This window comes from Flavobacterium sp. KS-LB2 (genome assembly GCF_036895565.1).
In the GTDB taxonomy this organism is placed as follows: Bacteria; Bacteroidota; Bacteroidia; order Flavobacteriales; family Flavobacteriaceae; genus Flavobacterium.
This window is the reverse complement of sequence record NZ_CP145904.1, coordinates 749,728-865,070: the sequence shown is the minus strand read 5'-3', so window position 1 is coordinate 865,070 and position 115,343 is coordinate 749,728. Positions and strand designations below refer to the sequence as shown.

Sequence of the window (115,343 nt, the reverse complement as noted above, 5' to 3'; positions counted from 1 at the left end):
TTATCAGATCTTTTCCACTTTTGTCGGGTAATGTTAAGTCTAATAAAACTAAATCAATTTTAAATTCTGCATCAACTAAAACGAATTGAGCCTTTTTGAAATTCTTCACCCAAGTAATTTTAGGAAATAAAAACCTTTCTTGAATATAGTCTTGGATGAGTATAAAATCGCCTTCGTTATCTTCTACAATAAGAATTTCAATTGGCTTGATGTCTTTAATCTTATCCATAGTAACTATTTAGGCAAGTGAACAATACTAATCCAAAAATTTTCAATTTTTGCTATCGCGTCTATAAAATCAATGACTTCTACAGGTTTGGTAATATAACAATTGGCATAATTTTTATAGGCCGACATGATATCTTTTTCAGAAGACGAAGTGGTGAGCATAATGATTGGAATATGCTTAAAATCAGGACTTGATTTGATATATTGTAGCACCTCATGACCATTTTTTTTAGGCAGATTAACGTCAAGTAATATAAGATTTGGAAGTTCTAAATCCAAAGAATTATGATGCTTGATTAAAAAATCAATGGCTTGTTTCCCATCCTTTGCAACGCTTACAGTATTACAGATTTTTCCTTCTTGTAATGCATCAGTTGTAAGCATAATATCGGCCTCATTATCTTCAACTAGTAAAATATGAATTTTTTTCATGACTTATTTTTTATTTTTAGGAATTGTAAAGTAGAAAATTGAGCCAATACCTTCTTCGGATTCTACCCAAATTTTCCCATCTAAATTTTCTATAATTTTCTTTGTAATGGCTAATCCCATACCAGTTCCGGAAAATTCATCTTTATTATGCAAACGTTGAAATATAACAAATATTTTTTCAAAATACTCAGAATCAATACCTATACCGTTATCTTGTACTATAAATTCCCAAGCAATTGAAGTCTCTTTACTCCTAATATTTATAATAGGAGCAGAACTTGATTTTGAATATTTTAATGCATTGCTTATTAAATTTTGAAATATTATTTTTAAAGGTGCTGCATAGGAGTACAGTTTGGGTAGGTTTTCGTAATTAATTTTTGCTCTTTTTTCTTTAATTTGGTTTCCATAAAGCAAAATAATTTCGTCTACAATCTCATTCAAATTAATTTCTTCCAAATTGCTCTTACTTTTTCCAATTCTAGAAAACTCTAACAAATCCAATATAATTTGGCGCATTCTTTTAGCCCCATCTACAGCAAAAAAGATGTATTTTTTTCCTTTTTCATCCAATACTTTTTCGTATTTATTTTCAATTTGAGTTAAAAAACTAGTGACCATTCTTAGTGGTTCCTGTAAATCATGTGAGGCTACATAAGCAAACTGTTCTAGCTCTTCATTAGAAATAGCCAATTCTTTTATCTTTGCCTCTAAGGCTTTGTTCATCTTTTTAAGTTTGGATTCTATTTCCTTCCTTTCAGTAATATCCTTAAAATAAATAGTCAAGCCCATAGTGGAGGGAAAAGCATTTAACTCAAACCAGCGCTTATTCCTTTTTGAAAACACTTCTAAACGTGTGCGTTTATTTTGTTCTTTGGCTTTATGAAATTTAGAATATATTCTTTTTGAAATTTCCCCTTCATATACTTCCCAAAAGTTCTTCCCAATCATCTCTTCCTGATTTATCCCCGAAATTTGTTCAGCTACACTATTCCAATAACTCACATTCCATTTATTGTCAAGCGTGTAAAAACCATCTTGGATACTTTCAAGCGTATTCAATAATTTTTGGCTTATTTCCGCTAATTTTTGTTCCTGATTTTTTCTCTCTGTAACATCTCTTTCTATAGAAATCCAATGTGTATGTTCTCCTAAGTGATTGAATACTGGGTTTAATGATAAATCAACCCAAAATTCTTCTCCATTTTTTTTGTAATTTATTATAGTGATTTTAACGGGCTTCACTTCATCAAGCGCTTTATAAAATCGTTCCAGCTCATCAGTATCCGAATTTGGACCTTGCAAAAAGTGATGGGTTTTACCTATAATGTCACTTCGTGAGTAGCCTGTCATTCGGGTAAATGCCTCATTGACATAAGTAATTTTTCTTCCTAATACACTCGATGGATTTGCTTCCTTTATGACCACAGCATCATTCGTGTTAGTAATAACCGATTCTAAAAGTTTTAATCGAGCTTCTTCTTCCTTTTGCTTGCTTATGTCTTGCAATGCGCCAATCATACGTGTTGCTGTGCCATTTGAGTCCCTAATAATAATGGCCTTATGGATTACAAAAGCATAGGATTCATTTAATTTTTTATATCGGTATTCATCCATCCAGTTCACTACCATTCCAACAATCGCAGCATTAATATTTTCTAAAACCCTATTATGATCATCTGGATGAATATAATCTAACCATGATGAACTATTTATGGCAAGAGAATTAATTTTATATCCAAATAATCGTTCATATCCTTCACCCCAATATACTATATCAGTTCTTAAATCCCAATCCCAAATAGCGTCAAATGTTGCTTTGGTCACATACTCATAGCGTTCGTTGCTTTCTGCAATAGCTTCTAATGCTGTCTTTCTTTCGGTTACATCTACCACGGTCGAAACCATAAGATTTTGATTATTTAAAGGAATATTTCTGGCATTGATGTATTTTTGTTCGCCCTCCTGAGTAGTGATGCTAATTTCTTCCCAATTCATACGATTTGTATCTCCGCTGTTAATATCATCCATTATTCGTACCGTAATTTCTTGACGATAACCCGCATCGGGATATATTTTTTCAAAAGCAGTTTGAACAACATTTAGTATTTCTTCAGGCCAGCCATAGATTTCAATAAATTTTTTATTCATCCAAATGACTTTGTCTTCATCTATTTTATAAATCGATACGCCAATAGGTAAATTTTCTAAAGCAGTTTCGATAAAATATTGTCTTTCTTTAGCTAGCTTTTCGACAATTCTTACCTGGGTAATGTCTTTACCTACACTGTACATTGTTTGATCAGCTTCTTGCCAACGGGCAGACCAAAACATGGTTACTAAACTACCGTCCTTGTGTATAAAATTATTCTCAAAATTGGTGATTTCAATTCCACTATAAATATTTTTCGCTACTTCTTTTGATTTATGAAAATCATCATGACTAACAAATTCCGTATAATTTTTCCCTATCATCTCTTCTGCGGTATACCCAAAAATTCTGGTACAGGCAGCATTCATGCTAACAAACCTTCCCTCACTATCCGTTGTGCAAATAATATCCAAAGATAAATTCAGGATTTTTTGAAGCTCTTCTTTTGTATTTTTAGTTTGATATTGGGCTAATTTGATATCGGTTATGTCTTGTATGACTCCAATAAGTTTTTGTATGTCTCCATCATCGTTATGTAAAAAAATTCCTCTTGAAACAACATAAATAATTGATTTATTTTTAGATAGGAATCTAAGTTCTATAACATAATCCTCTTCTTTTTTTAAAGTTTCTTCTAAATGAGCAATAGCTCTTTCTCTATCATCAGGATGAAGCAATCCAGCTATTGTTTCAAAATTCAATTCAAGGTCAGATCTTTCATAACCCATAATTTGATAGAAACTATCTGACATAAAGACGGCATTCGTTTCTAAATTAAATTCCCACCGACATAGTTTTGAGATGCTTTCAGTTTGCCACAAAACCTCATTTCGTTTTTCAATAATTGCTCTGGATTCTTCAATTTTATTCTGTGCCAAAATGCTTTCAGTGACATCAATTACTGTATGAATAATCATTTGTAATTCACCGTCGTCATTCAATAATGGGATATTTTCAGGGTTCCAATATTTAAGTTCAAATTCTGATGTTCCTCTTATAGGAATATCATATTTTTGAGTAGCCATTTTATGACTCTTTTTACTAGTAAGAACTATAGTTAAAGACGTCCTTAAATTTTTAACCCCATCAACCATTGGGTCCAATTCGTTATCAGGAAAAGCTTCAAAAATTCCTTTACCAACTAATACCTCGCGCGTGGAACAAGTGGCTTCAAGATAAGCATTGTTAGCTTCTATAATGGTAAATTTTGGTGCATCTGTTTGCAATACCAAACTGGGGATTGGTGAGATTTTAAAAAATTCGAATAAATCTTTTTTGCTTATCATGTTTTAAAAAGAATAAAGTCAGTGGTTTTCTTTTTTATTTAATCAACTAGAAAAATTTATTTTCATAAATAAACAAATCTAAATTATTTTTTTAATAAATATCAAAATAGCATTATTAATTACGGTAGCTATCGACAAATCATTACTATTAAAATTAAACAGCAAATCTTCAAAAAAAATAAAAAAGATCTACTACCACTAAAAATTCCTACTGTTTTTTGAATGAATTATTCTTCCTTCTAATCCTAAAATTAAATCTTACTGACAATTAAAATTCAGATTTTGTTATAAAAAAACAAACTCAAAGTTACTTTTTTAAGGACAGTGAATTGGTGGTTAACCACTTATTCACAATTACTTAATATTAAAGAGCCTCATTAAAAATCTTCGAAATTAAAATAAAAGTTAGCACGATGAAAAAGTGTTATGTCGCACAGCAGCTGCATGTAATAAAAACAAATTTTTAAATAACTGCTTATTACTTTGACATATCACGTAATTTATTATTTAGATACAATTTACAAACTATAAATTCTTGTTGTGTTCAAAGTTTTTTATTTGTAAGGTATAGGTTTTATTTGTTCTGATTTTTTTGTAATATCTCCAATAATAATATCCAATTCTTCTGCAGAGATTAATAAATATTCATATAATTTCTCATTATCAGTACTGTCAAATCCTTGGTTTTTAATTGCATCTATAATGCCCATAATTCTTGACAATGGGGCTCTTACAAGATGAGATTGTATCCAGGCTATTTCATTTAATATTGCATTTTGCTTTTCAATAGCTTCTATATAAGTAAATCGTTCCGTAATATCGTTGGCTAAAATAATTCTACATGTGGTATTTTGAAAACGAATAGTATTACATTTAATATCTACATAAATGAGTTCTCCATTTTTCCTTTTATGTCTAAATATCCCTTTCGAAACCTCGGGGTCAGTTTCACTTAAAGTTTTAACACTTTCCATCAGATGGGGTAGGTCTTCTATAGGTCTTATATCCCTAATAGTCATACTCAAAAACTCTTGAAGACTGTATCCATAATGCATTTCAGCAGCAACATTAACATCCAGAAATTGTAATGTTTGAAGATCAAAAACATACATGGGAATTGGACTCAAATGAAATAAGTCATTATAGCGCTTTTCAGAATTTTCTAATTGTATTTGAGTTTTTTTTCTTTCTATATTGTATAATACGCTTTTATGGAGTGAAGCAGCATTTAATTCATCTTTTATTAAGTAATCAGAAACTCCTAAGGAAAGTAATGTAATACCAAAATCAATATCAGAATAACCCGTTAAAATAACCAAAGGTACTGCATGACAAAGCGGAATTACATGATTAATCAGATCCCTCCCACTTTTATCAGGTAAGGTCAAGTCTAGTAAAACTAAATCAGCTTTGAATTCTATATCCACTAAGATCGATTGAGCAATTTTAAAATTCTTTGCCCAAATAATTTTAGGTGATAAAAACCTTTCTTCAAGATAATCTTGAATAAGCGTAAAATCACCTTGATTGTCCTCTACTACAAGAATTTCAATTTGCTTTTTATCTTTAATTTTATTCATTGTAACTATTTTGGTGGGTAAACAATACTAATCCAAAAAAAAAATATTACCTAGTAAAATCTAAAATATATTTACCGTAGATGGATGATCGAAGAATTTACATTATTTTAAACAGAAATAATTTCTTCTTTTAGAATAAAATGTCGTGAACCTACTTATTAGCATACGCTCAAAACTCAACAAAAAGAAATTCAGATAAAAAATCACGCATAATAAATGCAAGATATGGATAAAAAATTAAAGTCATACTAGTAAAAATAACTTAATGTACTGTTGATTATTTTTCAACGAATAAATACTATACCATAAACTTCCTTAACCTCAAAATAAATAAAATTTTATAACTTGATTTAGCTCTTGAAAATTAAATGGTTTTTTGATATATTCTTTCGCACCTAAAGCAATTCCAATCAAGTGGTCCGTCTCCTCTATTTTGGCAGACAAAAGTAATACTGGAATATGGGAATAAATCGAAAGCTGATGTTGCTCGAGAAAACCGTATCCATCAAGTTTTGGCATCATTATATCACATAAAATAAGATCTGGGACTTCCTCCTGCACTTTTTCTAGTCCATCCAATCCATCTTTTGCTACAGCAATTTCATAGCCCGCTATCAGTAGTAATTCAGCAACGGTTTCTCTCAATGCTTCCTCATCTTCAATAATCAAAATTTTCGACATATCTCTTTTGTTCAAATTCATTAATTGTAATTAGGTACAACTTAAAAAGATAATTTCATACTCTAAATTTCTAAATGCTGTTTTTTCTCTTTCTTTGAGAAACCCTATTTTAATTTTGGCCTGGGAAACTGCAATGTTACTTTTGTCCCTTTCCCCAACTCACTTTCTATTTGTATTGAACCTGAATTTCTCTCTGTGAAGGTTTTAACAATATAGAGACCTAAACCAGTGCCTTGAATACCATTGGTATTGCTTGCTCTGAAAAAGGTATTAAATAATTTTACTTGATCTTCCTTAGGAATCCCAATACCAAAGTCAATAATTTCAATTATGATTGCCTTTGTAGTAGTAAAAAGATTAAGAATTATATCCCCTCCAAATCCTTGAGAATATTTAAATGCATTATTCAATACATTAAAAAGAATGTATTCCATGAGGCTTTTATCGGCAAATATGGGAATTGTAACTCCACTAAATGATGTTTTTACTTTTCTTCCTTCTTTTTGATCAAAATCACTTACTTCAATAACATCCAGACAGGTTTGCTTTAAGTCAAAAGTAATGGGAGAAAAATTTGTTTTTCCAAGATCATTTTTAGAAATCACTAATACTGTATTCATCAATTCAACTATTCGATCAATTTCACCAACAATGATATTAACCCTTTTATTCAAAAGCGAATAATTTTCTAACTTTTGATTATCTAAATACATCATTATCAACTCAGCACTTGCCCGTATCGTTGTCATTGGGGTTCGGAATTCATGTGAAATAGTTGAAACCAAATTAGTCCTTAATTCATTCAATTCCCGCTCTTGATCCAATGTTTTTTTTATGGCTATTTCAGCTTCTTTTCCTTGTGTAATATCTCTAGTAGAAGAATGAAAACTAACTGGAATATCATTTTCTTTAACTAATCGTCCTTTAGTTTCGCACCAAATATACTCGCCTTCTTTATTTCTAAATCGTGTCTTGGCTGTAATATTTTCTTTTTCCGCTATAAAGTTTATTACACTTCTTTGGAGATTAGCAACATCTTCAGGATGCACGAATTCAAAAAGAGATAACCCTATTAAATCTTCAGGACTATAGCCTAATATATGAGAAATCGATGGGGAAACATATTGAAAACAACCATCTAAACTATGAACACAAACTAAATCAACCATATTATCAGCTAAAAGTCGATACAAATTTTCGGCTTCGTTCAACTGTATTGCTTTATTTTTGTTGTTTTCATCTATTAGCAATTTGTTCGCCTCCTCTATTTCTTTTTTTATGGTGATATCCACAATTTGAAAAATAAAATGGATAGGGTTACCCATACTGTCTTTCACTAGAGATACTGATAAATGCCCCCATACTATAGACTTATTTTTATGTAAATATCTTTTTTCTCTGCTATAGCTAGAAATTAATCCAGAAGTCATTAACTTTAAATTGACTAAATATTCCTCTAGATCATCGGGATGGGTAAGGTCGGCAAAGGTCAGTGCATTTAGTTCATCTTTAGTATACCCTAAGATTTGAACTATTTGACTGTTTACTACTTTCCAGTGGCCTTTAGAATCAACAATAGCCATTCCAATACTAGAATATTTAAAAGCTCCTTTGAATTGTTCTTCGCTTTGCTGTAATTCGTCTTTTAGTTTTTTTTCTAAAGAGATATCTTGCATAGCACCTATGACACGAACTGCTTTGCCATTTAGATCTTTAATAATTATTGCTTTGTCCTTAACATAAAGATAAGTCCCATCCGATTTTAAATAACGGTACTCATCCGACCATTTTGAATCATCTCCTTCGATTGCCGTTTCAATACTTTTCCTGTAAGAATCTTTATCTTCAGGATGCACAAAATTTTCACATGCTGCAGCCGTTATAATATTATTCTCAAATTCGTGTCCAAATAGGGTTGTATAACTTCCTCCAACAAATATTTTACCAGTTACAATATCCCAATCCCATATTGCATCTGATGTAGCCATACTAGAATAGTTAAATCTTTCGTTACTTGTTTTTAGAGCATCCTCTACCATCTTTTGAGCAGTTATATCATTAAAAGAACAAACGACATAAAGTAGTTCTTCATTGCTTCCAAAAATAGGTACGGCATCCACTAATAACCAAACCAAATCATTTGTTAAGGGGCGATGAATTCCCATAACAATATTGTTCATTGGTTTCAACTGTTCAATTACTTTTTGTACCGGATCATCTTCAGGTTTAAAATTAGTACCGTCCAAATGAATTACTCCCCAATCTTCATTAAAAGTAGTTCTACCAAGCAATTGATCTTGGGTAAGACCTAGCATTTCACAAGCTGCCTTATTGCTTTCTATTATTTCAGATTGTGGACCTTGCACTAAAATTCCAACCGCTATATTCTGAATAATACTGCTAATCAATTGTTTACTTTTTAGTATTTCCTCTTGAATTTCCTTACTTTTTGTAACATCTACTCCAAAACCAATCAACATTTCAAGTGTTCCATTTTCATCAAACACAGGAGTTATTTTTCGACTGTGATATACTATCTGTCCACTTTTAGCATTGATACTATCCTCCCATGATACTGTTTGCTTAGTTTCTATTGCTTCCTCAAATTTAATTCTTCTATTGATTGCAAAGGTATCATCTCGCTCAGTATATCTAGCGTATTCAAAGTCATCTTTCCCAATAATAAACTTTCGAAGTTCATCATTTTTAATAGCTGCTGGGTTCAGATACTTGTACTTAAAATCATTTCCAAACACAGCTAAATCTGTAGGTAATCTATCCAAAATTTTTTCATAAAATTCTTTTTGTTGAATAAGATTATTTTGAGCTTCTACATATTTCGTTATTTCCCTTGCTACACCATTGTAAAAAGTTTCGTTATTGTTTTCTTCAAATCCAACCTTACAAGAATACCAAACATAATGCCTGTGCTTGTGTAATACTCTATAAACAAATTCTTTATTATCCTTTTTTTTTCCTGATATACCATTTAAAAATACAAACCAAGCATCAACATCATCTGGATGAATAAAGAGACTAAAATTTTCTCCCAAAATTTCCTCAGTAGAATGTCCTAATAAAGAGGTCCAATTTTGTGATACAAAAGTGAAATTTCCGTTTAAATCTAGTTGAAAGAATACATCTTTTGAATTTTCTAATAACAACTGAAATTGATTGTCCTTCTGAATTATGACCTCCTGAAGTACTTGGTTTCTAAAATTAAGTTGCAACAAAGACTCTATTTGTACAACAGCATCTCTTAAAACTTGTAATTCAATACTAGTAAGCTCTTTAGCATCTTTATTTAAAAGACATATAGCTCCAAAAACGGATAACTTTGAAGGAGTATTTATAGTAAATCCAGCAAAAAATTTATAAAATTCCATACTGTCAATTGACTGAAATCGCGAATCACATTGAACATTAGAAACAATTAAATCACGATTATCAGTAATGAGATGATTAAAACAATATATTTCATTTGGATTTGCAACACCTTCCAAACCAATTTTAAATTGAATGATATGCATATCAGAATTTAAAAACGTGATAAACACATCAGCAACATTGCATATTTTAGATACAAACAATAATATCCTTTTGAAATCATTATCAAGTTCCAAAAATTTTAGGCTAAAGTCATTCATGAGGTAATAATATTTTTCAAGTAAGAATATTTATTTAGATTATTTTTTTGTTAAACACGTAGCAGATGACATTATAGAATTTTAAGTAAATTAAGACAAATTAACATAATATTAATACATTAAAACAACATTCATCACATTACTTTATTAAAAAATAATAGAATTATTGATAAATTCACTTTATCGATTTTTTTGGTATTTCATGGAGTAATAATAGTACCGCTAAACAGACATAATAAAATAAATTAAAGATTTTCTATCCTCTTCCCTTGTTTTTACATTTGGAAAATAAACAAAGAGCTCGAATTTAGAAAAATAAAAATTATAGACATTTAATTTTAAATCAATCGTAACAATAGTACAAATTTAGCTCTCAAATTATAAATTTGATTAAATGTTGGAACTTTCTTGCTATGCAGCTTATTAAAATTTATAGTAGGTAATAAATTTGAATTCTTTTTCGTTAAGGGTGTTTAAGAAAATAAGTTGTGTAGTCAAGATATTAAATTAAGTAATTGTCTTTCAAGATGAATGGAATTTATTCTTACAGCGAGGAGCTGATTGATATAACAAAAAAAAATCAAAATTTTTCATTAACAGAAAATACGCTAACTGTGACTGAAAAAAATAATATTACTACAATTGCTCTAAATAAAATTTCTTCTGTAAGAATTACCAAGCATAGGGTATTATACATAAATTATTTTTGTGTTATTTTGATTATAATAACCTTTCATACTTTTGAGAAATTTATAGATGTCACTTATGCATCCCTTTTTATCTTAAATGTTATAAAATTAATTGCCATTTTTATTTCTTTTACTATAAAAAAATACATGCATGCAGTATTGATAAATACAACTGATTTAAATTTCAAAAGATTTAAAATTAATGGTATTAAAAAGGTAGACTTTAGTCGATCTTTAAAAACAAAAACAAGAAACCAATTATCACATAAAGTTTTGAGCAAAGTGTAAAAGTCACATTGTATATAATTCATTTACAACTGATTCATAGTTTTTAAAACTTTAAAAACAACATAACAAACTGAATTTAAATACTTTAAAGACTAGTATTTTCAAAAACACTAAGCGAATCAGATTTTTGTATTTAAATGTAAATCTAATAAATTAGATTTCAAAAATCCGCAACAGATTATAATTGTTTATTTCAAAATTATGCTAATACAAAAATAAAGACTTAAATTTTCAATAAAGTTTGATCCTTTTTTATACAGTAAAAAATAATCTAAAATAATCCAAAATATTGAAATAGACTTTGTTTATTTTGTTACTTCCCTCATTGCTAATAATCTGTCACCAAAAAAAACTTCTCTGTAAGCGAAAATTACTAAATACTATCTCTCCATACTTACATTAACTGTTTTATCATTATTCCAGATTTTAAATTAAAATTCATTTAATTCCATTTACATTTAATAGGTTCTGTTAGTATTTTTAAGTAGATTTACTTTTATACAGAAAGCGAGAAATATTAAAAACTATAGCTATAAAAATGACTACTTAATTTAGTGCGATGAAATCAAAAAAAAAAATAGTACTAATTGAAGATGATTTAGCTTTAGGTAGTTCTATTTTGGAGTTATTAACTTTGAGTAATTTTGATGTACAATGGTTCGAAGATGGAGCTCAAGCACTTGGTTATTTCAAAAAAAACACCTGTGATATTATAATTAGCGATTTAATGATGCCTACCATGAACGGAGAAGAGTTTTTTTTAAAAATTCGTAAAGAAATTAAACATAATTCTATCCCTTTCATTGTAATAACAGCTAATATGGACGATGAAATCAAATATCGACAACTAGAAAATGGTGTAAATGATTATATAATGAAGCCTTTTAAGATAAAAGAATTAATTTTTAAGATTACAAATATATTAGATTTTAAAATAAATATTATTAAAAAATTAAGTCCTGATCCCTTTTCAAAAGTTACTATTAAGTTGTCTGAAAAAGATTTTATCGTATCAGTAAATGAAATTTTATTAAAATTAATGAAATCAAAAATTGATCATTATGAATTATCAGAAAGGCTTTTTATTAGCAAATCTACATTAGATAAAAAAATTAGAAAACTTACGAATAAAAACACAAGTCAATATATAAGAGAGTTTAAATTAGATTATGCCATTAGACTAATTAATTTGGGTGAAAAAAACATTCAGTTTCTCGCAGATGAAACTGGTTTTAATTCATTTTCTTACTTTTCTACAAGTTTCAAATCATATATTGGTATGTCTGCTCGAGATTATATCAAATCCGTAAAAGATGAAAATAATGGCTTTGATTGAATAAATCATCGTTTTCTTAATTCTTATCTATCTTTTCTATCTTTATTAAAAAATAAAATTCTTTCCTAATTAGAATTTACTACAACGATCCCCCTTTAATTTCAAATTCACATAACAAATTCTATCTAGATTTTTAACTCATTAGGAATATTTTTTAAATTTTTAATCAGAAAATTATTTGTTTTTTTTAGAGTATGTACATTTAAATGTTTGTAATATATTTTTTACTTCAAAAAAAGTAGGTTAAAAAAATTAATATGATAATCTACATATAGCCATCATTACAAAAGTTTGAAACCAATATGAAAATCAATTTTATAGGATATATACAACAAAAATTAGAACCTTTCTCATTTTACAATGATTACGAACCTAACAAAACAAATTACCAATTTATTGAAGTCTCACTTATTATAATCATACTATTTTTAGTTGTCATTTTAGCAATTCTTTTAAACATTACTTGTTCCTTAGGTGTTTTTTTTGCTTAAAAAAACTTAATTATAAATATTTTTACCTTAAAACAGTTTACTCGGAAAATAACCAACACCTTATGATCCGATTAAGTTCTAGAAAATTAAAAGGTTTTCTTACATATCCTTTGGCTCCTAGTTTTAAACTTAATATTTCGTCATCCAATTCTATTTTCGCAGTCAACAGCACTACTGGAATATGTGAATAAATTGAAAGCTGATGTTGCTCTAGAAAACCGTATCCATCAAGTTTTGGCATCATTACATCACATAAAATAAGATCTGGGACTTCCTCCTGCACTTTTTTCAGTCCATCCAATCCATCTTTTGCTACAGCAATTTCATAGCCCGCTATCAGTAGTAATTCAGCAACGGTTTCTCTCAATGCTTCCTCATCTTCAATAATCAAAATTTTCGACATATCTCTTTTGTTCAAATTCATTAATTGTAATTAGGTACAACTTAAAAAGATAATTTCATACTCTAAATTTCTAAATGCTGTTTTTTCTCTTTCTTTGAGAAACCCTATTTTAATTTTGGCCTGGGAAACTGCAATGTTACTTTTGTCCCTTTCCCCAACTCACTTTCTATTTGTATTGAACCTGAATTTCTCTCTGTGAAGGTTTTAACAATATAGAGACCTAAACCAGTGCCTTGAATACCATTGGTATTGCTTGCTCTGAAAAAGGTATTAAATAATTTTACTTGATCTTCCTTAGGAATCCCAATACCAAAGTCAATAATTTCAATTATGATTGCCTTTGTAGTAGTAAAAAGATTAAGAATTATATCCCCTCCAAATCCTTGAGAATATTTAAATGCATTATTCAATACATTAAAAAGAATGTATTCCATGAGGCTTTTATCGGCAAATATGGGAATTGTAACTCCACTAAATGATGTTTTTACTTTTCTTCCTTCTTTTTGATCAAAATCACTTACTTCAATAACATCCAGACAGGTTTGCTTTAAGTCAAAAGTAATGGGAGAAAAATTTGTTTTTCCAAGATCATTTTTAGAAATCACTAATACTGTATTCATCAATTCAACTATTCGATCAATTTCACCAACAATGATATTAACCCTTTTATTCAAAAGCGAATAATTTTCTAACTTTTGATTATCTAAATACATCATTATCAACTCAGCACTTGCCCGTATCGTTGTCATTGGGGTTCGGAATTCATGTGAAATAGTTGAAACCAAATTAGTCCTTAATTCATTCAATTCCCGCTCTTGATTTAATGCTTTTCTAATAGCTAATTCTGCTTCCTTCCCTTGTGTAATATCTCTAGTAGAAGAATGAAAACTAACAGGAATACCATTTTCTTTCACTAAACTTGCTTTGGTTTCACACCAAATATACTCGCCCTCTTTATTTCTAAATCGCGTTTTAGCTGAAATATCTTCCTGTTCAGTTATGAAACCTGTAATACTCTTTTGAAGGTTAACTACATCTTCAGGATGCACGAATTCAAAAGGAGATAATCCAATTAAATCTTCAGGACTGTAGCCTAATATATGAGAAATCGATGGGGAAACATATTGAAAATTAGCATCTAAACTATGAACACAAACTAAATCAACCATATTGTCAGCTAAAAGACGATACATGTTTTTAGCTTCATTCAACTGGATCGCTTTGTTTTTATTATTTTCATCTATTAGTAATTTGTTTGCCTCTTCTATCCTTTTTTTAATGGTGATATCCACAATTTGAAAAATAAAATGGATTGGGTTACCCACACTGTCTTTTACCAGAGATACTGATAAATGCCCCCAAACTATTGATTTATTTTTATGCAAATATTTTTTTTCCCTTGTATAACTAGAAATTAATCCAGAAGTCATTAACTTTAAATTGACTAAATCTTCCTCTAGATCGTCAGGATGGGTAAGGTCTGAAAAAGTTAATGCATTTAGTTCTTCTAGAGTATACCCCAAGATTTGAACTATTTGACTGTTTACTACTTTCCAATGGCCTGTAGAATCAACAATAGCCATTCCAATACTAGAATATTTAAAAGCTCCTTTGAACTGTTCTTCGCTTTGCTGTAATTCGTCTTTTAGTTTTTTTTCTAAAGAGATATCTTGCATGGCGCCAATCATACGAGTAGCATTACCCTGATTATCTCGAATAATTATTGCTTTATCTCTAACATCCGCATAGGTTGAATCAGATTTTAAATAACGGTATTCACCAGACCATTTTGTAACTTTTCCGGCTATTGCATCGTCAATACTTTTAAAATAATCATCTCTGTCATCTGGATGTACAAAGTCTTCACATTCGTTATCCGTTATAATATTATTCTCAAATTGGTGTCCAAAAAGGGTTGCATAGCTTCCTCCAACAAATATTTTCCCAGTTACAATATCCCAATCCCATATCGCATCGGATGTAGCCATACTGGAATAAATAAATCTTTCGTTACTTTGTTTTAGAGCATATTCGGCCTTCTTTTGGGTAGTTATATCATTGAAGGAACAAACCACGTAAAGTAGCTCTTTGTTGTTTCCGAATACAGGTATAGCATCCACTAATAACCAAACTAAATCATTTGTTAAAGGCCGATGAACTCCCATAACAATATTATTCATTGGTTTCAAATGTTTAATTGCTCTTGGAACTGGATGATCTTCAGGTTTAAAATTAGTACCGTCCAAATGAATTACTCTCCAGTAATCATCAAAAGAAGTTTTACCAAGCAATTGATCTTGAGTAAGCCCCAACATTTCGCAAGCCGCTTTATTGTTTTCTACTATTTCTGATTGTGGTCCTTGAACTAAAATTCCGACTGCAACATTCTGCAATATACTACTAATCAGTTGTTTACTTTTTAGTATTTCCTCTTGAATCTCTTTACTCTTTGTGACATCTATTCCAAAACCAATTAACATTTCAAGTGTTCCATTTGCATTAAACACAGGAGTTATTTTTCGACTATGATGCGAAATTTGTCCGCTTTTAGCATGAATAGTATCCTCCCACGTAATCGTCTGCTTTTTTAAAATCGCTTCTTCAAACTTAAGTTGCCTATTTTCAGCAAATGATCGATCTCTTCCAGCATGTTGTTCGTATTGCAAATTAGTTTTACCTATCGCAAATTGCCTCAATTCTGGATTTTTAATAGCTGCTGGATTTAGATATTGATATCTGAACTCACTATCGTAAACTGCGACACCCGTAGGTAATCCATCTAGTATTTTTTCATAAAATTCTTTTTGTTCTTTTAGCTTATTTTGTCCTTCTACATATTTCGTTATTTCCCTTGCCGCACCAGCATAAAAAGTACCATCTTTATTTTCCAATAATCCAACTTTACAAGAGTGCCAAACATAATGTCCATCCTTATGCAATACTCTGTAAATATGTTCCTTTTTATCATCTTTTTTCCCTAAAATATCATTTAAAAAAACAAAACAAGAATCAACATCATCCGGATGAATGTAGGGGCTGAAATTTTGCCCTAAAATTTCTTCAATGGAATGACCTACTAAAGGAGTCCAGTTTTGCGATACATAAGTAAAATTGCCATCCAAGTCGAGTTGAAAGAAAATTTCTTTTGAATTTTCTATTAATAATTGAAATTGATTTTTGCTTTCGCCAAATACACTTAATAACTTTAGGTTTTCAACATGAACCTGCAACAAAGATTCAATTTCTAACCGGACATGATTTAAAATTATCAATTCTATTGAAGACAGTTCCTTAGGCTCTTTATTTAAAATACAAATCGTTCCAACTAAACAATGAGAAGAAGTATTTACAGGAAATCCAGCAAAAAAGTTAAAAGTATTTTTAGAATCAATCCTTTTGAACCGCAAATCATTTTTCAAATCAGAAACAATTATATCCCTATTCTCCTCAATAAGAGATTTAAAACAGCTAAATTCATTAGCAAATGAAAATCCTTTTAAACCAATTTTAAATGGTATTACAGAACCTGTACCAGGCTCCAAAGTAATAAATACATCAGATACTTTACAAACATCTGATACTAACAGTAAAATTCTCTCAAAATCACTTTTTAATTTTAATAAATCAATATCTAAAACATTCATCGATGGATTTATATTTGACAACAAGCTATTCATCTAAATTTTATTTTATGAGTAATACTTATAATAGTGGGACAGAACGCAAATTAATACAAATTTCATGTAACAAAATAAAAATGGAAACTATAATTTACTAAAAATTTTAAACTCAAAACTACTGAAGGTAATGTAAATTATAAAAAAATTCAAAAAAGAATATTTTTAATACATTTAAGAAGATACTTATTTAAGTCAAAATATTATAGTAAAAAATTCTTTATTTTAATTTTTGATCTGCTTTAATTAGAACTATGATTCATTAACATTCGAATAATAAATTAATTTGTTAACTAATTTATAAACGTGCTATCATAATAATTATTCATGATTAGAAGTAAACCTACTTATTGTCAACAATCACAGGAATTTAAAATAAAGAGATGATGTCTACCTATAATCTTGATTTAATTTAATAGCAAAAATGAATCCAAATCATTAGTATGAAAAAGTGAAAAATTAATTATGATCATCATTAATACTAAACAACTTAAAATAGTTTAATTACAAGAAGTAAATTATAAGTTATTCTCTTTTTACTTTAAATCAATCGTAAAAAACAAGGAGCTGAAAGTGCTACAATATACATTTGTTTTAAATTTTGATTATTTAATGCTGAATAATTAAAGAACAATCATTTTTGGGAAATTTGATTCTTTAGATTTGATTAAACAATCCACTTCTTAAATATAAAAACTAAATTAAAATTAAAATGCTGATGAAAAAAAACTTTACTTTTATTTTATTAGGACTGCTTTGTATTTTCTCAACAAATGTTAGTGCATCTTTATCTCCAGGGGATTTGGCCGTTATAGGAATGAATGCCGGACCAGATGGCTATAGTACTCCGACTATATTTACGGATCCAACGCGTCAATTTGCAATTGTTGCATTGGCTGCTATACCAGCTAATGAAGAAATCTTTATTACTGATTGCGGTTGGTTAAACGGATCCCCAGGCAGTTTCATAAGTCAGAATTTTGATGGAACTATTAAGTTTGTTCCGTCAGCGGTGATTCCAGCGGGTACTGTGATGATATTCAAACTGGATACCAGCACTGCAAGTAAGACAATTAGTGTGTCTGAACCAGATGGTACAGTGGTACCCACCACTGAACTTACAACGAGTGGTTGGGTATCAACCGGGGTTTCGTCACCTTGGAATAAGGATACTGGCGATCAGTTATTGATCTATCAAGGCAGTGCCACTACACCCACATTTATTTTTGCCTTTAACAACATAACCACCACTGCAATCAATAGTTCTAACGGTTGGTCTTATGATCCTGGCACCACTAGTTGTAGTTGTTTTCTTAAAACTAGTTCAGGATATTGTGAATTGCCGAGTACTTTGCCAGTTGGAAATTCTATAGGTTTCTTTACGTCTAGAACAGCAAGATTTCCTAATATAAGCTATAGTCCACTAGCTGGTATGACCAGTGGCTCGAAAGCAGATTGGCTCGCAGATATTATTACTCCAAGTAGGTGGACTTCATCTTCAAGTGCAGATACACCACAAAATTTTTATGCTGGATTTGGTGCCGGTAAACAGAAAAGTTTTACCATAGGTTCGCCTACAGCCACTGATTGTACAATTTCTGCCACATTAACAGATGTATCTACTCAAAGTGAAAATTTTTACGATCTTTTAGGACAAAGTTTTACAGCTTGCCAGAGTGGTAAGCTCTCTAAAATTAGAGTATTGTATAATGAGGATTCAAATCCTTTTGATCGTACATTAACAATTAGACAGGGGAGTGGTTTGTCTGGAAATTTATTAGGAACAATCACAATACCTAAAACTTCTCTAGTGGTTGCTACAACTGGTACAGATTTTACAACTATTGACGTTTCTTCTCTGAATATTTCAGTAACTAGCGGGCAGGCTTATACATTTAGCTTTGAGGGATCGGATGCTAACAAAATTACTTTGTATTATGGTAATCGATCATCGCCTAATGTATATGAGAGTTTTTATGCAGGAGGTGTCTTGTATCAAGATGGTGTCGCCAAGAATAATTTTGACCTTATTTTTGAAGTTGAAATTGTGCCGGGTTCAGCTCCAACCAACACTGCTCCAACCAACATTACGCTTTCTTCTAGTTCTATCAACGAAAATATAGCAGCAAATTCAACTGTAGGAACATTATCTTCTACCGATGCAGATTCCGGAAACACATTTACTTATACCCTAATTTCAGGAACAGGAGACACTGATAATGGAGCTTTTAATATTATTGGCAACGAATTAAAAATCATTGCAAGTCCTGATTTCCAAACTAAATCTTCTTATTCTATTCGTATAAGAACGACAGGTCAAGGTGGTTTAAGTTTTGAAAAAAATTATACAATTACAATCAACGATCTAGCAGAAGGAGTTTTACTAAGTAGTTCACCTACATTGACATTTACGAGTAATTCAACAGCTATTACTGTTGATAATATTGCCAGTGATGGAGAAGGTGGATCGCAAGCTATAGCTGATATTGATATTAAAATTTATAATATTTCTGATAGTAATGGAACATTTGTAAGTCCTTTATCTTGGGAAAACAGCACTTTTATGAGCACTATTTCTGGATCTTATTCAGGATTAACCAATAAAAATAATGCAGGTTCTAAAGGAATGGCAATTAAATCTGCTGATGGAAGTGAGTTTAAACTTAATCAATTTGAATATCATAATTGGGGCGAATCAGCTTCCTTTACTAATACTGTAAAAGGATTTAGAAATGGTAACGAAGTTGCTTCAACTACCTTTGAAGGATATAATAGTGCTGCTTTTGATCCTATAACAATTTTTCTAAATTCATCATTTAGTAATGTTGACGAAGTACGTTTCTATATTACTTCGGGAGGATATTTAGAAAACCAATCTTCGACAAATCATAGCGTTAATTCTATAAAGGTTGGTCCACCAGTGCCTACGGGAAATAATGCACCAACAGCTACCTCGGTTTCTATTTCCGGTACACATACTATAGGACAAACTCTAACAGGAACCTATACTTATACAGATGCAGAAAATAATACCGAGAGTGGCACTACGTTTAAATGGTACCGTTCGGATAATAGCTCCGGATTAAATAAAACAGCTATAGCATCTGCAACATCTGTCACTTATACCCTAGTTTCAGCTGATGCCGATAAATACATCAGCTTTGAAGTAACACCAGGGGACGGAACTGCTTTTGGTACAGCAGTAGAGAGTAGTAAATTAGGCGCAGTAGTTTCCGGCTCAACAGGGTATCAGGCGATTTATGATTTTGAGAACTTAGGAAATAACAATACAAGTTTTACTTCTTCTACTGTAAACTTCACATTAACCGGCAATTTTATTGGTCAAAATATTCGAGATTATGGCTCTGATAGTCCGCCGTCTGCGGGATACACGGATACAGGGTTCGGAGCGGATCTTTCCGGAAATGTAGGCGGGTTAAAAACCAACAATCATGAGATCTTTAAATTGGTTTCTATTGATGTTTGGCCATCTGCCAATGCGGGTTCTCAACCTGTTTTACCTTATGGAACCCAAATAAAAATTATTGGTAAACGCAATGGTTTACAAGTTGCCGAAGGAACTTATACTTCTGTAACATTTAATCAAACTCCGGATGCTTTGGGAGGGAATTGGCATCGTGTTTTTGTAACTGGAACGTTGTCTTCTACAGATATTGACGAGTTTGCTGTAGAATTATTGGGTACTCAGAACTATATGGCTGTTGACCAGTTTTCTTATAAAGAGTTAAGGTCAGCACCAACTAGCACCCCTCCAACAGTAGCCAACCCTTCCAATGGCAGTTTAATCAGTACGACCGCCCCAACTTATATAGGAACTGCAACGGCAGATGCAACCGTTACGGTTTATGTAGATGGAGCATCTTTAGGTACTACGACAGCAACAGGCGGGAACTGGTCACTTACGCAGCCGGCAGCACTGGCAAAAGGTTCGCATACGGTTTATGCGACTGCACAGGTAATTGGTAATGCAGTGAGCGCAAACAGTACAACCAATACTTTTACGGTTGACTCGCAGGGTCCATCCGTTGTGATTACGAGTACTGCAGGTGCTACTGGCGGATCAACCAGTACTTCACCAATTCCATTTACAGTTACTTTTTCGGAGACGGTAACCGGATTTGTAGCAGGAGATATTACACCAGCAAATGCCACCATCAGTGGATTTTCAGGAAGCGGAACAACTTATACTTTTTATGCCACGCCAGCGACGAATGGCGTAGTAACGATCAACATTGCGACTAACGTAGCGCAGGATGACGCCACAAATAGCAACACCGCTACAAGTCAGTTCTCAATTACCTATACTCAAACAGTCATCAGCACGGCAACAGCTTCACAAACTAATGTATCTTGTAATGGCGGAACAAATGGTTCTGCTTCAGTAACTCCAACTGGTGGAGCATCAGGTTATACTTATTCTTGGTCCCCTTCGGGCGGAACGGCTGCTACAGCGACCGGTCTGGCTGCGGGAAGTTATACGGTAACAGTAACCGATGCTAACGGATCTACGGCAACACGTAATTTCACAATCACCCAGCCACCAGCATTTAGTACTGCAACAGCTTCACAAACCAATGTATCTTGTAATGGTGGTTCGAATGGTTCGGCTTCAGTTTCTCCTTCTGGCGGTGCACCAGGTTATACTTATTCTTGGTCACCTTCTGGTGGAACGGCTCCTACAGCTTCAGGACTATCAGCAGGAAGTTATACGGTAACTGTGACTGACGCTAACGGATGTTCGGCAACACGTAATTTCACAATCACCCAGCCACCAGCATTTAGTACTGCAACAGCTTCACAAACCAATGTATCTTGTAATGGTGGTTCTAATGGTTCGGCTTCAGTTTCTCCTTCTGGCGGAACACCAGGTTATACGTATTTTTGGTCACCTTCTGGTGGGACGGCTGCTACAGCTAGCGGTTTGGCTGCAGGAAGTTATACAGTAACTGTGACTGACGCTAACGGATGTTCGGCAACACGTAATTTCACAATCACCCAGCCACCAGCATTTAGTACTGCAACAGCTTCACAAACCAATGTATCTTGTAATGGTGGTTCGAATGGTTCTGCTTCAGTTTCTCCTTCTGGCGGAACACCAGGTTATACTTATTCTTGGTCACCTTCTGGTGGAACGGCTGCTACAGCTTCAGGACTATCTGCAGGAAGTTATACAGTAACTGTGACTGACGCTAACGGATGTTCAGCAACACGTAATTTTACAATCACCCAGCCACCAGCATTTAGTATTTCAACAGCTTCACAAACCAATGTATCTTGTAATGGTGGTTCGAATGGTTCGGCTTCAGTTTCTCCTTCTGGCGGTGCACCAGGTTATACTTATTCTTGGTCACCTTCTGGTGGAACGGCTGCTACAGCTTCAGGACTATCTGCAGGAAGTTATACAGTAACTGTGACTGACGCTAACGGATGTTCAGCAACACGTAATTTTACAATCACCCAGCCACCAGCATTTAGTATTTCAACAGCTTCACAAACCAATGTATCTTATAATGGTGGTTCGAATGGTTCGGCTTCAGTAGCTGTTTCTGGTGGAACAGCTGGATATACTTATTCTTGGGCACCAAGCGGTGGAACGGCTGCTACTGCAACTGGACTATCAGCAGGAACTTATACTGTGATGGTTACTGATGCAAACGCTTGTACAGCTACACAAAGTTTTACAATTACAGAACCTTCTGCTCTTATGGCAAATCCAGTAGCACAAACCAATTTATCTTGTAATGGTGGAACTAATGGTTCAGCTACAGTAGCTGTTTCTGGTGGAACAGCTGGATATACCTATTCTTGGACACCAAGTGGGGGAACAGCTGCTACTGCAACTGGACTATCAGCAGGTACTTATACTGTGACGGTTACTGATGCAAACGCTTGTACTGCTACTCAAAGTTTTACAATTACAGAACCTTCTGCTCTAGTAGCAACTCCTAGTGCTCAAACCAATGTATCTTGTAACGCTGGTTCTAATGGTTCAGTTACAGTAGCTGTTTCTGGTGGAAGTGGTCCATATACTTATTCTTGGGCGCCTAGTGGTGGTACAGCTCCTACGGCTACTGGACTATCAGTTGGTACTTACACTGTGACGGTTACTGATGCAAACGCTTGTACGGCTTCGCAAAGTTTTACAATTACACAGCCTTCAGAATTAAGTTTCACAACTACAACTCTACCTGGATACGATTATGGTACATTATACACTCAAACGCTTAATGCGTCAGGAGGTATTGGAACAAAAACGTATACAGTAACAGTTGGTAGTTTACCTTCAGGTTTTGTACTAGCATCAAATGGTACTATTACAGGAACTTCAACTCAGGTCGCTGATAGTAATTTTACTGTTACGGCTACTGATGAAAATAGTTGTACTACTTCCAAAAGTTATATTTTAAAATTAAACCAAATACCGATTACTGTTATACCTACTCCATCTCAAACGAAGGTATATGGACAAAACGATCCTATTTTAAAATTTAATGTAATTCCAAACTTATTGCCGGGAGATACTTTTACAGGAAATTTAACTAGAACTGCTGGTGAAAATATTGGTAGTTATGCTATCAATCAAGGTACACTTTCAGCTGGTGATAAATATTTAATTACTTATTTGGGAGCTAACTTTAGTATTACTGCGAAACCAATAACAGTAACTGCGAATGCTAAAACTAAAGTATATGGCACTGTAGATCCTACTCTTACTTATAGCTTTTCTCCAAGTTTAGTTAGTGGAGATACTTTTACAGGAGCTTTAACAAGAGTTGTTGGGGAGAATGTAGGAACTTATACAATTAATCAAAATACGTTAGCTTTAAATGCTAATTACAGCATTACGTTTGTAGACGCTACCTTTAGCATTACTAAAGCTGATCAACTGATCACTTGGAATCAAATTTTCGATTTAGGTTGCGAAGGTGAAACTACTGTTGTTTTAACAGCTACATCTAATACTGGTTTACCAGTAAGTTATACTTCCTCGAATAGTAACAGTGTTTCTGTTTCTGGAAATGCATTGAATTTGTTGAATTATGGTTCGGTAACTATTACCGCTTCTCAGTTAGGAAATAATAATTACAAGCCAGCTCCAATAGTTGTCTTACCACTTGTGAACAGACAGCCAAACTTAATTAGAAAACAATTTGAAGATATTATTTTCTTTGATAATAGTTCTAGGAGTTTTAAATCTTATAGCTGGTATAAAAATGGTGCTTTAGTTCCTAGTCAAACGAACCAGTATTTTAAAGAAAATGGTGCTTTGAATGGAACCTATTATGCAGTAGCTACTAAATTAGACGGAACATTAATCACTACCTGTCCATTAACTTTGTCTCCAACAGTAGAAGAAGAGTATATAAGGATTGCTCCAAACCCTGTTAGAGGTAATGCGGATTTTCAATTGATCACTAATGTTAGCTCTAGTAGATTACAAAATGCTCGTATTGAAATGTTTAATGCTATAGGAAGTTTGTTACTTACTGTAAATACTAATCAAAATACAGTTGATTTGAAGGCTCCAAATGTTCAGGGAATTTATATTGTAAAAATGACCTTAGCAAATGGTAAATATTTTACAAAAAACCTGCTAGTTAAAAATTAAAATAATTTAAGAGTATGACATCCTCATTTAATAAAAATGAGGATGGATTATTTCAATGCTAAAAATAGAAATATGAAATTTAATATTAAACACATACTAGGAATTACAGTTTTTTTAATTTCTCAGGGGATAGCTGCTCAATTTTATCTAGGTATGCAAACAGGAATTGGTAATATTCAAAGTGATGTTGTGGGAATACAAACAGGGAATCGACTTGGAGGTGCTATAAAAGCTGGCTATATTTACTCTTTAAACAGTCATTTTGGTATTGGTTCAGGAATAGAGTTTTCACAATACAAACAAGAAGTATCGTCGCTTGAGTCTTTTGCAACATTGAACAATTTTGAAGTTGATCCTTCGACTTCTGCATTTGTGTATAGTGTTACAACAGCTAATTACATGGAAAAACAAACCTTACATGCTATCCAAATTCCATTTTTTGTGCAGTATAAAACAAACATTAATAAAGGAATTGATTTTAATTTTAGAGCTGGTGCTAAATATTTTTTACCGCTCAATTATAAAATTAAAGTAACTGCCGATTATGTGAACGGTACAGCTTATTATCCAGATGTCAACTTAACTATAGGTAACTTACCAGAGTACGGTTTTGGTGGTCAAGGTAATTATTCAGCATCAGGAGAATATAATACCAAAGGCATTTTAATGAGTTCTTTTGAGTTAGGATTTACATTTGATATGGGGGACAACAACGCACTGTATGCAGCACTATTTCTTGAAAATGGATATGGTTCGATACTTAAACAAAATAAGGATGAATCCTATATAGGGTACAATCCAACATCTGTTTTAAACAGAAAAGCAAATGGATTGTATAGTACTGACAAAAACGCTCAAATACAACCTGTTGCATTTGGTATAACATTTGGATGGAACTTTAAATAAATTCCAGTACTATACAGAATAAAAGGTCATGACTTAAAATCATGACCTTTTTTTTATCAGTTCGTTGTATAATATCAAAAAAAAAAATGTGTTCATATTTTTTTGACTAACTAAATGATATAAGATCTATAAACAGATTAAATATTAGTTAAGTCCCAATAATGCAAATACCAATCATTTGACTAACATGAATAAATTTAGTATCATGCATTTTGAATAGCGTTTCATAACAGTTTTGTTAGTATCGATTTTGGGAAGAACAAAACTAGAACCATTTGTAAAATTTATTTCGATTATAAACTTGTATTTAATATGTAAATATTTTTTTATTTGAATCAAAAAGTAGGTCAAATATAAACTATCCACCTTTTAATTTAAATTAAACTTCATTTACAAAAATCTGCTACTACAATTTTTAAATTTGTATTGTTTGTTGTTATTTAGAATTGTTAAATATCTTACTGTTCAGCTTACTAGATTATCTCTTGTATCAATCTCAATTATTTATTAACTAAAAATATTATGTAAGCTGGATGGTAAAGATAATTTTATCATACTATCTAAATAAAATTGGTACCTGCTAATAAAAACTTACATCAATTACATAAAATAATCTAAATATTTATTTAACTGAAAACATACTGAATTTTACCAAAAATAATAACGTAATAAACATTTAAATTAAATATCAAACGTAAGAGTTTTATAAATAAAGTATTAGTAATCATCATGGTATTAAATTAGAATCTTCTACATTCATATTTAATTATTTTACATTTAAAAATTATCCCCTACCAATTTTAATAAGCCAGAACGGATTTATTTGCAAAAAATCAAAAAAAAAAAACGTTATGAAAGTAGAATCTAGCGACTATTTCAAATTGACTTAAAAAACTGAAGTCTTATATAAAAACTTTAAATACAATACAAACAACTTTTTTAAATAAATTCCATGGTTATTTAATAAAAAAAAGTACAGTTAAGTATATAGTCCTGTACACAAACTATGTTATCCCTCCAATTAAATTACAAAACATTAAAAATAAAAATAAAAAAAAATTCGATACTTAAAAGAAATAAAAAAACTAAACTAAGACAATTTTGAATTTTTTTATTTCTTTTGGAAGTACTATTTCTAGAATTAATAATTTCATAATTTCTATAATAAAAGCTATTAAAAAAACTATTCTTACTCGATTTAGAGGCACTATATTTTATCCATTTTAAAAATAGAATAATTATTAAGAGTAAATTTAATGAAGTTAACAAATACCATTTAAGTGATTCCATAGTGTTATATTATCGTTTTTTGTAAAATAAAAATCTAATTTACACCTTTAAAAAGTAATAATAACGACACAAAAAAGACCTAAATTCTTATTAATCTTTTTTGGTAATTATTTTTAAGTATTTGACAACTCCTTTTAATAATTTGACAAACTTATTGAAGTATTTTTATTGTGATAAAACATATTTTTGTTCTCTAAACGTACTTTAAACAAATGGTTAGATTTAAGGAGTTTCTGAAAAATAAAATTCATAAAAGATTATACAAAAAAAATAAAAGTGAGTGCATTTATTAATTTATTTCATATTCTAACTGGTCTTTTTGGACTTATTACTGTTACAATTATAACACTTCGATACAAATTAAATAGGATAATAAATTTGTATCTAATAATTATCTTTTTAATTGTGGCCACTAAATTTCTAATTACAGGATTGATAGGCTTAAACATATTTTTAATCTCCAGTAATTTCGATAGTTCATATTTGCCTTTTTTTAGTATCTGTACACCTGCTTTATATCTATATTTCAAAAATATTGTTGCTGATAGTAAATCATTCGATAAAGCAGAGTTAAAGCATTTTATCTTACCGCTCATATTAGGTTTTTGTAGTATTTTATTAAATAAATTTTATCTTCTAACTATTTCTTCAGCATTAATTTTTTCTTCCATTTTCATCTTATTTCACTCATTTTACATTTTAAGAACATTTCAATTTTTAAATAAAAATATTTGGTATCGGAAAACAGGATTTTTTAATATCAACCAACAAAATAGCTTACTAGTTCAATGGACTTCGTTTCTGTTCCTATTCAGCTGTTTGTTAAGCATACGCTTGTTGACCTCACTCATTTTGGGTATGATTAAAAATAATTATACATATGGGCAAGATTATCAATGGATTTCTGGCATACTACTAAATTTGACCTATATAAAAGTACTTTATAATCCCAAAATTTTATATGGCTATAATGCGCTTTATAAAAAAATAAAGAAACATCGAAATTCAAATTTGATTTTACATGACCTGTGGATTATTAATCCAAAAGAACCAATAACGAATAGTCAAGATATAATTCTGAAGGAAAAAATCTCAGGACACGTAACCAATTATTTACAAAACATAGAGTTATTAGTCCTCCAATATGAATTTTTAAGAAATCCTTTAGTTAACCTAACAGATATATCCAATAAATTAGAAATTCCAAAAAGCCATATAACTTTTACTTTTAAATATCATTCGAAAGTGAGTTTTACAGAATTTAAAAAAATTATACGTATTTATGATGCTATTCATCTAATTGAAAAAGATTATCTTAAATCAAATACATTAGAATCATTAGCAACAAAGGTGGGTTTTTCTTCCTATAACCCTTTTTTCATTACGTTCAAAGATGTTACAGGAAATACACCACAGCTCTATAATAAAGAGCATCTGAATTCGTAAAAAAACGACTTGGATATTATGCCACTACTATTCCAAAGACTTACATTAAAAAAGCATTCTATTTAAGGAATAGTACTTATAATCTAATATGACTTCAAATATCAAAGCCATTTCAATGTCATTATTTAATAATCTAATCTATAATACTATTGTTTTCTTTTGTATAATAAATTCCTCTTAAGAACTCATTAAACTATTTTTTGTTACAATTACTCTTAAGTTTTTTTTGCCATCCAAAATATTTTTTTTTATTAGTACTCATAAACCTACAGTCCCTTTTTGGTGGGAATAAGTGATTTCCGCTCTCTACTAATATAATCTGTTGAGAAAAGTATTTCTATAATAGCTGCGCGTGTTGCGGGTGTACCAATTCCTAAGTTCTGAAGTGCCTTAAGCTCTTCGGTATCATTAATTTCCCTCCCTGCCTATTCGATAGCGGCCAGCATCCCTTTTATTCTTTCGAACTTTCAATATCAATTGATTAGATATTTAGTAGTAAAGATTCTCTTTGAAATCCAAAAACTCCACAATCTTTTGGCATACCTAAGCTTACCAAATGTCCGAACGCCCATGTTACTGTATAACCATTTCATATAATACAGTCGTCTTCTTTGTGAGTAGCACCTAGTAATAATGCTATCTCACGCGCAGCACTCGGTTTTTCTACAATAACTGCTTTCAGACCCTGTCGGGACAATTTTTGAACCATTTTTTTAGGTGATTTGAGAAAATTGAGCCAGCTATCATCAATTTTATAAAGTTAACGAAAATATTTAATTTTATTCTTAACTCTATATCCACACTACCTTTGTATATCCAATCTGAATATGCTGACAAAAAGAGAACAGCCAGTTAAGAAAAATTGAAACCTGAGTTAAGAACTTTTATTCTATACCCCCGATCAGATAAGAATCATGACCTTCTAAAGATTCAACATAAGAATTGATGATTCTCCACAGAATTCGAACCGTTAAAATCATCAAAAACAAGAGGTTATCAATCAATTAAAACTACTGACGATTTTATCGAACCAAAAAAAGCCTGCAAAATGAATACTTTGCAGGCTTTTTACTTTTCTTGTGACCCTGTCGGGACAATTTTCGAACCATTTTTTAGATGATTTGAGAAAATTGAGCCAGCTATCATCAATTTTATAAAGTTAAGAAAATATTTAATTTTATTCTTAACTCTATATCCACACTAACTTTGTATATCCAATCAATATCACTTGAATTTGCAGCCCTATTCTAAGATTTTAAAATGTTCTTTTTAAAAGATTTTTTGATTAAAATAAATGTGCCATAAATTATAAAAAAAAACTATTTCATTTGTAATACAAGTATTTAGTTAATACTAAAACAAATGTTTTTTGCAATTATATTTAAAGAAATAAATATTTTATTCTAAATTTATTATAAAAATAATTACTTTCGCTTCACTTTCGATTCACTTTTGATTCACTTTTGATTCAGCTTATTAAATCACCTAATTAAAAATAATTTCTGAATATTATTGACTACTTTTTGTTGATTAAATTATTTTCAAATAATTTCTAAGAAAAGTAAGTCTTACTTAGTGAAATTGAATTCTTAGCGTACTCAATATAAATTTTATGAATACCTCAAATTTTATGTCAAGAAGAATATATATATTATTGGTACTAATTACAATGTTTTCCTGTAATTCAAATGATAATAGTAAAAAAACTATTTCAATTGGATTTTCACAAAGTATAGATCATGATATTTGGAGGAAATCGATGGATCATGCTATGGAGGTTGAAGTCTCGCTTCATCCTGAAGTTAATTTGACAATCTACAATGCGAATCGTCAAGCAAAAAAGCAGATTCGTGATATTGAAAAATTTATTGAAGATAAAGTTGATGTCATAATAGTTTCCCCTTATGAATCAGATTCTATTATTCCGATAATAGAAAAAGCAAGTACAAAAGGGATTCCAGTAATTATAGTTGATAGAAAAGTAAATACTTCAAACTACACGGCTTATTTAGGAGCAGACAATGTTGAGGTAGGACGAATAGCCGGGAAACAAATTGTTTCATTATCGAAGGGGAATGCAAATGTCGTTGAAATTAAAGGGGCCTATTATACATCACCAGGTTTAGAAAGAAGTTCGGGATTTAGACAAATAGTTAATGAATATCGGGGTATTAAAGTAATTACTTTAAATGCGCAAAATGATGAATTACCTAAAAAAGAGTTTGTGAAAATTCTGGACACTTATTCTGATGTTAATTATGTCTATGCATATAATGATATAATTGCATACCAAGCATGGTTAGTAGCTAAGGAGAAAAAGCTTGAGAAAAAAATAAAATTTATAGGAGTCGATGGAATTAATGGTCCAAACGGAGGTATTCAATTAGTAAAAGATAAGATTTTAGATGCAACGGTTTTATATCCCACAGGAGGTAGCGAAGCTATTAAGTTGGCTTTAAAAATAGCTAATAAAGAGATTGTTCCTAAAAATAACAAGTTGAATACAATATTAATTGACTCTCTTAATGCAGATATTATGAGCAATCAATTTGATAAAATAACAATTCAGCAATCTGATATTGAACAGCAACAGAGCGTTATAAAAAGTCAGGAAGAGAAATACTCTAGTCAGAGCAATCTTTTAAAACTTTTGTTTTTTCTATTTATATTAGCACTAGGTTTAGCTTTCTTCAGTATTTATTCTCGTATAGCAGTAAGCCGTAAAAAGAAAGAATTAGAAGAGACAAATAAAAAAATTGTTAGCCAAAGAAATGAAATTGAAAAATTTTCTGAGGAATTAAAACTAAGTAATGAAGCAAGACTTAATTTTTTTACAGGTTTGTCTCATGAATTCAAAACCCCGTTAACGTTGATATTAAGTTCTATAGAATCTTTGGGGAATGAATTTAGAAATAAAGGGGTTTCCGTGAATAAGGAAATTAATTTGATGTATAACAACTCCAGAAGGTTACTCCGATTAATTAATCAATTATTGGACTATAGAAAAACAGAGGATCAAAAATTTACTTTGAGAGCATCAAAAACTAATATTTTAGATTTTTCAAAAAGTATTGTTAGTGATTTTGATCGGGAAGCGAAGAAAAGAAATATTGATTTTTCACTGACAACTAACAATCCGGAACTAGAAGTCTATATGGATCGAAATCTAATGGATAAAGTCTATTTTAATTTGTTGTCAAATGCCTTTAAATTCACGCCTGAAAAAGGAAAAATTTCGATTGTAATAAAAGAAGATAAACCCAATAATACAGTTAAAATTCATTTTAAAGATTCTGGTATAGGGATTCCTGAAAATGAATTGAAGGAGGTTTTTACTGCTTTTTATCAGGGTTCAAATAATTATAGAAACAGTTCTGGAATAGGACTTCATTTATCAAAAAGTTTTATCGAGCTGCATAAAGGGAAAATAGAGATTAATTCAAAAAATGGAGCAGAATTTATAATTACATTACCATTAGGAAAAGAACATCTTGATGAAAGATATATAATTAAAGAGCCAATTCTGGACTTTGTTCATCAACCGGATTATCTGGATTCAGAGTTTATTCAGACTGTTGAACCAAAAAACACCGAAGATAAATATTCGATTCTATATATAGAGGACAATACCGAGCTTTTAGATTTCGTGTCTCATAAATTTTCTGCTGAATATACTTTTTTTGCTTCTGATGGTACCAATGCTATTGAAAGGGCATTGGAATTGATTCCGGATATTATTATATGTGATTTGAATTTGCCTGAAAAGAATGGGTTCCAAATTTGTGAAATACTCAAGAAAGATTTAAGAACATCACATATTCCTATTATAATGCTTACCGCTTCGGATAATCAAGATTCCTATTTGAAGGCTCTAGAAAGTGGTGCCGATATCTTTTTGACAAAACCTTTCAATTTAAAAGTATTGGCGCAATCTATTAAAGGATTGCTCTTTAACAGAGAAAAACTACGATTTTATTATACCAATAATATTTTAAATATTGAGGATGGTGATTTTGGTGTTTCTGAACAAGATTTTCTAAGAAAGTTGAATGATCTGATTGAAAAAAACTTGGATAATTCTGCTTATACCGTTGAAGATCTTGCACGAAGTTTAACTATTTCTCGGGTACAGTTGTATCGAAAAGTGAAAGCCATATTAGGAATTAGTGTTAGTGACCATATTAATAATATCCGATTAGATAAATCAAAAGAGTTGCTTAAAAAGGCGGACTTGAACATTTCAGAAATTGCATATGCAGTTGGTTTCTCCTCACCAAATTATTTTTCAACTTCTTTTAAAAATAAATTTGGTGTTACACCTAAAGAATATAAAAGTAAAAAATAGATGGGTTTCTATTGAACGGGTTTCTTCCTAAGAAAAATAGCGTAACATAATTGTATTTTAGGTAACATAAGAGCAACTACAACGAAGTAGTTGCTCTTATTGTTTATGTCTAATGTGTTGATAATTATAGTTTTGAGTGATTTTTAATGGTTTTGTAAAGCATTGTATGAAATCATACCATTCTTGATATAAAAGCCGATTTTTTAAAAATATCTTAGTAATTGAATTTAAGGTCTAAACATAATTATTTTTTTTGATTTTAAATTACAGCTGCGAAAGATCTTGGAAGTTTTTAAATTCTTTTTGATCGTTTCCTTTTTCTCATAGAAATATTTTATCTGAGAGTATCAAATCTTTTAACGCACATATAATTCTCGTAAACCATTCAATATGAAAATAAATCGCACGTTTTTATGCCTTCCACTTTGTTTAGCATTATTTACTAATTGCACTAAAGAGGATAAACCAACTGAAACCACTATTGTAGAAACAAACGCTCCTGCGTGTCAAACTCCTAATGAATCGGATAATACGTATCGGACATTTTTTAAGCCTTCTGTGGGTTGGGTTGGTGATCCCATCCCATTTTATGAAAATGGTATCTTCCATCTTTTCTATTTGTACGATGCAAGAAATGCAATGCCCACCTTTCACCCGTGGTATAAAGTAACTACGTCTGATTTTGCAACGTTCACCGACACTAGTGAAATGATTGCCACTGGAACTGCGAATCAGCAGGATGGTGCATTAGGAACCGGATCCGTTTTTAAAAGGGATGGAATTTATTACGCTTTCTATACAGGACATAACGGAATTCTTGATCCTAAAGAAAAAATTATGCTGGCAACGTCTACGGATTTAAAAAATTGGACCAAAGATCCTTCCTTTTTGTTGCAGGCTTCTTGGGGATATGATCGCAATGAATTTAGAGATCCAATCGTCATAGAAGATAAAAGTACAGGAACGTATAAAATGTTGATTGCAACACGTTCTGAGGTTGGTTTAGTTTCTAATAGTACTGTGCCATGGCGGGCAGTTATTGCTCAATACAGTTCTGCCAATTTAAGAGATTGGACTTTGGAAAAACCATTTTATGAGGATACAACTACCTTTATAACAGAATGCCCAGATGTATTTAGTATGGGTGATTATCAGTATTTGATTTATTCTAATATTGATGATCGAATGGTACACTATAAATACCGTTTGCTGACTGCCAATACTTGGATTACTCCTGCAAATAATGCCTTAGATGGAATTGCTTTCTATGCTGGGAAAACTGTTACCGATGGTGTAAACCGATATATAACTGGATGGTGTCCTACTAAAAATAAAAATAGTGATGCCGCTGTTTTTGATTGGGCTGGATCGCTTGTAACGCATCGACTTGTTCAGCATCCAAATGGAACATTTGGCATTGCGATACCCAATGGTGTAGACAACAAGTTTATTATTAACAGAGCTTTAAATTCGGAAATAGGCTTTGGAACTACAAGGCAAGGAGATGCCTATACATTGAAGGGTAATGCGGCTGAAAAAGCATTTTCAGTGTTTGACAGAGAAACTGGAGCATTTAAAATTAAAACGCATATAAAAGCGACATCATCCACTCAATTTGGTTTTGAATTTGGAGCCTGTGGAACACGAAATGAAGTATTTGCCATTGTATTCGATTTAGCCAAAAAACAATTAAGATTAGATAAGGTTATAAAAAATGCGTCCTCCTTAAATGTAACACAGATTCCGCTAAATGTTCCGGCTAATGCAGCGTTTGATATTACAATCATTTCTGAAAATTCGGTATGTGTGATATACATTAATAACGAAATCGCTTTTACAAACCGTATCTATAAAATGAATCAGAATCCGTGGGCTATTTTTGCGGATAATGGTGAAGTCACTTTTTCGGACTTAAAAATTTTTAAATAAAAAGGAGTATAGAAAAGGATGACTTTAGTCTTTTTAATCTTTATTATAACGCTTGTTTTATAAAGGTTCAGGTTTAGTAATTAACATTAATTCTGTTCATTTTTTACTTTTTCACCTTCTTAATGTTAAAATCAAAACCATCAAAATCTAATTTTGATGGTTTTTTTATGGCTTTATTTCAATGCAATAACTCTGCTGTTTTCCACGCTGTAAGTAACTATTGGGAATCTGGGTTTGAGTGCCTATTGCGTAATAAAACGGGGCAGAAGATATATTTGGATTGTTTTAGTATAAGTTGTCTTATTCTTGCTGCAATTCCTGTACTCAGGTATAAAGGCGTCCCTGAATCTTGACTCACATTGCATTTCATCAGTGTAATTTTTCTTATAAGCTTAAGAATACTTTATAATATAGAATTTCTTAATAAATTCATTTTTTTTATCGATTTTTTTTAAACTTTCTATAAAAATAAATTTAAAATTTTATTAATCGAATAAAATTCATCAAGTGACTTTTTTTTATTTCTGAATATCTATTTTTTTTAAAAAATACGTGTAACATGATTGTAACACGTGTAACATAATCGAACTACAACGAAGTAGTTATTTGTTTATTTTAAATTATAACTATCTGATAATAAGTATTTTATTATTTATTCGATATTGTGAAACAGTATTAAATGAAATTGTAACATCCTCAAAATAAAAGCGAAATTTATGCGGATATCTTAGCAATCTAATTTAATATTTTTTGATAATGAAAAAAATTGTTGTTTGGGCTTTGATTGCTTCATTAGCAGGCTTCCTATTTGGTTTTGATACAGTTGTTATTTCTGGAGCAGATAAAAAACTTCAAGTTCTTTGGAATTCTTCGGATGCATTTCATGGCACAGTTGTTATGGGAATGGCATTATGGGGAACTGTACTTGGGGCAATATTTGGCGGGATTCCGACTAATAAGATAGGAAGAAAAAATACTTTATTATGGATAGGTATTTTATTCTTGTTTTCTGCAATTGGATCTGCTTTTGCAAATAATCCATTTGTATTTGCCGCATTTAGATTTATTGGAGGTTTAGGTGTTGGGGCATCAACAATTGCAGCGCCAGCATATATATCAGAAATTGCTCCTGCAAAAGATAGAGGGAAGCTGGTTGCTTTTTATCAATTCAATATTGTTTTTGGGATTCTGATGGCTTTTTTGTCTAATTATCTTTTAAACGATGTGGGCGAAAATTCATGGAGATGGATGATGGGAGTACAAGCAATTCCATCTGTAATTTATATTTTATTAATTATTTCGATTCCTGAAAGCCCAAGATGGTTATTGTCTAAACTCAAGAATGACGAAGCTAGAAAAGTGTTGGAATTAATGGGGCAAGAGGCGGATTATGAAAAAATAAAAGAAGAGATAGATAAAGATAACAAAGATGCTTCTAAGGTTAATGATACTATATTTTTAAAGAAATACAGAACACCTTTGGTATTGGCCTTTTTAATGGCTTTTTTCAATCAATTATCAGGAATTAATGCTTTTTTATATTATTCCAGCAGAATATTTCAAGAGGCGGGTCTTGGTGAAAGTACCGCTTTACTAAGTAGTATTGGAATAGGGGTAGTGAATTTACTTTTTACACTATTGGGCGTTTTCTTAATCGACAAATTAGGGCGTAAAATATTAATGTACATTGGTTCTGTGGGGTATATTATATCACTTTCACTTGTTGCAATGGCTTTCTTTTTTCACTGGGAAGGAATAGCTGTTCCCGTTTTCTTATTTCTATTTATTGCTGCACATGCGATAGGTCAAGGTGCTGTAATTTGGGTTTTCATATCAGAAATTTGCCCAAATCATCTAAGAGCATCAGGTCAATCCTTTGGGAGTACTACGCATTGGGTTCTGGCAGCTATTATTCCATCATTAATTCCGTATCTATTTTCTACAGTAGGGCCTGGAGTAGTTTTTATGTTTTTTGCAGTGATGATGGTTTTTCAGCTCTTGTTTGTTGCGTTTATGATGCCGGAAACCAAAGGAATTTCTTTGGAAGAATTAAGTAAAAAATTAATTAAATAATAGTTATGAAGACAATAATTAAAAAAGAATCTCTCAGATTTTTGTGCTGTATTATGGGAATGTTTCTCTTATTTGGGTGTAAGCAATCTTTGTTTAATGAAAAGAAGAATTATACAGAATCAGAATTGTATAGACCGAATTTTCATTTTACTCCCAAAAAAGGTTGGATGAATGATCCTAATGGGATGTTTTATTACAATGGATATTACCACCTTTTTTATCAATATTATCCAGATTCAAATGTATGGGGACCTATGCATTGGGGGCACGCTATCAGTACTGATCTTATAACCTGGACTGAAAAACCCATTGCGCTTTATCCGGATGAAAAAGGGTACATTTTTTCGGGAAGTGCGGTTGTCGATGTGAAAAATACTTCAGGATTCGGAAGTCTAAAAAATCCACCTATGGTTGCGATGTTTACGTATCATGACATGAAAATGGAAAAATCAGGAGAGATCAATTATCAGTCACAAGGGATTGCCTATTCCTTAAATGAAGGGTTGACTTGGACAAAATATGAGGCTAATCCAATTATTAAAAATCCAAGTATTAAAGATTTTAGAGACCCTAAAATGACTTGGGACGCGATTCATCAACAATGGTTAATGATACTGGCAGCTGGAGATAAAACGATGTTTTATGGTTCTAAAAATTTGAAAGATTGGTCACTGCTTTCAGATTTTGGGAAAGAGACAGGAGCTCATGGAGGCGTTTGGGAATGCCCGGATTTTTTTCCTATGCTAGTTGATGGGACAGATGATTACAAATGGGTTATGTTATCAAGTATTAATCCAGGAGGACCTAATGGTGGTTCAGCTACACAATACTTTGTAGGTGATTTTGACGGAAAAAAATTCACTATCGATGAAACTTTTTTAAAAGATGTAAAACAACAAAAAGGACTTTGGATCGACTATGGAAGAGATAATTATGCAGGGGTTACTTGGGCTAATATATCTGAGGTAGATGGCCGAAAATTGTTTATTGGGTGGATGTCAAATTGGGATTATGCGCAAAAGGTACCAACTAAAACATGGAGAAGCAGTATGACTATACCTAGAGAATTAGTACTTGTGAAAGATGGTGGTCACTATATTGTTTCTTCTAAACCCGTAAAAGAATTACAAAATTATATTGCAAAAACGATTAAAAAAGATAAGATTAAAATTGATAAGGAAACAGTTTTGGTAGATAAGACAGTAGTCGATTTATCTAAATTGGATATACACTTTTCTTTAAAGAATCTTAAAAAGGATATTTACACCTTTTCGTTGTCAAATGATGCTAAGAATACAATTCAATTTGGAATCAATAAAAAGGAGAATTACTTTTTTATCGATAGATCAAAATCTGGAAAATTAAGTTTTTCAGACCTTTTTGCAAAAAATATTTCAAAGGCTCCTTTTAAGGGTGACTTTGATAAAATGGATATAAGAATAATCGTTGATAAAACCTCAATTGAAATTTTTTATAACAATGGAAAAACTGTTATGACTGAAATATTTTTTCCGGATCAACCAATGGAATATTTTTCAGTTTCTAAAGCTAATACGGAGTATACCATTGAAAACTTAATTATTAACCAACTTAATTTTAACTAAACCAACTAAATTATGAAACACAAAATTATTCTTTACTTAATCCTTATGGGTTCGTTTTTTTCTGTATCGGCCCAAAATATAGAAATCAAAGGAGTGGTAACTTCTTCCGAAGATGGAATGTCTCTTCCTGGTGCATCAGTACTGGTTTCTGGAACTAAAGTCGGAACAACTACGGATCTCGACGGTCAGTTTTCGATAAACAATGTAGACAAAAATGCAACTTTAATATTTAGTTTTACTGGATATGAATCTCAGTCTGTTAAACTTAATGGACAAACCACTTTAAAAATTGCATTAAAAGCAGAGTCTTTGAAACTGCAAGAGGTTGTTGTAACTGGTTATTCTAAAGAGAAAAAAGCCGATTTAACCGGTGCGGTTACGGTAGTAGAACTGAAACCTATTACTGGGCAAACCATGAGTTCTGGAAATGCTATGCAAGCTTTGCAAGGAAGGGTTGCTGGTTTGAATATAGAGAAATCAGGAGATCCAAGTGGGGCAAATAGTAGAATATTAATCAGAGGGGTAAGTACACTTGGTAATACAGATCCATTGTATGTTATCGATGGGGTTCCCACAACAAGACCAGAGGTATTTGCTAGTTTGAGTCCAAGTGCTATTGCATCTATTCAAGTCTTAAAAGATGCATCGGCTTCCTCTATTTATGGTTCTAGAGCTGCGAATGGGGTAATCATTGTTACCACTAAAAATGCTGCAAAAGGAGGTGTGACTAAAGTATCATATAGTACAAACGTTTCTGTACTTTCGGAGAAAAAACAGCGATATACAATGCTGAATGCTTTGGATAGAGGAAAAGTGTTATGGCAAGCATCTGTTAACGATGGAGCAAGTCCGTCTGGGGGATATGGTGAAATCTATAATTTTGATTGGAATAATGACTTCAGTAATCCAGTATTAAACAGCGTGAGTGTAAAGCCGTATGTAGGCGGAGATACTAATGTTCCCGCAGGAGATACAGATTGGCAAGATACTGTATACCAAACAGGGCTTCTTATCAATAATGATTTATCTGTATCTGGTGGATCTGAAAAAGCAAATGCGGTGTTGAACATGGGGTATTTAGATAATTCTGGTATGCTAAAATATACTAATTATGAGAGATATTCAGCAAGACTTAATGCCAATTTCAAGTTGTTCAATGACAAAGTTAGATTTGGTGTCAATTCTCAATTTACACAGTCAAATGAAAGAGCTGCTGCCAATGATGTTGGAAATGCACCAACACCTGGTTTAGCAATAACCCTTGCACCAACGATTCCAGTTTACACTGCATCTGGTGATTATGCTGGTCCATTGGGATCCGGTTATTCAGATAGAAACAACCCTTTACTAATGCAATATTTGAACAGATGGGATAATAGCAAAAAAATGGCTTTGTACGGTAATGTTTTTACTGAAATTGACATTTTAAAAGGGCTAACCTTTAGAAATAGTATTGGGATGGATTTTAATGATTTCAGCAGGAAAGACATTGAACCAATTGTGAAAAATGGATTTGTTAATAGAAGTAATAATAGTTTAACTTTTGATACTAATAAATATTCTAGTTTAACCATTTCAAATACTTTAAATTATAATCTTACTATTTCTGAACATAAAATTGGAATCCTTATTGGTACTGAATCTACTAAAACGGATTTGAATACGTTGTTTGCACGTGCAGAGGGATTCGCGGTTGAATCAGAATCTTACTTTACACTATCTGCGGCTACTGGGGCTAGAACAAACAATGGAATTTCAACGGGTAGTAGACTACTTTCTCAGTTTGGTAAATTTAATTATTCCTTTTCTGACCGATATTTAGCGTCATTTACTATTCGTCGAGATGGATCATCAAGATTTGGTGAAGATAATAGATATGGTATTTTTCCAGCCGTTACTGCAGGATGGAGAATCAATAATGAAGAGTTCTTTAATAATGTAACTGTAGTTTCTAACTTGAAGTTACGTGCTGGTTATGGCGAAGTAGGAAATCAATCTATTGGAGATAATGCTCGTTTTGGACTATATGAAGCTCGATATGGACCAAATCAAAATGTCTACTATCCAGATTTTTTCAATATTTATTATAATGTTGGAACTGCTTATGATTTGAATGGAACTAACACAGGCAATTTACCTTCTGGTTTTGTATCCATACAAGCTGCGAATTCAGGGTTAAAATGGGAAACTACTAAAGAGGTTAATGTAGGTTTGGATTTTGGTTTTTTCGGAGATAAATTATCAGGATCCTTTGATTATTTCTCAAGAAAGACAGAGGGAATTTTGATTAGACCACCAGTTGCATCTGCTGTTGGAGAAGGACAGCAACGTTTTGTAAATGGTGCTTCAACTGCAAATAAAGGTTGGGAACTTACAGTAGGATATGCAGATAAATTAGATAATGGATTGTCTTTTAATATTACTACAAATTTTGGTGCAACTAAGAATGAAATTACTGATTTGCCAGCAGAGGTAAGAGCAGCTTATCCAGGAACTGCAGCTAATTCAATAATAGGGCATTCACAATTCGAAGTTTTTGGATATAAAACAGAGGGTTTATTCCAAAATCAAGCTGAAATAGATGCACATGCTACTCAAGTAGGTTCTCGATTGGGAGGTATTAAATTTGTTGATATCAATGGGGATAATGTGATTAATTCAGATGATAGAACTTTTATTGGTACAACTCTTCCAAAATTAGAATACGGTATTAATATTAGTTTGGCTTATAAAAATATTGATTTCTCCATTTTTGGTTCTGGTGTAGCCGGCAGAGTTGGGGTAGATCCGTATATTTTTTGGAATAATTTTGTTCAAGGAAGAGATAATGCTGGCCCTGGAACTTTGAATGCTTGGACACCAACAAATACAAATACTGAGGTGCCATCTCTTTCATTAGCAAACAATGACACACAGATGTCAGATTATATCTTAAGAAATAATTCTTATTTCAAAGTTAGAAACATGCAAATTGGGTATTCATTCTCAGATGAGTTAGTTCAAAAATCGGGATTCATCACAAGTTGTAGAATCTATGCTCAAGGAGAAAATTTATTTTGGTTTACTCCAAAAGGATATATTGGTTCCGATCCAGAACGAACAGATGTTAATAGAATACCAGTACCAACTACATTCTCATTAGGTGTAAACTTTAATTTTTAATTAATTATCATGAAGAAATATAATAATATAGTTACCATTTGCTTGTCAATTTTATTTTTGACATCATGTAGCTCCGATTTTTTAGATTATGAACCAACAGGAGTATTGTCTTCTGGAAATGTGGCAACAGCTGCAAATGCAGAAGCACTTGTAAACGCGGCCTATGCTGCAATTGGAAATGACGAAATGGTTGGCCCAATAACAAACCAATGGGTTTACGGAAGTGTACGATCTGATGATGCCTATAAAGGAGGTGGAGGTCGTGGCGATGTTGATGCAATTGACCGTTATGAACAATACAATACAACTATTGCGGATTATGGAGACTGGATGTTACCTAGAACTTGGACAAATCATTATAAAGCGATTTCTAGAGCTAACTTTGCCTTGTCTGTTATTAATGCAATTCCAGATGCGGATTATCCATTAAAAAAAGTGAGACAAGCAGAATTGCGTTTTTTAAGAGCGCATTCTCATTTTATGTTAAAGTTATTGTTTAATAAAGTTCCTTATATCACAGAAGAGCTTACTCAAGAAGACATATTAAAAACGTCAAATGATTTGTCAAGTGATGCTTTATGGGACAAAATTGCAGCTGATTTACAATTTGCATTTGATAATTTACAACAAAGTCAGGATCAGGTTGGTAGAGCTGATAAAAATGCTGCAGCTGCTTATCTTGCAAAATTAAGTTTATATCAGGCATATAAGCAAAATGATGCGCATCAAGTAACTAGTATAGATGCAACAAAATTACAAAAAGTAATAGATTATGCTGATAAAGTGACAGGAAGTTTAGAGCCTGACTTTGGAAATAATTTTTTAGATGGTCATGATAATGGTTCAGAATCTATTTGGGCTGTACAATTCTCTATAAATGACGGAACCAATACAGGAAGAGTAAGTTTTGTTACGGGATTAAACTCTCCTCATGGAACGCCTCTATATGGATGTTGTGGCTTTCATATGGCAAGCCAAAATATGGTGAATGCATTTAGAACTGATGCTAATGGCTTACCATTATTAGACACTTTCAATAATTCAGATATTTTTAATACAATAACTAATGGTGATGCTCCACTTGCAGCTGGAGTTACTTTAGACCCAAGAATTGACCATACTGTTGGTGTGCCAGGAAGACCATTTAAATATAAAAACACGCTAAAAAATTCAGGCGATATGGTCTATAAATTGAGTTGGGCTAGAGATCCAGGTGTTTATGGATACTTTGGAAATATGAAAGAGCAACAATCTCCAGACTGTTCTTGCTATGTAAAAAACGGACCATTCATAGGTACTTCTAAAAACGTTGATTTTATTAGATATTCGGATGTTTTATTATTCAAAGCAGAAGCATTAATTCAATTGAATAGATATGCAGAAGCGTTACCTTTGATTAATCAAATTAGAGCAAGAGCAGCAGCCAGTACTGCAATGACTTTAGCTGCAGGAGCTTCAAATGTTTATAAAGTTCAACCATATGCTTCTTTCCCATCAAAAGACTACGCAATGAAGGCGTTAATGTTTGAAAGGAGATTGGAGTTTGGTATGGAAGGACCAAGATTCTTTGATTTAGTAAGATGGGGTATTGCTGAGCCCGTTTTGAATGCCTACCTTAATGTTGAGAAAACTAAAAGAGATTTTCTTTCTAATGCAAAGTTTACGGCAGGTAGAGATGAGTATTATCCGATACCTCAAAGAGAAATTGATTTTACAGGAGGGTTATACAAACAAAATCCTGGATATTAAGGATTAAATTTGTTTTGGTGTTTGTTTAAATTGTGTTAAAGGCAAGATATGTTCTTGCCTTTAACTTTTAAATGTTTTATTGAATAGGTCGGTTTTGTACTTATTCTTAATTTTTTAATAAGTTTTATTATGAATGCAAAATACACGTTAAGTGCTGTATGTTTTGGGGAAGTTTTATGGGATATTTTTCCAACACATAAAAAAATTGGAGGAGCTCCATTAAATGTGGCTTTACGCATGAACTCCCTTGGGGTAGAAACGACAATGATAAGTCGTATTGGTGCGGATGAAAATGGAGAGGATATTTTATCTTTTTTAAGGAGTCAAGAAATCACTACTGATTTAATTCAAGTAACTAAAGAATACAAAACGGGCGCGGTACATGTAATGATAAACGAAAAGGGAAATGCTTCCTATGATATATTATATCCTTCTGCTTGGGATAAAATTGTAGAAACTGAAATAATGGATAAAGTGATTTCTGAAGCAGATGTTTTTGTTTTCGGGAGTTTAATATGTCGTGATGAAGTTTCCAGATCTACTTTGTATGACCTTTTGGACAAAGCTAAATATAAAGTTTTGGATGCAAATCTTAGAGTTCCTTATTACACCAATGACGTACTTAATGAGTTGATGTTAAAAGCCGATTTTATTAAGCTTAATGATGAAGAATTATATGAGATAAGTCAGCAATTGGAGTCACCTTATAATTCCTTTGAACAGAATATTAAATTTATCGCTGAAAAGACAAATACAAAACATGTTTGCGTAACAAAAGGTGCATTTGGAGCGGTCTTGTATTACAATGATAAATTTTACTATAATAGTGGTTATTTTATAAAAGTAGTAGATACCGTTGGTGCTGGGGATTCCTTTTTAGCTTCATTAATAATACGATTATTAAGAGGAAAATCACCTCAAAAAGCGTTGAATTATGCTTGTGCAATAGGCGCTTTAGTAGCTGGACAAGAAGGAGCTAATCCCAAGATTTCTGAAAAGGCAATTAGTGATTATATGAAAATTCAGAAAAAAAGTATAAAAAAATAGCTAGTGATTTTGTTCAGGGTGTAATTGATTTTGAATACCTAACGGGTTAATTATTGATTTCTTTTATTTACTGAACTTTAGTGTATTGACGAAAGTGGAAATTACAGTTAGTTGTACACCACTTTCAGCATAAGTCACTTACTGAATATGCTGACAAAAAGAGAACAGCCAGTTAAGAAAAATTGAAACCTGAGTTAAGAACTTTTATTCTATATCCCCGATCAGATAAGAATCATGACCTTCTAAAGATTTAACATAAGAATTGATGATTCTTTACAGGATTCGAACCGTTAAAATCAGCAAACACAAGAGGTTATCAATCAATTAAAACTACTAACGATTTTGTCGAACCAAAAAAAGCCTGCAAAATGAATACTTTGCAGGCTTTTTACTTTTCTTGTGACCAAAATAGGATTCGAACCAATGTTAAATTAAAATTAATAATTTTATATTTAAATGAATTTCTCTAAATAAATTTTCGACGAAGCCATTATTAATAATAGTAATATCTAAAAATAAGATATTCAAATCACAATCTAAAATCGAGTACTTTACATTTAAAAATTAACTTATTATAAAAATCATTATTAATATAAGTAATTTTACACTTATCATCCAGAAATTCATTATTATCCTCAAAGATTAACCGCTCCTCAATAAAACTACTACGAATAATATTCTATAAATTTTGAGACAAAAAAGAGTGAGGAAAAAAGTGAGGAAAACTTTAAAAAAAGACAAATATCGAAGCTTTAAAGATTCGATAAAGTTCCATAAAACAACAAATAAGGGTGACAATAAAAAATAAAGCAGGATTCATAACCCTGAGGTCCCGAGTTCAAATCTCGGTCTCGCTACCAAAGCAAAAACCCTAACATCAACATGTTAGGGTTTTTTTTATGCTTAACATCTAACCAATTCGGCATAGCTCAACTTTAGGAGTGAGGAAAAGGAGTGACTTTTCATACTCCAAACGGTTTAATCTACCAACACACAACCTATTTCAAGCAAATTTTCTGTTAACTCCCTTGATGCAATTTACTTACTTGAATATACTCTAGCTTCAAAGTTATTTTTGCTGTAAAAAAGGTAAATATTTTATTGCAAACCATTATTCTCCAAAAAAACGGAACCAAGATTTGTTATATCGAGTACACATTAGTACAAATATTTCTAATATCTAAAATCAAAGCATAAATTGAAAATCAAAACCAATACAAAGGATATAAATCATTATTTTTTTATCAAACAATAATGATTTTAACGAAAGGTTGATAACTATTTATTATAAAACACTAGCAACCAATTTCTTTCTGAAGTAATTTTACAGACCAAAGTCACGAAGCTACAGTTCGGATGAAATCCTCGATATTGCGACACATTTTAATCACTTAGGATTCCAACTTTTAGAATTATTATCACTTGACAAATTTTATCATTTACATAAACTAAAATCTTATGGATTCAGATACATTTATTTTCTGCCTCGAAGCCGTCCCTGATATAGAAACCGCCCCGATTAGCGAAGTGGTCAAAAACCTAGAACAATTAGCATTTGAACAAGGCATTACAAGTATTTATAAAACATGCGATACTATTGAAGGGTTAGAGGAAAGTTTAAATACACTGCTATATGACGATCATAATTTCACCAATTATGAAATAATTTATTTAGTAATGCAAGGTGAAGGAAACTCGATTTGCATCAATGAATATTATTACAGTTTAGAAGAAATAGCCGAGCTTTTTGAGGGAAAAATGAAAGGCAAAATAGTACATTTTGCCAATGCAAAGGTACTAGACTTGAGCAATGAGGAAGCACAATACTTTCTAGATATTACAGGAGCACGCGCTATTTCTGGTTATGGAACGAAATTCAATGCGTTAACAAGCAGTTATCTTGATAAAGTTTTCTTTAGTCTATTTGAAGAACTAAATGATGTTGTCGAAATTGTCGAAGCACTACATGAGAAACAATACGCTATTTGCAAACTACTCGATTTTAGACTCTATTATTAAACATCCCTGATTATTCCCAAATATTTTCCATAACACCTTCATACTCCCATTTGTCAAACTGTATTTTTACATAAAAAGAAACACCTTAACAAGAATAAAAATTATCATTTTTAATACTACTCGTTTTATTTTCTAGTTAGGTAAAAAAACTACTATCTTATAGTGGTATAAATATTAATTAATCGCAGCCTATTTATTGTAGTTAAAAAGAAATTCAACACAATAGCTTATATTGCAGTACTTATAAACTTCGCTACATGAAAGATTTAAAAAAATACAGTAACAAAACAAAAGCCGCTTTCATTATATTGATAGTCATGTTTATCATTTTAATGAGTAATTTCAATACACTGCAAAACTCAAAAAAGACAAACGAAGATATCAATACTATCTATAAGGATCGATTAGTGGTAGCCCGCTATATTTTTCAGTACACCAATGCACTCTATTCCATAAAAACTGATGCGGTAACAACTACACTAAATGACATTCAAAAAAAGAATCAGATTACACTAGCTTTAAAAAACATTGAAAACATAGATAAATTGTATCTAAAAACAGTTTTAACTTCCAAAGAAAAAACATCCTTAAATATATTTCTAGCTTCGTGCTCTGAGATATTCAAAGAAGCGCAAAATAAAAACTGGTCTCAAGTAAACAACTTGAGCACCCAAGCTTTAGAAACATTAGAATTACTTTCACAAATTCAAAGTGAAGAAGGGAAATCAAAATTGACCAATTCAAATACATTATATACAGACAATACCCTTTTAGGACAACTTCAGATAGCTTTGTTAGTTATTTTAGGCGGTATCGCCTTATACTTATTGATAGGAAAGAAAAACAAAATAACCATCAAAATACCGGAACCACAAAGTATGAATTGATTAGAAGTAGCAATCTAAAATCATTACTGTTTATAGTTATATCTAAAAAAAATCCGACTAAACTTAAATTAATAATTCACAAACCAAAAGTTTGCGTTCCACTATAAGTCCTTTTAACATGACAAATCCCTAAATAGCAGAAACTATTTAGGGATTTGTATTTTATACTCATCAAAAAAGCGCAAAAAGATTATATTTTCATTCTGATAAAATAGCAACATAGTTCAAAGATTTTATCTCTAACAACGTATCAAAACAAATTAAAACAGAAAAACATCAGAACCAATTAAACGTTATTTAGTCTTTATTACAATCACTCCATTACTACCTTGAGCCCCATAAATAGAAGCTGCTGCATCCTTTAGTACACTTATATTTTTTACATTATTAGGAGAAATATAATCAATACTTGACACAATAACACCATCCACAACAAACAACGGCTCACCGATATTACGAAGCGAACTGACTCCCCTAATCGTTATTTTATTGTCTCTTGAAACCGACACTCCAGAAACACGACCACGCATTAAATCATAAACAGTAGTAAACAACCCCTGGTTTTTATCGTTTTGAGCATTTAAACTTTTTACAGTATTCACTTTATACTGTTGATCTACTTCAGAATATCCAAGACTAATATTTTCGCCATTTTTGATTCTATTGTTTATTGATTTTTGCGATTCTAAAAACACAAAATTCATTATATTTTCATTATTAAATTTAGAGGACAATAAACCAAATTTATAGGAGTAAACATTAATAACAGCCACCTTTTCAGGGAGTAAAACTTCAAAATCACCATTACTATTTGTAGTACTATTTGAATAAATAGAATCTAAATATATTCTAGCATTTACCACTGGCTTGTTTTTATAATCAACAACCTTCCCGGTCAACTTATTTTGTGCATAACCCAAACCAACAAATGCAAAGAATACAACTAAAAAAATTCTACAAATTTTCATACTACTATATTTTATAATTTTAATAAATGTACGGAAAAATTACTCTTAACGTTTTTTTTTATTGAAAATAGCTATTTGAATGAGCCGGTAAGTAATCATTAAATAGCAGATTAAAACTATAAAGAATAAAAACTCAACTCATATACTTTCTTTAAAATAATGAAACACACCAACAAAAAACAACTAATTTATTTTCAATAATCAGAGAATTTATATTTCTAAATAATACATTATAATTCTAGTCAAAGTCATTTTAACTTCTCACAAATCTATCAACAATAAATAAAATTCAAATTAAAGAATGACATCGTAGCTATTTGTTAAGATTCTTCTGAATAAACAATTAAAAAAATGAATAACAATTTATTTTAATTTTTTTTTATTTATCACTATAAACACTGCTTATATCGATTTTCACGATATGTATTTTATCGGTAAATGAAATAGAAAATCCGATAAACTACAGAAAATTATAACATTTTACCAACAAAATGTTGTTTCGTAAAAAACAAACAAGTAGTTTTATTGCCTAAATATCTTACTAGAAAGTTTATGGCCCAAAATTACTTTTCAAAAAATACCGATTCTCTTAAATTTACAAAAAACTCCCATCCTCTTTCCTTCTTTGCTACCGCAAAAGTAAACCACCATAAAACCCAATCTTTAGTAGCTTTAATAAGTTTATTTATGATGCTATTCTTGGGAGGAAATGTTTCTGCTCAAACTACTCTTTTTAGCTCAGGTTTTGAGACAAGTGACGCTACTTTTTCAGGCTCAGCCGGTACAAATACTACCATTTCACAGCCCACAGCCAGCAATCCAAGAACAGGAACAAAATCTGGTGAAATGGTTGCTACAGGTAAAAATACCAGTTTCTCTGGCTCCATTATTACTTCTAGTCAAATTTCTTTTATTTCAGGAAGGTATTATACCATTTCTGTTTGGGCTAAAGTATATGGAACTGTCTCCACATTGAAAATTAAAAAATCAGCAACTGCAACTAATGCCGCTATGATTACTGCAACAGGAAATGATGCCATTTTAAATCCAGGTTCTGATAATGTTACAACTTCAAGTTATGTTCAATTTTCCGTAACCTTTCAAGCATCGTCAACTGAAAATAAATACGTAGGTATTCAGGTTATCTCTAATGCAAACCCAGGAGACACATCTGTTATTTACATTGATGACATTAGTATCATTGAGAACACTACCCTCCCTATAACTTATTGCGCCCCCTCTGTAAGTAGCGGTCTCGAAACAACCAAATATATTTCAAAAATAAGCTTTATTGGCACGCTGAATGATGTAACAAATCAATCAACCTTCTCCTCCATTACCCCAGGTTATCAAGATTTTACTAATCTATCCAACAAAGCTATACAAGCCCAAGGTGAGGGAATCAATGTGTTTTTTCAAAGTCCTAACTCTCAAAATATTGTTGCCTGGGTAGACTGGAACAAAGACGGAGACTTCTATGATACAGGAGAAAAAGTATATTCTTGTGATGCTTCCGGCTCAACTATTTATACTGCCTCTACAACTTTTGGGTTCGTTATCCCACAAACAACTGCTTCTGGTGATTATAGAATTAGAATAAGATGCGTTGCATACAATTCAACACTAACTGTCACTCCTTGTGACAACATCAATACTAACGGGGAAACAGAAGATTATTTATTTACTGTAATTCCAAGTTGTTCCGCAACAATTACAAGTATAACAAATGGATTTAATTGCGGGACAGGTTCAGTTACATTAGGCGCAACAGCAACTACTGGTAGTACACAATACCGTTGGTATGATGCCCAAACAGGAGGAACATTAGTAGAAACTACAGCGTCAACCACATGGCCAACGCCTACTATTGCTACCACAACAACTTATTATGTAACGGCATTTAATGGGAGTTGCGAATCTTTATTCAGAACCCCAGTGGTCGCAACTATAAAACCGGTACCAGCTTTAACTTTTGCAAATGCCAACCCTGAAGTTTGCGGCGAAAATAGCATTATATCACTACAAGCAACCGGAAGTAGTGAACAAGTTTACCTAATTGACGAAAATTTTGAAAGCGGTTCTTTAGGATCATTTTCAAACAACAATATTATATCAAACAACGCATCTATTAACAATAGCTCAGCTTGGCAAATTAAATCCAGTACATTTGTTCCTGGGTATCCACCTTTTTATGTTTGGTTTCCTGCAATATCCTCTGGCTTTGGAACAAATAAGTTTGCAATGGCTGCTTCGGATGTTGGAGGTTCTCCAATACACAATGAACTACGTTCTACAACTATCAATGCTAGCAACTTTTTAAATTTAACACTTTCTCTACGAATTTATTTCTCAAGGTACACCCCAGATAACACAAGCACAGCTTCTGAATATGTTGGCTTAGAAATTTCAGATGATAATGGTGCTTCTTGGGCCGCCATTAATCCTAATTACACTACCGACTTAGGAATCGGAACACGTTTTGACACCAAAACATATGTCTTGAACAGTTATGCTGGAAAATCAAATTTAAGAGTTAGGATTATATATTATGCTAATGGATGGTTTGATGGGGTAGCGATTGATGATATCAAATTATTTGGTGACAAACCATTATCGCCCTCATTCCAATGGACAAGTGCTCTTCCTATTGATGCTTACACTAATGCCGCTTGTACTATACCTTATACTGCGGGTACACCAGCGTCTATTGTTTATGTAAAACCAACATTAGCACAACTGGAACAAAGTACCTATTCATTTACTGCAAAAGCAAATTTAGCAAATGGCTGTTCTACAAGTGCAATCATAAACGTAACTAACAAATCTAAAGTTTGGCAAAACTTAACCACTGACTGGAATAATTCGAGCAACTGGAAACCATCCGGAGTTCCTACAGGAGCTAATTGTGTTATTATTCCAAACACATCTGTTATTCCAGCAAGTAACTATAATGCTTACGCCAAAAATCTAACAATTAAATCAACCGGTAACCTAGAGCTCTCAACTGGCAGTAATTTAACCGTTACTGATTTTGTCAAAGTAGATGCAAGCGGGATTTTTAATATCAGAGATAAAGCCAGCTTGATCCAAAAAAATAATACTAATACCAATGCCGGAATTATTAACGTAGAAAAAACAACTTCACCTTTTGAAAAATATGATTATACCTATTGGTCAACACCAGTAACTTCTACAACTATCAGCACAACATTTCCTACATGGAGAACCGATTATGCTTTTGAATTTAAACCATCAAATTTTCTCGATTTATATGATTCTGAAACGGGTGCTGCAACACCTGACGGTTTTGATGATGATGAAAATGATTGGATATATACAACCACAATGACTTCCGGTAAAGGATATATAATTATGGGACCAACTATAGGAACTTTTCCAAAAAGCGAATCTGTAGTTTTCAATGGAGTTGTGAATAATGGCATTGTGAACACAAAAATTTTTAAGACCCCTGGTACTCCTACAGATGACGACTGGAATTTGGTAGGAAATCCGTATCCTTCAGCTATTTCTGCCACTGCTTTTATAAATGCCAATTTAAGTAGTATTGATGCAACCCTATATTTTTGGACGCACAAGCAAGATATTTCCATAAGTAATCCAGGACCTGATTTATTAAATTTTTCATCAGATGATTATGCAATGTATAATTTGTCAGGAGGAATAGGAACATCGGGAAGTTTCATAGGTACAACAGAACAGTCGAATAAGCCATTAGGCAACATTGCCTCTTGCCAAAGTTTTTTTGTAGAATCTAATGTCGACAATGTTGATTTAATTTTTAACAATGAAATGAGATTAGGAACAACCAATACACAATTTTACAAAACATTACCAATCAATATAAAAGACAAGGAAAGAGACCGTTTATGGTTGAATATGGAAAACAGCGACGGGATATTTAGTCAACAATTGATTGGATATTTTGCAAATACGACAAATGACTATGATAATGGTTATGATGGATTGTTAAATGACGGAGGGAATTATGTTAATTTTTATTCGTTTATTAATGAAGATCCTTATAAAATTCAAGGACGAGAGACTTTCAGTGATAATGATCAAGTCCGTTTGGGATATTTTAGTGCTGTTGCTGGCAGTTTTAATATCAACATCGACTCCAAAGAGGGAGTTTTTAAGGATTCAAAAACAAATATCTATTTAGAAGATAAAGAACTGAACATAATTCATGATTTAAAAAAAGCCCCTTATGTATTCAATACAGAAATAGGTGATTACAAAGATCGTTTCTCCTTACGCTATACCGATAAAACGCTTGGGATAAAAGATGACATTCGTGAGAATAACATTCAAGTAGTTTTTACACGTTCTAATAATTTTTTGAATATAAATAATGGTACGATTGACAATACCGTTCTTACAGTCTCACTTTTCAATATACAAGGGAAGTTGATGTCTAAATGGGACGTCTCAGACAAGGAACAAACCAGCATTAAAATCCCAATTCAAAACAAAACGTCAGGAGTTTATATTGTAAAATTGAAAACTTTAAAAGGAAATGTCAATAAAAAAATTATCATTAAATAATTTAAACTAAAGCAACTAAAAAAAGACTTCTCGTAACTGGGAAGTCTTTTTTTTTTTTACAGGTATACCACTTAAAAAAGTATTAAATAATAACTACATTATCTTAAAAAGACTTCTAAAATTTGAGAAGCTTTTATTCTATTTACGATTCTAAAATTTATTAAAATTTCAAAAGACCAATATCGATTCATGAAGTAAAATAATAAAGATATTTAAGTAATATAAAAAAAAGCTTCTCAATTTTTTTAATATTAAGTATTTTTTTATAATATTTATATTACAATAAATAAATAAAAATGTATTTAATCGATTATTTTTGCGTTTTATCTATTAGTTGTGAAAATTTATTTAAATTTAGGGTCGCAAAACAATTATTACTTTGAATGAATTTTATCTGAAATAAAAATTTAAATCATAATTAATTAAACTGAAGAAAATTATGAAGAATACTTTACGTAATAAAAAAATTATTAGAATCATACTTTTAATTTTAATTCTAATTATTCCCATAATCGAAGCTAATGCACAAACGTTAACAACTCCACAAGTTAATTTTACGCAAAGAACCTCGGCTGCCACACCAGCCCAAAGTATCTACAACATTAAAGGTGATTTTACTTTACTAGGAAACACTAACTTAACTCTTGTTAATTACGGAACAGCTACTGATAATCAAAATAATTCTATGAAGTACGTAGATATTGATGGTGATGTCAATACATGGAATTCCTCTAAAGCAACGCTTGAACTTTCTAACTCAGGAGAGAATAGCGCTACTCAAAATTGTTCAACAGTACTTTTTGCTGGACTTTACTGGACCGGAAAATCCGAAGATGCTGATACCTTTACAGCTTCTAAGCAAGTTCAAAATGGTACCCAAACAGTTAACAGCAATTCAACAGTAATTCATAACCAACAAATTACAAATTCAAACTACACACTACTTGTTACTAGAGGCAGTTCTGGTAGTAGTCGTTGGCCTATTTATACTTTTAGCGGAAACGGGAATACCTATTCCTTTGAGTTTAATAATACTCCCGCTATAACATTATCAGTAAATAGTGGAGCTTCCACTGCTATTCCTTCAAGTATTGTAATTTCAGGTGGTGTTGCTACTGCAACTCTAACAACACCTTATATCATAATAGATGGTGGGGCAAATCTAACCATTAATCAATTAATCAGAAGTTCAACAACAAATTTAAGTCTTGCAGATATTCAAACTACATCATCAGCTGCGGTTAATTTATCAGGGACTGTTCCTGCTTATACGACTATTACTAAAAATTACGACAAAAAAGTAATTTCACTAAAAGGTCCAGGAGCTACTTCTTACACTTCAATCACCGCAAAGACTACTGGAGCCACTCCTAATATTTATTTTCCTGGAGCTGCAAATAGTGGGATTTTTGTTGGTTACCAAGAAATCACAGATTACGTAAAAATACATGGTCCTGGAGCATACACTGTTGCCGATATTGGTTTAAAAGAAGGAACGAACACTAATCCAGGCTTTTCTGGTGGTTGGGTTATGGTTGTTATTTACCAAAATCCATTAATGAAAAGTAGAGCAGTAACACTATTTGATGGAAATGCTTTTGTAAACGGACAAAGAGCAGCAGTTAATGGCGTACAGGGTGAATATGGAAACATTAACATTTCAGGATTTACTACCGTAGGATCAGGTAATGTAAACATGAAACTAGGAGTAATGGCCGCTGAAGGAGATATTGGATTATCTGGTGATTATCTAGCCGTACAAAAACTTACTGCTGATCCCAATAAAACGTATGATACTACTAATTACCTAACACTAAATCACGGAGCAAATACAACCAATAACTTCTTTAATTCCTCTATATTTCCGATACCAACCAACACCGATAGTAATCCCAACTTACTAAACAATACTGGAGTTGATTTTAGTATGTTTACAATTCCAAATACTGGGAATACGGTTATAGCTAATAATCAAACCGCAACTACTTTTAGATTTGGATCTACTTCTGACGTATTTACCATATTTGGTTTTGCAATGTCGGTAGATGCTTACATACCTGAACCTAATGGTTTAATAAGTGTAAACTCCATCAATAATGTCACTAACCCTCCAGTCTTAATAGCATTACCAGGACAAACAATAAATTATTCGCTTAGTATTACTAATGAAGGTACAGAAAGCACTACAAATACACTAATTTCAATCCCAATTCCGGCGACAGCAATCTTCAATGTAGGCAGTACTATTTCATATAGTACCTTCAATGGTTTTTCTACTACTAACCTACCCTATTATGATTCAGCTACCAATAAAATTTTATGGAATTTAGGTACGCTACCTATAACAGCAGGTCATCCTGAATATATCTATGCTACTTTAAGTTTTAATCTGAATGTAACAAATGATTGCAGCATCATATTAAATGTAGGTTGCAATCCGGAGGTAACCCTAGCAACAGGTACAATAACAGGTACAGGAACTACATCAGGCTCTTCTTTTACTAGGTATTTTTTTCAGGGTTATGACAATACCTCTTGTCATTTACCAATTGATGGATCTATTAAAGTAGCTATTGACGGAAACTCATGTTCATCAGTAATGGCTGGTATTGATTTGTCCCCTATTTGTGGACTTGAATCTGTACAATTAGCTGCAACTGCTGGCACAACCGGCACATGGTCAATTGTAAGTGGGCCATCAGGTGGAGGAGAAATTTTTTCAAGTGCGACTAGTCCATCTTCCGAATTTTACAGCCCAAATACCGGCATTTATACCCTTAGATGGACAATCACTGCTAGTGGAAGTTGTGCCCCAATTACTGATGATGTACAGATTTCGATTGGTCTTTGTTTGGTTTTGAATTTTGATGGAATTGATGATAACGTTAATTTAAAAAATAATTTTAATTTAGACAGCGGATCTTTTAGTATCGAAACTTGGGTTAAACCAGGGGTAACAAATGGAAATATTCAAACTATTTTTTCAAAAAGAAACCCAAGTTCACTTACAGATGGATATGATTTAAGAATAGTAAACAATATTATTTCATTTAATTGGAACAATGGAAACTCAATAACATCGAATTATTCCGTTACCACTGGTAGATGGTATCATGTTGCTGTTACATTTGACGGAACATCTTATAATCTTTATATTGATGGGATTAGCGTTAAAAATGCTGTAGCAGGTTCAAATCCAATAGCTAATATAACAGCCAAATGCATCATGGGGGCTATGGCTCCTAGTATTTCTTATCCATACCAACCAACTAATTACTTTACTGGTTGGATGCAAGAGCTTCGCGTTTGGAATGTAGCTTTAAACATTGCTCAAACTCGCCAAATGATGAATCAACGAATCACTAACAATAGTGCAGCCGTTACAGGTACTACCGTACCACTTGTAATCCCTGGTTTAAATTGGAATAATTTAGAAGGATATTATCAAATGGCACAATCCACTGATATTTTGAATGGCTTTTTAATAGACAAAACTAGTAATCTTCGAAACGGGAAATTAATCGGAATTGTTACCGCTCAACCTGAAACAGCTCCATTACCTTACACTTCGATAACAAACAACGCATGGGAAACAAGTAGTACCTGGACCCATGGAAATGTATGGAACATTCCAAACACATTAGGAGTTGATAACAGTACTTATATTGATTGGAATATTGTCAAAACCAATCATAACATAACTACTGCTGGAAATAAAACTGTTTTAGGATTATTGGTTGAAAGCAACATACTTGGAGCTAATAATGACAATAAAATTGAAATATCACACTATCTAAAATTAGATGGTAAAATCGATTTAGTAGGAAAATCACAATTAGTGCAAACTGAGGGAAGCGAATTGGATGTAAATAGTTCTGGATCTATTGAAAGAGACCAGCAAGGACAATCTAATTTATACAATTATAACTATTGGAGCTCTCCAGTAAGCCCAATAAATACAACCTCTAATAATACCAATTATACAGTATCAGGTATAATGAAAGATGGTACTACATCGACACCTCAAAACATTAACTGGATTGGCGGTTATGATGGAGCGGCAACATCTCCAATTAGCTTAGCGCGCTACTGGCTTTATAAATTTGATGATTATGCAAATGCTTACGCAAATTGGTTTCAAATAACTGAAAATGATCCTATACGCGTAGGTCAAGGATTTACTTTAAAAGGAAGTGGCGCCATTTCAGGAACTCAAAACTACACTTTTGTTGGAAAACCAAATAACGGCACAATATCATCAAACACCGTAGGAGATGATCAATTGTTATTAACTGGAAATCCATACCCATCTGCACTCGATGCTGATGCTTTTATAACAGACAATATTAGTTCTTTAGAAACTTTTTCTAGTCCTTCAATTGATGGAACGCTATATTTCTGGGAACATTATGCATCAAATAACACTCATGTTTTACGGGATTATCAAGGCGGTTATGCAGTTAGAAATTTAACGGGAGGAATTGCGCCTTCGGCTTCAGGAGTGGATTTTATAAGTCAGTCCGGAACACCATCCAGAGGAATACCTAACCAGTTTATTCCCGTAGGACAAGGATTTTTTGTGAATGGAAAAATTGGGTCAGGAGGCACTGTCATTTTTAAAAATAGTCAACGAGGTTTCCATAAAGAAAATGAAGTTGGAGTTTCTAATGTAATATATAAGACCAATTCTGGTAAAAGTCTCCCTTGGTACAACAATAATAATGACCCAATAGTGCATAAATCCTATAAAAAAATTCGATTGGGATTCAACTCCCATAATGATCATCACAGACAGGTATTGTTAGGGTTTATGGATGAAAAAGCGACTAGCGAAATGGACTACGGCTATGATGGTTTAAACATCGATGACTTTCCTAATGATATGTATTTTTTAAATGGAGAAAATCAACTAGTAATTCAGGGAGAAGGATTTTTTGATAGTAATGCGTCCTACTCTATTGGAGTAAAAACGGATGCAGCAGGAAAAGTAAAATTCATGATTGATGATTTAGAAAATTTTGACGCAAACCAGCCCATTTTTCTATACGATGACGAAACTAAAATGTATCATAATATCCGAAATGAAGCTTTTGAAATCAATCTTACCCAAGGCGAGCATCATTCTCGTTTTTCATTACGATTCAAAGACCAAACATTAGGTCTAAATGATGAAATTAGTATTGATGAAACCATAAAAATAAGCCATTTACAACATAAAAACACAATAGTAATAAACAATACAGCACTAGAAACTATTGCACAGGAAGTAACCTTATTTAATCTTCTTGGACAATCAATCAGCACCTGGAAAATTGAAAATCAAGGACAACATGACATACAACTTCCCATAAAAAAAATAAGTTCTGGAGTGTATATTGTAAAAGTCAAAACCTCAAAAGGAGATCTCAGTAAAAAAATAATTATCAAATAATCATACTATTATTACCCTTAAAAATAGAAAACTGTCTGCAAAGACAGTTTTTTTTTTACATCTAAATTAAACTTGAAAAAGAAAAAAGAAAACCTTCAATTTATTTTTTTTTAAAACGGGTAGTTTGTCGGCAGATAAAATCCTTTCATCGAAAAAAAGACTTGTTTCACCAAAACACCATTATAAATGCTTAATTTTAAGTTAATTAAGATTGTAACGTAAAGACAATATATACAATCCGACAAAAATCATAGTTGTATCTTTTTTTAATATCAATGTTAAAAAAAAGGAATAAAAAATAACGACAACTTGATTCATTTTTTCATTGCAAATAATACCACTACAATAAACTTTATTTTACTTCTGTAAAAGTCACGGGTTATTCCATGTCCAATTTACAAAACCATTAATTGTTTGATTAAAAAGTGTGCCTATTATGAAAAAAAAATACTTCCAATTCCATATAAAATTATTTCTAGCATTCATAAATTCGAAAATGCCTATTCTGATTTTTTTAATTGTTTTTCTAATCAGCATGGATAGTTTTGCTCAATCAATTTCAAATTTCAATCCAATTAATGCGTGTACCAATTCAAGTGCTTCAGTTATTATAACTGGAAATAATTTTACAGGAGCGACTGCAGTTACCTTTAATGGCATTGCGGCAAGTTCTTTTACTATTGATAATGATACTCAAATAACTGCAATAGTAAGCGTAAGTGCAACTACTGGATTTATTTCAGTAATTACTCCATTAGGAACAGCTACCAGTACAGGTATTTTTACAGTAGATTCCTTACCAATTGCAACTGCCGGTGGATCACAAACTATTTGTTCAAATGCTACTGCAACCGTAAGTGGTGCTTCTGCTTCAAACGGAACCATTTCTTGGACCGAAAATGGCGCAGGAACCATTACTACAGGAGCCACAACGCTGACTCCAACTTACACTCCAACTGCAGCCGATGCTGGAAATTCGGTTACTTTAACAATGACCGTAACCAGTAACAATACGTGTGCACCACAAACTCAAACAGCAACTTATACCGTAATTGTTAATCCATTGCCAATTGCGACTGCCGGTGGATCACAAACTATTTGTTCAAATGCTACTGCAACAGTAAGTGGTGCTTCTGCTTCAAACGGAACCATTTCTTGGACCGAAAATGGCGCGGGAACCATCACTGCAGGAGCCACAACGCTGACCCCAACTTATACTCCAACTATAGCCGATGCTGGAAATTCGGTTACTTTAACAATGACCGTAACCAGTAACAATGCGTGTGCACCACAAACTCAAACAGCAACTTATACCGTAATTGTTAATCCATTACCAATTGCAACTGCCGGTGGATCACAAACTATTTGTTCAAATGCTACTGCAACCGTAAGTGGTGCTTCTGCTTTAAACGGAACCATTTCTTGGACCGAAAATGGCGCGGGAACCATCACTGCAGGAGCCACAACACTGACCCCAACTTACACTCCAATTGCAGCCGATGCTGGAAATTCGGTTACTTTAACAATGACCGTAACCAGTAACAATGCGTGTGCACCACAAACTCAAACAGCAACTTATACCGTAATTGTTAATCCATTACCAATTGCGACTGCCGGTGGATCACAAACTATTTGTTCAAATGCTACTGCAACCGTAAGTGGTGCTTCTGCATCAAACGGAACCATTTCTTGGACCGAAAATGGCGCGGGAACCATCACTGCAGGAGCCACAACGCTGACTCCAACTTACACTCCAACTGCAGCCGATGCTGGAAATTCGGTTACTTTAACAATGACCGTAACCAGTAACAATGCGTGTGCACCACAAACTCAAACAGCAACTTATACCGTAATTGTTAATCCATTGCCTACTGTATCCATTGCAGTCAGTCCAGGAAACAATATCTGTACAGGTACCTCAGTTACTTTTACAGCTACTCCAGTTAATGGTGGAGCTACTCCTTCTTATCAATGGAAAGTAAATGGTATAAACGTTGGAACCAATATTCCAACATTTACTTCCACATCTCTTATGAATACAGATAAAGTAACCGTTGTGCTAACTTCAAGTACTGCTTGCACTTCTCCAGTTACCAGTAATTTAATTACAATGACTGTAAATGATGTTGTTGTACCATCTGTTAGCATATCGGCTTCCGCTACAACAATTTGCCCAGGCAACTCAATAACTTTTTCTGCTTTGGCAACAAATGGAGGTACAACTCCTTCTTATCAATGGATGATTAATGGTATTAATACTGGCACAAATAGTCCTAGCTTTTCTACTTCATTATTTGCTGATGGTGATATAGTAACTGTTAGACTAACATCAAATGCTATTTGCGTATCGCCAATAACTGATATAAGCAACAGTATTCCAATTACAGTTAATCCGGCAACACCAGCAACTCCTGGAGTAATCTCAGGAACATCAACGGTGTGTCCTGGCATTACCGGATTAACGTATAGCGTTGTTGCAGTAACCAACGCAACAAGTTATACTTGGTCAATTCCAACTGGATGGTCAATAACTGCAGGTGCAGGAACAAATTCTATTACCGTGACATCTGGGAGCGCAGGGCAGAATGGAAACATAAGTGTTACCGCTGGAAATAGTTGCGGTACAAGTGCTTCTGCCTCTTTAGCAGTTACTGTAAGTCCAGCAACGCCAGCAACGCCAGGAACAATAACGGGAACTGTTACACAATGTCCCGCATTAACAGGACAAATATATAGTATAACAGCAGTTCCAAATACTACAACTTATACTTGGACAGTTCCAACAGGATGGTCAATTACAGCAGGTGCAGGGACAAATTCAATAACAGTCACATCTGGTAATACAGGTCAAAACGGAAACATTAGCGTCACTGCAACAAATAGCTGTGGAACAAGTTCAGCAAGAACTTTGGCTGTAACTGTAAGTCCAGCAACACCAGCAACACCAGGAGTAATAATCGGAACTGGAACACAATGTCCGGCATTAACAGGGCAAACTTATAGTATTGCTGCTGTTGCAAATGCTACAACGTATAACTGGACAGTACCAACTGGATGGTCTATAACTGCAGGTACAGGAACAAATTCTATTACTGTAACATCAGGTAGTACAGGCCAAAATGGAACTATTAGTGTTACTGCAACAAACAGTTGTGGAACGAGTTCAGCTAGTTCTCTTGGAGTAACCGTAAGTCCGGCAATACCAGTAACACCAGGATTAATTGCTGGAACACCGACTGTATGTCCGGCAATTATTGAATTAACATATAGCATAACAGCAGTTACTAATGCTACAAGTTATACTTGGACAGTTCCAACTGGATGGTCAATTACTGCAGGCACAGGAACAAATTCAATCACTGTAACATCCGGTAATACGGGCCAGAATGGAATTATCAGCGTTACTGCAACAAATAGCTGTGGAACAAGTTCAGCAAGAACTTTGGCTGTAACCGTAAGTCCAGCAACACCGGCAACACCAGGAGCAATATCAGGAACTGTTACACAATGTCCTGCATTAACAGGACAAACATATAGTATAGCTGCTGTTGCAAATGCTTCATCGTATACTTGGACAGTACCAACTGGATGGTCAATAACGGCAGGCGCAGGAACTAATTCAATAACAGTAACATCAGGGAATGCTGGCCAAAATGGAACTATTAGTGTTACTGCAGCAAATACCTGCGGTACAAGTTCTGCCAGTGCTCTAGCGGTAACTGTAAGCCCCGCAACACCCGCAACACCAGGAGTGATTTCTGGCACAACTCCAGTGTGTCCTGCAATTACTGGATTAGTATATAGTATAACCGCAGTTCCAAATGCTTCAACTTATACTTGGATCGTTCCAACTGGATGGTCAATAACAGCTGGTGCAGGAACTAATTCAATAACGGTAACATCAGGTAGTGCTGGTCAAAACGGAACTATTTCTGTTACAGCAACAAATAGTTGCGGAACTAGCGCTGCTAGAACTTTGGCAGTAACAGTTAGCCCTGGAACACCCGGAACACCCGGAACAATAAGTGGCTCTGCTGAACAATGCATAAGCAGAGCAGGACTTATTTATAGTATATCCGCTGTTGCAAATGCTACATCATATACTTGGACTCTACCGTCAGGTTGGAATATTACGTCAGGTGTAAATACAAATGCCATTACAGTTTCAACTTCAGGAACAGCAGTAGCTGGAAATATTACGGTAACTGCCAATAATTCGTGCGGAACAAGTGGTGCGCAAACTTTTGCAGTGACAGTAAACACTGGAATTCCTACAACTCCTGGTATTATTAATGGAGTGACCGTAATATGTCCAACTAAAACACTAACTTACTCCATAGCCACTGTTTCAAATACTAGCAGTTATGTTTGGACTGTACCAACAAACTGGTCCATAATTAATGGCCAAGGAACGACTTCGATAATAGTACAGATACCAAATAATGCATCAAGTGGTTTTGTATCAGTAATTGCTAGTAATATTTGTGGAAATAGCCCTCCAAGTACCCTTCAAGTAGATGTCAATAGTAATGGAGGAGTATTTGCGGGACCTGACCAAACAATTTGTTCAGGAACAACGTCAATAACTCTAGCTGGTTCAGTTAGTGGTGTAATTAACAACCAAACGGAATGGGATTGGGTAGTAACTTCTGGAAGTATTAATTCGCCTAATTCATTGACGAGCATTTATACTCTTCCTCCAGGTTTCACTTCTGGAAATATTACAATCAAAATTATTAGCAATCAAACAACAGTTGATTGCCCGGTAGTATCAGATGAAATGATAATAACCGTTCTTCCTCTACCTACAGCTAACATTAGTGTAACTGGATCAAATTCAATTTGTAATGGTTCTACATCTACTATAACATTCACAGCAACCCCAAATACAACTTTAACCTATACCGTAACTGGGGTTGGAGGCTCATCGACAATAAATATTGGAGCAAGTGGAACAGCTACATTGACAACTCCAGCATTAACTTCGAATACAACCTATACGCTAACAAATGTTTCCTACTCATCAGCTCCTGCATGTAATCAAACTGTTGCAGGAACAGCAACTATTACAGTAAATTCACCTCCAACAGTAAATGCAGGAAGTCCTAATGTAGTTTGCCAATCTCCATCACCTTCACCCATTACATTATCCGGAGCAACCCTTGGCGGAGGAGCCACAACTGGTGCATGGTCTATAACTTCAGGTGGCGGATTATTAAGTAGTACAGCACAAACCGCAACTCCCTCAACCGTTACCTATACTCCTGCTGCAAATTTCAGCGGAACAGTTATCTTAACTCTTACCACAAATGCACCAACTGCATGTTCTCCAGTAAGTACAACTAGAACCATCACTATAAATGCAACTCCAACGGTAAATGCTGGAGGAGCTTATATTGTTTGTCAATTAGCTACACCATCAGCCATTACATTAACTGGAGCAACTATTGGTGGCGGAGCTACAACCGGGGCATGGTCTATTACTTCAGGAGGTGGATCATTAAGTAGTACCCTCCAAACCGCAACTCCTGCAACAGTTACCTATACACCTGCCGCTAATTTCAGTGGGATTGTAACATTGACCCTTACCACAAATGCACCAACTGCATGTTCTCCAGTAAGTACAACTAGAACCATCACTATAAATGCTGCTCCAACGGTAAATGCAGGAAGTCCTGATATTGTTTGTCAATCTCCAACACCATCTGCAATTACATTAACTGGTGCAACTGTTGGCGGAGGTGCCACAACTGGAGCATGGTCTATCACGTCTGGTGGAGGAACTTTAAGCAGTACCCTTCAAACTGCTACTCCTGCAACAGTTACCTATACTCCTGCTGCAAATTTTAGCGGAACCGTTACCTTGACTCTTACCACAAATGCACTTACTGCATGTTCTGTTATAAGTACAACTAGAACTATAACTGTCAATGCTACGCCAACTGTGAACGCTGGAGGTCCTAATACTGTTTGCCAATCGGGAACACCATCGGTAATTACACTAATTGGTGCAACCGTTGGTGGTGGAGCTACAACCGGAGCATGGTCTATCACTTCGGGAGGTGGATTATTAAGTAGTACAGCCCAAACTGCGACTCCTGCGACTGTTACTTACACTCCTGCTGCAAATTTCAGCGGTACAGTCACGTTGACTCTTACTACAAATGCTCCAACTGGGTGTTCTGTAATAAGTGCAACTAGAACCATTACTATAAATACCGCTCCAACGGTAAATGCTGGAAGTCCTGATATTGTTTGTCAATCTCCAACACCGTCTGCGATTACATTATCGGGTGCAAGTATTGGTGGCGGAGCTACAACTGGAGCATGGTCTATTACTTCGGGAGGTGGGTCATTGAGCGATACAGCCCAAACGACTACTCCTGCGACTGTTACTTATACTCCCGCGGCAAATTTCAGTGGAACTGTCACTCTTACTCTTACTACAAATGCTCTAAGTGGCTGTTCAGTCATAAGTGCTATAAAAACCATTACTGTAAATGCTGCTCCAACTGTAAATGCCGGAGGAACTGTAACTGTTTGTCAATCAACAATACCGTCTGCGATTACACTTTCTGGTGCAAGTATCGGTGGTGGAGCTACAACCGGAGCATGGTCAATCACTTCCGGAGGAGGGACTTTAAGCAGTACAGCTCAAACGGCAACTCCTGCGGCCATTACTTATACTCCTGCTGCTAATTTCAGTGGAACTGTTACGTTGACACTTACCACAAATGCATTAACCTCCTGTGCAACCGTAAGTGCTACTAGAACCATTACTGTGAATGAAGCTTCAACTGTAAGTGCTGGAATAAATCAAACTATTTGTTCAAACACTACAGCTACAATGTCGGGTTCATTTGGAGGAGGTGCTACATCAGCTACCTGGAGTACAAGTGGAAGCGGTACATTTAATAACAATACGCCAACTGCAATTTACAGTCCAAGTGCAAATGATATTAATTCAGGCACAGTTACTTTAACATACACTACCAACGATCCAATTGGGCCTTGTGGAGCTGTAAATGCCAGTATCATCCTCACCATAAGAAAAGCGGTTGTAATTACTAATCAGCCTTCAAATACAAGTATATGTGCCAGCTTTCCTACGATTCTAAGCGTAGTTGCCACTGGTGACAACTTAACTTATCAATGGTACAAGGGTATTGCTCCTAGTGGTATCGCAATAGTTAATTCAGCTAATATTTCCGGTGCACAATCTGCAAATCTTAATTTTAACCAAGCAAGTTTAAGTGATGATGGTAGTTATTATGTAGTTATTAACGGAGCATCTCCTTGTGCTGCAGTTACTTCTGCACAAAGAACATTGAATGTAGATCAAGCGATTATAGTATCTTCTCAACCTGTTTCACAATCACTATGCAATGGTTCTAATGTTACATTTACTGTAGTTGCTGATGCAAACGGAGATCCTTTATCGTATCAATGGAGAAAAAATGGTTCAAATATTATTGGACAAACAGCTTCAACTTTAACAATCAATTCTATTGCGTCAGCAGATGCTGCAAACTACGATGTGGTAATTTCAGGGCCAGCCGGTTATACATGCTCCTCTGTACAATCAGCAATAGCAACATTAATGGTAACACAAATTCCGACAGTATCAATTAGTTATACAGGAAATCCATTTTGTAAAAATAATACCGTTGCTCAACCTGTAACAAGAATAGGAACAAATGCCTTCACTGGAGGTACTTACTCCTACTCAGTTGTTTCTGGCGGACCAACATTAAGTTTAGATACCTCAACTGGAGCAATAACTCCTAGTACAACTAGCGCAGGTACTTATACTATAACATATACAACCCCTGTTACTGGAATTTGTGCGCCTGTAACGGCGACTACAACAGTTACCATAACTCCAATTCCAACGGCAACTATCAGTTATACCGGAACTCCTTTTTGTAATTCATTAAGTAGTGCTCAAGCGGTAAATTTAAGTGGCACAAATGCCTATACGGGAGGAACATTTTCTGCTCCAAGTGGATTATCAATTAACGCAACTACTGGAGCAATTACACCAAGCACTAGCACCTCAGGAACGTATACCATAACATATACTGGTCCTACCACTGGAGGTTGTGCGCCTGCTTCAGCAACTACAAGCGTTACAATTACTCCAATTCCTACGGCAACAATCAGCTACGCAGGAACTCCTTTTTGCAATTCATTAGGTAGCGCCCAAGCAGTAAATTTAATGGGAACAAATGCCTATACAGGAGGAACATTTTCTGCACCGAGTGGATTAACAATTAATACAACTACTGGAGCAATAACACCTAGTACGAGTACTCCAGGAACGTATACCGTAACGTATACAGGCCCAATTACTGGAGGATGTGCAGCTGTTTCTACAACTACAAGTGTTACGATTAGTCCAATTCCTACTGCATCTATTAGCTACTCAGGAAATCCTTTTTGTAATTCAATAAGTAGCCCCCAAGCAGTAAATTTAACTGGAACAAATGCCTACACTGGAGGAACTTATTCTGCTCCAAGTGGACTAACAATTAATGCGACTACAGGAGCAATAACACCTAATACTAGTACTCCAGGCACTTATACTGTAACCTATCGAATTCCAGCTTCTGGAGGTTGCGCTATCATAGCTATAACTACATCGGTTACTATTAATCCGCTTCCTATTGCTACGTTCAATTATGGTTCCGCAACTTTTTGTAAGAGTGCTACGAATCCATTGTTAACTTTTACGGGAGGTGGAGTTGCAGGAGTATTTAGCTCAACACCTGCAGGATTGTCTATTAATTCATCAACAGGGGCTATTAATTTGGCATCAAGTACCGCAGGAACCTATACTATCACTAACACCATTGCAGCTGCTGGTGGTTGTATAGCAGTTACGCACTCTCAATCATTAACTATAAACCCTATAACTATTGGCGGTTCTATAACTGGTTTTTTCAGCACTACTCCAACTATAATAAGCAATTTAATAACTGCTTGTCATTTAGGCAGCGGTACGCTTAATTTAAGTGGATTTGTTGGAAATATTTTACGATGGGAATACACTACTAATGGTGGTGTAACGTGGTTTCCTATTACCAATACAAGTACTACGAATAATTTTACGAATATCAGTCAAACAACATTATACAGAGCTGTAATTGAAAGTGGTGCTTGCGGTCTTGCATATTCAGCCTTAGCCTATGTAAATGTAATCCCACCAAATATTAAACCAGATCCAGTATCAGCATCGCCTTCAACTTTATGCTTAGGAAGTTCTTCTTTATTTACATCTCAAAGTAGTTATGGAACAGGACAATTCTTGCAAGGTGGTGATTTTCAAACAGGACAATTGAATACACAAGATCCTAGAGGTTGGTTAGTGGATGGTTCACCTGGAGGGTATACCGCATCAGCCAATAATACGAATTCTAACCATTGGGCAGGTACAAATCCGCAACCTTTTCCTGGTGGAACAATTTATGATTCCGGTGATCCAAAATTTGCAATTGCTAATGGTCCGTTAACCTCAACCTTACAAACTCCAATATTTAATTCATTAGGGTTAGCCACTTTTTCATTTGGATTTGATCAAGCCTATAAGATATTTGCAGGAGATCGTATTCGCATTGAACTTTCGCTGGACGGCGGAGCGAGCTATACCGTTACTTTACAAAATATTACCGGACCAGCTCAAACTACTTTGTTTAATCCTTTTGCGAACAATAATACTTCCTTCGATTTACAAAATTATATTGGACAAACACAGTTAAGAGTAAAATTCACGTTTATAGGAGCAAATACAAATAGTGCTTGGGCATTGGATAATTTTAAATTCCCTGATGCTCCACCAAATCAAACAATCGAATGGACTGATGAAGATGGAAATATTATTTCAACAATTAATACAGTGAATATAACTCCTGTTTCACCTGGAGTCCAAGTGTATGGTGTAACTAGTTTAATTAATGGATGTAGAAGCTCCGGAATACAAGGAACTGAATTTGTAACCGTTAATGTAAATTTTGCATATGCAGGTAAAGATATTGCAGTAACAGCAGCTGATTGCGGCACTAATTCTGTCGTTCTCAATGCATACGACAATAGGCTTTCTGCTGCTCAAAATATTGCAAAAGGAGCTTGGGATAACAATTATGTAACCGATACTGCCATAGGTACTGGTGCAACTGGAAAATGGACTATTAAATCCAGCACCGCAATAAGTCCTTGCAATACTGCTGCCTTTTTACCAAATGATACCGATCCTAATGCTACGTTTACTGGTGGTGCTGGTACTTATGTTTTAACTTGGACATCGGCTGGTTGTTCTGATGATGTTAGTGTCGTTTTTACTGATTGTTCTACCATTAATTTTGACGGGGCAAATGATCATATAACCTTTAAAGATAACTATAATTTTACTGCTCCATTTAGTATTGAAGTTTGGTTAAAACCTAATTCAGTAACTGGAACACAAACCATCTTTTCTAAACGCGATTCTAATAATCTGGCTACAGGTTATGATTTGAAATTGATAGGAGACAAAATTTCTTTCAATTGGAATGGAGCTGGAACAGTTGTTTCTAATTATGCAGTTAGTACAAATAGATGGTATCATATTGCGGTTACTTTAAACGGTACAACCTATAGACTGTATATTGATGGTATCGAGGTAAAAAATGCTGCAGGCACAATACCAACTACCAATAATTTTGATTGTATCTTAGGAGCGATGAATAAATCTGGAAGCCAACCTATAAGCTATTTTAATGGATGGATGGATGAGCTCCGAATTTGGAATAAAGCATTGACTCCCGAACAGTTGCACCAAATTATGAACCAAGAAATTAAAAGTAACGGAGCTGCAGTTACCGGAGTAGTTGTACCTATAGATGTGAATGGATTGTCCTGGACAACAGATTTGTTAGGCTATTACCAAATGAGTTCCATTAGTTGTGGTTATCTCAATCCAACAAAAGGAACTGCAATAGGTAAATTGAGAAATATTACTAGCACTCAACAACAAACCGCTCCAATACCATATACTTCGAGAGTTAATGGTCAAGATTGGACTACTGATACTACTTGGACCCATTTTAATGTTTGGGATACACCAAATAGCTTAGGAGTCGACAATAATACTCCGATTGATTGGAATATTGTACAAATTGCACACAACATTAATTCCGGAAATAAAGATATTACAGTATTAGGATTATTATCAACTGCTGGAAAATTAACAATGGCTGATCCTACTGTAACTACTCCAATAGAAAATAATGACGGGCAAGGCTTATGGGTTACCCTTTATTTATTATTGAATGGTAATATTGATCTTGTAGGAGAATCGCAACTCGTTCAAAAAAGATATACAGCAACTCAATACAATGAAAGTATTTTAGATGAAAGTAGTACTGGATATATTGAGCGAGACCAACAAGGCCAAAAAAATAGTTTCAATTACAACTATTGGTCATCGCCAGTAAGCATTCAAGGAAACTCAAATAATTCCCCTTTTGCCATTTCAAACGTTTTAAAAGACGGGACAAATTCATTAAGTCCTAGTACTATTGATTTTAACGATGGTCCCTATTATGCAGATACAGCAATTTCAAATCCCATAAAAATAAGTAACCGATGGATATGGTCCTACAATTCACAAACACTAAATTCTAATACAGACTTAGATGATTATTACCAATGGAAATATGTTGGCAGTACCAGTTTGATCAAAACAGGAGAAGGATATACAATGAAAGGAACTGGTGGTAGTGCAGCAATCACAGCCCTCCAAAACTATGTCTTCATAGGGAAACCTAATTCTGGGACTATTACATTAACAATACCTTATGACCAAACGTATTTGGTAGGAAATCCATATCCATCAGCAATGGACGCCAACTCATTCATAAGAGACAACTTAAAAGATTGTTCAGGATGTACAAATACTGTAAATGTATTTAATGGAGCACTTTATTTTTGGGATCATTTTGGATTGTCAAATAATCACTACTTAGCTGAATATGAGGGCGGTTACGCAACCTATACCTTGATGGGAGGAGTTGCAGGAATTGCTGATAGCCCTTTGACTGCTACTGGAGCTGGTACCAAAGTGCCACAACGATATATTCCCGTAGGACAAGGATTTTTTGTTGATGCTTATCTTGATTCTGAATTAACAGGGCCTGAAATTCCAGCTTCGGTTACTGGTGGTACATTATTTTTTAAAAATAGCCAACGAGTATTTGTCAAAGAAGGTCCAGCAAACTCTGTCTTCATGAAAACAACTGGAACAACTAAATCAAGTTCAAAAAATTCAGATGCAATAACAGAAACGAGACCAAAAATCAGACTCGGTTTTAACTCTTCAGTTGGCGCACATAGACAACTATTGTTGGGAGCTGACAGCAACACTACTGCAAAGTTTGATATTGGTTATGATGCTCCAATGTTTGATTTAAGTGTAGACGATATGTTTTGGGAAATTAATGCTGTTGAATATGTGATACAAGCCATTACCAATTTTAATGAAAATCAAGTAATTCCTGTTGGGATTACTGTTGGGAATGAAGGTAAAATCACCATCAAAATTGATGCACTAGAAAATGTACCTGAAACTACCGGAATTTATATTTATGATAATGTAACAGGCATTTATCATGACATTCGTACTAGTGATTTCACAATTTCATTAGCCGTAGGCGAATATAGAAACCGTTTCACACTTCAATTCACAAATAAAACGCTTGATGTTGATGAGGCTAATTTAAATGATGGACTTATAGTTTTATATTCCAATAATTATAAAGTCTTAATTATTCAAAATAAAAAGCTTGATTCAACAGTAAATGAGGTACGCTTGTTTAATTTATTAGGACAAGATGTGGCAAATTGGGATGTAAAAAATGAAAATCAAACGAGAATTCAAATTCCAATCAGAAATGTTAGTTCAGGCATTTACATTGTAAAACTAAAAACCTCAAAAGGAGCGTATAGCAAAAAAATAATTATCAAATAAAAGTATGCTATCAATACTAGCATTCGATTCAATTAAGTAAAAATTAATCTGAATTTTATTTAATTGATTTAAATTAATATTTATATTTGGGTTATAAACTTGAATGTACATCCAAAGCAAAAAGACAAACCATTTAAAATCATAAAAATGAAAAAGATAATAGCCTGTATTGCAATTGCATTACTAACTGTAAATCTTAGTGCGCAAGAAAGTAAAACTGCCACCAAAGAAAAAGCTAAAAAAGAATCTTGTTGTTCAAAAAAAGGTTCAAAATCAAAAGCTATGAGTGCAGATGAAGTGGCTCAGTGCAAAGTAAAATGCAAAGCAGAAGGAAAAAAATGTGATGCTGGATCAGGTAAAAAGTGCTAGACTAACCGATTCCCATTATAAATTAACATACAAAATGCCTCTTAATTCAGAGGCATTTTTCTATTTTTATATATAAATACTTTTTATTTAACTCTTACGCTCCATTCAAAATCCATTTCGGATACTTGAACCCCTTTTTCATCTTTTCCAATAGACTTCATCCAGAACGTTTGCCCTTCTCCAGTAGCCACTGTCTGCTGAATCGCTTGTTCAATTAAATGTCCATCATTACAAGTAAAAGTGATTCTTCCTGTAGCCTTTTTGGTGAAATTTCCTTTGTTATTAGCTACAAGCATTGAAATTTTCCTACCACTTTTTTGAATCTGAAACATTACTAAAGCTCCAGTAGAAAGCTCAGCAGCCATCGCTTGTACTGCAAAATACATTGAATTAAACGGATTTTGATTAATCCAACGGTGTTTTACGGATACCACACATTTGTTTTCATCAATTGCTGCAACACGCACACCACATATAAATGCTGATGGTAATTTAAACAAGAGAAATTTATTAAGTTTTGATGCTGTAAGTTTCATAGGTAACAAATATTGGTTGTAATAAAAATTGAGTCGTATCATAATTCGCTCCTTTTTGAGAGTTTGAATACTGACATGCTCATTATCATTGGGTTTTTTGCTAATGTACAAAAAAATACTATGCGTGCCTATTAAATCAATATGTTAATTTTTTGTTAATATATGGTACTATGCGAAACAAGATACTGTCTTTTAGCTATATATTTGCATAAGAAATTACTAGGTACAAATAAAGAAGCCTTTTGAAATCTCAATCAATCACTAATTAAAAAAAGAATCAAAATGGAAACCACAACTGAAAAAAATATCGCAACATTTACACATTTGAGTGCATTAACTCAATATTTTATTCCTTTTGGAAATTATATTTTTCCAATAATACTTTGGACTTCAAAAAAAGAAAGTTCTGAATTTGTTGATCACCACGGAAAGCAGATACTTAATTTTCAGTTAAGTTTATTAATGTATTCTTTAGTGCTTGTCCTCATTGCAGTTCCAACGTTTTTAATTACACTTTTTAAAAACATTCCTTTTGAAGCTGTAATAAATGACCACGATTTTGTTTTTAGAAATTTTAACTTTGAAGGAAACATTGGAATGTTAACAGTAGGTTTAGTGGCTCTTTTGCTTATTGGTATTTTAAAAATAGCTGAATTCTTTTTAATCATTTATGCTTCCATCAAAACATCAAATGGAGAAAATTACCAATATCCAATAACGATTCCTTTTATAAAATAATCGCTCTCATCAAGCAAACTCGCGAGCCCTGATTGCAACGGCATCCTTTACTTGCTTGCTGCCAAGCAAGTAAAGATAAAGTGGAAAGCAGGAATAAGCTCCAAAAAAAAGTGCCAAGCAATACGAGATTGCTCGGTTTCTTACAATGACAAATCAATCATCAATCAAAAAATGAACCATTTAATCAACACAAAATCAAAATCAAAAAATTATGAACATTGAAAACACAAAAGCCCAGATGCGTAAAGGTGTTCTCGAGTTTTGTATCTTATCTGTATTAAAAGAAAAAGATGCCTACACATCGGAAATATTAGACACTTTGAAAAACGCAAAATTGTTAGTCGTGGAGGGAACTATTTACCCGCTGCTAACCCGATTAAAAAATGATGGATTACTCAACTACCGTTGGGAAGAGTCAACATCAGGACCACCAAGAAAATATTACGGTCTAACCGAAATAGGACAAACATTTTTAAAAGAACTTAGTGGCACTTGGACTGAATTATCCGATGCCGTAAACCTTATAACCAACCAAAAACAATAGTCATGAACAAAACTGTAAATATAAATCTAGGCGGAATGTTCTTTCATATAGATGAAGATGCATACCAAAAATTAACTCGATATTTTGATGCCATAAAACGTTCTTTATCCAATTCATCTGGACATGATGAAATCATAAAAGATATTGAAATGCGCGTTTCTGAATTATTGAATGAGAAACAAATAAGTGACAAACATGTTGTAGGCTTGAAAGATGTAGATGAGGTTATTGCCGTAATGGGACAACCGGAAGATTACATCATTGAAGATGAATTGAAAGGTTCTCAAACATTTAGTGATAGTAGTTCAAACAGAAGAACAAAAAAATTATACCGTGATAAAGAAAAAGGTATGATAGGTGGTGTTGCTGCTGGATTAGGTCATTATTTTGGAATAGATGCAGTATGGATCCGTATCGTTTTAATACTATTAGTTTTTGCTGGATTTGGAACTGGAATTTTAGCGTATATCATTCTTTGGATTGTAACTCCTGAAGCTGTTACCACATCCGAAAAACTAGAAATGACTGGAGAACCCGTAACCATTTCGAATATCGAAAAAAAAGTAAGAGAAGAATTTGAAAATGTTTCTGATAAATTCAAAAACGTAGATTATGATAAATATGGCAATCAAATAAAAACGGGTGCTGGAAAAATAGGAAGCTCTTTTGGTGATTTTATCATGACTGTTTTCAAAATTTTCGCAAAGTTTTTAGGTGTGATTTTAATCATCACAGGTATTGCAACATTAGTTTCTTTACTAATTGCCGTTTTCACTTTAGGTTCTTCAGATTTTATTGATGTGCCATGGCAAAGTTTCATTGAAGCAGGAAATTTTACAGACTACCCAATTTGGTCTTTTGGTCTATTAATGTTCTTTGCAGTTGGAATTCCGTTCTTTTTCTTGACACTTTTAGGATTCAAATTATTGTCTCCAAGCATGAAATCAATTGGAAACATTGCTAAATATACTTTATTGGCACTTTGGATTATTGCTATTGCGATATTAATTTCCATAGGAATAAAACAAGCATCAGAAGTGGCTTATGAAGGAAAAACAGTTCAGAAAGAAACGATTAATGTATTACCAAATGACACTTTGTTTGTAAAATTTAAATACAATGAGTATTATACAAAAGACATTGATGATAGAGAAAGTTTCAAATTTGTTCAGGATTCAGCTAATACGCAATTGATCTATTCCAATAATGTAAGTATAGAAATTTTACGTACAGATGAAAAATTACCTTTCATTCAAATTGAAAAAATAGCTAGAGGTAAATCATTTCAAGACGCAAAACGAAGAGCAGAGAAAATAAAATATGCTATCAAAATTGAAGGAAATCAGTTGATTTTAGACAATTATTTATTGACTGAAGTTGCCAATAAATTTCGTGATCAAGAAGTAGAAATATTTTTATACGTACCAGAAGGAATACTATTAAAACCAGATTCTTCAGTACAAAATTACGATAGATCTGACGATTCATTTTTCAATTTACACTACAGTTCAGACAATTACATTTACAAAGTAGAAAAATCTCAAATAAAATGTTTAAATTGTCCTGCAGATGAAGACGAATATAATGATGTTAATGAAAATGAGAACAGTGACAGCGTTGAAGTAAATATTACTGGAAAAGCAACAGAAAATGACAGTATAACAACCACAACTGTAAAAGTAAATGGTGAAACGGTAACAGTGAATGAAGCTGGAACAAAAAAAGGCTTATCCGTAAGCAAAAACGGCATAATCATTAAAAATTAAAGCTATGTTAAAAATCATCACATTAATTACAAAGTTTATTTTGGTTGCTTTAACTGCCTTACTATTCGCATCCTGCAACCATTCCATCAACTTTCAATCCATTGAAGGAAGCGGCAATGTCACCACCGAAAGAAGAAATGTGGAAGGTGATTTCAAAAGTATAGAAGTTAGTAATGCCATCGATCTCGTGATAGAGCAATCAGACGTAACTGAAGTAGTAGTTGAGGCTGATGATAATTTGCAAAAACACATCATTACCAAAGTTGAAAACGGCACACTCGTTATTTCTTGCGATAAAAATTCTTTCATCAATATGAAATCAAAGAAAGTAATCGTAAAAATGCCCGTTATTGAACAATTAGAAGCCAATAGCAGTGCATCAATAACAAGTGTAAATACTATAAAAGGAGAGAATATTAGCCTAAACACTTCTAGTGATGGTGCTATTAACCTAAATATAGAATCCGATGATATTACATGTGATTCTAGTAGTGGAAGCAGTATTACAATTGATGGAATAGCACTGAAAATTAAAACAAGTGCATCAAGTGGAAGTGAAATTGACGCCAAAAACGTATTAGCAAATGAAGTAAATGCTGAAGCCTCCAGTGGAGCATCTATAAGCATTCACCCCATTGTAAGTTTAAATGCTGAAGCTTCCAGCGGAGGTAGCATTAGTTATAATAAGGTTCCAAAATCAATTCGAAAAGAAACCAATTCAGGAGGAAGCATTCATCAAGAATAACAAATCACTCGTAGTCTCAAAAAAACATCCATAGTTCGTGGATGTTTTTTTTTAGGACTGAAACCATTTATATATAAATTCATTTAACTAAAATCGAGAAATCATCCCTCACAAGTGGATGATTTTTTTATATTTGTGTAGACTCTAATCCAAATGACTATGAAAAAACATACTGCTATACTCCTATTCCTCTTATCGACTACATTGTTATTTGCACAGAAAAAAGAAAAAATAAAAGGCTCGAAAACAGTAACTGTGGAACAAAGGAAAGTTGGGGATTTTGAGTCGCTTACTGTTGAAGACAATCTCGAAGTATACTTGGAAAGAGGCGAGCGAACAGAACTGAAAATTGAAGCCGACGAAAATTTACACGATATTATTTCTTTGGATTTAAGTGATAATCTATTGCGCATTTATACCACAAAACAAGCCACCAATTATAAGAAACTGATTGTTAGAGTAACCTATACCAATGATTTAAATATGGTTACGTCAAAAAATGAAACGACTGTAAATGCAATTCAGGAAGTTTTAGTGAATGACCTCACACTTAAAGCACACGATGCATCCAAACTATTTTTGAATGTGAATGCCAAAAACTTCGTATTACAATCTGATGATAAATCAAAAACAGAACTCAATTTAAAATCAGAAAATACTACTATTGAATTAAGTAAAAACGCCTCTCTAAAAGCCTTAGTCACCACTACAGATTTAAAAGTGGATATGTATCAAAAATCAGATGCTACTATCGAAGGGGACGCAGCGAGTGCCATCATTCGGTTGGATAATAACTCGAACTTAACAGGAAATAAATTAACTGTAAAAAATGTTGACGTAACCACAGAAAGTTATTCCAATTGCAGTGTTAATGCGCTAACAACCGTTATTATAGACGCTGCTAATAAATCAGAAATCCAACTTGTAGGTACTCCAAAAATCGAAATCAGAAAATTTGCTGATGAGGCTAAATTGATAAAAAAGTTGAAATAGAAATCCTCTAACCAACAAAAGTCTCACTTGCTAAGGCAAATGGGACTTTTTTTATATTGAAATTTTATAACTAGTATTATTCTTTAGAAGCCAAATATCTTTCGGCATCAAGTGCGGCCATACAACCTGTTCCTGCTGCGGTTATTGCTTGACGATAAACATGATCTGCAGCATCACCCGCTACAAAAACGCCTTCAACATTTGTTTTTGAAGTTCCAGGAGTATTGATAATATATCCCGTTTCGTCTAATGTGATATAATCTTTGAAAATATCAGTATTTGGTTTGTGACCAATAGCCACGAAGAAACCAGTTGCAGGAATATCAAAAACTTCATTTGTAGTTTTATTTAAAGCTTTTACCCCAGTAACTACTTGCTCATCACCTAATACTTCAACAGTATCGTGGTTCATCAAAATGGTAATGTTCTCTGTTTTGCGAACGCGTTCCTCCATAATTTTTGAAGCTCTGAATTTTTCGCTTCGTACCAACATGGTTACTTTTTTACAAAGTTTTGATAAATAGTGCGCTTCCTCACAAGCTGAATCTCCTGCTCCAACTATTACTACTTCTTGGTTTCTGTAGAAAAAACCGTCACAAACAGCACATGCAGAAACTCCACCACCCATTTTTAAATAGTGTTGCTCTGATGGCATACCTAAATATTTAGCTGATGCTCCAGTAGAAATAATTACTGTTTCGCAATGTAACTCTTTGGTTCCGTTGATCCATACTTTATGAATATCTCCTGAGAAGTCAACTTTAGTAGCCCAACCATCACGTACATCAGTACCAAAACGTTGTGCTTGTGCTTGCAATCCCACCATCATTTCAGGTCCGGTAATTCCCTCAGGATTCCCAGGCCAGTTCTCGACTTCATTGGTTGTTGTTAGTTGGCCTCCCGGCTGCATTCCTTGATAAACTACTGGATTCATATTAGCTCTTGCGGCATATATTGCGGCAGTATAACCTGCTGGACCAGAACCTATAATAAGACATTTAATTTTTTCGATTGTATCTGACATGGTAGGATATATTATAATTTTAACAGTGCAAAAATAAGTTATAATTACTGTATTACAGAACCTGAGCAATCAGTTTTTGTTATTCTACAATAAAAAAATCCCTTCTGTAGTACAGAAAGGATTTTTAGTCGGGGTGGCAGGATTCGAACCTGCGGCCTCCTGCTCCCAAAGCAGGCGCGATAACCGAGCTACGCTACACCCCGAAAGCGGGTGCAAATATAGCATTATTTTTGGCTTATACAAAACTATTTTAGAAATTAAGGCGTAAATTTATTTGATGCGAAAATCAATGTAAAAATCTAATTAAATTTTATTTTCCCTAAGTACTATTCAGCTACAACTCCCCTATCCTAGGTGGCAGTGAAAAGAGTGACAAGCTGCTGCTTATTTTTCTTGACAAATAGTACCCTCCTTTTATGAATTTAGAAAAAAACGGAGTAGCCTATAACTTGTAGCGCACAGCTGGAATAGCTCCTACAAAATGAAATCCGTTTTAAAAATGGGAATTGTCAAATAGCAACTAATCAAGCATTAACAAATGTTAACAAAATAGATTTTTAGAAACCATAAATAATTGTATTTTTACGGTTCAAAATTTAGAAAAATAAATGGGCAAAATCATCGCGATTGCTAATCAAAAGGGAGGAGTTGGAAAGACTACAACGTCAGTTAATCTTGCTGCTTCATTGGGCGTTTTAGAAAAAAAAGTATTACTAATAGATGCTGATCCACAGGCAAATGCGTCTTCAGGACTGGGCATTGATGTAGAATCTGTAGAAATAGGTACCTATCAAATTCTAGAACATAGTCACACGCCAAAAGAGGCCATTATAAAATGTTCTGCTCCAAATGTGGATGTAATTCCATCACATATAGATCTAGTTGCAATTGAAATTGAATTAGTCGATAAAGAAAATAGGGAATATATGCTAAAAAAAGCATTGGAAAGTGTGAAAGACGAGTACGATTATATCATTATCGATTGCGCACCATCTCTTGGATTACTTACTTTGAATGCTTTGACTGCTGCTGACTCTGTTATTATTCCTATTCAATGCGAGTACTTTGCCTTGGAAGGTTTGGGAAAATTACTCAACACCATAAAAAGCATCCAAAAAATTCACAATCCTGAATTAGATATCGAAGGATTGTTATTAACCATGTTTGACTCTAGATTGCGTTTGTCAAATCAAGTTGTTGAAGAAGTTCAAAAACATTTCAACGACATGGTTTTTGACACCATTATTCAAAGAAATGTAAAACTGAGCGAAGCACCAAGCTTTGGAGAAAGTATAATAAACTACGATGCTACAAGCAAAGGAGCTACTAATTACTTACATCTTGCTCAAGAAGTGATAAAGAAAAACAGTAAATAGTTTTATGGCAAAAGCAATTAAAAAACAAGCCTTAGGAAGAGGATTATCTGCATTATTAAAAGATCCAGAAAACGATATAAAATCCGTTGATGATAAAAATGCTGATAAAGTTGTAGGGAATATTATTGAGCTTGAAATTGAAGCGATTGAAATAAATCCGTTTCAGCCCAGAAGTAATTTCAATGAGGAATCATTGAGAGAATTGGCAACTTCTATCAAAGAACTAGGTGTGATTCAACCTATTACCGTACGCAAATTAGACTTCAATAAATACCAATTGATTTCCGGTGAGCGTCGTCTTCGCGCATCGACTCTTGTGGGACTAAAAACAGTTCCAGCATACATTCGTATTGCTAATGACAATGAATCGTTAGTTATGGCCTTGGTGGAAAACATTCAGCGTCATGATTTAGATCCAATTGAAATTGCACTTTCATACCAACGTTTAATTGATGAAATTCAATTGACTCAGGAACAAATGAGCGAGCGAGTAGGAAAAAAACGTTCTACTATTGCTAATTATTTGAGACTTTTAAAACTGGATCCAATCATCCAAACTGGAATTCGTGATGGTTTCATCAGTATGGGGCATGGTCGTGCGATAATCAATATTGAAGACCAAGATATTCAAACTGATATTTATCAAAAAATCGTCAGTCAAAACCTTTCCGTTCGCGATACCGAAGCTTTGGTAAAAAACTATCAAGAAAGTTTAAAACCGAAACCTGCCGGGAAACCAAAAGCAGCTTCATTTGAAATAGCAGAGGCACACAAAAGCACTTTTACAAATTATTTTGGAACTAAAGTCGATGTGAAAGTAGCCGGAAACGGTAAAGGAAAAATCACTATTCCCTTTCATTCTGAAGAAGATTTCAACAGGATTATCAAACTAATAAACGAGTAGTGTATAAAATCATTTTCATAGGTCTATTCCTTTTTATCGTAGGAAACACTACTGTTTTTGCCCAAACGGAAACTACAGCAGTACTTGTCGCTAAAGATACTTTGAAATCGAATGACATTGACCCATTGACTCCTGCAAAGGCAGCTTTTTATTCGGCAGTTTTACCTGGTTTAGGTCAAGCTTACAATAAAAAATACTGGAAAATACCTCTTGTTTACGGAGCCATTGGAACCAGTCTCTATTTTTATATTGACAGTAATAAAAAGTACCACCAGTACAGAGATGCTTATAAAAGCAGGCTTGAGGGATACACTACCGATGATTTGGCTTTCTTAGATAACAATCGATTGATTGCCGGACAAAAATTTTACCAACGAAATCGAGATTTATCCGCTTTGATAACTATAGCATTTTATGCCTTAAATATCATAGATGCTAATGTCGATGCTGCTTTAATACAATTTAATGTGGATGAAAACTTATCAGTAAGACCCGTTCTTTATCCAAATGATGTAACATTAAAGACTAATGTAGGACTAACATTTAATTATAATTTTTAGATCGAAAACAGCACACTCGATTCCTCTTTAAATTTTAATTTACAAACACAGAAAAAAAATGAAAATTGCGCTTTTAGGATACGGAAAAATGGGTCAGGTAATTGAAAGAATTGCACTGGAAAGAGGGCATGAAATCGTTTTAAAAAAAGACGAAAACAATACTTTTGATGGTCTTTCAAATGCTGATGTCGCTATTGATTTCAGTGTTCCAACTGCTGCCGTTGCTAACATTTCTAGTTGTTTCAACGCTAATGTACCTGTGATTTCAGGAACAACAGGTTGGTTAGAACATTACGATGAAATGGCAGCACTTTGCGTAGCCAAAAAAGGGGCTTTTATTTCTAGTTCAAATTTTAGTTTAGGTGTGAATATTTTCTTTGAACTCAATGAATATTTAGCAAAAATGATGTCAAAATTTGATAGCTACTCCGTTGAGATGGAAGAAATTCATCATACTCAAAAACTGGACGCACCAAGCGGAACAGCAATTTCATTAGCCAAAGGAGTTATTGAAAATAGCTCATACACCAACTGGACGTTAGAAAAGTCTGAAGCCAACCACGCGAGCAATAGCGAACTGGAGAAGCAAATTCATATCGAAGCAAAAAGAATAGGAACTGTTCCTGGAACGCACACCGTAATATACAATTCTACAGTTGATGCTATCGAAATAAAGCATACCGCACACAATCGTGAAGGTTTTGCTCTAGGTGCTGTAATTGCAGCAGAATGGATTGTGGGAAAACAAGGGATTTTCTCAATGAAAGATGTTTTAGAATTAAAATAAAATTATTCGTTTGTTTAAGTAAATTTCTAACGAAACAACCTTAAGCTTTAATCTTTAAACAAAAAAATATGTCAGCATATCAATGGTTTGTATTTTTTCTACTGGTACAATTAGTTCACTTTTTAGGAACCTGGAAGTTATATGAAAGCGCCGGAAGAAAAAAATGGGAAGCAGCTATTCCTGTATATAATGCAATTGTTTTAATGAAAATTATAGGCCGACCTACATGGTGGACTATTTTACTTTTTATTCCAATTATCAATTTGATTATGTTTCCTGTAATCTGGGTTGAAACCATACGAAGTTTTGGAAAACGCTCTGGATTGGATACTTTTTTAGTATTGATTACACTTGGATTTTACATCTATTATATTAATTATGCCCAAAAATTAGAATATAGAGCTGACAGAAGTTTAAATCCTGAAAACAAAGCAGCCGATACCATTAGTTCTCTACTTTTTGCTATTGTTGTAGCTACAATCGTGCACACCTATTTTATTCAACCTTACACGATTCCAACTTCTTCATTGGAGAAATCATTGTTAGTTGGTGACTTTTTATTTGTAAGCAAAATGAATTATGGCGCTAGAGTTCCTATGACCACAGTAGCTTTACCTATGGTTCACGATTCTATTCCCTTGACAAAAAGTAAATCATACCTAACGTGGCCGCAACTGCCTTACATGAGATTACCGGGAATTCAAAATATTGACCGTACAGATATTGTAGTTTTTAACTGGCCTGTTGATACTGTTCATTACTTTTTCGAACCAAAAGGAATACCTGGTGTAATAAAACCCATTGACAAAGAATCAAACTATGTTAAACGCTGTCTTGGTCTACCTGGTGATAATTTATCTATTAAAGACGGTATTGTTTATATTGACGGAAAAGAATTAAAATTGCCTGAAAGAGCCAAACCCCAATTTTCCTATACAGCTAAGATTCGTCCATCAGAAGGAATTGATTATCAATATTTATTTTCTGAATTGAATGATTATAAAAATGATGCCGGTGGCTTTACTGATAAAGAAAATCTTTATTTTCCAGCACTTACAGATGACATGGCTGTAAAATTAAAAAATATTTCAGGAGTTTATGATATAAAGAAAAACATCGATATTAAAAACACCCGTTTTACTTATGAATTTACTTACGATCGTAACATTAAGGATGAAGGGTTTTTAAATATGATAACTACCCTAAAAGAATCGGGTCAGTTTTATATTAGGGAGATGACGGGAAATACAATCCTTATTACTAACCTTCCACCAAATATTGTTGAGATATTAAGCAAACAAAAATCTGTCATTAAAGTTAAAGAAATCTCTGATATTTTTCCTCATAATGGATTTATTCAAAAAAATTGGACTAGAGACAATTTTGGCCCAATATATATACCTAAAGCAGGAAAGACAATTGCTTTAGACTTAAAAACACTTCCTTTCTACGAGAGAATCATAAAAGCATACGAAAAAGATGACAAGGGCAATCCTAATATTCTTACAGTAACTGGAAACGAAATAAGAATAAACGGAAAAGTAGTTAAAGAATACACTTTCAAACAAGATTACTATTGGATGATGGGAGATAATCGTCACAATTCTGAAGATAGTCGTTACTGGGGATTTGTTCCAGCAGATCATATAGTTGGTAAGCCTATATTTATCTGGTTGAGTATTGAAGGTATCAATGATGGAATTAAAAACTGGAGTGTTCGTTGGGATAGAGTTTTCACAACAGTTAGCGGTGAAGGTCAACCTCAATCTTACTTTAAATATTTCTTAATTGCATTAGCCGCATTTTTTATTGGAGAATATTTTTGGAAAAAAAGAAAAGAGGCAAAAAATTAGTCAAAAGTTTTAACGTCCAAAGTCATAAAGTTTCTAATTAATCTAGCTTTATGACTTTGGACTTTATAACTTTAAAAACTTTAGACAAATATGAATATTCTCATCCACCCCACCTATTTTCCATCGATCAGCCATTTTGCAGGCATGGTACAATCGGATAATATTACCTTTGAAATAGAAGATAATTTTCAGAAACAAACCAACCGCAACCGTACCTATATTTATAGTCCAAACGGAATTCAGCTTTTGAATATCCCCGTAAAACATTCGAAAGAAAGCCACCAAAAAACAAAAGATATTAAAATTGAAACCGATTTTGATTGGCAAAAACAACATTTTAAATCATTAGAAGCCGGCTATAGAAGTTCTCCTTTTTTTGAGTTTTTCGAAGATGATATCAGGCCTATTTTTGAAAAAAAACACACTTTTTTACTGGATTTAAATTTTGAAATTTTAACAATTCTATTAAAGTGTTTCCGACTGAAATTGGATTACACGACAACAACAGAATATTTTCATGAAGTTGATACAACGATAATTACTGATTTTAGACCTTTGGTAAATGGAAAAAAAGATCTTTCTTTATTCGAAAAATACACACAGGTTTTTGATGATAAACATGGATTTGCGAACAATCTTAGCGTTCTCGATTTGTTATTTAATGAAGGAAAATATGCAATAGATTATTTAAAAAAACAGGAACTGATTATAAAATAAAATTCCTCAATAAATTTTATTCAAAAGGATAATCTTGCCATAATAGGAAAATGATCTGAATTAATAAATTTAGGAAAATTGTCAAATTTCTTAACCTTCATTTTTTCATCAACAAAAATGTAATCAATTCTGGCTGGATAGTACCTGAACTTATACGTCTCGCCAAAACCTTTCCCTGCTTCTTCAAAGCCATCTTTCAAATTTCCTTTAATACTTCGGTACACATACGAGAAAGCACTGTTATTCATGTCTCCACAAATAATAACTGGGTAGATACATTTCATTTTATGTTCCTTAAAAATCTCCGCTTGCTGTTGTTGCTGTTTGAATGCCTTACTGATTCTAATAAATAACATTTGTGATTTCTTCTGATTAATCGCATCAATATTCTCATCAATTTCATTGACATCAGGAGAAATTTTAATAGACTGTATGTGCATATTGTAAACCCTAATGATGTCTTTTCCTTTTTTTACATCTGCAAAAACAACATTGTTACTGGAATTTGGAAAAACAATATTTCCCTGGTCAATAATTGGAAATTTAGAAAAAATAGCCTGTCCAGTTTTGATTTGGTTACCATCGGTAAAAATATAACGGTGTGGATACACTTTCAAATCAATATTAGCAGAGGAAGAGTACTCCTGAATACACAATATATCTGGATTGTTATCATTAATAAAAGTGAGAATATCCGATGGAACATCGTCTCTGTCTATCCATTTAAAAACATTAAACAGACGAACATTATAACTCATTACGGTAAAGTCTTTTTCTTCTTTTGGAAATTCAGGAGATGAAAATTTATAAAATTTATTTATAAAGGTAATTCCAATTAGCAAAACCAAACCCGAAACGATCAATTGCTTTTTCAGCTGCAAGGCCCAGTACACAAAAAACAAGCCATTTAATATAAAAAAAAGCGGCATAAAAAGTGTCAAAACAGACAAAAGAGGAAAAGATTTTGGCGCCAAAAAAGGCAAAACATAGGCAATAAAAGTCACAATAGTCAGGACTATATTCAAAAAAAACATTCCTTTATTAAACCATGAAAGATTTTTCATTTTGTATATTTTTTAGTACTACACTATCTAAAATCTCATTGCAACTTATTTCCCAACTTTGAACAAGAATTCTTTTTCTTCCTTTGTCAAACTATCATATCCAGACTGACTGATTTTATCTAAAATTTCATCTATCTGTTGCTGAGATTTATCTTTTGCAACTATTTTTGAAACGCTTTTCACCAAAGGCTTACTGTAATTTTTATGGACTTTTTTGAACGGTGTTGCTGTATTTTTTTGGAACAAATTGGCAAAAAAATCTAAAAAACGAGAAACTAGAGTACTTAAATCGGTTCCATTTTGAAGCAATTTAATAAAAATAAAACCAAATAAAGCGCCTGAAAGATGAGAAATATGTCCGCCCATATTTTCTGAACGCAGTTGCATTAAATCGACAATAATAATCACGGCTGTTATATGCCACAACTTCACATTTCCAATAATCAATAAACGAAGTTCCATCAAAGGATGATAGGTTGTAGTGGCTACTAAAATAGCCATAATTGCCGCAGAAGCTCCTACAATAGGCGCACTAATATTTAAAATGTAAAAAACTAAAATATAACATAATCCAGCAAAAATGGCACTCAACACATACAAACCCAGCAACTGTTTAGATGTAAAATAAGTCATGAATAATCTACCCGAAAAATTCAAAACAATCATATTAAAAATAATATGCATGATTCCGCTGTGAAAAAAAGCATACGAAAGCAACGACCAAGGTTTCCAAAGCAAATGTGCCGGATTAGAAGACAAACTCACATAATGAATGTAATCAATATTGACACCCAACAAGGATAAAAGCGCAAAAAATAACCACGGAATAACAAACAAAGCTACATTCCAAAAGATTAGCTGAGTCACTATTCCTCCCATTTTATATTGTAATTTCAGGTCGTCAATAATATTCATAATGCAATTGGGATTTATAAACGAAAAGTGAATTTGTACATTTTAGCCGAAATTAAAATTTTAATTCCAACGGTTATTATTGAACTGATTTTTTTTCCAATACCACATGATAATAAAACCAAACAAAGCACCTCCAACGTGCGCAAAATGAGCAATTCCGCCACCACCAAAAATTGATTTTCCGGAAATTCCTAAATACAAATCGACCAATACTAGACCTGGCACAAAATATTTTGCTTTTATTGGCACGGGAATAAACATCAAAGCCAATTCAGCATTTGGAAACATAAAAGCAAAGGCTACTATTGTACCATAAATAGCTCCAGAAGCTCCTACTGCGGTTCCAGCATAAGCACTTGTGAAATTTTGAAAATCAGATACGGATATAAATTGTTGCCATCTTGTATCGATTTTACCCTCATTCAAAAGCTGTAGAATATCTTGTTTAGGAAATCCGTTAGCAATCAAAGTATTCATTCCATCTTGAAAATAGTAATAATTCACTCCAGTATGCAACAATGCAGCGCCTAGTCCACAAGAAATATAGAAAAATAAGAATTTCTTGCTTCCCCACATTTGCTCTAAAGCCGATCCAAAAGAGTACAAGGCAAACATATTAAAAAAAATATGCATAAAGCCACCATGCATAAACATATGCGTTAAGGGTTGCCACAACTGAAAACTAGGGTTCTCTGGAAAATACAAGGCTAATATTTTATAGGCAGCATCTCCAATTACTAGGGTTCCTATAAAAAACAATACATTGATTATAATTAATTGTTTTACGGTTTCGGTGACATTTCTCATATTGCAAATTTTTTATCTAAATCTTCCACACGCATCGTGATGAAAGTGGGTTTATGAAATGGTGAAACATTGGGGTCTTTACAGGCAAAAAGTCCGTTGACCAAATTTTCCTGCTCTTTTTCTGTAAGGTGCGTTCCTGTTTTTACCGCTAAACTTTTGGCCATTGATTTGGCAATCGTATCATTCTGACTGAAACTGCTTTCAGGAATTCCGTCCTGCAAATCACTTAATAATTGTTCTAAAACTAATGAAACTTCGCTCTCCGTAACATTTACCGGTATTCCAGAAATAACAATATGATCATTATTGTTTTCTTCAAAAACAAATCCAGTATTCATCAACGAAAGTTGTAACTCCCCAATAAGTTCCATTTCGCTTGACGAAAAAAACAAGTTCAAAGGAAACAACAACTGCTGGCTTGATGCCTGATTAACGGTCATATTTACTAAAAACTGCTCATACAAAACACGCTGATGTGCCCGCTGCTGATCGACAATTACCATTCCTGATTTGATGGAAGAAACAATGTATTTTTTATGAATTTGATACGTTTTATGAACCGAATGCTCTACTTCTTCATCGTTAAATAAAGAGGAAGTCACTTCTTCATTTTCGAAAGTCATCTGCCCTATTTCATCCGTATCTTGTTTTAAACCTACGTATAAACTTTCCCAATTAGCTGTTGGTTCCGGTTTCCTATAAGTGGAAAATTGCTTGCTGGGCTTTTCTTCAGAGAAAGGATTAAAGTTGCCATCCACCTGAATCGTCGGTGTTGCACCTTCTAAATCTTTGTAATGATATGGTGTGTCTAAATTAGAATCACGGTCAAAATCCAAAACTGGAGCCACATTAAATTGCCCCAAACTATGTTTTATGGAAGCTCTTAAAATAGCATATAAAGCATGTTCGTCATCAAACTTAATCTCCGTTTTAGTGGGATGAATATTGATATCAATAGTATTAGGTGGCACCGATAAATCTAAAAAATAACTAGGCTGTGCCCCATCTTTCAAAATTCCGTCATAGGCGGCCATAACCGCATGATGCAAATAACCGCTTTTTATAAAACGATCATTGACAAAGAAAAACTGCTCTCCGCGATTTTTTTTGGCAAACTCAGGTTTGCTTACAAATCCCTGAATCGTCACTATTTCTGTTTCTTCTTGAACCGGAACTAATTTTTCATTGGTTTTACCCGAGAAAACATTCACAATTCTTTGTCGCAAAGTTGAGGGTGGCAAATTAAACATTTCACTGCCATTGTGATAAAACGTAAAATGTATTTTTGGGTGAGCCAAAGCCACACGTTGAAATTCATCAATAATATGGCGGTATTCCACCGTATCCGATTTCAGGAAATTGCGTCGTGCAGGAATATTAAAAAATAAATTTTTGACAGCAAATGAAGTTCCTTTTGGCAAAACAGCTACATCTTGCGTTACAAACTTACTGCCTTCAACGATAATATGTGTCCCAAGTTCTTCTTGTTCTTGCTTGGTTTTCATTTCTACATGAGCAATAGCAGCAATAGAGGCTAATGCTTCTCCACGAAAACCTTTGGTATGTAAAGAAAATAAATCTTCTGCTTGGCGAATTTTGGAAGTAGCGTGACGCTCAAAACACAAACGAGCATCAGTTACGCTCATTCCTAAACCATTATCTATAACTTGGACTAATGCCTTTCCAGCATCTTTAATAATTAACTTTATATCTGTAGCCCTTGCATCTACTGCATTTTCCAGCAACTCTTTGACAACTGAAGCTGGTCTTTGAACAACCTCTCCAGCGGCAATTTGATTGGCAACATGATCAGGAAGTAATTGAATTATACTCGACATTAAAAAAATGTTGTTTAAAGTTTAAGGTTTAAATTTTTTAAAACCAAGATGTACAAATTTAATGAATTTCTATTGGGATTGGTAGCTTATTTAATCATAAAAAAAACAAAAAACCTATACTATTTATGAGACAGTATAGGTTTAATAATTAGTTTTTTTATTATTTATTCCTTCAACTCTAAAGGTGCACCTTCTTCTAGTTGAATAGCTCCAGCAGACAATAAATGCTGATTATCTATTTGATGAGATAAAGAAGCCTGCTGACGAATATACGCCATTTTTATAGCCGCAATAGCAGCTTCAGTACCTTTATTTCCGTGAATTCCTCCACTTCTATCAATGGATTGTTGCATGGTATTATCCGTCAAAACACAAAAAATAACTGGAATATCAGTTTGAACATTCAAGTCTTTGATTCCTTGCACTACTCCTTCGCATACAAAATCAAAATGTTTCGTTTGCCCTTGAATGACGCATCCAATAGCAATTACAGCATCTACGTTTTGTGTTTGCAACATTTTCTTAGAGCCATATATAAGTTCGAAACTACCAGGAACATTCCAGCGAATAATATGCTGGACTGGCACTTGGTTTTCAAAAAGGGCTTCAATAGCGCCTCTATATAGCCCTTCAGTTATGGAATCATTCCATTCTGAAACAACAATCCCAAAGCGAAAATCTTTCGCGTTTGGGATTGAATTTTTATCGTACTCGGATAAGTTTTTATTTACGGTAGCCATTTGATTTTAGAATTTTGATTTTAAAATTTTGATTTCAGATATTAAAGATACCACTTTGAACTCAAAATGCCACAATCTTACATCACCAATCTTATATCCTTTTTTACTATTGTGCTAATCCTATCAAAACGTCAACTGAAGCAGCCTCTGGAGTTCCTTCAAAATTGTCTTTAATATCTGTAAAATATTTCAAAGCATCTGCTTTGTTCCCTAAAGCCAAAGCTGTTTTCCCAGCTTTCAATAGAAAACGCGGCGTAGTAAAATCATTTTTATTTGATTCTGCAGCTTTCACGTAATTTTCTAAAGCTTCTTTCGGTTGATTTTTTTGAGAATAAGCATCTCCAATTGCTCCTTTTGCCAAAGCACCTAAAACAATATCATCTGATTTAAATTTGCTCAAATAATCAATCGCTTCAGTGTATTTTCCTGTGTTTAAATATGCAATTCCAGCATAATAATTAGCTAAATTTCCTGCATCAGTTCCAGAATATTCATCTGCAATTTTTAAGAATCCAAATTTACCTTCAGAACCATTCAGAGACAGCTTGTATAAGGAATCGCTTGCTACTCCATCAGTTGCTTTTTGGAAATTTTGTTGCGCTACAAACATTTCATTTGCCGCTTCCTCTTGTTGTGGTGCAGCAACGAATCTTTGGTATCCTAAATAACCAATTGTAAAAATAGCAGCAACGGCAACTAAACCAATAATAACTTTTTGATTTTTAGCTACCCAATCCTCAGTGATTGAAGCTGTCTCATCTAATTTAGAAAAAACCTCAGCAGTTGTGCTGTCTTTTTCGTCAATGATAACCGCATCAACTGCCTCTTTTACTTCTTTTTCTTTTGGTGCTTTATATCCTCTTTTATTGTAAGTAGCCATTTATTTTTAATTTAGTGAGTCGCAAAAATAAAATTTTTATTCAAATCTAAAAGGCATTTTTATCGATATTTTTCAATAATTTGCACCCACTTTGAAAAACCCATCTCAAAACATCAAAGTTCTCAATACCAGCAAGCCTTACAGATGTATTTAAAAAAGATTTCATTATTCAATTACAAGAATTTTTCGGAAGCAAATTTCGATTTTGACAGCAAAATAAATTGTTTTGTGGGTAAGAATGGTATTGGAAAGACAAATGTGCTTGATGCAATCTACCATTTATCGTACGGAAAAAGCTATTTCAATCCATTAGCCGTTCAAAATATTAAACACGGAGAAGAATTCTTTGTGATTGATGCTGAATTTGAAAAAAACGAAAGAAATGAACAAATTCTTTGTAGTCTGAAAAAAGGACAAAAAAAGATATTGAAACGCAACGGAAAAGCCTATGATAAATTCTCAGATCACATTGGTTTTATTCCTTTAGTCATTATTTCCCCTGCGGATAGGGATTTAATTGTGGAAGGTAGCGAAACCAGAAGAAAATTCATGGATAGCGTGATTTCGCAACTAGACGCTCATTATTTACAACAACTCATTCAATATCAAAAAGTAATAAGTCAGCGCAATGCTTTATTAAAATATTTTGCTTTGAATCATGTTTTCGATAGCGATACATTGTCTATATACAATGAGCAACTTACCGGTTTTGGAGCTTATATCTTCGACAAAAGAAAAGAATTTATCCAGCAGTTTATCCCTATTTTCAATACGCATCATCAAGCCATAACGGGTTCACAAGAAACCGTTCAACTAGTGTATGAAAGTCATTTATTCGAAAAAGATTTATTGACTTTATTACAAGAAAACATTAATAAAGACAGAGCACTACATTATACTAGTGTGGGAATTCACAAAGACGATTTATCATTTGAAATTGATGAACATCCTATTAAGAAATTTGGCTCACAAGGCCAACAAAAATCATTTCTAATTGCGTTAAAACTAGCGCAATTTGAATTTTTAAAAAAACAAAGCGGTGTAAAACCCATTCTATTATTTGATGATATTTTTGACAAATTAGACGAAAGTCGCGTGGCCAAAATAATAGAAATGGTCAACAGTGATACTTTTGGCCAACTTTTCATTTCCGATACGCATCCGGAACGTACTGAAACTATTGTAAAATCGACACATCAGACCTATAAAATTTTCAATTTATAACTTTTATTTAGTACTTTTTAAAGTCTAAAAATTGAAAATTTACTTAATTTAGCGTATTCAAATTTAAATCAAAACACAATGAAATTTCACTCAACATTTCTCATAATCATATCTTTTATTGTTTTTTCTTGTAACGGTCAAAATACAAAAAACAGCAAAACTATTGATGCGAAATCTTTTAGCGAAAAAATAGTAACAACACCTAACCCACAAATTCTAGACGTGCGAACTCCGGAAGAATTCTCCTCAGATCATATTGACAAAGCAGTAAATGTAAATTGGCTTGGAGACAATTTTGTTGCCGAAGCAGAAAAACTAGACAAAACAAAACCCGTTTTCGTGTATTGTAAAAGTGGAGGAAGAAGCCAAAGTGCCGTTCAGAAACTAGAAGAACTTGGCTTTACAAATATCTACCAATTGCAAGGCGGAATTTTGAAATGGGATGCCGCAGGACTTTCACAACCAAGCAACAAAATTACAGGAATGACTGTACAAGAATATAATAATCTAGTAAATGCTGATAAAAAAGTATTGATTGATTTTTATGCAGAATGGTGCGCACCTTGCAAAAAGATGAAACCTTACCTTTTAAAAATGGAAAAAGAATTGGCAGGTAAAGTAACTATTATTCGCTTGGATGCCGATAAAAACAAAACACTAATGACTGAAATGAAAATAAGTGAACTTCCCACTTTATTATTATATGACAATGCAACAGTAAAATGGAAACATTCAGGTTTTATAAGTGAAGAGGAATTGAGAAAACAAATACAATAAATCAAAATGCTTTCAAAAAACACACTACAATTCCTAGATGATTTAAAAGCCAACAACAATAGAGATTGGTTTTTGGAAAATAAAAAACGCTACGAAGCGGTCAAAAAAGAATATCAGCAATTAGTTGGAGATTTTCTTGATACTATGAAACCACTTGATCCGTCGCTGGAAATGCTGGAAGTCAAGAATTGTACATTCAGAATCAATCGTGACATTCGGTTTTCTAAGGACAAAACACCATACAAATCGCATTTAGGCGTTTGGCTTTCTTCGGGAGCAAAAGGCATGAATCGTTCCGGTTACTACCTTCATCTAGAAAGAGGTGCCAGCTTTATTGCTGGTGGTTTGTATTGCCCTGAAGCAGCAGATTTAAAAAAAATGCGAAAAGAAATTGCCTTTTTCCATGATGATTTAGAAGCTATACTTAACGAAAAAAATTTCAAAAGAGAATTTAAAGATTTTGATCGAAATGAAAAAGATACGCTGAAAAATCCACCACGAGGATACGAAAAAGAACATCCAGCTATTGAATTTTTAAAATTGAAAAGTTTCGAATGTTCTCAAAAAATTGACATTTCAGAAGTAACAAAAAAAGATTTTGTTGCTACAATGAGTAAAAAACTGATTACACTTAAACCATTGAACGATTTTATAAATCGAGCTTTAACTTCTGAGTAATTTAATTTATACTGATGAAAAAAAAGAGAATACTTTTTCTAGGAGAATCCTACCGCGCCGACGCCATTACCTGGATGAATGGCTTAAAGGAATTTGGTGATTTTGAAATCATTACTTGGGAATTAAAAAACCCAAGCAATTGTATTCATAACCGAATTCTAAGGATTTTCGAATTTGAATTAGCTATTTTTAAAATCAGAAAAATAATAAAAATGCAACGACCAGACATGGTAATTGCAGAAAGAACGACTAGTTATGGTTTTCTTGCAGCACTATCGGGCGTAAAACCTGTCGCCATTGCACAACAAGGTAGAACCGATTTATGGCCGGAAAAATCAATTTTATTACCTTTAAAAAAACTCATTCAGAATTATGCTTTCAAAAAAGCAGATTTAATTCATGCTTGGGGACCGGTGATGACTATTTCTATGATGGAAGCCAATGTAGATATGAATAAAGTTTTGGTTTTACCAAAAGGTATTGACTTAACTAAATTTAAAAATCAAAACAAGTCCAACCCAGAAAAAATTTGTGCTATAGTCACTCGCTCTTTATTGCCGGAATATCGTCATGATATTATTTTAAAATCATTTGCCTTTCTGAACCAGAAAGGGATAGATTTCGTACTTACCATTATAGGAGATGGAGCGCAACTTTCTAAATTAAAAAATTTGGCAAAAGATTTAGGTATTGAAAACAAAGTCAACTTTACCGGAAGAATCCCAAATACTGAATTACCAAAATTATTGCAACAATCTAATATTTACATTAGTATGCCAATAACAGAAGGTGTTTCGGCGTCATTATTTGAAGCTATGGCTACGAATTGTTATCCAATTGTAAGTGATATTGCAGGAAATCAGAGTTGGATTAAACATCGGAAAAACGGACAATTGGTTACAGTTGATGATTATGAAATGCTAGCAGATGAACTAATCTGGGCATTTAAAAACAATAAATACCGAAGCGAAGTCGTTTTAAAAAACAGACTATTTTTAGAAAAAAATGCAGATTACAACATAAATATGAAAATCATTGCCAACAAATACCACGAATTAATTAACACAAATAGTACCAATTAACTATGTGTGGAATTAATGGAATCTTGCATTTACAATCACAAAAAAAAGTTGACGAACGCATTCTTACCAAAATGCGCGATTCGTTAGAACATCGAGGTCCTGATGACAAAGGATTGTTTATAGAAAATAATATTGGTTTTGGACACAGAAGACTTTCAATTCTAGATCTATCCTCAGCCGGACATCAACCTTTCTTCTCAGAAGACCGAAGATATGTGCTGGTTTATAATGGTGAAATCTACAACTTTAAAGAGTTTTATCCCGAATTAAAAAGCAATGGATTTGACATCCGAACTGCTTCGGATACCGAGGTTTTGATGAAATTATTTCAATTGCATGGTTTAAAAATGCTCAATCGCCTCAACGGTATGTTTGCCTTTGCAATTTGGGATACATTAGAAAAAAAACTAACTGTTGTTCGGGATAGAATGGGCGTTAAGCCTTTATATTATTCTTTTTACAATGAGACTTTTTATTTTGCATCAGAACAAAAAGCACTTTTTACGGCTGGTGTCCCTCTTAAAATGGCGCAAAATGGAATAGAAGAATATATCTTTAACCGATTTGTAGCTGGTGAAAATACTTTGTATGAGAATGTAAAAAAAGTTTTGCCCGGGCACATCATGACCATCCACGAAGGTGGAAAAACTACAACCGAAAAGTGGTGGAATTTAAAAAAGGAAATTCAAAATCAGCCTGAAATAAAAAATCCGGTCGAATGGTTTCGAGAAACTTTTGATGATTCCGTAAAAATGCGAATGGTGAGTGACGTTCCCGTGGGCGTTATGCTAAGTGGCGGATTGGATTCTTCGTCAATTTTGGCTTCATTGCACCATCAAAAATACAAAGACATACAAACCTTCAATATAGGCTTTAAAGAGAAAGAACACAATGAAGCACATCTCGCTAAAATGATGGCAGAGAAATTTCATTATGGTTTTCACACGATGCAATTGGAAGACAAAAATCTTTTTGACCAATTAATTAATGCTACTTATTTTCAGGATGAACCTATCATGCATTTAAGTGAGCCGCACCTTTTAGCGATTTCACAAATGGCAAAACCTTCGGTCAAAGTGTTGCTTTCTGGCGAAGGTGCTGATGAATTAATGGGCGGTTATGTGCGTTACAAAGCTTTACAATACCCCTCTTTATTGAATTCTATTGCCACCATTGGAAATCTAGATGTGTTTACAAAACAACCGCGGTATGAAAAATTAACGCGTTATGCCCAAATTACAAAAAAGTCGGATTTGATTATCTACAACGGATCTAATATTTATCCCAAAGATATAGCGGAGAATTTTGGAGTTAAAACCTCGCCAAATAACGAATATAGAAAACAAATTTACAAAGAGGCTAAATCCCTATACCCAAAAAATCTACGCAGACAAGCCCTCTATTTTGATCAACATACCTATTTATGCTCACTACTAGATAGGAATGACCGTTGTACAATGGGCGCATCAATTGAATGTAGAGAACCGTTTTTGGACCCTAGATTAATTGTTGGATTAGGGTCATTAGAAGACAAATGGCTTTTTACAGGAAAAAAATGGAAATTTATTCTAAAAAGCGCCATGGAAAAACGTTTACCAGATGAAATTCTAAAATTTAGAAAGGTAGGCCTAAGTGTTCCTTGGGGCGATTATATCATAAATAGTCCCGCTTTTAAAGATGAGTTAGAAACTTTTTCGAAAAGTGATTTATTTCAAATGCCTTATTTTGAACATATAAACATTCAAAAAATGGTTCAAAATTTACAAAAAGGCAATAGAACTATGACTCCTTATATTATGCCATTGTTTATGATGCATATCTGGATGAAAACGTATGCAACTAAATTTTAATCCTTACTTTTGATGCAGCTTAAAACAATTCAAATACGCCCTTTCTTTTATGGAAATAGTACCTAATTTCTCTTTAAAAAAATACAATACTTTTGGCATTGAAGCCAAAGCAAAACAGTTTGTTGCCGTACATTCTGTGCAAGACTTGAAAACTATTTTACAAGAAAACAAATCACAGCAAACATTTATTTTAGGAGGTGGAAGCAATATGCTTTTGACACAAGATATTGATGCTTTAGTGATTCATATCGATTTAAAAGGCAAGAAAATTATTGAAGAAAACAATGATTTTGTTTGGGTCGAAAGTCAAGCTGGCGAAAGCTGGCATGAATTTGTACTTTGGACCATCGATCAAAATTTTGGCGGATTAGAAAACATGTCACTCATTCCTGGAAACGTAGGAACCACCCCGGTACAAAACATAGGTGCTTATGGCACGGAAATCAAGGACACCTTTGTTTCCTGCGAAGCAATGACCATAGAAAATCAGAAAATGAAAACCTTCTCAAAGGACGAATGTCATTTTGGATATCGTGAAAGCATTTTCAAAAATGAAGTAAAAAACCAATACATAATTACATCAGTTGTTTTTAAATTGACAAAAACAAATCATAAAATTAACACTTCTTATGGAGATATTTCGTCAGAATTAGCCAAAAACAACATTACAAATCCCACTTTAAAAGAGGTCAGTAATGCTGTAATTGCCATTCGACAAAGCAAATTACCTGACCCAAAAGTATTAGGAAATAGCGGTAGTTTCTTTAAAAATCCAATTGTATTAAAATCGGATTTCGAAAAAATTCATAAACGATTTCCTGAAATGAAATATTTTGATATTTCTGAAACCGAAGTAAAAGTTCCTGCAGGATGGCTAATCGAGCAAGCGGGTTTCAAAGGAAAACGTTTTGGTGATGCCGGAATACATAAAAATCAGGCTTTAGTATTAGTGAATTATGGCAATGCAACAGGGCAAGAAATTTTGAATGTTTCAAAGGACATTCAAGAGACTGTTTTTAAAACATTTGGTATTCATATCGAGGCCGAGGTAAATGTGATTTAGAGTACGATCACAGAAGTGGAAATTACAGTACAACAAATCTAAATTCTAAATTCGTTAATTTAAAATCACCATGTATATTCCTGACATCTACAAAAACGAGAATTCAGAGGAAATCAAAAAATTTCTTCAAGAAAACAGTTTTGGCATTTTAATCAATCAATCCAATGGAAAATTGTGCGCTACACACATTCCTTTGGAACTCGAAACGAATCAAGACGGCAAAGATATTTTGTACGGACACGTTTCTATCGAAAATCCACAATGGAAAGGTTTTACTGATAATGATCAAGTCCTAGCTGTATTTTCTGGACCTCACAGCTATATTTCTTCCTCTTGGTACGATCATGAAAATGTACCAACCTGGAATTATATCGCAGTTCATGTGTATGGAAAAATCAAAATTATTGAAGGAGATGGTGTCATTGAATCCTTAAAAAAACTAGTTGATAAGTACGAACAAAACTCGGAGAATCCTATTCGAATAGAAGATTTATCAAAGAAAACCATGATGCAGAGTCGCGGAATCGTAGCCTTTGAAATTGAGATAAAGGAAATTCAAGCAACGAGAAAAATGTCACAAAATAGAGATGCTAAGAACTATCAAAATATCATAACCGAATTAGAAAAAGTAAATACAGACCAGTCCATCGCTACTGCAAAAGAGATGAAAAAATGCCCCATGTAAATTGTTTCGAAATTCATAAATTTATAATTTACAATTCATAATTGTATTTCATACCTTTGCGCTTTCTTAAAAATAGGGAATTAAAATTATACTAAACTCCGATGCTTATTATCATTCTTTACTTTTTTATCTTTATTGTTGTTGTTCAAATTTCGTTTTATCTAGGTGTTTTTGGAAAATTTGCTTTTGCCAAAGCACAGAAAATAACACCAAAAAGAATCCCTATTTCAGTGATTGTATGTGCTAAGAACGAAGAAGATAATGTCCTTAATTTTATTCCGTTACTCGCGGAACAAAACTATCCTGATTTCGAAATTGTACTTATAGATGATGCATCAAGTGACAAAACTTTAGATGTTTTTGAAGGTTTTGAAAAGCAATATTCTAATGTACGTTTGGTAAAAGTAGAAAACAACGAAGCTTTTTGGGGAAACAAAAAATATGCGTTGACATTAGGAATAAAAGCCGCCAAAAAAGACTATTTATTATTCACAGATGCAGATTGTTACCCAACTTCAAAAGACTGGATAACCGCTATGAGTTCTCAATTTACCATGCAAAAAACAATTGTTTTGGGTTATGGTAAACATGAAAAAATCCCTAATTCGTTCCTGAATAAAATAATTCGTTATGAAACGTTATTAACCGCTATTCAATATTTTTCATGGGCAAAAATCGGACATCCTTATATGGGTGTCGGACGAAATTTAGCCTACAAAAAAGAAGAGTTTTTCAATGTAAACGGCTTCATTGAGCATATGCAAATTCGTTCTGGGGATGACGATCTATTTGTAAATCAAGCTGCAAAAGCTAAAAACACAACTATCGCCTACACACCAGAAAGTTTTACACTTTCTAAACCAAAAACTACATATAAAGATTGGCTGATCCAAAAAAGAAGACATATTGCCACGGCAAATTATTACAAACTTCTCGATAAATTACAATTAGGGACATTCTATTGTTCACAATTACTTTTTATATTATTACCCATATTGTTATTAGTCTTTCAATTTCAATGGATATTAGTTTTAAGTTTAATCGCATTACGTTATCTTGTGGCATGGATTGTGGTAGGATTCTCAGCAGGTAAACTGAAAGAAAATGATATTAAATTCTGGTTCCCTATCGTTGAAATAGTACTTATCTTAATACAAATCAATATCTTTATTACAAATATATTCTCAAAACCGGTACATTGGAAATAAACAAACAAATAGAAAAAGCAAAACAAGGCGATCAGGTTGCCTTTACTTTTCTATTGGACTATTATTGGAATGAAGTGTATGGTTTTATGCTAAAACGTACCGAAAATGAGACTACTGCTGAAGATATCACCATAGAAACGTTCTCGAAAGCATTTGATAAAATTGCCACTTATAACTCTGAATTCCAATTTAACACTTGGCTGATTGCAATTGCAAAAAACGTCCACATCGATTTATTACGAAAAAAGAAATCAAGTCTTTTTGTTGAAATCACTGATGAACAAGACCAGCAAGCCTACAATATTGCCGACACCACTCCATCTGCAGAGGATGAGCTGATTACCGAGCAAAATCTTTCCCGATTACTGCAATTCATCAAAGAATTGAAACCACATTACCAAGAAGTCATTCAGTTGCGTTATTTTCAAGAAATGAGTTACCAAGAAATTGCCAATAAAATTGATGAACCATTGAGCAATGTGAAGATTAAATTGCTTCGCGCCAAAAAACTTCTGGCAGAAATAATTCAAAATAAAAGGTAGCTTTATTTCAAACAAAACTACAAATCCCATCATTTAAATCCTTGTATATATTAGAAAAACTAGTTTTTTCGACTACATCAATTTATCTGCAATAGCAAAAACTCTACACCGCAATTTAATTACAGAGTCAACAATACTAGTCTTCCTTCGCTTTTAGGAAATCTATTTCAAACTCAACTTGGTTTCAAATATCTTTTTAAATGCAATTCCCTATTTATTATTCAAACACAAATATATTCATCAATTCGAATATACTTTTTTACGAATATCGAAACCAGAAAATAGTAATACAAACAATTAAGCAACACAAGAGTTAAATAAATAGACATAAATTAAATTTAATCAAAATTAATTATTAAATTTATATACTATAATTCCTATTTTATACGTTATAAAAGAAAAACACTTTTGCTTATGACTTAATTACTACTTAACCACTAAATCCATTACATTATGTCAAAACTAAGCATTTACGAGACCGGTTGGATTAACCTAGTTTTCCAAGATCGAAACAAAGAATATGGAGCGTATCAATTGCGTAAGGAAAGTACAAAAACAGGAATAACAGCACTTTTTATGGGTGTGTTATTTTTATCGGGAGCGTTAAGTATTCCTGTGATTTTAACCCATCTGAATCCCAATAAAAACATCACGATAGATATTCCTGAATTTACAAATACTGTCGTCCAAATTACTGACATAATTCCAAATCAGCTTAAAGAGAAAAAGACACTTCCTGAGGTAAAAGCTAAAGAAATTGATGTTCCAGTAAAAAGTGCACAGTTAGTAAATCCAGTAATTGTACAAGCTTCTCAAGCAAATCAGGATATTGCAAAAAACACAGACAATACTAGACTCATAAATACTACTACAGAAGGAACTGGAACTGTAGGCTTAAACCCAACTTCAGCTTCTCCAGGAACAGGAACTGATGCTATAACGCCTATAGATTTAGGAAATACGATTGTAAACAGCGGCACTTTAGACAAACTTCCTGAGTTTCCGGGCGGAATTAAAAAATTCTATAATTATGTGGGAAACAATTTTGAAAAACAAGAAATAGAAGCCAGCGGAGCTATTCGGGTATATGTTTCTTTTGTAATTGAAAGAGATGGAAGCATGACTGATATTCAAGTAAAAAGAGATCCAGGTTATGGCTTGGGGAAAGAAGCCATTCGAGTATTGAAATCCTTGAAAACGAAATGGTCTCCAGGAATGATTGATGGAAAAGCAGTCCGAACTGCTTATAATCTTCCCATCACTGTACAGATGAATTAAACAAAAAACTAGAAAAGCTTCAATTAATTTTGGAGCTTTTTTAATTTTACCATTATATCTTCCAACTACAAAAAGCACTAAATAGCCCAATAGTCTCGATACTTTGTGAGATATCCTCGTAGTCCCGACCCCGAAATATTGGGACGAGAGGAAGAGATAAGGACGAAAGCAGGACAACTATTCCTTATAACAATCCAATATTCTCTCCTAAAAATGACGATTTCTCTTTCATTAAATAAACAAATAAAGGAATCCACAAATAAAGTACATTCGTTATCTTTGCACTTTGAAAATTGATATATGGAAACTGTTTTAGAAAATACATTACCTACAGGAAAGCCAAAATGGTTAAAGGTAAAACTCCCAATAGGTCAAAAATATACAGAGCTTCGCGGCTTAGTCGATAAATATAGCTTGAACACGATTTGTACTTCGGGGAGCTGCCCCAATATGGGTGAATGCTGGGGAGAAGGAACGGCAACGTTTATGATTTTAGGAAATGTTTGTACACGTTCTTGTGGTTTTTGTGGTGTAAAAACTGGAAGACCGGAAACGGTGGATTGGGATGAACCAGAAAAAGTGGCGCGCTCTATCAAAATAATGAACATCAAACATGCCGTAATCACTAGTGTTGACAGAGATGACTTGAAAGATGGTGGTTCAATTATTTGGATTGAAACCGTGAAAGCTATTCGAAGAATGAACCCAAATACAACCCTAGAAACTTTGATTCCAGATTTTCAAGGCATCGAAAGAAACATTGATAGAATCGTTGAAGCAAATCCAGAAGTAGTATCTCATAATGTGGAAACAGTACGCAGATTGACTCGTGAAGTACGTATTCAAGCAAAATACGACCGAACTTTGGAAGTATTGCGCTACTTGAAAGAAAAAGGAATCAACAGAACAAAGTCAGGAATCATGCTTGGACTTGGTGAACAAGAAGAAGAAGTATACCAAACGATGCGCGATTTGCGTGAAGCAAATGTTGATATTGTTACGATAGGACAATACTTGCAACCGAGTAAAAAACACTTGCCCGTAAAGGAATTTATAACCCCGGAACAATTTGCAAAATACGAGCAATTTGGTTTAGAATTAGGGTTCCGTCATGTAGAAAGCGGACCATTAGTACGTTCCTCTTACAAAGCACAAAAACATATTCTTTAAAAAACTGATTCAGGTTTAAAGTTTAAAGTTGAGAAACTTTAAACCTGAAACTTTAAACAAAAAAAATCTTGAAAACAAGAATTGCCATAAACGGTTTTGGGAGAATTGGCAGGAATTTATTCCGATTACTTTTAAACCATCCTTCAATAGAAGTTGTTGCTATAAATGACATTGCTGATAAAAAAACAATGGCACATTTACTAAAATACGACAGTATTCACGGAGTTTTGCCATTTAAGGTTAGCGAGGACAAAAAAGGAATTCTCGTAGATGGAAATCATTTTTTATTTTTTCATGAAAAAAGTATTTCAAATCTAGATTGGAAAACCTTAGGCATTGATTATGTCGTGGAATCAACAGGAAAGCACAAGACTTTTGAAGAACTAAACGCTCATATTATTGCTGGAGCCAAAAAAGTAATTCTTTCGGCACCATCAGAAGTGGATACTATAAAAACAGTAGTGCTTGGGGTAAATGATAGTATTCTTGATGGTACCGAAACCATAATTTCGAATGCTAGTTGTACCACAAACAATGCAGCACCAATGATTAAAGTAATCAATGAACTTTGCGGTATAGAACAGGCGTACATCACTACCATTCACTCCTACACGACAGACCAAAGCTTACACGATCAACCACATAAAGATTTACGTCGTGCTCGCGGCGCGAGTCAATCTATTGTCCCTACAACCACTGGAGCGGCAAAGGCATTAACAAAAATATTTCCTGAATTTGATGGTAAAATTGGAGGTTGTGGCATACGAGTACCTGTTCCTGATGGGTCTTTGACTGATATTACATTTAATGTAAAACGTGCCGTAACCATAAATGAAATAAACGCAGCTTTTAAAATTGCCGCAGAAACAAATTTAAAAGGAATTTTAGATTATACCGAAGACCCAATTGTTTCTGTTGATGTAATTGGCAATAAAAATTCATGTATATTTGATGCTCAACTTACTTCTGTCATCGATAAAATGGTAAAAGTAGTAGGTTGGTACGATAATGAAATAGGTTATTCGTCTCGAATTATTGATTTAATTCTTTTAACAAAAAAATAAAACAACCCCAAGAAAAAACTCAGTTGTCAATGAAGTATTTTTTTGCTTTTATTGTTTTTTTTTACAGCTCACTCTATTCTCAGCCCAATGAGGAAGTAGATAGCACAGCATATTATAGCAGCATAAGCAATTCTAGTATTCAATCTAATAATTACAAAGAGGCTTTATTGTCTAGCCAAAAAGCCATACGTTATGCTACAAAAAAGAAAAATATTAAAGACCAAGCACAACAAACCTTCAATCTTGGGAAAATTTATTTTGATTTAGAAAAATACGATGATGCCATAGAAACGCTACTAAAAAGTGCTGCATTATTTTCTAATTTTGAGCCTAGTCAAGAGCACTCTACAACCTATTATTATATCGGCTTATGCTATATGCAAAAGGAAAATTATAATAAAGCTTCAATATACTTTGCGAGAGCAAAATCTATTAATGATAAGTTAAAAATTCCTGATGTTGCAGAGTTATTTAATCTTCAAAAAGGATTAATTTACAAATCTAAAAACAAGTTAGATTTAGCCTTGTATTCTTTTAAAATAATAATTGCAAAACCAGACAATCCCAATTTAATTAATACTAAAGCAGAAGCCTCTTACCAAATAGGAAAAATTGAAGCAAGCAGAAACAGAAACAACTTAGCTTTAAACTATCTAAACAAAGCGTTAGAATTAAACAATAAAACAAAAAATCTAGTACAAAAATCAAATATTTTGCTTGCCTTAAGTGATGTTTACGAAAAGACATTAGATAAAAATAATGCCTATTTGTATCTAAAACAGCATCTCAATTTAAAAGAAAGCATTACCATTTTAAATAACGAAAGACTTGGCATAGACGATTATCAAAAGTTCAAAGAATCTGAAAAATTAAAAGAAATTGCACAAGCAAATTATGAAAATAAGGAGCAAGAAAAAGCTAATAAATTTTCTAAATTAATCAGCATATTTGCAATTGCTTTAATTTCAATTTTATCATTATTAAGTTTATCCTTATACAAAAACAACATCATTAGAAATCAGTCTAATTTGCTATTGCAAGAGAAAAATAAAGAATTAGAGATTGCCAAAGACAAAGCAGAAAAAGCATCAAAAGCGAGATCCGAATTTTTATCAACAGTAAGCCATGAGCTTCGAACTCCGTTGAATGCTATCAACGGTATCGCCCATTTATTGCTAGAAGAAAATCCTCAGGAAAATCAAATGGACTATTTATCTTCTTTAAAATTTTCAGGAGACTACTTGACTAAATTTATTAATGAAATTTTAGAAATCAATAAAATTGACTCTCACAAATCAGAAATAGAATACATCAGTTTTAATTTAAAAAAATTATTAGAGGACATCAAGCATTCATTGAAAGAATTGGCTTTAGTAAACAACAACAATTTTACACTTGAAGTAGACCAGACTATTCCCAATTATTTGATTGGCGATCCCACAAAATTATCACAGATCATGCTAAACTTGATCAACAATGCCCTAAAATTTACAAAAAATGGGAACGTAACCGTTATAGCCAAACTTAAGACAGTAGATGATAAAAAAGCTACTTTATATTTCGAAATAACAGATACTGGAATAGGAATACCCGAAGACAAATTAGCAAGTGTTTTTGATAGTTTTTCACAGGGATCCATAGAGGTGAATCGCAAATATGGCGGAACAGGTTTAGGATTAACTATCGTAAAAAAATTAATAAAAATCCTTGGTGGGCATATCAAACTTAAAAGCACGCTAGGTGAAGGGTCATCATTTTCATTTGACTTAGAATTCGAAATAAGTCCACAACAGGAATCTCAAATGGAGAAAAAATCAATCATAAAATACGATTCTACTAAATTAATAAATAAAAAAATACTATTGGTTGAGGATAATAAGATCAACCAAATGATTACCAAGAAAATGCTGGATAAGAAAGGAATAATCTGCGAAATAATTGATAATGGTGAGGATGCAATCGATGTGTTAAAACATAACACGTTCGACTTAGTGCTCATGGATGTTCACTTACCTGGCATAAACGGAACTATTGCAACAGAAACAATACGAACATTTGACTGTACTACTCCTATTATTGCACTTACTGCCATCTCATTACACGAAAACAGAGACATGCTTTTATCGTTTGGAATGAATGAAGTAATTACTAAGCCCTTTGTGCCAGAGGAATTTTACAGTGTTATTGCTGGATATATTTAGAACTTAATAGTTTAAAATCAATTCCTTAATCAAGCTTCTTACCTTTGGTTCTGCTTCTTTAGCAGCTTCAAGAACTTCATCATGAGAGATTGTACCAATGCTTTCTTCGTTACCCATGTCTGTAATTACTGAAATACCAAAGGTTTCCAAATCCATGTGACGCGCCACAATTACTTCAGGAACAGTGGACATTCCCACACAATCAGCACCCAGAATTTTCACCATTTTGTATTCTGCCAAAGTTTCAAAAGTAGGTCCTTGTAAACCCAGATAAATTCCTTCATGAACTTCGATATTCAATTCTTGAGCAAGTTCAGTAGCTTTAGCAATCATTTTTCTTGAATACGGTTCACTCATATTTACAAAACGAGGACCAAAACGTTCGTCATTTTTTCCACGCAAAGGATGTTCTGGCGTCATATTGATATGATCTGTAATCATAACAATAGAACCTACTTTGTAACTTGGATTTACACCACCTGAAGCATTTGAAACTACTAATTTTTCCACGCCTAAAAACTTCATTACTCGCACTGGAAAAGTAACTTCGGTCATTGAATATCCTTCGTAGAAATGAAAACGGCCTTGCATAGCAACCACTTTCTTATCTCCTATCGTTCCAAAAACTAGCGCGCCTTTATGACCTTGAACAGTTGATACCGGAAAATTTGGAATTTCATGATACGGTAACGTATGTGCTACTTTCATTTCATCTGTAAAACTCCCTAATCCTGAACCTAAAATCACACCATATTCAGGTGTGAAATTGATTTTCTCTTGAATATAACTAACTGTATCTTGTACTTCTTCCCACATAATCTATAATTGTTTTATCAAAATTTTTACTTCCCGAAAGGAAAGAACTTTGTATTGGTAAATAAAAAAGTTGGTTTTTTGGCAAACTTCCTTTTAAACGTCCATAATCTTTCTCGGTTGTTATAATAATAGTGTTTTGAGCTAAATTTTTAATTTCTAGTAGGTCTTTTTCAGTAAAATAATGATGATCTGGAAAAGACAAACAGACGTCATTAGTGTTTTGTAAATAAGTAAAAAACGGTTCCGGTTTTGCAATTCCTGCCACTAATAATTTACTTGTTGATTGAATTTCGCTCACAGGTATCTTTTGGTTCTCTCCATAAACAAAACCTTCGTAGGCAATATAAGTAAAGTACACTTCTTGATTTTCAGATGCTTTTAATCGTTTTTTTATATCTTTTTGTTCGTCAAGCGAAAGGGTAACAGGACATTTAGTTACAACAATTACGTTGGCTCTTGCTGCTCCGCATCGGCTCTCACGCAAATTTCCAGTTGGTAACATAAAATCATCCGAATACAAATCACCATAAGAAGTTAGTAAAATATAAAAACCGGCTTTTACTTTACGATGTTGAAAAGCATCGTCAAGCAATATCACTTCTGGTTTCTCAGGTAGCGAAAGCAATTGTTGAATTCCATTTTTTCTATCGGCATCAACAGCAACTTGTATATTTGCAAATTTTTCAAAAAACTGAAAAGGCTCGTCCCCCAATAGAGCGGCGTTTGAGCTGGCTTCCGCCAAAACAAAACCTTTCGATTGTCTTTTATAACCTCTACTTAATGTGGCAACTTTATATGGATTCGAAAGTAACCGAATTAAATACTCTATTTGCGGTGTTTTTCCAGTTCCACCAACACTAAGATTTCCAACAGCAATAATAGGTAAGTCAAAAGAGTACGATTTTAAAATCCCTTTATCGAAAAGAAAGTTCCGAATACTCGTTATAAGGCCATATAAAATGGCAAACGGAAACAGTAATTTTCGCAGTAAATTCATTCTACGAAAGTAGAATAAATTATCTTTGATTTAAAATTTTGTTTGTTTTGTTTACTGTTTAAAGTTAATCAACATTAAACTTTAAGCCTAAAACTTTAAACTAAAAAATCATGAAAATTATAGAAATCATTTCCGTACTAGAAGAAATGGCACCACTAGCCTACGCCGAAGACTTTGACAATGTGGGTTTATTGGTTGGAGATCAAGAATCAGCAGCGACCGGTATTTTAGTTTGTCACGATGCATTAGAAAATATAATTGATGAGGCGATTGCAAAAAAATGCAATTTAGTTGTTTGCTTTCATCCAATATTATTTTCAGGTTTAAAAAAAATAACAGGAAGAAACTATGTGGAATGCGCCGTTATTAAAGCCATAAAAAATGATATTGCCATTTATGCCGTTCACACTGCTTTAGACAATCATCAAGATGGTGTTAATAAGATATTCAGCGATGCACTTGGATTAGTAGATACTAAAATCCTGATTCCAAAGCAACATTTCATTCGGAAATTAGTCACCTACACGATTCCTGAAAATGCCGAAGAAGTGCGAAATGCATTATTTGATGCAGGAGCGGGAAACATTGGGAATTATGAAAATTGTAGTTTTAATTCAAAAGGAATTGGAACATACATGGGAAATGAACATAGCAATCCACAAGTTGGCGAACGATTTGAGTTTGTGCAAGGAGATGAAATTAAAATCGAAGTTACTTTCGAAAAACATTTGGAAAACAAAATCCTGAAAGCTTTATTCAAAAGCCACGCATATGAGGAAGTAGCGTATGAGATTTATGAGTTGCAAAATCAGCATCAGAATATTGGTTTAGGAATGATTGGCGAATTGAAAAATCCCATGAATGAAAAAGAATTTTTGCTTTTTGCAAAAGAAAAAATGGAATGCGGAGGCATCCGGCATTCAAACTTTACAGGAAAAGACATCAAAAAAGTAGCCGTTCTTGGTGGAGCAGGAAGTTTTGCGATAAAGAGCGCCATTCAAGCCGGAGCCGACGCTTATTTGACTGCCGATTTGAAATATCATCAGTTTTATGAGGCCGAAAATAAGCTACTATTAGCCGATATTGGACATTTTGAAAGCGAACGGTATACAAAAAATTATATTGTTGAGTATCTTCGGAAAAAAATCCCTAATTTTGCAGTTATTTTATCAGAAGAAAATTCAAATCCAGTTAAGTACTTATAGAATATGGCGAATACGAAAGAATTAAGTGTTGAGGACAAGTTAAGAGCAATTTACGATTTACAACTTATTGACTCTAGAATTGACGAAATCAGAAACGTAAGAGGAGAACTTCCTTTAGAAGTAGAAGATTTAGAAGATGAAGTGGCTGGTTTAAGCACACGTTCAGAAAAATTGAAAAGTGAACTTGAAGTTATCGAGGATCTTATCAAGGTAAAAAAGAATGCAATTGATGAGCACAAAGAGGCTATCAAAAAATATACGAAACAACAAGAAACGGTTCGTAACAACCGAGAATTTAATTCGTTAACAAAAGAGGTTGAATTTCAAGAATTAGAAATTCAATTGTCTGAAAAACAAATTAAAGAAATGAAAGCTTCTATCGAACACAAGAAAGAAGTGATTGCAAATTCAAAAGAGAGATTAGAAGCTAAATCTAATCACTTGAAGCATAAAAAATCAGAGTTAGACGCTATCATGGCGGAAACTGCTAAAGAAGAAGCATTCTTAACTGAAAAATCAGCAGAATACCAAAGCTTGATTGAAGAAAGATTATTAGCAGCTTACACTAGAATAAGAACTAGCGTTCGTAATGGTTTAGCTGTAGTTTCTATTGAAAGAGGTGCATCAGCAGGGTCTTTCTTTACAATTCCACCACAGACACAAGTTGAAATTGCTTCTAGAAAGAAAATCATTACTGATGAACACTCCGGAAGAATATTAGTAGACAGCGTATTGGCTGACGAAGAAAAAGAGAAAATGGAACAATTGTTTTCTAAATTCTAATTACATTTAAGTCCCGATACACATCGGGACTTTTTTTTATGAAAAAAATATTATTTTTTATTTTCACTAAATCTATTGGAGCTTACATTAATACTCTGAGTTTTGTATTTCCAAGAAAGGCCTCGCAACTCGCGTATGCCTTTTTTAGTGAACCAAGAGAAGGTAAATTATCCAAAACAAATCTTCCAGAAATCCTACAAGAAGCTCAATCTGAAACTTTCAAAAACGGAGAACATTCCTTTCACACTTATACTTGGAAAGGAAATGATACTGTAATACTTCTAGTTCACGGCTGGGAAAGCAACGCTTCTCGCTGGGAAAATTTACTGCCGTATCTAAAAGAATCAGGAAGCACCATCATTGCCATTGACGGTCCGGCTCATGGATTATCAAGCGGAAAAGAATTCAACATTCCCCAATACGCTGAATTTATTCATGTTGCTGTGCAAAAATTCAAACCACAATATCTTATTGGTCATTCCATTGGTGGAAAAACTTGTTTGTATTACCAATCCGTTTATCAAAATGACATGCTAAAAAAAATGGTAATTCTTGGAGCTCCTAGTGATTTCAAGATTATCTTAAATAATTACATCACCTTATTGAGTTTGAATTCTAAAATTTCAAAATCATTGGAAGCTCATTATTTGAATAATTTCAAACTTAGCCTCGAACAATTTTCTAGCAAAACATTCGCCTCTAAAATAAATACAAAAGGACTAATCGCTCATGATATTGATGACACAGTTGTTTTGTTTGAAGAAGGAAAGAAAATTGCCGAAGCATGGGAAAATGTAATTTTCATTGAAACCAAAGGCTTAGGGCACAGTATGCATGATGATGAGTTGTATAAAAAAGTATCTGATTTTTTATTTAAAGCCGACAATTAAAATCAAATTGAAATAAAATCCTTTACCAATTTCTTAATTTTTCAAATAAACAAATAACCACATAAATGATTAAACAATTTAGTGCTATTTTTGCAGTATGGAAGAAAATCTAAAACGCCTTAATAAATTCATAGGAGAAACAGGATATTGCTCTCGCCGTGAAGCCGATAAAATCATTGAAGAAGGTCGAGTAACCATCAATGGAGTCGTTCCGGAATTAGGTACAAAAGTTTCCCCTGATGACGAAGTACGTATTGATGGTAAACTAATCCGTGAGAAAAGAGAGAAATCTATTTATTTAGCTTTTAATAAACCTGTTGGAATTGAATGCACAACCAACTTAGAAGTTCGTGGCAATATTGTAGATTATATTAATTATCCAACACGCATTTTCCCTATTGGCCGTTTAGACAAAGCATCAGAAGGGTTAATTTTCATGACCAATGACGGCGACATTGTCAACAAAATTCTTCGTGCAAGAAACAACCACGAAAAAGAATATACGGTAACGGTTAACAAATTGATTACAGATCGTTTTATCGAAAAAATGAGTAATGGTGTTCCAATTTTAGACACGGTTACCAGAAAATGTAAGGTAGAAAAAATAAGTTCTACCACATTCAAAATCATCTTAACACAAGGTTTAAACCGTCAAATTCGTAGAATGTGTGAGTATTTGGGTTATGATGTTATTGCCTTGAAACGCATCCGAATTATCAATATATCACTTGATATTCCTGTTGGAAGATTCCGAGATTTGACTGATGCTGAAATCAAAGAATTGAACGAACTGATTGAGCCTTCGAGTAAAACCGAAGAAGCGAGTTTTCCTAAACCAGAAAGAACAGAAGCTCCCAAAAGAAGAACTGAATTCATAAAAAGAGATGATCCAAGGTTTAAAGGACGAGGAGATTATTAAAAAATTACAAATCCCATTCAGAAACGAATGGGATTTTGCTTTTATTTACTAGTTAAAAACTCATAATACAAAGCTTTTGATAAAAAGGACCTTGATTGCATTCGACTAATTTCCTTCTCTCTTGAAATTTCACTGTATTGACCCTCTAACTTATTATTTAAAAAATAGTCTCGGCGCAATTCATCATTAAAGTTTAGTCCCGATAAAAATATAGGCTCTACTCCTTTGTTTACCGAAATATTATAATTGGTAATCAGATTTCCCCAATTCACAAAACTGCATAAAAGAATCGTTCCATAAAAATACCAAATCATTTGATTGAAAAGAAAAGCATTTGTTTTTTGCATGGTGATTTTTATAAAAGAAATAACCAATCCAATTATGGCTAGAATCAAGAAAGCATAAACACCTAACCTTTTATAAGTCAATCCGAAAAACGAAACATATTCTGAGTTTTTGATGATGGCACAAAGTATTAAAATTCCGTTTAAAAGAATCCAGATCTTAGCTAACTTTTTAAGATTTTTAGCTTTTTCATCAAAATTAAAGCCTCCTTTAAAATAGAACAAAAGAACACCAACCGCCATTATAATTGAAAAAATAACGGCAGTTACTCTTTCGTGTATATCAGAACTTAAGTTAGATTTTTTGACCACTTCAAAAAACTGTTCGTAATTATAAGTCGCAATGAAAACCAAAAGCAGAATATTTAAAAGAAACAATGTAATCTCGCCACTTCTTCTTTCAAAATCAATATCCAAAAACGAAAATGAATTTTGATTTTGCGTTTTGGATTCTTCCTTAAAATCACTGTCTAGTAAATCATTCTTTTCATAACAAACCTCAGGAATCCAATAATTCCAGAAAGTGAACGAAATGAAAAATCCTAAAGCGGTAAGTACAAATGCTTGCCACGCATCAATATCTAAATAATAATCCGTAAACAAAGACGAAAAATGATCGCTTCCAAAAGAATATACGATTAAAAATAACCCCAGAAATAGGACTGGAATAACAAAATAAGCAATCAGTTTTTTTGCAAAACCGTTATTAACTTTTCGCTTAGGAAGATATTGACTGAACATCAATATGCGACCTAACGAAGCAATTCCGTTAATCAACACCAAAGGAAGAGCCTGTAACACTTTAAGTTTTGGTTCCTGGGTTTTGAATTGTAAAAAGATAATTGACAAAGCCATGGCAAAAAAAGATGGAAAATCTCCGTACCAAGCAAATGCAAAGCATGACAGAACCGATGTAACCACTAAAATCAAATGCAACCTACTGGTAATTTTCTCTTGAAAGAAATAACATATTAAGGCGGTTTGCATCATCCCGAAAATAGCCCAATTGAGACCCAAATCTTCCTTGTAAAAAAGCAGAGTAAAAACCAAACTGCTGGCTAAAATAAAATGTAGTTTTTTCATAATTAAAATTTTAAAAGTACTTTGCATTTAAAAGTATAAAGTTAAAAAAAAAGGAGTTATTTAGATTTGATTAATTTTTCAAGACTATTTAAGTGGGAAACAAAAGCAGATCTGCCCATATTGGTAACGCGATACGACGTTTTTGGTTTTTTACCAACAAATTCTTTTTTAACTTCAATGTATCCAGATTTTTCTAACGCCGAAGAATGACTTGCTAAATTTCCATCAGTGATATTCAATAAAGATTTCATTTCAGTAAAATCAATCCAATCGTTTACCATCAGAACAGACATAATGCCTAATCTGACCCGACTTTCGAAATCTTTATTTAATTTGTCAATGATTCCCATTTCTATTTGTATTTTTTGAACACAATTATTCCGTAAAGAATATGCAAAATTCCAAATCCAATTGCCCAAAAAACAAGACCAAAACCAAGATAAAAAAGGGAAATACATCCTAGAACAATCTCACAAGCGCCTAAATATCTAATATCAGAAAAAGTATATTTCCCAGCATTAATAAGTGCTAAACCATAAAACAATAAAGTGACAGGAGCAATAAGAGCAAATAACTGGTGGTATAAAAGTGCCATGCAAAACACGCCTCCAACCAATAAAGGAATCGCTAGATTCAGTAACATTTTTTTAGTAGTATTCGTCCAAACCGGTAAATCAAACTTTTTACTTTTTCTCAAAGTAAAAAATATACCCGATCCTAGGGCTAATATCAAGATTACGCAAGCAATAAACACTAATTCGATTATTAAATCATAGCTATACACCTTTTGCTTTCCATCAAAATATTCAATACCATTATTTTTAAATAATTGATATGCATAAATGGAACCCGCTAATGCGAATAAGCCCGCAAATACTCCTGAAAGGCCACTTAATGAAATAAATCTGGAAGAGCGTTCCATCATGGAACGAATATGTGATAAATCTTCTTGAAGTTTTTGACTCATAAATAAAGTACTTTGAAATACAAAGTTATATATTATTTTTAGATTGCAAAATAAAAATGGATTTAATTTTAATAAATTTATTTTAAAATTAAATCCATCTCAATGTAAAGAAAAGATTGGTGTAAAGGATTCGTTTTTAGAATCTATTTAGAGACTGATTCCCAACCTATTTAAATCTCGTCAATAGCATAAATCCCAATCGTAAATTGTTTGTATGATAAAAAATTAGCAAATCCTAAGAAAAGCATTAGTACGTCTTTGTTTGAAATTTTTATTTTATACTATTTAATTACTTGTTTAAATGTTTAATTGAATCGAGAACGGAAAAAAGTAAGATTATTATTAACTAAAAATCAAAACCATCTTTTTCTTTTGAATAAAAACACCCCAAAAGCAGATAACAAAACAGATACGGAAATGACAATCCATATTCCATAGTGATTATCCTGTAAATCATTGGGTACATTCATTCCATACAAACTGGCAATCAATGTTGGAATCATCAGAATTATCGAGATAGAAGTCATTTGCTTCATAATCGTATTCATATTATTAGAAATAACAGAAGCATACGCATCCATGGTTCCCGTTAAAATGTCGCTATAAATATTAGTAGTTTCCTGTGCCTGACGCAATTCAATTTCCACATCCTCCAATAAATCCGAATCAAAATGCTCTTTTTGAGATTTTATATTCTTGATCCGGTGCAACAAAATATCATTTCCTTTCAAAGAAGTCATAAAGAATACCAAACATTTTTCTATTTGAAGCAATGCCTGCAATTCCTCATTTTTAATTGATTTTTCTAAATTGTCCTCGGCTAGTTTTATTTTTTGGTTGACTTGCTTTAAGTATTTCAAAAACCAAACACTAGAGGAAAGCAATAATTTCAGCACTAAATCGAAGTTATCCTTAATATTAATATTCTTGCGTTTGGTGTAGGTCACGAAATCAGTAAGCATCTCCGTTTGATGAAAACTGATTGTGATGCAAACTTCATCCTTAAAAATAACACCAACAGGAATGGTGTGAAAAGGCAGTTTTATATCATTGCTTTTCACAGGAATTCGCATGATAATCAAAGTCCAACCATTTTCAATTTCTATCCTTGGTCTTTCATCAATATCTTCGATGTCATTATAAAATGCTTCTGGAATTTGTAATTCTTCGAGTACATATTTTTTTTCTGCTTCGGTAGGGCATTCAATATTTATCCAGCAGTTCGGAGTCCATTCAGGATTGGCAATTAATCCGTTATTGTTTTTGTAAAAAGCTCTCATTTCAAAATTCTATAGGTTTATTTACAGCCTCTTGAAAACAATTCAAGTGCTCTATCAGTTTAACATTTCCGAATAATAATCGTCCATTTTAAAGTTTTTTTTAGTGCTGCAAAAGTATTCTTTAAATTCCGTTTAAGTATCAATTATCGGAATTTTATATGTCTAATAAATAAAAAAAGCCTTAAACGTACATTTAAGGCTTTCAATCAAAACTATTTTTCTCTTTATTTATTTCTTTTCATTTCTCTTGCCAAAAGCGTATTTTTCAACAACATCGCGATGGTCATAGGCCCTACTCCACCTGGAACCGGAGTAATAAAAGAGGATTTTTTACTTACATTTTCAAAATCAACATCGCCAGTGATTACATATCCTTTTTCGTTTGTTTCATCTGGAACACGAGTAATACCTACATCAATAACCACTACTCCATCTTTTACCATATTTGCTTTCAGGTAATTAGGAACGCCCAAAGCTGTGATAATAATGTCTGCCTGAATGGTAATTTCTTCAATATTTTTAGTGTAACTGTGTGTCAAAGTGACTGTTGAATTCCCAGGAAAACCTTTTCTTCCCATCAAAATACTCATTGGTCTTCCCACAATATGACTACGCCCAATAACTACGGTATGTTTACCTTTGGTCTCTACTCCGTATCTTTCTAACAATTCTAAAATTCCGAAAGGTGTTGCTGGAATAAAAGTAGTCATGTCCAACGCCATTTTTCCAAAATTCTCAGGATGAAATCCATCCACATCTTTACTTGGATCAACCGCCATTAATACTTTTTGCTCGTCTATTTGTTCTGGAAGAGGCAATTGAACGATAAATCCATCAATGGCATCATTCTCATTCAATTCCTTGATCTTTTTCAATAATTCAACTTCAGTAGTTGTACTTGGCATTTTTACTAAGGTAGATTCAAAACCTACTCTTTCACATGCTTTTACCTTACTTCCTACATAAGTCAAACTAGCACCATCATTCCCTACAATTAGGGCTGCTAAATGAGGTACTTTCTCCCCATTGTCTTTCATTTTTTGTACTTCTACAGCGATTTCACTCTTAATATCTTCCGCTGTTTTTTTTCCGTCTAGTAGTTGCATTGTTGTCTGGTTTAATATATTAAAGCCGAA

The 115,343-nt window shown here is 33.2% G+C and carries 71 protein-coding genes and 1 tRNA gene (1 of these 72 running past the window's edge); 46 read left to right on the top strand and 26 right to left on the bottom strand.

The features are described from left to right. From V5J73_RS03620 to V5J73_RS03595, 6 genes are all read right to left on the bottom strand, one after another. A protein-coding gene (locus V5J73_RS03620) for a PAS domain S-box protein (protein ID WP_338647695.1) crosses the window boundary here: on the bottom strand, positions 1-229 show its 5' end (the start). Its footprint begins 1,712 nt before the window's first position; 229 of the gene's 1,941 nt are visible here — the first part of the coding sequence; its start codon is at positions 227-229; its stop codon lies beyond the left edge, outside the window. Positions 230-234: 5 nt separating this feature from the next. Continuing rightward, entirely contained in the window at positions 235-660 is a 426-nt protein-coding gene (locus tag V5J73_RS03615; protein WP_338647692.1) for a response regulator, read from the bottom strand. A 3-nt stretch (positions 661-663) separates the two neighbouring features. Then, positions 664-4,098 (bottom strand): PAS domain S-box protein, encoded by a 3,435-nt coding sequence (locus V5J73_RS03610; protein ID WP_338647691.1) that lies wholly within the window; start codon positions 4,096-4,098, stop codon positions 664-666. Positions 4,099-4,652: 554 nt separating this feature from the next. After that, positions 4,653-5,678 carry a PAS domain-containing response regulator gene (locus V5J73_RS03605; protein WP_338647690.1) on the bottom strand — a complete coding sequence of 342 codons (1,026 nt, stop codon included), beginning with the start codon at positions 5,676-5,678 and terminating at the stop codon, positions 4,653-4,655. 321 nt (positions 5,679-5,999) lie between these two features. Beyond that, complete coding sequence (locus V5J73_RS03600) at positions 6,000-6,359, bottom strand: response regulator transcription factor (protein ID WP_338647689.1); 360 nt, start codon at positions 6,357-6,359, stop codon at positions 6,000-6,002. Between the two features lie 104 nt (positions 6,360-6,463). Continuing rightward, positions 6,464-10,006, bottom strand: a complete 3,543-nt coding sequence (locus V5J73_RS03595) for a PAS domain S-box protein (protein WP_338647688.1) — start codon at positions 10,004-10,006, stop codon at positions 6,464-6,466. 527 nt (positions 10,007-10,533) lie between these two features. On the opposite strand from V5J73_RS03595, the gene V5J73_RS03590 reads away from it, so the two are divergent. Next, on the top strand, positions 10,534-10,983 hold the full coding sequence (locus V5J73_RS03590) for a hypothetical protein (RefSeq protein WP_338647687.1): 450 nt from the start codon (positions 10,534-10,536) through the stop codon (positions 10,981-10,983). A 559-nt stretch (positions 10,984-11,542) separates the two neighbouring features. After that, entirely contained in the window at positions 11,543-12,319 is a 777-nt protein-coding gene (locus V5J73_RS03585) for a response regulator transcription factor (RefSeq protein ID WP_338647686.1), read from the top strand. Positions 12,320-12,847: 528 nt separating this feature from the next. Here V5J73_RS03585 and V5J73_RS03580 read toward each other — a convergent pair. Then, positions 12,848-13,213 (bottom strand): response regulator transcription factor, encoded by a 366-nt coding sequence (locus V5J73_RS03580; protein WP_338647685.1) that lies wholly within the window; start codon positions 13,211-13,213, stop codon positions 12,848-12,850. A 104-nt stretch (positions 13,214-13,317) separates the two neighbouring features. After that, complete coding sequence (locus tag V5J73_RS03575) at positions 13,318-16,890, bottom strand: PAS domain-containing protein (RefSeq protein ID WP_338647684.1); 3,573 nt, start codon at positions 16,888-16,890, stop codon at positions 13,318-13,320. 718 nt (positions 16,891-17,608) lie between these two features. Here V5J73_RS03575 and V5J73_RS03570 point away from each other — a divergent pair. The 3 genes from V5J73_RS03570 to V5J73_RS03560 all read left to right on the top strand — a co-directional run bounded on the left by V5J73_RS03570 (position 17,609) and on the right by V5J73_RS03560 (position 28,162). Beyond that, positions 17,609-24,520, top strand: coding sequence for an MBG domain-containing protein (locus V5J73_RS03570; protein ID WP_338647682.1), 6,912 nt, complete (start codon positions 17,609-17,611; stop codon positions 24,518-24,520). A gap of 72 nt (positions 24,521-24,592) precedes the next feature. Then, positions 24,593-25,426 (top strand): outer membrane beta-barrel protein, encoded by an 834-nt coding sequence (locus tag V5J73_RS03565; protein WP_338647681.1) that lies wholly within the window; start codon positions 24,593-24,595, stop codon positions 25,424-25,426. Between the two features lie 1,566 nt (positions 25,427-26,992). After that, complete coding sequence (locus V5J73_RS03560; protein WP_338647680.1) at positions 26,993-28,162, top strand: helix-turn-helix domain-containing protein; 1,170 nt, start codon at positions 26,993-26,995, stop codon at positions 28,160-28,162. A gap of 266 nt (positions 28,163-28,428) precedes the next feature. On the opposite strand, the gene V5J73_RS14650 is transcribed toward V5J73_RS03560, so the two are convergent. Beyond that, positions 28,429-28,503, bottom strand: a complete 75-nt coding sequence (locus V5J73_RS14650; protein WP_445236428.1) for a hypothetical protein — start codon at positions 28,501-28,503, stop codon at positions 28,429-28,431. Positions 28,504-29,792: 1,289 nt separating this feature from the next. Between V5J73_RS14650 and V5J73_RS03555 the strand changes: the two genes are divergently transcribed. From V5J73_RS03555 to V5J73_RS03515, 9 genes are all read left to right on the top strand, one after another. Then, a complete protein-coding gene (locus V5J73_RS03555; RefSeq protein ID WP_338647679.1) occupies positions 29,793-32,507 on the top strand; it encodes a substrate-binding domain-containing protein in 2,715 nt (904 codons plus the stop codon). A 390-nt stretch (positions 32,508-32,897) separates the two neighbouring features. After that, the gene (locus V5J73_RS03550; protein WP_338647677.1) at positions 32,898-34,436 is read left to right on the top strand and encodes a glycoside hydrolase family 32 protein; all 1,539 of its coding nucleotides are present in this window, start codon (positions 32,898-32,900) and stop codon (positions 34,434-34,436) included. A gap of 756 nt (positions 34,437-35,192) precedes the next feature. Beyond that, entirely contained in the window at positions 35,193-36,509 is a 1,317-nt protein-coding gene (locus tag V5J73_RS03545) for a sugar porter family MFS transporter (RefSeq protein WP_338647676.1), read from the top strand. A 5-nt stretch (positions 36,510-36,514) separates the two neighbouring features. Then, positions 36,515-38,113: a glycoside hydrolase family 32 protein gene (locus V5J73_RS03540; protein ID WP_445236409.1), complete on the top strand. Its 1,599-nt coding sequence runs from the start codon at positions 36,515-36,517 to the stop codon at positions 38,111-38,113. A gap of 12 nt (positions 38,114-38,125) precedes the next feature. Continuing rightward, positions 38,126-41,275, top strand: a complete 3,150-nt coding sequence (locus V5J73_RS03535; RefSeq protein ID WP_338647674.1) for a SusC/RagA family TonB-linked outer membrane protein — start codon at positions 38,126-38,128, stop codon at positions 41,273-41,275. Between the two features lie 9 nt (positions 41,276-41,284). Beyond that, positions 41,285-43,024 (top strand): RagB/SusD family nutrient uptake outer membrane protein, encoded by a 1,740-nt coding sequence (locus V5J73_RS03530; RefSeq protein WP_338647673.1) that lies wholly within the window; start codon positions 41,285-41,287, stop codon positions 43,022-43,024. A 129-nt stretch (positions 43,025-43,153) separates the two neighbouring features. Then, positions 43,154-44,071, top strand: coding sequence for a carbohydrate kinase family protein (locus V5J73_RS03525; RefSeq protein ID WP_338647672.1), 918 nt, complete (start codon positions 43,154-43,156; stop codon positions 44,069-44,071). A gap of 1,458 nt (positions 44,072-45,529) precedes the next feature. Beyond that, positions 45,530-46,090 carry a DUF6642 family protein gene (locus V5J73_RS03520; protein WP_338647670.1) on the top strand — a complete coding sequence of 187 codons (561 nt, stop codon included), beginning with the start codon at positions 45,530-45,532 and terminating at the stop codon, positions 46,088-46,090. Between the two features lie 257 nt (positions 46,091-46,347). After that, the gene (locus V5J73_RS03515; protein WP_338647669.1) at positions 46,348-46,977 is read left to right on the top strand and encodes an MCP four helix bundle domain-containing protein; all 630 of its coding nucleotides are present in this window, start codon (positions 46,348-46,350) and stop codon (positions 46,975-46,977) included. A gap of 293 nt (positions 46,978-47,270) precedes the next feature. Here V5J73_RS03515 and V5J73_RS03510 read toward each other — a convergent pair whose 3' ends face one another. Further along, entirely contained in the window at positions 47,271-47,945 is a 675-nt protein-coding gene (locus tag V5J73_RS03510; protein ID WP_338647668.1) for a TonB-dependent receptor plug domain-containing protein, read from the bottom strand. A 552-nt stretch (positions 47,946-48,497) separates the two neighbouring features. Here V5J73_RS03510 and V5J73_RS03505 point away from each other — a divergent pair. From V5J73_RS03505 to V5J73_RS03490, 4 genes are all read left to right on the top strand, one after another. Further along, complete coding sequence (locus V5J73_RS03505; RefSeq protein WP_338647666.1) at positions 48,498-52,511, top strand: GEVED domain-containing protein; 4,014 nt, start codon at positions 48,498-48,500, stop codon at positions 52,509-52,511. Positions 52,512-52,950: 439 nt separating this feature from the next. Continuing rightward, a complete protein-coding gene (locus tag V5J73_RS03500) occupies positions 52,951-57,942 on the top strand; it encodes a LamG-like jellyroll fold domain-containing protein (RefSeq protein ID WP_338647665.1) in 4,992 nt (1,663 codons plus the stop codon). A 436-nt stretch (positions 57,943-58,378) separates the two neighbouring features. Next, positions 58,379-70,945: a T9SS type A sorting domain-containing protein gene (locus V5J73_RS03495; RefSeq protein ID WP_338647663.1), complete on the top strand. Its 12,567-nt coding sequence runs from the start codon at positions 58,379-58,381 to the stop codon at positions 70,943-70,945. A gap of 147 nt (positions 70,946-71,092) precedes the next feature. After that, positions 71,093-71,314, top strand: a complete 222-nt coding sequence (locus V5J73_RS03490) for a hypothetical protein (protein ID WP_338647662.1) — start codon at positions 71,093-71,095, stop codon at positions 71,312-71,314. 83 nt (positions 71,315-71,397) lie between these two features. Here the strand turns inward: V5J73_RS03490 and V5J73_RS03485 are convergent, their stop codons facing one another. Continuing rightward, positions 71,398-71,850 (bottom strand): DUF4442 domain-containing protein, encoded by a 453-nt coding sequence (locus V5J73_RS03485; protein ID WP_338647661.1) that lies wholly within the window; start codon positions 71,848-71,850, stop codon positions 71,398-71,400. A 282-nt stretch (positions 71,851-72,132) separates the two neighbouring features. Between V5J73_RS03485 and V5J73_RS03480 the strand changes: the two genes are divergently transcribed. From V5J73_RS03480 to V5J73_RS03460, 5 genes are all read left to right on the top strand, one after another. After that, on the top strand, positions 72,133-72,588 hold the full coding sequence (locus V5J73_RS03480; RefSeq protein WP_338647658.1) for a DUF4870 domain-containing protein: 456 nt from the start codon (positions 72,133-72,135) through the stop codon (positions 72,586-72,588). A gap of 211 nt (positions 72,589-72,799) precedes the next feature. Continuing rightward, positions 72,800-73,132: a PadR family transcriptional regulator gene (locus V5J73_RS03475; protein WP_099713267.1), complete on the top strand. Its 333-nt coding sequence runs from the start codon at positions 72,800-72,802 to the stop codon at positions 73,130-73,132. A 2-nt stretch (positions 73,133-73,134) separates the two neighbouring features. Then, on the top strand, positions 73,135-74,898 hold the full coding sequence (locus V5J73_RS03470; protein ID WP_338647657.1) for a PspC domain-containing protein: 1,764 nt from the start codon (positions 73,135-73,137) through the stop codon (positions 74,896-74,898). A 4-nt stretch (positions 74,899-74,902) separates the two neighbouring features. Beyond that, positions 74,903-75,643: a head GIN domain-containing protein gene (locus V5J73_RS03465; protein WP_338647656.1), complete on the top strand. Its 741-nt coding sequence runs from the start codon at positions 74,903-74,905 to the stop codon at positions 75,641-75,643. 159 nt (positions 75,644-75,802) lie between these two features. Next, a complete protein-coding gene (locus V5J73_RS03460) occupies positions 75,803-76,636 on the top strand; it encodes a GIN domain-containing protein (RefSeq protein ID WP_338647655.1) in 834 nt (277 codons plus the stop codon). Positions 76,637-76,712: 76 nt separating this feature from the next. Here V5J73_RS03460 and trxB read toward each other — a convergent pair whose 3' ends face one another. Together trxB and V5J73_RS03450 are read right to left on the bottom strand one after the other, a co-directional pair. Then, positions 76,713-77,660 carry a thioredoxin-disulfide reductase gene (trxB, locus tag V5J73_RS03455; RefSeq protein WP_338647654.1) on the bottom strand — a complete coding sequence of 316 codons (948 nt, stop codon included), beginning with the start codon at positions 77,658-77,660 and terminating at the stop codon, positions 76,713-76,715. A 128-nt stretch (positions 77,661-77,788) separates the two neighbouring features. Then, positions 77,789-77,863: transfer RNA gene (locus V5J73_RS03450), tRNA-Pro, on the bottom strand. A gap of 405 nt (positions 77,864-78,268) precedes the next feature. Between V5J73_RS03450 and V5J73_RS03445 the strand changes: the two genes are divergently transcribed. The 6 genes from V5J73_RS03445 to V5J73_RS03420 all read left to right on the top strand — a co-directional run bounded on the left by V5J73_RS03445 (position 78,269) and on the right by V5J73_RS03420 (position 83,857). Continuing rightward, entirely contained in the window at positions 78,269-79,036 is a 768-nt protein-coding gene (locus V5J73_RS03445) for a ParA family protein (RefSeq protein ID WP_338647653.1), read from the top strand. A gap of 4 nt (positions 79,037-79,040) precedes the next feature. After that, on the top strand, positions 79,041-79,940 hold the full coding sequence (locus tag V5J73_RS03440) for a ParB/RepB/Spo0J family partition protein (protein WP_338647652.1): 900 nt from the start codon (positions 79,041-79,043) through the stop codon (positions 79,938-79,940). Then, positions 79,940-80,500 carry a DUF5683 domain-containing protein gene (locus V5J73_RS03435; protein ID WP_338647651.1) on the top strand — a complete coding sequence of 187 codons (561 nt, stop codon included), beginning with the start codon at positions 79,940-79,942 and terminating at the stop codon, positions 80,498-80,500. The genes V5J73_RS03440 and V5J73_RS03435 overlap by 1 nt, the downstream gene beginning before the upstream one ends. A 58-nt stretch (positions 80,501-80,558) precedes the next feature. Continuing rightward, positions 80,559-81,287: a 4-hydroxy-tetrahydrodipicolinate reductase gene (gene dapB / locus V5J73_RS03430; RefSeq protein WP_338647649.1), complete on the top strand. Its 729-nt coding sequence runs from the start codon at positions 80,559-80,561 to the stop codon at positions 81,285-81,287. A 68-nt stretch (positions 81,288-81,355) separates the two neighbouring features. Further along, positions 81,356-83,140 (top strand): signal peptidase I, encoded by a 1,785-nt coding sequence (gene lepB / locus V5J73_RS03425; protein WP_338647648.1) that lies wholly within the window; start codon positions 81,356-81,358, stop codon positions 83,138-83,140. A gap of 90 nt (positions 83,141-83,230) precedes the next feature. Continuing rightward, complete coding sequence (locus V5J73_RS03420) at positions 83,231-83,857, top strand: WbqC family protein (RefSeq protein WP_338647646.1); 627 nt, start codon at positions 83,231-83,233, stop codon at positions 83,855-83,857. Positions 83,858-83,877: 20 nt separating this feature from the next. Here the strand turns inward: V5J73_RS03420 and V5J73_RS03415 are convergent, their stop codons facing one another. The 6 genes from V5J73_RS03415 to V5J73_RS03390 form a co-directional block, all read right to left on the bottom strand. Then, positions 83,878-84,921 (bottom strand): endonuclease/exonuclease/phosphatase family protein, encoded by a 1,044-nt coding sequence (locus tag V5J73_RS03415; RefSeq protein ID WP_338647645.1) that lies wholly within the window; start codon positions 84,919-84,921, stop codon positions 83,878-83,880. A gap of 45 nt (positions 84,922-84,966) precedes the next feature. After that, positions 84,967-85,836 carry a rhomboid family intramembrane serine protease gene (locus V5J73_RS03410; RefSeq protein ID WP_338647643.1) on the bottom strand — a complete coding sequence of 290 codons (870 nt, stop codon included), beginning with the start codon at positions 85,834-85,836 and terminating at the stop codon, positions 84,967-84,969. A gap of 60 nt (positions 85,837-85,896) precedes the next feature. Further along, positions 85,897-86,643 (bottom strand): rhomboid family intramembrane serine protease, encoded by a 747-nt coding sequence (locus V5J73_RS03405; RefSeq protein ID WP_338647641.1) that lies wholly within the window; start codon positions 86,641-86,643, stop codon positions 85,897-85,899. Then, positions 86,640-88,481, bottom strand: coding sequence for a DNA mismatch repair endonuclease MutL (mutL, locus tag V5J73_RS03400; protein ID WP_338647639.1), 1,842 nt, complete (start codon positions 88,479-88,481; stop codon positions 86,640-86,642). Before mutL ends, V5J73_RS03405 begins: the two co-directional genes overlap by 4 nt. 164 nt (positions 88,482-88,645) lie before the next feature. Next, complete coding sequence (gene ribH, locus V5J73_RS03395; protein ID WP_338647637.1) at positions 88,646-89,221, bottom strand: 6,7-dimethyl-8-ribityllumazine synthase; 576 nt, start codon at positions 89,219-89,221, stop codon at positions 88,646-88,648. Positions 89,222-89,327: 106 nt separating this feature from the next. Next, positions 89,328-90,101, bottom strand: a complete 774-nt coding sequence (locus V5J73_RS03390; protein ID WP_338647635.1) for a tetratricopeptide repeat protein — start codon at positions 90,099-90,101, stop codon at positions 89,328-89,330. A 144-nt stretch (positions 90,102-90,245) separates the two neighbouring features. On the opposite strand from V5J73_RS03390, the gene recF reads away from it, so the two are divergent. From recF to V5J73_RS03325, 13 genes are all read left to right on the top strand, one after another. Then, a complete protein-coding gene (gene recF, locus V5J73_RS03385; protein WP_338647634.1) occupies positions 90,246-91,325 on the top strand; it encodes a DNA replication/repair protein RecF in 1,080 nt (359 codons plus the stop codon). A gap of 78 nt (positions 91,326-91,403) precedes the next feature. Beyond that, a complete protein-coding gene (locus V5J73_RS03380; RefSeq protein WP_338647633.1) occupies positions 91,404-92,102 on the top strand; it encodes a thioredoxin domain-containing protein in 699 nt (232 codons plus the stop codon). A gap of 6 nt (positions 92,103-92,108) precedes the next feature. Further along, positions 92,109-92,780, top strand: coding sequence for a DUF2461 domain-containing protein (locus tag V5J73_RS03375; RefSeq protein WP_338647632.1), 672 nt, complete (start codon positions 92,109-92,111; stop codon positions 92,778-92,780). Between the two features lie 14 nt (positions 92,781-92,794). Next, positions 92,795-93,862, top strand: a complete 1,068-nt coding sequence (locus V5J73_RS03370; RefSeq protein WP_338647631.1) for a glycosyltransferase — start codon at positions 92,795-92,797, stop codon at positions 93,860-93,862. 2 nt (positions 93,863-93,864) lie between these two features. After that, entirely contained in the window at positions 93,865-95,712 is a 1,848-nt protein-coding gene (asnB, locus tag V5J73_RS03365) for an asparagine synthase (glutamine-hydrolyzing) (protein WP_338647630.1), read from the top strand. Between the two features lie 49 nt (positions 95,713-95,761). Next, the gene (gene murB, locus V5J73_RS03360; RefSeq protein ID WP_338647629.1) at positions 95,762-96,775 is read left to right on the top strand and encodes a UDP-N-acetylmuramate dehydrogenase; all 1,014 of its coding nucleotides are present in this window, start codon (positions 95,762-95,764) and stop codon (positions 96,773-96,775) included. Between the two features lie 70 nt (positions 96,776-96,845). Next, entirely contained in the window at positions 96,846-97,460 is a 615-nt protein-coding gene (locus V5J73_RS03355) for an FMN-binding negative transcriptional regulator (protein ID WP_338647627.1), read from the top strand. Between the two features lie 101 nt (positions 97,461-97,561). Continuing rightward, positions 97,562-98,668, top strand: coding sequence for a glycosyltransferase (locus V5J73_RS03350; RefSeq protein WP_338647624.1), 1,107 nt, complete (start codon positions 97,562-97,564; stop codon positions 98,666-98,668). Continuing rightward, entirely contained in the window at positions 98,659-99,210 is a 552-nt protein-coding gene (locus V5J73_RS03345; protein WP_131915293.1) for an RNA polymerase sigma factor, read from the top strand. The genes V5J73_RS03350 and V5J73_RS03345 overlap by 10 nt, the downstream gene beginning before the upstream one ends. A gap of 453 nt (positions 99,211-99,663) precedes the next feature. Then, the gene (locus V5J73_RS03340) at positions 99,664-100,488 is read left to right on the top strand and encodes an energy transducer TonB (protein ID WP_338647622.1); all 825 of its coding nucleotides are present in this window, start codon (positions 99,664-99,666) and stop codon (positions 100,486-100,488) included. A 300-nt stretch (positions 100,489-100,788) separates the two neighbouring features. Next, the gene (gene lipA / locus V5J73_RS03335) at positions 100,789-101,658 is read left to right on the top strand and encodes a lipoyl synthase (RefSeq protein WP_338647621.1); all 870 of its coding nucleotides are present in this window, start codon (positions 100,789-100,791) and stop codon (positions 101,656-101,658) included. A 68-nt stretch (positions 101,659-101,726) separates the two neighbouring features. Continuing rightward, positions 101,727-102,722 carry a type I glyceraldehyde-3-phosphate dehydrogenase gene (gap, locus tag V5J73_RS03330; protein ID WP_338647620.1) on the top strand — a complete coding sequence of 332 codons (996 nt, stop codon included), beginning with the start codon at positions 101,727-101,729 and terminating at the stop codon, positions 102,720-102,722. 29 nt (positions 102,723-102,751) lie between these two features. Continuing rightward, the gene (locus V5J73_RS03325; protein WP_338647618.1) at positions 102,752-104,923 is read left to right on the top strand and encodes a tetratricopeptide repeat-containing hybrid sensor histidine kinase/response regulator; all 2,172 of its coding nucleotides are present in this window, start codon (positions 102,752-102,754) and stop codon (positions 104,921-104,923) included. A 3-nt stretch (positions 104,924-104,926) separates the two neighbouring features. Here the strand turns inward: V5J73_RS03325 and V5J73_RS03320 are convergent, their stop codons facing one another. Together V5J73_RS03320 and lpxK are read right to left on the bottom strand one after the other, a co-directional pair. Beyond that, on the bottom strand, positions 104,927-105,739 hold the full coding sequence (locus V5J73_RS03320) for a purine-nucleoside phosphorylase (protein WP_338647616.1): 813 nt from the start codon (positions 105,737-105,739) through the stop codon (positions 104,927-104,929). Further along, positions 105,711-106,736, bottom strand: coding sequence for a tetraacyldisaccharide 4'-kinase (gene lpxK / locus V5J73_RS03315; protein ID WP_338647614.1), 1,026 nt, complete (start codon positions 106,734-106,736; stop codon positions 105,711-105,713). Before lpxK ends, V5J73_RS03320 begins: the two co-directional genes overlap by 29 nt. Positions 106,737-106,846: 110 nt before the next feature. Between lpxK and V5J73_RS03310 the strand changes: the two genes are divergently transcribed. The 4 genes from V5J73_RS03310 (at position 106,847) to rluF (ending at position 110,533) form a co-directional block, all read left to right on the top strand. Next, positions 106,847-107,941, top strand: a complete 1,095-nt coding sequence (locus V5J73_RS03310) for a Nif3-like dinuclear metal center hexameric protein (protein WP_338647612.1) — start codon at positions 106,847-106,849, stop codon at positions 107,939-107,941. 3 nt (positions 107,942-107,944) lie between these two features. Then, positions 107,945-108,724 (top strand): zinc ribbon domain-containing protein, encoded by a 780-nt coding sequence (locus tag V5J73_RS03305; RefSeq protein ID WP_338647611.1) that lies wholly within the window; start codon positions 107,945-107,947, stop codon positions 108,722-108,724. 38 nt (positions 108,725-108,762) lie between these two features. Further along, positions 108,763-109,614 (top strand): alpha/beta fold hydrolase, encoded by an 852-nt coding sequence (locus V5J73_RS03300; protein WP_338647610.1) that lies wholly within the window; start codon positions 108,763-108,765, stop codon positions 109,612-109,614. 97 nt (positions 109,615-109,711) lie between these two features. Then, on the top strand, positions 109,712-110,533 hold the full coding sequence (rluF, locus tag V5J73_RS03295; RefSeq protein ID WP_338647608.1) for a 23S rRNA pseudouridine(2604) synthase RluF: 822 nt from the start codon (positions 109,712-109,714) through the stop codon (positions 110,531-110,533). A gap of 41 nt (positions 110,534-110,574) precedes the next feature. On the opposite strand, the gene V5J73_RS03290 is transcribed toward rluF, so the two are convergent. The 5 genes from V5J73_RS03290 to V5J73_RS03270 all read right to left on the bottom strand — a co-directional run bounded on the left by V5J73_RS03290 (position 110,575) and on the right by V5J73_RS03270 (position 115,313). Then, complete coding sequence (locus tag V5J73_RS03290; RefSeq protein WP_338647605.1) at positions 110,575-111,960, bottom strand: DUF4153 domain-containing protein; 1,386 nt, start codon at positions 111,958-111,960, stop codon at positions 110,575-110,577. Between the two features lie 56 nt (positions 111,961-112,016). Beyond that, a complete protein-coding gene (locus V5J73_RS03285) occupies positions 112,017-112,310 on the bottom strand; it encodes a winged helix-turn-helix domain-containing protein (RefSeq protein ID WP_338647603.1) in 294 nt (97 codons plus the stop codon). Between the two features lie 2 nt (positions 112,311-112,312). Beyond that, the gene (locus tag V5J73_RS03280; protein ID WP_338647602.1) at positions 112,313-112,927 is read right to left on the bottom strand and encodes a hypothetical protein; all 615 of its coding nucleotides are present in this window, start codon (positions 112,925-112,927) and stop codon (positions 112,313-112,315) included. A 353-nt stretch (positions 112,928-113,280) separates the two neighbouring features. Then, positions 113,281-114,207 (bottom strand): magnesium transporter CorA family protein, encoded by a 927-nt coding sequence (locus V5J73_RS03275; protein WP_338647601.1) that lies wholly within the window; start codon positions 114,205-114,207, stop codon positions 113,281-113,283. A gap of 224 nt (positions 114,208-114,431) precedes the next feature. Beyond that, entirely contained in the window at positions 114,432-115,313 is an 882-nt protein-coding gene (locus tag V5J73_RS03270) for a bifunctional 5,10-methylenetetrahydrofolate dehydrogenase/5,10-methenyltetrahydrofolate cyclohydrolase (RefSeq protein WP_338647600.1), read from the bottom strand. Positions 115,314-115,343 lie beyond the last annotated feature (30 nt).

Excerpts from the sequence above, each read along its gene's own strand:
- V5J73_RS03600 (WP_338647689.1), bottom strand. The coding sequence starts at position 6,359 with ATGTCGAAAATTTTGATTATTGAAGATGAGGAAGCATTGAGAGAAACC.
- V5J73_RS03275 (WP_338647601.1), bottom strand. The coding sequence starts at position 114,207 with ATGAGAGCTTTTTACAAAAACAATAACGGATTAATTGCCAATCCTGAA.
- V5J73_RS03485 (WP_338647661.1), bottom strand. The coding sequence starts at position 71,850 with ATGAAACTTACAGCATCAAAACTTAATAAATTTCTCTTGTTTAAATTA.
- V5J73_RS03605 (WP_338647690.1), bottom strand. The coding sequence starts at position 5,678 with ATGAATAAAATTAAAGATAAAAAGCAAATTGAAATTCTTGTAGTAGAG.
- V5J73_RS03615 (WP_338647692.1), bottom strand. The coding sequence starts at position 660 with ATGAAAAAAATTCATATTTTACTAGTTGAAGATAATGAGGCCGATATT.
- V5J73_RS03375 (WP_338647632.1), top strand. The coding sequence starts at position 92,109 with ATGCTTTCAAAAAACACACTACAATTCCTAGATGATTTAAAAGCCAAC.
- V5J73_RS03555 (WP_338647679.1), top strand. The coding sequence starts at position 29,793 with ATGTCAAGAAGAATATATATATTATTGGTACTAATTACAATGTTTTCC.
- V5J73_RS03390 (WP_338647635.1), bottom strand. The coding sequence starts at position 90,101 with ATGGCTACTTACAATAAAAGAGGATATAAAGCACCAAAAGAAAAAGAA.
- V5J73_RS03550 (WP_338647677.1), top strand. The coding sequence starts at position 32,898 with ATGAAAATAAATCGCACGTTTTTATGCCTTCCACTTTGTTTAGCATTA.
- V5J73_RS03280 (WP_338647602.1), bottom strand. The coding sequence starts at position 112,927 with ATGAGTCAAAAACTTCAAGAAGATTTATCACATATTCGTTCCATGATG.
- V5J73_RS03580 (WP_338647685.1), bottom strand. The coding sequence starts at position 13,213 with ATGTCGAAAATTTTGATTATTGAAGATGAGGAAGCATTGAGAGAAACC.
- rluF (WP_338647608.1), top strand. The coding sequence starts at position 109,712 with ATGGAAGAAAATCTAAAACGCCTTAATAAATTCATAGGAGAAACAGGA.
- V5J73_RS03505 (WP_338647666.1), top strand. The coding sequence starts at position 48,498 with ATGGCCCAAAATTACTTTTCAAAAAATACCGATTCTCTTAAATTTACA.
- V5J73_RS03570 (WP_338647682.1), top strand. The coding sequence starts at position 17,609 with ATGAAAAAAAACTTTACTTTTATTTTATTAGGACTGCTTTGTATTTTC.
- V5J73_RS03370 (WP_338647631.1), top strand. The coding sequence starts at position 92,795 with ATGAAAAAAAAGAGAATACTTTTTCTAGGAGAATCCTACCGCGCCGAC.
- V5J73_RS03535 (WP_338647674.1), top strand. The coding sequence starts at position 38,126 with ATGAAACACAAAATTATTCTTTACTTAATCCTTATGGGTTCGTTTTTT.
- V5J73_RS03380 (WP_338647633.1), top strand. The coding sequence starts at position 91,404 with ATGAAATTTCACTCAACATTTCTCATAATCATATCTTTTATTGTTTTT.
- V5J73_RS03410 (WP_338647643.1), bottom strand. The coding sequence starts at position 85,836 with ATGAATATTATTGACGACCTGAAATTACAATATAAAATGGGAGGAATA.
- V5J73_RS03520 (WP_338647670.1), top strand. The coding sequence starts at position 45,530 with ATGGATTCAGATACATTTATTTTCTGCCTCGAAGCCGTCCCTGATATA.
- V5J73_RS03540 (WP_445236409.1), top strand. The coding sequence starts at position 36,515 with ATGAAGACAATAATTAAAAAAGAATCTCTCAGATTTTTGTGCTGTATT.
- mutL (WP_338647639.1), bottom strand. The coding sequence starts at position 88,481 with ATGTCGAGTATAATTCAATTACTTCCTGATCATGTTGCCAATCAAATT.
- V5J73_RS03470 (WP_338647657.1), top strand. The coding sequence starts at position 73,135 with ATGAACAAAACTGTAAATATAAATCTAGGCGGAATGTTCTTTCATATA.
- V5J73_RS03585 (WP_338647686.1), top strand. The coding sequence starts at position 11,543 with ATGAAATCAAAAAAAAAAATAGTACTAATTGAAGATGATTTAGCTTTA.
- V5J73_RS03465 (WP_338647656.1), top strand. The coding sequence starts at position 74,903 with ATGTTAAAAATCATCACATTAATTACAAAGTTTATTTTGGTTGCTTTA.
- ribH (WP_338647637.1), bottom strand. The coding sequence starts at position 89,221 with ATGGCTACCGTAAATAAAAACTTATCCGAGTACGATAAAAATTCAATC.
- lepB (WP_338647648.1), top strand. The coding sequence starts at position 81,356 with ATGTCAGCATATCAATGGTTTGTATTTTTTCTACTGGTACAATTAGTT.
- V5J73_RS03320 (WP_338647616.1), bottom strand. The coding sequence starts at position 105,739 with ATGTGGGAAGAAGTACAAGATACAGTTAGTTATATTCAAGAGAAAATC.
- V5J73_RS03565 (WP_338647681.1), top strand. The coding sequence starts at position 24,593 with ATGAAATTTAATATTAAACACATACTAGGAATTACAGTTTTTTTAATT.
- V5J73_RS03510 (WP_338647668.1), bottom strand. The coding sequence starts at position 47,945 with ATGAAAATTTGTAGAATTTTTTTAGTTGTATTCTTTGCATTTGTTGGT.
- V5J73_RS03595 (WP_338647688.1), bottom strand. The coding sequence starts at position 10,006 with ATGAATGACTTTAGCCTAAAATTTTTGGAACTTGATAATGATTTCAAA.
- V5J73_RS03590 (WP_338647687.1), top strand. The coding sequence starts at position 10,534 with ATGAATGGAATTTATTCTTACAGCGAGGAGCTGATTGATATAACAAAA.
- V5J73_RS03310 (WP_338647612.1), top strand. The coding sequence starts at position 106,847 with ATGAAAATTATAGAAATCATTTCCGTACTAGAAGAAATGGCACCACTA.
- V5J73_RS03325 (WP_338647618.1), top strand. The coding sequence starts at position 102,752 with ATGAAGTATTTTTTTGCTTTTATTGTTTTTTTTTACAGCTCACTCTAT.
- V5J73_RS03545 (WP_338647676.1), top strand. The coding sequence starts at position 35,193 with ATGAAAAAAATTGTTGTTTGGGCTTTGATTGCTTCATTAGCAGGCTTC.
- murB (WP_338647629.1), top strand. The coding sequence starts at position 95,762 with ATGGAAATAGTACCTAATTTCTCTTTAAAAAAATACAATACTTTTGGC.
- V5J73_RS03350 (WP_338647624.1), top strand. The coding sequence starts at position 97,562 with ATGCTTATTATCATTCTTTACTTTTTTATCTTTATTGTTGTTGTTCAA.
- V5J73_RS03525 (WP_338647672.1), top strand. The coding sequence starts at position 43,154 with ATGAATGCAAAATACACGTTAAGTGCTGTATGTTTTGGGGAAGTTTTA.
- V5J73_RS03480 (WP_338647658.1), top strand. The coding sequence starts at position 72,133 with ATGGAAACCACAACTGAAAAAAATATCGCAACATTTACACATTTGAGT.
- dapB (WP_338647649.1), top strand. The coding sequence starts at position 80,559 with ATGAAAATTGCGCTTTTAGGATACGGAAAAATGGGTCAGGTAATTGAA.
- V5J73_RS03490 (WP_338647662.1), top strand. The coding sequence starts at position 71,093 with ATGAAAAAGATAATAGCCTGTATTGCAATTGCATTACTAACTGTAAAT.
- V5J73_RS03460 (WP_338647655.1), top strand. The coding sequence starts at position 75,803 with ATGAAAAAACATACTGCTATACTCCTATTCCTCTTATCGACTACATTG.
- V5J73_RS03495 (WP_338647663.1), top strand. The coding sequence starts at position 58,379 with ATGAAAAAAAAATACTTCCAATTCCATATAAAATTATTTCTAGCATTC.
- trxB (WP_338647654.1), bottom strand. The coding sequence starts at position 77,660 with ATGTCAGATACAATCGAAAAAATTAAATGTCTTATTATAGGTTCTGGT.
- V5J73_RS03405 (WP_338647641.1), bottom strand. The coding sequence starts at position 86,643 with ATGAGAAATGTCACCGAAACCGTAAAACAATTAATTATAATCAATGTA.
- V5J73_RS03415 (WP_338647645.1), bottom strand. The coding sequence starts at position 84,921 with ATGAAAAATCTTTCATGGTTTAATAAAGGAATGTTTTTTTTGAATATA.
- V5J73_RS03500 (WP_338647665.1), top strand. The coding sequence starts at position 52,951 with ATGAAGAATACTTTACGTAATAAAAAAATTATTAGAATCATACTTTTA.
- V5J73_RS03305 (WP_338647611.1), top strand. The coding sequence starts at position 107,945 with ATGGCGAATACGAAAGAATTAAGTGTTGAGGACAAGTTAAGAGCAATT.
- V5J73_RS03290 (WP_338647605.1), bottom strand. The coding sequence starts at position 111,960 with ATGAAAAAACTACATTTTATTTTAGCCAGCAGTTTGGTTTTTACTCTG.
- V5J73_RS03575 (WP_338647684.1), bottom strand. The coding sequence starts at position 16,890 with ATGAATAGCTTGTTGTCAAATATAAATCCATCGATGAATGTTTTAGAT.
- V5J73_RS03440 (WP_338647652.1), top strand. The coding sequence starts at position 79,041 with ATGGCAAAAGCAATTAAAAAACAAGCCTTAGGAAGAGGATTATCTGCA.
- V5J73_RS03515 (WP_338647669.1), top strand. The coding sequence starts at position 46,348 with ATGAAAGATTTAAAAAAATACAGTAACAAAACAAAAGCCGCTTTCATT.
- recF (WP_338647634.1), top strand. The coding sequence starts at position 90,246 with ATGTATTTAAAAAAGATTTCATTATTCAATTACAAGAATTTTTCGGAA.
- V5J73_RS03610 (WP_338647691.1), bottom strand. The coding sequence starts at position 4,098 with ATGATAAGCAAAAAAGATTTATTCGAATTTTTTAAAATCTCACCAATC.
- lpxK (WP_338647614.1), bottom strand. The coding sequence starts at position 106,736 with ATGAATTTACTGCGAAAATTACTGTTTCCGTTTGCCATTTTATATGGC.
- V5J73_RS03340 (WP_338647622.1), top strand. The coding sequence starts at position 99,664 with ATGTCAAAACTAAGCATTTACGAGACCGGTTGGATTAACCTAGTTTTC.
- asnB (WP_338647630.1), top strand. The coding sequence starts at position 93,865 with ATGTGTGGAATTAATGGAATCTTGCATTTACAATCACAAAAAAAAGTT.
- V5J73_RS03300 (WP_338647610.1), top strand. The coding sequence starts at position 108,763 with ATGAAAAAAATATTATTTTTTATTTTCACTAAATCTATTGGAGCTTAC.
- V5J73_RS03270 (WP_338647600.1), bottom strand. The coding sequence starts at position 115,313 with ATGCAACTACTAGACGGAAAAAAAACAGCGGAAGATATTAAGAGTGAA.
- V5J73_RS03285 (WP_338647603.1), bottom strand. The coding sequence starts at position 112,310 with ATGGGAATCATTGACAAATTAAATAAAGATTTCGAAAGTCGGGTCAGA.
- V5J73_RS03475 (WP_099713267.1), top strand. The coding sequence starts at position 72,800 with ATGAACATTGAAAACACAAAAGCCCAGATGCGTAAAGGTGTTCTCGAG.
- V5J73_RS03355 (WP_338647627.1), top strand. The coding sequence starts at position 96,846 with ATGTATATTCCTGACATCTACAAAAACGAGAATTCAGAGGAAATCAAA.
- V5J73_RS03445 (WP_338647653.1), top strand. The coding sequence starts at position 78,269 with ATGGGCAAAATCATCGCGATTGCTAATCAAAAGGGAGGAGTTGGAAAG.
- V5J73_RS03530 (WP_338647673.1), top strand. The coding sequence starts at position 41,285 with ATGAAGAAATATAATAATATAGTTACCATTTGCTTGTCAATTTTATTT.
- V5J73_RS03420 (WP_338647646.1), top strand. The coding sequence starts at position 83,231 with ATGAATATTCTCATCCACCCCACCTATTTTCCATCGATCAGCCATTTT.
- lipA (WP_338647621.1), top strand. The coding sequence starts at position 100,789 with ATGGAAACTGTTTTAGAAAATACATTACCTACAGGAAAGCCAAAATGG.